The sequence below is a fragment of the Caulobacter sp. S45 genome (assembly GCF_009765965.1).
Lineage (GTDB): Bacteria > Pseudomonadota > Alphaproteobacteria > Caulobacterales > Caulobacteraceae > CAHJWH01.
On sequence record NZ_LMUL01000001.1, the window covers coordinates 112947 to 226762 of the forward strand.

At 65.7% G+C, this 113816-nt stretch carries 103 protein-coding genes and 1 tRNA gene (2 of these 104 cut by a window edge); 54 read left to right on the top strand and 50 right to left on the bottom strand.

The features are described 5' to 3' along the window. On the bottom strand, positions 1-789 hold the 5' portion of the coding sequence (locus tag GSQ87_RS00470; RefSeq protein WP_158912603.1) for an acyltransferase. The gene continues 297 nt to the left of window position 1, outside the view; only the first 789 of its 1086 coding nucleotides appear in the window; its start codon is at positions 787-789; its stop codon lies beyond the left edge, outside the window. 70 nt (positions 790-859) lie between these two features. Continuing rightward, complete coding sequence (locus tag GSQ87_RS00475; protein WP_158912604.1) at positions 860-2464, bottom strand: MFS transporter; 1605 nt, start codon at positions 2462-2464, stop codon at positions 860-862. Between the two features lie 220 nt (positions 2465-2684). Between GSQ87_RS00475 and GSQ87_RS00480 the strand changes: the two genes are divergently transcribed. Both GSQ87_RS00480 and GSQ87_RS00485 read left to right on the top strand, forming a co-directional pair. Then, positions 2685-3851, top strand: a complete 1167-nt coding sequence (locus GSQ87_RS00480) for an FAD-dependent monooxygenase (RefSeq protein WP_158912605.1) — start codon at positions 2685-2687, stop codon at positions 3849-3851. A gap of 68 nt (positions 3852-3919) precedes the next feature. Then, positions 3920-5011, top strand: a complete 1092-nt coding sequence (locus GSQ87_RS00485) for an NAD(P)-dependent alcohol dehydrogenase (protein WP_158912606.1) — start codon at positions 3920-3922, stop codon at positions 5009-5011. Between the two features lie 7 nt (positions 5012-5018). On the opposite strand, the gene GSQ87_RS00490 is transcribed toward GSQ87_RS00485, so the two are convergent. The 5 genes from GSQ87_RS00490 to GSQ87_RS00510 are packed head-to-tail and all read right to left on the bottom strand — an operon-like array spanning position 5019 to position 10102. Beyond that, complete coding sequence (locus GSQ87_RS00490; protein ID WP_158912607.1) at positions 5019-6368, bottom strand: MFS transporter; 1350 nt, start codon at positions 6366-6368, stop codon at positions 5019-5021. A gap of 50 nt (positions 6369-6418) precedes the next feature. Beyond that, positions 6419-7276 (bottom strand): fumarylacetoacetate hydrolase family protein, encoded by an 858-nt coding sequence (locus tag GSQ87_RS00495; RefSeq protein ID WP_158912608.1) that lies wholly within the window; start codon positions 7274-7276, stop codon positions 6419-6421. Beyond that, positions 7273-7809, bottom strand: coding sequence for a MarR family winged helix-turn-helix transcriptional regulator (locus GSQ87_RS00500; RefSeq protein WP_158912609.1), 537 nt, complete (start codon positions 7807-7809; stop codon positions 7273-7275). Before GSQ87_RS00500 ends, GSQ87_RS00495 begins: the two co-directional genes overlap by 4 nt. After that, a complete protein-coding gene (gene gtdA / locus GSQ87_RS00505; protein ID WP_158912610.1) occupies positions 7806-8858 on the bottom strand; it encodes a gentisate 1,2-dioxygenase in 1053 nt (350 codons plus the stop codon). The genes GSQ87_RS00500 and gtdA (GSQ87_RS00505) overlap by 4 nt, the downstream gene beginning before the upstream one ends. Positions 8859-8884: 26 nt before the next feature. Further along, positions 8885-10102 (bottom strand): NAD(P)/FAD-dependent oxidoreductase, encoded by a 1218-nt coding sequence (locus tag GSQ87_RS00510; protein ID WP_158912611.1) that lies wholly within the window; start codon positions 10100-10102, stop codon positions 8885-8887. Positions 10103-10624: 522 nt separating this feature from the next. On the opposite strand from GSQ87_RS00510, the gene GSQ87_RS00515 reads away from it, so the two are divergent. From GSQ87_RS00515 to GSQ87_RS23020, 12 genes are all read left to right on the top strand, one after another. Further along, positions 10625-12286, top strand: a complete 1662-nt coding sequence (locus GSQ87_RS00515; RefSeq protein ID WP_158912612.1) for a carbohydrate porin — start codon at positions 10625-10627, stop codon at positions 12284-12286. A gap of 276 nt (positions 12287-12562) precedes the next feature. Beyond that, positions 12563-14002 (top strand): NAD-dependent succinate-semialdehyde dehydrogenase, encoded by a 1440-nt coding sequence (locus GSQ87_RS00520; protein WP_158912613.1) that lies wholly within the window; start codon positions 12563-12565, stop codon positions 14000-14002. Positions 14003-14087: 85 nt separating this feature from the next. After that, positions 14088-15161 (top strand): zinc-binding dehydrogenase, encoded by a 1074-nt coding sequence (locus tag GSQ87_RS00525; RefSeq protein WP_158912614.1) that lies wholly within the window; start codon positions 14088-14090, stop codon positions 15159-15161. Positions 15162-15404: 243 nt separating this feature from the next. Beyond that, on the top strand, positions 15405-17486 hold the full coding sequence (locus GSQ87_RS00530; protein WP_158912615.1) for an acetate--CoA ligase family protein: 2082 nt from the start codon (positions 15405-15407) through the stop codon (positions 17484-17486). A gap of 19 nt (positions 17487-17505) precedes the next feature. After that, on the top strand, positions 17506-18291 hold the full coding sequence (locus GSQ87_RS00535; protein ID WP_158912616.1) for a crotonase/enoyl-CoA hydratase family protein: 786 nt from the start codon (positions 17506-17508) through the stop codon (positions 18289-18291). 67 nt (positions 18292-18358) lie between these two features. Continuing rightward, a complete protein-coding gene (locus GSQ87_RS00540; RefSeq protein ID WP_158912617.1) occupies positions 18359-19522 on the top strand; it encodes a thiolase family protein in 1164 nt (387 codons plus the stop codon). 2 nt (positions 19523-19524) lie between these two features. After that, a complete protein-coding gene (locus GSQ87_RS00545) occupies positions 19525-19941 on the top strand; it encodes a Zn-ribbon domain-containing OB-fold protein (protein WP_158912618.1) in 417 nt (138 codons plus the stop codon). A gap of 42 nt (positions 19942-19983) precedes the next feature. After that, positions 19984-21132, top strand: coding sequence for an acyl-CoA dehydrogenase family protein (locus GSQ87_RS00550; RefSeq protein ID WP_158912619.1), 1149 nt, complete (start codon positions 19984-19986; stop codon positions 21130-21132). Continuing rightward, positions 21133-22197, top strand: coding sequence for an acyl-CoA dehydrogenase family protein (locus GSQ87_RS00555; RefSeq protein ID WP_158912620.1), 1065 nt, complete (start codon positions 21133-21135; stop codon positions 22195-22197). It abuts the gene before it with no gap. Then, positions 22194-23333 carry an LLM class flavin-dependent oxidoreductase gene (locus tag GSQ87_RS00560; protein WP_216838861.1) on the top strand — a complete coding sequence of 380 codons (1140 nt, stop codon included), beginning with the start codon at positions 22194-22196 and terminating at the stop codon, positions 23331-23333. The genes GSQ87_RS00555 and GSQ87_RS00560 overlap by 4 nt, the downstream gene beginning before the upstream one ends. Before the next feature lie 280 nt (positions 23334-23613). Then, positions 23614-24465: a sulfite exporter TauE/SafE family protein gene (locus GSQ87_RS00565; protein ID WP_216838863.1), complete on the top strand. Its 852-nt coding sequence runs from the start codon at positions 23614-23616 to the stop codon at positions 24463-24465. A gap of 137 nt (positions 24466-24602) precedes the next feature. Beyond that, complete coding sequence (locus GSQ87_RS23020; protein WP_371416625.1) at positions 24603-24827, top strand: DUF1634 domain-containing protein; 225 nt, start codon at positions 24603-24605, stop codon at positions 24825-24827. On the opposite strand, the gene GSQ87_RS00575 is transcribed toward GSQ87_RS23020, so the two are convergent. After that, positions 24760-25239, bottom strand: coding sequence for a DoxX family protein (locus tag GSQ87_RS00575; RefSeq protein ID WP_216838865.1), 480 nt, complete (start codon positions 25237-25239; stop codon positions 24760-24762). The two genes, GSQ87_RS23020 and GSQ87_RS00575, sit on opposite strands and share 68 nt — an antisense overlap. Before the next feature lie 104 nt (positions 25240-25343). On the opposite strand from GSQ87_RS00575, the gene GSQ87_RS00580 reads away from it, so the two are divergent. After that, positions 25344-26096: a GntR family transcriptional regulator gene (locus GSQ87_RS00580; RefSeq protein ID WP_216838867.1), complete on the top strand. Its 753-nt coding sequence runs from the start codon at positions 25344-25346 to the stop codon at positions 26094-26096. Positions 26097-26246: 150 nt separating this feature from the next. Here the strand turns inward: GSQ87_RS00580 and GSQ87_RS00585 are convergent, their stop codons facing one another. Beyond that, a complete protein-coding gene (locus GSQ87_RS00585; protein ID WP_158912624.1) occupies positions 26247-26744 on the bottom strand; it encodes a YkgB family protein in 498 nt (165 codons plus the stop codon). Positions 26745-26863: 119 nt separating this feature from the next. Continuing rightward, positions 26864-27400, bottom strand: a complete 537-nt coding sequence (locus tag GSQ87_RS00590) for a carboxymuconolactone decarboxylase family protein (protein ID WP_158912625.1) — start codon at positions 27398-27400, stop codon at positions 26864-26866. A gap of 134 nt (positions 27401-27534) precedes the next feature. Here GSQ87_RS00590 and GSQ87_RS00595 point away from each other — a divergent pair, with 134 nt between their 5' ends. Continuing rightward, positions 27535-28536, top strand: coding sequence for a cupin domain-containing protein (locus tag GSQ87_RS00595; RefSeq protein WP_158912626.1), 1002 nt, complete (start codon positions 27535-27537; stop codon positions 28534-28536). Positions 28537-28564: 28 nt separating this feature from the next. On the opposite strand, the gene GSQ87_RS00600 is transcribed toward GSQ87_RS00595, so the two are convergent. Beyond that, complete coding sequence (locus GSQ87_RS00600; RefSeq protein WP_158912627.1) at positions 28565-29554, bottom strand: aldo/keto reductase; 990 nt, start codon at positions 29552-29554, stop codon at positions 28565-28567. 112 nt (positions 29555-29666) lie between these two features. Beyond that, complete coding sequence (locus GSQ87_RS00605; RefSeq protein ID WP_158912628.1) at positions 29667-31541, bottom strand: glycoside hydrolase family 15 protein; 1875 nt, start codon at positions 31539-31541, stop codon at positions 29667-29669. Between the two features lie 241 nt (positions 31542-31782). Here GSQ87_RS00605 and glk point away from each other — a divergent pair, with 241 nt between their 5' ends. From glk to tpiA, 10 genes are all read left to right on the top strand, one after another. Beyond that, entirely contained in the window at positions 31783-32778 is a 996-nt protein-coding gene (glk, locus tag GSQ87_RS00610) for a glucokinase (RefSeq protein ID WP_216838869.1), read from the top strand. A gap of 293 nt (positions 32779-33071) precedes the next feature. Further along, entirely contained in the window at positions 33072-35186 is a 2115-nt protein-coding gene (tkt, locus tag GSQ87_RS00615; protein WP_158912629.1) for a transketolase, read from the top strand. Further along, the gene (locus GSQ87_RS00620) at positions 35183-38011 is read left to right on the top strand and encodes a bifunctional transaldolase/phosoglucose isomerase (protein ID WP_158912630.1); all 2829 of its coding nucleotides are present in this window, start codon (positions 35183-35185) and stop codon (positions 38009-38011) included. Before tkt ends, GSQ87_RS00620 begins: the two co-directional genes overlap by 4 nt. A 26-nt stretch (positions 38012-38037) precedes the next feature. Further along, positions 38038-39066: a phosphogluconate dehydrogenase (NAD(+)-dependent, decarboxylating) gene (gnd, locus tag GSQ87_RS00625; protein ID WP_158912631.1), complete on the top strand. Its 1029-nt coding sequence runs from the start codon at positions 38038-38040 to the stop codon at positions 39064-39066. A 1-nt stretch (position 39067) separates the two neighbouring features. Next, positions 39068-40684 (top strand): glucose-6-phosphate dehydrogenase, encoded by a 1617-nt coding sequence (gene zwf / locus GSQ87_RS00630; RefSeq protein WP_216838871.1) that lies wholly within the window; start codon positions 39068-39070, stop codon positions 40682-40684. Further along, complete coding sequence (locus tag GSQ87_RS00635) at positions 40681-41505, top strand: Cof-type HAD-IIB family hydrolase (RefSeq protein ID WP_158912632.1); 825 nt, start codon at positions 40681-40683, stop codon at positions 41503-41505. The genes zwf and GSQ87_RS00635 overlap by 4 nt, the downstream gene beginning before the upstream one ends. A 25-nt stretch (positions 41506-41530) precedes the next feature. After that, positions 41531-42457, top strand: coding sequence for a class I fructose-bisphosphate aldolase (locus tag GSQ87_RS00640; RefSeq protein ID WP_158912633.1), 927 nt, complete (start codon positions 41531-41533; stop codon positions 42455-42457). Positions 42458-42459: 2 nt separating this feature from the next. Further along, positions 42460-43134, top strand: coding sequence for a ribulose-phosphate 3-epimerase (gene rpe, locus GSQ87_RS00645; protein WP_158912634.1), 675 nt, complete (start codon positions 42460-42462; stop codon positions 43132-43134). Then, complete coding sequence (pgl, locus tag GSQ87_RS00650; protein WP_158912635.1) at positions 43131-43859, top strand: 6-phosphogluconolactonase; 729 nt, start codon at positions 43131-43133, stop codon at positions 43857-43859. The genes rpe and pgl overlap by 4 nt, the downstream gene beginning before the upstream one ends. Before the next feature lie 5 nt (positions 43860-43864). Further along, entirely contained in the window at positions 43865-44644 is a 780-nt protein-coding gene (gene tpiA, locus GSQ87_RS00655) for a triose-phosphate isomerase (RefSeq protein ID WP_256375859.1), read from the top strand. A 103-nt stretch (positions 44645-44747) separates the two neighbouring features. Here tpiA and GSQ87_RS00660 read toward each other — a convergent pair whose 3' ends face one another. The 9 genes from GSQ87_RS00660 to GSQ87_RS00700 form a co-directional block, all read right to left on the bottom strand. Then, complete coding sequence (locus GSQ87_RS00660) at positions 44748-45305, bottom strand: cytochrome b (RefSeq protein ID WP_216838873.1); 558 nt, start codon at positions 45303-45305, stop codon at positions 44748-44750. Between the two features lie 264 nt (positions 45306-45569). Next, positions 45570-45977 (bottom strand): cupredoxin domain-containing protein, encoded by a 408-nt coding sequence (locus GSQ87_RS00665; protein WP_158912637.1) that lies wholly within the window; start codon positions 45975-45977, stop codon positions 45570-45572. 340 nt (positions 45978-46317) lie between these two features. Continuing rightward, a complete protein-coding gene (locus GSQ87_RS00670) occupies positions 46318-47196 on the bottom strand; it encodes a TorF family putative porin (RefSeq protein ID WP_371416623.1) in 879 nt (292 codons plus the stop codon). Then, on the bottom strand, positions 47096-48370 hold the full coding sequence (locus GSQ87_RS00675; protein WP_158912639.1) for a S8 family serine peptidase: 1275 nt from the start codon (positions 48368-48370) through the stop codon (positions 47096-47098). The genes GSQ87_RS00670 and GSQ87_RS00675 overlap by 101 nt, the downstream gene beginning before the upstream one ends. Before the next feature lie 7 nt (positions 48371-48377). Next, entirely contained in the window at positions 48378-49034 is a 657-nt protein-coding gene (locus GSQ87_RS00680; protein WP_158912640.1) for a zf-HC2 domain-containing protein, read from the bottom strand. 7 nt (positions 49035-49041) lie between these two features. Beyond that, a complete protein-coding gene (locus GSQ87_RS00685) occupies positions 49042-49644 on the bottom strand; it encodes a sigma-70 family RNA polymerase sigma factor (protein WP_216838874.1) in 603 nt (200 codons plus the stop codon). Positions 49645-49896: 252 nt separating this feature from the next. After that, a complete protein-coding gene (locus GSQ87_RS00690; protein ID WP_158912641.1) occupies positions 49897-50646 on the bottom strand; it encodes a copper resistance protein B in 750 nt (249 codons plus the stop codon). Then, positions 50646-52451 (bottom strand): copper resistance system multicopper oxidase, encoded by a 1806-nt coding sequence (locus GSQ87_RS00695; protein ID WP_158912642.1) that lies wholly within the window; start codon positions 52449-52451, stop codon positions 50646-50648. Before GSQ87_RS00695 ends, GSQ87_RS00690 begins: the two co-directional genes overlap by 1 nt. Next, positions 52448-52723: a metal-sensing transcriptional repressor gene (locus GSQ87_RS00700; RefSeq protein ID WP_158912643.1), complete on the bottom strand. Its 276-nt coding sequence runs from the start codon at positions 52721-52723 to the stop codon at positions 52448-52450. The genes GSQ87_RS00695 and GSQ87_RS00700 overlap by 4 nt, the downstream gene beginning before the upstream one ends. A 193-nt stretch (positions 52724-52916) precedes the next feature. Between GSQ87_RS00700 and GSQ87_RS00705 the strand changes: the two genes are divergently transcribed. Beyond that, on the top strand, positions 52917-53237 hold the full coding sequence (locus GSQ87_RS00705) for a P-II family nitrogen regulator (protein WP_158912644.1): 321 nt from the start codon (positions 52917-52919) through the stop codon (positions 53235-53237). 73 nt (positions 53238-53310) lie between these two features. Here GSQ87_RS00705 and GSQ87_RS00710 read toward each other — a convergent pair whose 3' ends face one another. From GSQ87_RS00710 to GSQ87_RS00720, 3 genes are all read right to left on the bottom strand, one after another. Beyond that, positions 53311-56451, bottom strand: coding sequence for a TonB-dependent siderophore receptor (locus tag GSQ87_RS00710; RefSeq protein WP_158912645.1), 3141 nt, complete (start codon positions 56449-56451; stop codon positions 53311-53313). Between the two features lie 506 nt (positions 56452-56957). Further along, positions 56958-57887, bottom strand: a complete 930-nt coding sequence (locus GSQ87_RS00715; RefSeq protein ID WP_158912646.1) for a LysR family transcriptional regulator — start codon at positions 57885-57887, stop codon at positions 56958-56960. 105 nt (positions 57888-57992) lie between these two features. Beyond that, the gene (locus tag GSQ87_RS00720; protein WP_158912647.1) at positions 57993-59147 is read right to left on the bottom strand and encodes a M42 family metallopeptidase; all 1155 of its coding nucleotides are present in this window, start codon (positions 59145-59147) and stop codon (positions 57993-57995) included. A 221-nt stretch (positions 59148-59368) separates the two neighbouring features. Between GSQ87_RS00720 and GSQ87_RS00725 the strand changes: the two genes are divergently transcribed. Beyond that, a complete protein-coding gene (locus tag GSQ87_RS00725) occupies positions 59369-60835 on the top strand; it encodes an MFS transporter (RefSeq protein WP_158912648.1) in 1467 nt (488 codons plus the stop codon). 10 nt (positions 60836-60845) lie between these two features. Here the strand turns inward: GSQ87_RS00725 and GSQ87_RS00730 are convergent, their stop codons facing one another. Next, complete coding sequence (locus GSQ87_RS00730; protein ID WP_158912649.1) at positions 60846-62090, bottom strand: MFS transporter; 1245 nt, start codon at positions 62088-62090, stop codon at positions 60846-60848. Between the two features lie 87 nt (positions 62091-62177). Between GSQ87_RS00730 and GSQ87_RS00735 the strand changes: the two genes are divergently transcribed. After that, positions 62178-62942 carry a helix-turn-helix domain-containing protein gene (locus GSQ87_RS00735; RefSeq protein WP_158912650.1) on the top strand — a complete coding sequence of 255 codons (765 nt, stop codon included), beginning with the start codon at positions 62178-62180 and terminating at the stop codon, positions 62940-62942. Positions 62943-62948: 6 nt separating this feature from the next. On the opposite strand, the gene GSQ87_RS00740 is transcribed toward GSQ87_RS00735, so the two are convergent. Then, positions 62949-64553, bottom strand: coding sequence for an amidohydrolase family protein (locus GSQ87_RS00740; RefSeq protein WP_158912651.1), 1605 nt, complete (start codon positions 64551-64553; stop codon positions 62949-62951). Positions 64554-64739: 186 nt separating this feature from the next. Between GSQ87_RS00740 and GSQ87_RS00745 the strand changes: the two genes are divergently transcribed. After that, the gene (locus tag GSQ87_RS00745) at positions 64740-66770 is read left to right on the top strand and encodes an amidohydrolase family protein (RefSeq protein WP_216838876.1); all 2031 of its coding nucleotides are present in this window, start codon (positions 64740-64742) and stop codon (positions 66768-66770) included. A 107-nt stretch (positions 66771-66877) separates the two neighbouring features. On the opposite strand, the gene GSQ87_RS00750 is transcribed toward GSQ87_RS00745, so the two are convergent. The 5 genes from GSQ87_RS00750 to GSQ87_RS00770 all read right to left on the bottom strand — a co-directional run bounded on the left by GSQ87_RS00750 (position 66878) and on the right by GSQ87_RS00770 (position 72062). Then, positions 66878-68110, bottom strand: coding sequence for a flavin-dependent oxidoreductase (locus GSQ87_RS00750; RefSeq protein WP_158912653.1), 1233 nt, complete (start codon positions 68108-68110; stop codon positions 66878-66880). Between the two features lie 20 nt (positions 68111-68130). Beyond that, entirely contained in the window at positions 68131-68817 is a 687-nt protein-coding gene (locus GSQ87_RS00755) for a fumarylacetoacetate hydrolase family protein (RefSeq protein ID WP_158912654.1), read from the bottom strand. 28 nt (positions 68818-68845) lie between these two features. Next, positions 68846-69889 carry a gentisate 1,2-dioxygenase gene (gtdA, locus tag GSQ87_RS00760; protein WP_158912655.1) on the bottom strand — a complete coding sequence of 348 codons (1044 nt, stop codon included), beginning with the start codon at positions 69887-69889 and terminating at the stop codon, positions 68846-68848. A gap of 107 nt (positions 69890-69996) precedes the next feature. After that, on the bottom strand, positions 69997-70461 hold the full coding sequence (locus tag GSQ87_RS00765; protein WP_158912656.1) for a hypothetical protein: 465 nt from the start codon (positions 70459-70461) through the stop codon (positions 69997-69999). A gap of 137 nt (positions 70462-70598) precedes the next feature. Continuing rightward, positions 70599-72062 carry a UbiD family decarboxylase gene (locus GSQ87_RS00770; protein WP_158912657.1) on the bottom strand — a complete coding sequence of 488 codons (1464 nt, stop codon included), beginning with the start codon at positions 72060-72062 and terminating at the stop codon, positions 70599-70601. Between the two features lie 205 nt (positions 72063-72267). On the opposite strand from GSQ87_RS00770, the gene GSQ87_RS00775 reads away from it, so the two are divergent. Next, the gene (locus GSQ87_RS00775) at positions 72268-72984 is read left to right on the top strand and encodes an alpha/beta fold hydrolase (protein WP_158912658.1); all 717 of its coding nucleotides are present in this window, start codon (positions 72268-72270) and stop codon (positions 72982-72984) included. Between the two features lie 151 nt (positions 72985-73135). Here the strand turns inward: GSQ87_RS00775 and GSQ87_RS00780 are convergent, their stop codons facing one another. Continuing rightward, positions 73136-73477, bottom strand: coding sequence for a hypothetical protein (locus GSQ87_RS00780; RefSeq protein WP_158912659.1), 342 nt, complete (start codon positions 73475-73477; stop codon positions 73136-73138). Between the two features lie 244 nt (positions 73478-73721). Further along, a complete protein-coding gene (locus tag GSQ87_RS00785; protein ID WP_158912660.1) occupies positions 73722-76214 on the bottom strand; it encodes a ribonucleotide reductase in 2493 nt (830 codons plus the stop codon). Between the two features lie 262 nt (positions 76215-76476). Between GSQ87_RS00785 and GSQ87_RS00790 the strand changes: the two genes are divergently transcribed. The 3 genes from GSQ87_RS00790 to GSQ87_RS00800 are packed head-to-tail and all read left to right on the top strand — an operon-like array spanning position 76477 to position 78056. Then, entirely contained in the window at positions 76477-76872 is a 396-nt protein-coding gene (locus GSQ87_RS00790) for an NADH:ubiquinone oxidoreductase subunit NDUFA12 (RefSeq protein WP_216838894.1), read from the top strand. A 3-nt stretch (positions 76873-76875) separates the two neighbouring features. Continuing rightward, positions 76876-77409: an outer membrane lipid asymmetry maintenance protein MlaD gene (locus GSQ87_RS00795; RefSeq protein WP_158912662.1), complete on the top strand. Its 534-nt coding sequence runs from the start codon at positions 76876-76878 to the stop codon at positions 77407-77409. 5 nt (positions 77410-77414) lie between these two features. Beyond that, complete coding sequence (locus GSQ87_RS00800; protein WP_158912663.1) at positions 77415-78056, top strand: DUF2155 domain-containing protein; 642 nt, start codon at positions 77415-77417, stop codon at positions 78054-78056. Here the strand turns inward: GSQ87_RS00800 and aat are convergent. After that, positions 77984-78643 carry a leucyl/phenylalanyl-tRNA--protein transferase gene (aat, locus tag GSQ87_RS00805; RefSeq protein ID WP_256375858.1) on the bottom strand — a complete coding sequence of 220 codons (660 nt, stop codon included), beginning with the start codon at positions 78641-78643 and terminating at the stop codon, positions 77984-77986. The two genes, GSQ87_RS00800 and aat, sit on opposite strands and share 73 nt — an antisense overlap. 130 nt (positions 78644-78773) lie before the next feature. Here aat and GSQ87_RS00810 point away from each other — a divergent pair, with 130 nt between their 5' ends. The 4 genes from GSQ87_RS00810 to mutL all read left to right on the top strand — a co-directional run bounded on the left by GSQ87_RS00810 (position 78774) and on the right by mutL (position 84202). Continuing rightward, a complete protein-coding gene (locus GSQ87_RS00810; RefSeq protein WP_158912664.1) occupies positions 78774-79328 on the top strand; it encodes a prephenate dehydratase domain-containing protein in 555 nt (184 codons plus the stop codon). 136 nt (positions 79329-79464) lie between these two features. Beyond that, entirely contained in the window at positions 79465-81747 is a 2283-nt protein-coding gene (locus GSQ87_RS00815) for a GH92 family glycosyl hydrolase (RefSeq protein WP_158912665.1), read from the top strand. Positions 81748-81761: 14 nt separating this feature from the next. Continuing rightward, the gene (locus GSQ87_RS00820; protein ID WP_158912666.1) at positions 81762-82274 is read left to right on the top strand and encodes a hypothetical protein; all 513 of its coding nucleotides are present in this window, start codon (positions 81762-81764) and stop codon (positions 82272-82274) included. Positions 82275-82351: 77 nt separating this feature from the next. Continuing rightward, positions 82352-84202 carry a DNA mismatch repair endonuclease MutL gene (mutL, locus tag GSQ87_RS00825; protein WP_158912667.1) on the top strand — a complete coding sequence of 617 codons (1851 nt, stop codon included), beginning with the start codon at positions 82352-82354 and terminating at the stop codon, positions 84200-84202. A gap of 63 nt (positions 84203-84265) precedes the next feature. Here mutL and GSQ87_RS00830 read toward each other — a convergent pair whose 3' ends face one another. From GSQ87_RS00830 to GSQ87_RS00840, 3 genes are all read right to left on the bottom strand, one after another. Continuing rightward, the gene (locus GSQ87_RS00830) at positions 84266-84595 is read right to left on the bottom strand and encodes a hypothetical protein (protein WP_158912668.1); all 330 of its coding nucleotides are present in this window, start codon (positions 84593-84595) and stop codon (positions 84266-84268) included. A gap of 99 nt (positions 84596-84694) precedes the next feature. Further along, positions 84695-85273: a 16S rRNA (guanine(966)-N(2))-methyltransferase RsmD gene (rsmD, locus tag GSQ87_RS00835; protein WP_158912669.1), complete on the bottom strand. Its 579-nt coding sequence runs from the start codon at positions 85271-85273 to the stop codon at positions 84695-84697. A 12-nt stretch (positions 85274-85285) separates the two neighbouring features. Further along, complete coding sequence (locus tag GSQ87_RS00840; protein WP_371416624.1) at positions 85286-86467, bottom strand: pseudouridine synthase; 1182 nt, start codon at positions 86465-86467, stop codon at positions 85286-85288. Positions 86468-86584: 117 nt separating this feature from the next. On the opposite strand from GSQ87_RS00840, the gene GSQ87_RS00845 reads away from it, so the two are divergent. The 7 genes from GSQ87_RS00845 to GSQ87_RS00875 all read left to right on the top strand — a co-directional run bounded on the left by GSQ87_RS00845 (position 86585) and on the right by GSQ87_RS00875 (position 93316). Then, positions 86585-87034: a nucleoside deaminase gene (locus tag GSQ87_RS00845; RefSeq protein WP_158912713.1), complete on the top strand. Its 450-nt coding sequence runs from the start codon at positions 86585-86587 to the stop codon at positions 87032-87034. A 104-nt stretch (positions 87035-87138) separates the two neighbouring features. Then, on the top strand, positions 87139-87774 hold the full coding sequence (locus tag GSQ87_RS00850) for a DUF4129 domain-containing protein (protein ID WP_216838878.1): 636 nt from the start codon (positions 87139-87141) through the stop codon (positions 87772-87774). After that, a complete protein-coding gene (locus GSQ87_RS00855) occupies positions 87771-89135 on the top strand; it encodes a hypothetical protein (protein WP_158912672.1) in 1365 nt (454 codons plus the stop codon). Before GSQ87_RS00850 ends, GSQ87_RS00855 begins: the two co-directional genes overlap by 4 nt. Then, complete coding sequence (locus tag GSQ87_RS00860; protein ID WP_174241386.1) at positions 89125-90081, top strand: MoxR family ATPase; 957 nt, start codon at positions 89125-89127, stop codon at positions 90079-90081. Before GSQ87_RS00855 ends, GSQ87_RS00860 begins: the two co-directional genes overlap by 11 nt. A gap of 34 nt (positions 90082-90115) precedes the next feature. After that, on the top strand, positions 90116-91423 hold the full coding sequence (locus tag GSQ87_RS00865; RefSeq protein WP_158912674.1) for a DUF58 domain-containing protein: 1308 nt from the start codon (positions 90116-90118) through the stop codon (positions 91421-91423). Positions 91424-91433: 10 nt separating this feature from the next. Then, a complete protein-coding gene (locus GSQ87_RS00870) occupies positions 91434-92438 on the top strand; it encodes a stage II sporulation protein M (protein WP_158912675.1) in 1005 nt (334 codons plus the stop codon). Continuing rightward, the gene (locus GSQ87_RS00875; protein WP_254062683.1) at positions 92435-93316 is read left to right on the top strand and encodes an RDD family protein; all 882 of its coding nucleotides are present in this window, start codon (positions 92435-92437) and stop codon (positions 93314-93316) included. The genes GSQ87_RS00870 and GSQ87_RS00875 overlap by 4 nt, the downstream gene beginning before the upstream one ends. Positions 93317-93358: 42 nt before the next feature. Here GSQ87_RS00875 and GSQ87_RS00880 read toward each other — a convergent pair whose 3' ends face one another. Both GSQ87_RS00880 and aqpZ read right to left on the bottom strand, forming a co-directional pair. Continuing rightward, a complete protein-coding gene (locus tag GSQ87_RS00880) occupies positions 93359-94138 on the bottom strand; it encodes a hypothetical protein (protein ID WP_158912676.1) in 780 nt (259 codons plus the stop codon). 166 nt (positions 94139-94304) lie between these two features. Beyond that, entirely contained in the window at positions 94305-95045 is a 741-nt protein-coding gene (gene aqpZ / locus GSQ87_RS00885) for an aquaporin Z (protein WP_158912677.1), read from the bottom strand. A 324-nt stretch (positions 95046-95369) separates the two neighbouring features. Between aqpZ and GSQ87_RS00890 the strand changes: the two genes are divergently transcribed. Then, positions 95370-96410, top strand: coding sequence for a serine hydrolase (locus GSQ87_RS00890; protein WP_158912678.1), 1041 nt, complete (start codon positions 95370-95372; stop codon positions 96408-96410). A gap of 6 nt (positions 96411-96416) precedes the next feature. Here the strand turns inward: GSQ87_RS00890 and GSQ87_RS00895 are convergent, their stop codons facing one another. Continuing rightward, the gene (locus GSQ87_RS00895) at positions 96417-97511 is read right to left on the bottom strand and encodes an alkaline phosphatase family protein (protein ID WP_216838880.1); all 1095 of its coding nucleotides are present in this window, start codon (positions 97509-97511) and stop codon (positions 96417-96419) included. A gap of 313 nt (positions 97512-97824) precedes the next feature. Between GSQ87_RS00895 and GSQ87_RS00900 the strand changes: the two genes are divergently transcribed. Then, positions 97825-98313 carry a polymer-forming cytoskeletal protein gene (locus tag GSQ87_RS00900; RefSeq protein WP_158912680.1) on the top strand — a complete coding sequence of 163 codons (489 nt, stop codon included), beginning with the start codon at positions 97825-97827 and terminating at the stop codon, positions 98311-98313. A gap of 21 nt (positions 98314-98334) precedes the next feature. Here GSQ87_RS00900 and GSQ87_RS23025 read toward each other — a convergent pair whose 3' ends face one another. Continuing rightward, the gene (locus tag GSQ87_RS23025; protein ID WP_158912681.1) at positions 98335-98505 is read right to left on the bottom strand and encodes a pirin-like C-terminal cupin domain-containing protein; all 171 of its coding nucleotides are present in this window, start codon (positions 98503-98505) and stop codon (positions 98335-98337) included. A 256-nt stretch (positions 98506-98761) separates the two neighbouring features. Between GSQ87_RS23025 and GSQ87_RS00910 the strand changes: the two genes are divergently transcribed. Both GSQ87_RS00910 and GSQ87_RS00915 read left to right on the top strand, forming a co-directional pair. Continuing rightward, positions 98762-98851: transfer RNA gene (locus tag GSQ87_RS00910), tRNA-Ser, on the top strand. A gap of 702 nt (positions 98852-99553) precedes the next feature. Continuing rightward, on the top strand, positions 99554-100573 hold the full coding sequence (locus GSQ87_RS00915; protein WP_158912682.1) for a hypothetical protein: 1020 nt from the start codon (positions 99554-99556) through the stop codon (positions 100571-100573). A 6-nt stretch (positions 100574-100579) separates the two neighbouring features. Here the strand turns inward: GSQ87_RS00915 and GSQ87_RS00920 are convergent, their stop codons facing one another. The 4 genes from GSQ87_RS00920 to GSQ87_RS00935 form a co-directional block, all read right to left on the bottom strand. Next, the gene (locus tag GSQ87_RS00920) at positions 100580-102211 is read right to left on the bottom strand and encodes a recombinase family protein (RefSeq protein WP_158912683.1); all 1632 of its coding nucleotides are present in this window, start codon (positions 102209-102211) and stop codon (positions 100580-100582) included. Then, positions 102208-102612, bottom strand: a complete 405-nt coding sequence (locus GSQ87_RS00925) for a DUF2924 domain-containing protein (RefSeq protein ID WP_216838882.1) — start codon at positions 102610-102612, stop codon at positions 102208-102210. Before GSQ87_RS00925 ends, GSQ87_RS00920 begins: the two co-directional genes overlap by 4 nt. Further along, positions 102609-102953: a DUF3489 domain-containing protein gene (locus tag GSQ87_RS00930; protein ID WP_158912684.1), complete on the bottom strand. Its 345-nt coding sequence runs from the start codon at positions 102951-102953 to the stop codon at positions 102609-102611. Before GSQ87_RS00930 ends, GSQ87_RS00925 begins: the two co-directional genes overlap by 4 nt. A 263-nt stretch (positions 102954-103216) precedes the next feature. Further along, a complete protein-coding gene (locus tag GSQ87_RS00935) occupies positions 103217-103708 on the bottom strand; it encodes a hypothetical protein (protein ID WP_158912685.1) in 492 nt (163 codons plus the stop codon). Positions 103709-104376: 668 nt separating this feature from the next. On the opposite strand from GSQ87_RS00935, the gene GSQ87_RS00940 reads away from it, so the two are divergent. The 5 genes from GSQ87_RS00940 (at position 104377) to GSQ87_RS00960 (ending at position 109996) form a co-directional block, all read left to right on the top strand. Then, a complete protein-coding gene (locus GSQ87_RS00940) occupies positions 104377-105021 on the top strand; it encodes a GIY-YIG nuclease family protein (protein ID WP_158912686.1) in 645 nt (214 codons plus the stop codon). Between the two features lie 2 nt (positions 105022-105023). Further along, a complete protein-coding gene (locus tag GSQ87_RS00945; protein WP_158912687.1) occupies positions 105024-106151 on the top strand; it encodes a hypothetical protein in 1128 nt (375 codons plus the stop codon). A gap of 201 nt (positions 106152-106352) precedes the next feature. Further along, the gene (locus GSQ87_RS00950) at positions 106353-107519 is read left to right on the top strand and encodes an ABC-three component system protein (RefSeq protein WP_158912688.1); all 1167 of its coding nucleotides are present in this window, start codon (positions 106353-106355) and stop codon (positions 107517-107519) included. A gap of 6 nt (positions 107520-107525) precedes the next feature. After that, a complete protein-coding gene (locus GSQ87_RS00955; protein WP_158912689.1) occupies positions 107526-108014 on the top strand; it encodes a three component ABC system middle component in 489 nt (162 codons plus the stop codon). Then, a complete protein-coding gene (locus GSQ87_RS00960) occupies positions 108014-109996 on the top strand; it encodes a DUF3732 domain-containing protein (protein ID WP_158912690.1) in 1983 nt (660 codons plus the stop codon). The genes GSQ87_RS00955 and GSQ87_RS00960 overlap by 1 nt, the downstream gene beginning before the upstream one ends. Positions 109997-110084: 88 nt before the next feature. On the opposite strand, the gene GSQ87_RS00965 is transcribed toward GSQ87_RS00960, so the two are convergent. From GSQ87_RS00965 to GSQ87_RS00985, 5 genes are all read right to left on the bottom strand, one after another. After that, positions 110085-110786 carry an IS6 family transposase gene (locus tag GSQ87_RS00965; RefSeq protein ID WP_158912691.1) on the bottom strand — a complete coding sequence of 234 codons (702 nt, stop codon included), beginning with the start codon at positions 110784-110786 and terminating at the stop codon, positions 110085-110087. Positions 110787-110965: 179 nt separating this feature from the next. After that, positions 110966-111412 carry a hypothetical protein gene (locus tag GSQ87_RS00970; RefSeq protein WP_158912692.1) on the bottom strand — a complete coding sequence of 149 codons (447 nt, stop codon included), beginning with the start codon at positions 111410-111412 and terminating at the stop codon, positions 110966-110968. Beyond that, positions 111390-112013, bottom strand: coding sequence for a hypothetical protein (locus GSQ87_RS00975; RefSeq protein WP_158912693.1), 624 nt, complete (start codon positions 112011-112013; stop codon positions 111390-111392). Before GSQ87_RS00975 ends, GSQ87_RS00970 begins: the two co-directional genes overlap by 23 nt. Beyond that, entirely contained in the window at positions 112010-112741 is a 732-nt protein-coding gene (locus GSQ87_RS00980; protein WP_158912694.1) for a TIGR04255 family protein, read from the bottom strand. The genes GSQ87_RS00975 and GSQ87_RS00980 overlap by 4 nt, the downstream gene beginning before the upstream one ends. Positions 112742-113218: 477 nt before the next feature. Continuing rightward, positions 113219-113816 carry the final stretch of a serine/threonine-protein kinase gene (locus GSQ87_RS00985; RefSeq protein ID WP_158912695.1) on the bottom strand. 1010 nt of this gene lie beyond the right edge of the window, so only the last 598 of its 1608 coding nucleotides appear in the window; its start codon lies beyond the right edge, outside the window — the gene reads right to left on this strand; its stop codon occupies positions 113219-113221.

The following is a 113816-nucleotide window of genomic DNA, read 5'->3' on the forward strand; positions in this document are numbered from 1 at the left end:
GCCCACGATGGCGGGGAAGGCCAGCATCACGGCGCCCAGTTCGTACAGGTGCCGCAGGCTGGAAGACGGCCTCGCCATGAGCGCCGCCGCCAGGACGGCGAGACAGGTGCAGGCTGCGATAGGGCCGCAACGCCTAGGCAAGCGCAGGCGGAACATGGACACTCCCAGGAAGAACGAGAAGCTGAGCCGGGCCATAAGCAGGGGGAAGGCCTTCGCGCTCCAGCCCTCGTCCAGGGATCCGTAGGCGTATTCGGCCGCGACCAAGCCCGCGCCGGACAGCGCCACGATGGTCCACAGCGCCCGCCGTCCCAACCGCTTCACCGCCGCCGCATAGACGAGGTTCACCGCGAGTTCGGGCGCCAGGGTCCAGGTGGGGCCATCGAGGATCGAGCCGCCCTTGGGCAATAGTGGAAGGGCCGGAAGCATCAGCAGCGCGACCGCCAAGGTCTGCACCAAGGCGGCGGGATCGAGGCCGCCGCCCTCCACATAGGCCGTGGCGACCCACGCGACCACACCGAGTCCGAGGCCGAGAAGATAGAGCGGGTAGAGCCGGATCAGCCGCGTCTTCATGAACGATAGCAGTGACCGGCCGGCGAGCAGGCGGGCCTCGTAGGCGTGGGCGACCACGAACCCGCTCAGCAGGAAGAACAGGTCCACGGCCAGGAAACTCTCCGGGAACAGGTTTCCGGGAAAGATCGCGCCGACGTGGCGAGTGACCACGATCAGGGCCGCGACGCCGCGTAGTCCGTCCAGGGTGCGGTAGGCTCGACCGGGATCAGGTTCGCTCATTCGATGGTCCGCGCCGCCGGCGGCGCGCCAGCCAGCGGCACGACATAGCCGAAGGGGCGCGGGATTGTCGCTATCTTACCGCCACTGCATCCCGCTGGGATCGGATCAGGAGGGCGCCGAGCACGAACACCGTCAAGGCGAACGCGGCGGGCGCCCATAGGCCGCCGTAGATGTCGCCGGCGCGAAGCGCCAACGCAGAAACGACGAAGGGGGTCATCCCGCCAAACCATCCGGTTCCGAAATTGTAGGCCACGCCGATGGAGGTGTAGCGGATGCGGGGCGGGAACTGCTCGACCAGGAACGCCGCCAGGGGCCCGAAGACCATGGCGCTCAGCACCGCCAGCCCGATCAGCACCAGTTCGATCATCACCACATTGACCCGCGCCGGATCGGGCTTTGCCGGGTAGCCGGCCTTCGCCAGGGCCTTGGCGAACTGGGCGGGTTCGAACCCCGCCAAGCGCTGACCGGCGATGGTGGTGAGGACCTCAGCGCCAGCTTGGCTCGGGACGGAGGCGTAGTTGAGGCCGGCCTTGTTCAGGAAATTCTTGGCCTTGTCGCAGGTGGATAGCTTGGTTGCGGGCGTGACGAACAGACGAAACCGGCAGGTGTCGGAGGCTACGGTGATCTGTGTGCTGGCCTGGAAGGTCTCCAGCGCCGGATTGCCGAAATGCACCAACGCCTTGAAGGCTGGGAGATAGAACACAGCCGCCAGCAGGCAGGCGGTCAGCATGATCCACTTGCGGCTGAACCTGTCCGACAGCCAACCGAAGAAGGGCTGGAACGGCAGGCTGACCAGGATCGAGACCGCCACCAGCACATCGACCGCCGACGGCTCCATGCGCAGGGCGCCGGTGAGGAAGAAGACCGGATACAGCGCGCCCGTATACCCCAGCACGCCCTGACCCGCGCAGAGGATCAGCGCCGCCAGGATACGTCTGAGGTTGGCGGGATCGCCCAGGCTTTCGGCCAGTGGCGAATGCGAGGTGCGCTTGGCCTGCTGGATCGCGCGGAATACCGGCGACTCCTCCAGTCCCAGCCGAATCCAGACCGACAGCGCCAGCAGGATGATCGAGAGCAGGAACGGCAGGCGCCAGCCCCAGGCGTCGAACGCCTTTGGCCCTATGGCGTGCTCGCAGGCCATGATCACGGCGAGCGCGATCAGTTGGCCGCCGGTCACGGTCATCTGCAGCCAGCCGGTGCGTGCGCCACGCCGGCTCTCCGGCGCATATTCGCCGACATAGGTGGCGGCGCCGCCATACTCGCCACCCACCGAAAGGCCCTGGATCAGCCGCAGCGTCACCAGCAGCGCCGGCGCCCACCAGCCGATCTGGGCGAAGGTCGGCACGAAGCCGAGGGCGGCGGTGGACAGTCCCATCAGGGAGATGGTGATCAGGAAGGTGAACTTGCGACCGACCTTGTCGCCGAGCGGGCCGAACACCAGGGCGCCGATCGGGCGCACGATGAAGCCCGCCCCGAAGGTCGCCAGCGAGAACAGCAGGCCCGACGCCTCCGATCCGCGGGGAAAGAACAGGGCGCTGAAATGCACCGCCAGCAGGGCGTACAGGAAAAAGTCGTACCACTCGAAAGCCGATCCCAGCGCCGCGCCGACCAAGGCCCGCCAGCCGCCGCCCGGATTGACCGAGAGGGTTTGCTCCGCGCCTGGTCGCTGCTGCATCTTCCGCCCGCCCGTGTTGTTTCTTGGCGACCGGCGCCGGTCGCAATTGGCGGAATCGCTCGCCCGCGTCGCCCGAGGCCGAGTCTGTCACGCACGACAATTTGCTGTCAATGTCGATTTGATTACTTACAATAATCTTTGATATCGGATAATTGGCGATATCGGCAGAACGCCCCGCTATGACGGGGCGATGTCCTCCGTTGGTCGAGGGAACAGCGTCATGGCGATAGGGCGAATCGCGATCGTGGGAGCCGGCATCGGCGGGATGACCGCCGCGGCGGCCCTGCACCGGCTGGGCCTGCGCGCGGACGTCTACGAGCAGGCGTTCCAGCTCGGGGAGGTGGGCGCCGGTCTGCAGCTCGCGCCGAATGCGACCAAGGTGCTGGGCAATCTTGGCCTTGGGGACGCCATCGCCGAGGTCGCGTTCGAACCCACCGACATTGTCTCGCTGAACTGGAGCGACGGCGCGTTGCGCTTCCGCGAACCGCTGAAGGCGGTGACCGCCGAGCGCTACGGGTCGCCCTACATGATGGCCCATCGCGCCGACCTGCACGCGCTTCTGTCAGGCGTCACCCCGGCCGAACACATCCATCTGGGTCGGCGCTGCATCGACATCGAGACCGGCGGCTCGGGCGCTGTCCTGACCTTCTCGGACGGGGAGCGGGTCGAGGCCGATGTGGTCATCGCCGCCGACGGCATCCATTCCGCCGTGCGCGAGCGTCTGTTCGGCAAGGCGCCCGCCCGCTTCACCGAGCAGATTTGCTGGCGCGCCACCGTTCCGATCGAGAAGGTCCCGACGCGCCTGGGGCCGGACGGAGGGGTGCGGCTGGACGGGACGGAATACTTCCGTTGGCTGGGCCCGACCGGACACGTGATCTGCTATCCGATCCGGGGCGGGTCGGTGCTGAACATCTTCGCCGGCCGCGTGTCCAGCGAATGGTTGGACGAATCCTGGTCCGCGCCCAGCAGCCGCGAGGAGCTGACGGCGGCCTACGCCGGATGGGACCCGGCCATGCTGGAGATGTTCGCCCACGTGGAAGGCTGCTTCAAATGGGGCATCTACGACCGCGATCCCCTGCCGAGCTGGCGATCCGGGAGGGTGATGCTGATGGGCGACGCCGCGCATCCGATGATGCCGACCCTGGCCCAGGGCGCAGCGATCAGCATGGAGGACGGCTATGCCGCCGCTCTGGCGCTATCGCGCTTCGCCGACGACCCGGATCGGGCGATCGCCGCCTTCGACGCCGAGCGCCGTCCTCGGGCCGCCAAGGTCCAGCTGCAGGCGCGCACCCAGTTCGCCAACAACCGCAAGGTTCCGGCCCCGCCGCCGATCGATTGCGACTGGATCTACAGCTACGACGTGGCGCGCTACGACCCCGCCGCGTAGGGGCGTCCCGCGCCGGGAACACAGACGCCGCGAGAGACGGCTGCTCGACGATAGCCATCGGAGGAAACATGCAGATCCAAGCCGCCGTATCGTACGAAGGCGCTCCGGCGCCCGTGCTTGAAACCCTCGAACTGGAGGTCCCGCGCGCCAACGAGATCCTCGTACGTATCGTCGCCACCGGCGTCTGCCACACCGATGTGAAGACCCACGAACACCTCGGTGCACGTCCCTTCGTATTGGGCCACGAGGGCGCGGGCGTGGTGGAGCGGGTCGGGTCGGATGTGCATACGCTCAAGCCCGGCGACCATGTGGTGCTGAGCCTGAACACCTGCGGCGTGTGCCCGGCGTGCCGGAGCGGACAGGCCACCTATTGCAGGGACGTGGGGCGGCGCAATTTCAGCGGCGCCCGGATGGACGGCGCCAGTCCCCTGTCGAAGGACGGGGAGGCGGTGGCCGGCTTCTTCTTCGGTCAATCCTCCTTCGCCACCTATGCGATCGCCGAAGCGGCGAGCGCGGTTGCGGTTCCCAAGGACCTGCCGCTGGAAAAGCTCGGCCCGCTCGGGTGCGGGGTCGCCACGGGCGCGGGGGCGATCCTGGAAGCGCTGAAGCTCGCGGAGGGCCAGACCCTGGCGGTGTTCGGCGCCGGTTCGGTCGGACTGAGCGCGGTGATGGCCGCCAAGCTGTCGGGGGCGTCGCGTATCATCGCGGTCGACGTCGTCGCCTCCCGTCTGGAGCTGGCGAAGTCGTTGGGCGCGACGGACGTGTTCGATGCGACTACGCCGAAACTCGGCGAGCTGATCCGCGAGCACCTCGGGGGCGGCGTCGATTTCTCCTTCGTCACCGCCAGCGCCAGGAGCGCCTTCGACGCGGGCCTAGCGGCGCTCGCGCCCCGAGGCGCCCTGGGCTTCGTCACGCCCCCGCCCGCCGACTGGGCGCCGGACATGCGCTGGCTGATGCAGGGCGGTCGCCGGATCGAGGGCATACTGATGGGCGGCGCGCCGGCCTCGCAACTGATCCCCAAGCTGATCGCCTACTACCAGGAAGGCCGTTTCCCCTTCGACCGGCTGATCCGCTTCTACCCCTTCGCCGACATCGCCAAGGCCTTCCACGACATGGAAACCGGCGAGACGCTGAAGCCGGTGCTGCTGATGCCGGCCTAGGCGCGGTTCACTCGGCCGGCAGCGGCGCGGCGATGGCTATATCCTGCGGCGGCTGCCGACGAGCGGCGAAGGCCATGACCAGCACGGCCAGCGCCGCGACCGCGCAGGGCGCCGCCACCACCAGAAACAGCGCATTCACCGGCCAGCGGGTTGCGATCAGGACGGCGCCGGCGGTCGGGCCGATGATCGAGCCGATGCGTCCGATCCCCAAGCCCCAGCCGATCCCACTGGCGCGCGCCGAGGTGGGATAGAAGCTGGTCGCCAGGTAGTTCAGCCCGGACTGACCGCCGACAAGGAAGAAGCCCGCCCCGAACAGCACACCCAGCAGCACCGCGCCTTGTGACGCCAACCCGATCGCTGCGATGAACACCGCCGCGCCGATATAGGCGCCGACCAGCATGCGGTAGGGCTTGGTCCGGTCCAGCAGGCGGCCGATCACCAGCGTGCCGGCGACGCCCCCGAACTGCAACAGCGAGGCGCCGAGCACCGCCAGCTTGAGCGATTTGCCGCCGCTGTTCAGCACGGTGGGGAGCCAGCTGGCCAGGAAGTAGATGTCGAGCAGGCTCATGAAATAGACCACCCACATCAGCAGGGTGCAGAGCGCGCGGCCGTCTTGGAACAGGGCTGTCACCGGGATGGACCGCTTTGCATGGCGGATCGCGGCGACCAGGGTCACGTCCCCGGCGTCGGGCGCGAGCCGCCGAAGCGCGGCGGAGATGCGTGCTGCGGGTGCATTGCGGTGGACCAGGAAGGCGATCGACTCCGGCATCAGCAGGGCCAGGATCGGCGTCAGCACCAGCGCCATCGCGCCGCCGACATAGAACACCGCCCGCCAGCCGTATTCCGGCAGGATGGCGTTGGCCAAGACGCCCGCCAGCGCGCCGCCGAGCGGGAAGCCGCAGAACATGGCGATGACCATCCACGCCTCCGCCCGGCGCGGCGAGACCTCGGCGGTCAGGGTGATGGCGATCGGCATGGCCCCGCCCAGGCCCAGACCAGCCAGGAACCGCCAGGCGACGAGCTGGCTGAGGTCCTGGGAAAAGCCGCTGGCGACGGTGAACACCCCGAACGCCAGGGTCGAGGCCACCAGCAGGGCCTTGCGACCCAGCACGTCGGCCAGCACGCTGCAGCTCAACCCGCCGATCATCAGGCCGAACAGACCCGAACCGAACGCCGCGGCGATACGGCCGTGGCCCAGGTGCAGGCTCTTGGAGATGGCGGGCGCGGCGTAGCCGATCAGCTGGGTGTTGATCCCGTCCAGCAGCACCACCAGCCCGCAGAGCACGACGACGAAGATCTGGAAACCGCCGATGCGGCGCGCGTCCAGGACGTCTTCCAGCGTAGCGGTCTTTGTCATCGTCACTCCCTATCGGCCGACGTCTGACGCGCGGCTCCAATATGTTCGGGTTAGGCGGCGTCGACCCTGACCTGGATCGTGCCGATGTTCTGGATGCTGGCCGTCATCACATCGCCCGCCACGACCGGGCCGACCCCCGCAGGCGTGCCGGTAAGCAGCACGTCGCCTGGCTGCAGCGTGTAATAGGCCGAGGCGAATTCGATCAGGTCGGCGATCGACAGGATCAGGTCGGCGGTGTTGGCGCGCTGGCGCGGCTCGCCATTGACGTCGATGGCCAGATCGAGCCGGGTCGGGTCGCCGATCTCGTCGGGCGTAACCAGCCAGGGACCCAGCACCGTGTAGGTGTCGATCGACTTGCGGAAGCTGCGCTCTTCGGGGCCGCGGAGCGTCATGTCCAGGCCGATGGCGTAGCCGGCCACGTAGGCGAAAGCGTCGGCCTTGCTGACCTTGTTGGCCGGCTTGCCGATGATGACGGCGAGTTCGACCTCGTGATCGTTGCGCCGGTCGGTGTGGCGCAGGCGCACCGGCTCGGAAGGCCCGATCAGCGAGCCCGGCGATTTCAGGAACAGGCCGACGGTCTGGATTTCCTTGATGCGGATGTTGTTGTGGATTTCGGCCTGGTCCTTCACCTCGGCCAAGTGATCACGGTAGTTAACCGGTGCGGCGACGATCTTCTGCGGGTTGGCCACGGGCGACAGCAGCCGGACGGATGCGAGCGGCTTGGCTTGCGCGGTCTTCGCGGCCTCCAGGATCGCCGGCTTCAGCTCGTCCAGCGCCGCGATCATCGGGTCGTAGGCAGGCAGGGGCAGGCGGAACGGACCCAGCCGGTCGAGCACGGAGGTCACGTCGCGCACCTGGTCGCCCTCGACCAGGCCAAGGCGGTTATCGTCGAAACGGCAGAGCTTCACGTCAGGGCCTCGGCTTCGGGTTTGGCGGTTGCGGCGCGGCGGGTGGGAGCCTCGGCCTTCTGCAGCGATTTGACCTCGCTCTGGCCGCTGGAGATCACCCGGCTGAGCAGGTCGATCAGGGTGCGCCGCTCCTCGGCCGACAGCCCCTGGAGCAGCGCGTCGTCGCGCCGGGGCAGGAAGGCCATGACCTCGGCCAACACCTGGCGGCCGCGAGGGGTGAGGCTCAGCGAATGACTGCGCCGATCTTCCGGCCGGCGGGTGCGAAGCACGTAGCCGTGCTGTTCCAGTCGGTCGAGCGACTGGAGCAGGGTGGGGCCCTCGACATTCATGATGCGGGCGAGCGCGGCCTGGGTCAGCCCATCGCGCTTGTCGATCATGACCATCATGCCGCCCTGGACGGGAGTGATCGGCAGCTCGGAGCCGCGGAAGGTCAGTTGCCAGTGCAGGGCGAACAGGCCGTGGGCGCGGCGCAGCAGATAGCCCACCACTGCGTCCAGCGGCTCTGGGACCAGGTCGGGATCGGGCGCCTTCATCGCGTCTCCTCGCGCCACAGGCCGATCTTCTCCTGCACCACCCGGTCCGAACAGACAAACAGGAAGCAGTCCTCGTCCGCCTCGAAACTGCGCCAGGTCCAGTTGGGGACCGCCAGCACGTCCTTGGGTCCGAACGTCAGGGTCTGATCGCCGATGCGCAGGCGGCCATGCCCTTCAGCCACCGCCACGATCAGTCCGTCGGTGGAGCGGATGGGCGCGGTGGAGAAGCCCGAGGGCAGATGGGTCATCCAGGCGGCGATGGTGGGCATGGCCCAGCCGCCGTCCAGCGGATTGGCGTACTTCAGGGTCGCGCCGTGGTGCGGATCGAGCGGCGCGCCGGCCGCCATCGCTTGCAAGGCTGCGTGGGAGCGGGCGTAGGGATAGGAGAAGCTGGGCGAGGTCAGGCCGTAGGGGCTGGTCGCCCCGATCGGCAGCAGGCCCGAACCGAACCGCGCCTGGGCGTCGCCCTCCGGCCGGCCGATGGGCTGGCGTTCGGCGTTGTGGCGCTCGGAAAAACCCGCTTCGAAGAAGCCGACGATGGGCACATCCAGCACGTCCAGCCACAGCACCGGGTCGTCGCCGTCATTACCGTGGTCGTGGAAGGCCCAGGAGGGCGTGATGACGAAGTCGCCAAAGCCCATGGTCACCCGTTCGCCGCCGACCGCGGTGTAGCCGCCTTGGCCCTCGAGCATGAACCGGAGCGCCGACTGGGTATGGCGGTGGGCGGGCGCGACTTCACCGGGCAAGACCAGCTGGACGCCGGAATAGAGGGTGTCGGTCGCGCGCGACTGGCCGGGGAAGGCGGGGTTCTCCAGCACCACCACCCGACGCTCGGCCTCCTCGGCGGTCAGCAAGACGCCGGCTTCGAGCGCCAGAGGCCGCACCGTGTCCCAGCGCCAGACATGGGCCCGCATGGAAGGCTTGGGTTCCGGCGGCACCAGCCCCTTCATCACCTCCCACAACGGAGCCAGGGACTGCTCGGACAGGCGGTCGTAGAAGCCCTGGCGTGTATCTGCTGGAGAGAGGGTGAGGTTTTCGGCGATCGTCATGGGCGCCTCCTGGCGACGGACCGGGCTCAGTGGACCTGCGCGGCGTCGCGCACGGAATTGATCATAGAGCTTTCCATCAGATAGGCCTTGGCCTTGACGGGATCGGCGGCGGTGGCGCCCAGTTCGTGGAGGTGCTGGCGGCGCACGGCTGGATCGCGCTCCTCCAGGATGCGCTTGTTGCGGATGCTCATGGCCTGGACGGCCTTGATGTTCACGGGACGACGCTGACGGTCGTAGAGGTCGAAGGCCTGCTGATGGTCCGAGCCCTCGCGCCAGATCGGCGCCAGTTTTCCGGCCAGGTTCACGGCGTCGTGGATGCCGCCGTTCAGGCCCAGGCCTCCCAGCGGATTGTTGAGGTGGGCCGCGTCGCCTACCAGCACTGTCCGTCCGACGGCGAAGCGATCGGCGACCCGCTGATGCACCTTGTAGATCGAGGCGTATTTCAGCGGATATCCACCCACGGGGGCGGCCACATTGCCGGCGAGCACGAGCTTCAGCCGATCCTGGATTGCTTCGGGCTCCAGCACCTCGGCCTCGTCCTCTTCGGCTTGGATCGGGTAGGCGATGCGCCAAAGCCCGGGCGGGCCGTCGTCGGGGACGTGGAAGACCGCCGCCCAGTGGGTCGGGTCGGCGATATAGCCCGCGCCCGAAAAGCCATGCGCGCCCAGGTCGTGCGAGGTGCTGGCGACCAGGAAGCGGTCGGGCCAGGTGAAGCCCTCGAACCCGACCTGCATGCCCCGGCGAACGACGCTGCGCGCGCCATCGGCCCCGATCAGGAAGGAGCCCCTTAGCGCCGACCCGTCTTCGAGGCGCACATCCACGCCATCGGCGTCCTGATCATAGCCGGCCACCGGGCTGGCGAAGCGCACCTCGACCGTCGGCGCGGCCTTGCGGATGCGATCGAGCAGGATCGGGGTCAGCCGATGTTGCTCCAGATGCAGGCGATAGGGAAAACGGGTCACATCCTTGAGCAGGGACATGTCGAATTCGGCCACCACGCCCGCCTCACGATCGCGAATCTGCCAACTGGGCACGACGATACCGCTCTCGTGCATGGTCTTGGCCACGCCCAGGCCGTCGAGCATCTCGACCGTGGGGGGGTGATAGGACCCGGCGCGCAGATCGATGGTCAAGGCCGGCTCGGCCTCCAGCACCACGACGGAGGCGCCTTCGAGGCCTAAGGCGAGGGCGGTGGCTAGCCCGGTCGGTCCCGCGCCGACGATGATGATGGGATCGGCTTTCAAACAGAGCGTCCTTCAGGGCTCGGCGTCAGTCTCTTACGAGGCTGTTTCGGCTTCACCGAACACGTTATTGGGCCATTCGAGCGGCTTGATTTAATCGTTAGGTACCCTACTATTCTCTAGCCGGACGACTGGCAAGAGGGGGAGCCCAATGCGAAGACAGTCGTCAAATCGAGCGGCTGGTTTTTTCCGCCCAGGTCAATTTTTTTGCTCGAGCTTGGCTTTCGCTTCTTGTCGCCGCGAATTCACCTGTGCGCCGTCGATCCGCCTTGTCCATCAAAATGGGGGACAAGTGATTACTCACATTTCCAAACGGCGTTCGTAATTATACAACCACGTCAAATGGATGTGCGAATTAATCCTCCATGCCGACCATAGATCAATCGTGTCTGACCTTTAGATCGAGCTGAGCGTCGACCAGTTATGGTTGGCCTGTTGAGTGATAAGCGAAGTTCATAAGATCGTCGAAATGAACGATCTACAGTAACGAGAAAAAGCGCCGCAAGCGTATAGGGGGAAACGGGAATGGATATTGGATTTTCAGGCGCCGCCGCATTGCGACCGCTGCGCCGTCTCGTCTTTGCGACGGTTGCGATCGCGCCTTTGATTCTGGCTCCCGCCGTGTCGAAAGCGCAGTCCGCCGCCCCAGAGCAGCCGGCGCAGTCATCGACGCCACCCAACGAAACGCAGGCGCCCGCCGCCATGCCGTCGACCTCCATGCCGCCAGTGGTCGTGCAAGGAGGGAGCAAGCCCTTGTCGATCGCTCCGTCGGCCACAACCCCGAGCCAGCGGGTCGGGGCGACGGACAACAGCTACCCGCCCGTCACAGGCGCGCGACCTATTCCCGCGAGCCAGCTCTTCTCGGTCCCTGGCGAAGACCCTGGCTACTTCTTCAACCTGGCGACATATGGGCAAGGTTTCGGAAAGAGCCTGGCCAGTCGGGGGATATATCTGCATGGGAGCTATCAGCAATCCGATGTGAGCGTTGTCGACGGCGGTCATAAGGACGTAAGCAATTACCTCGGCCTCGGCTTTTTCGGTGCAGATCTCGACACCGAAAAAGCTTTCGGCCTCAAGGGCGGCCTTGTCGATTTCACCATCACCGCACAGATGGGCAATCCGACCGGTGGCGGCGACGGGGTCGGGACCCAGGCCGCGGTGCCCTACAGCTTCGGCGATGAGGTCAGGTTGCTGGTCTTCGACTACACCCAAAGCTTCTTCGATCATGCCTTGCAGATCACGGTCGGTCGGATGGGTTCCACGACCGGGACGCCTTATCTTTCACCCGGCTTCCACGTCACGCAATTCTACTGCATCTTCTTCACCAATTCTTGCGGGCCGCCGAATGGGTTTGCGTTCAACGCCAGCAAGGCGCCTTATGAGGTCGGGTCCTGGGGCGGTTTCATAACCTATCATCCGGCCCCATTCTGGTACGCGAAGATCGGCGTATTCGAGAACCAACCGCTGGAGACCACCAGCGTGACCCACCTCGGCTTTCCAGGACGGGATTGGGGTTTGAACGAGGCGAACGGAGCCTACTTCCCGGCTCAGGTGGGTTACATCACGACGCCCGCGAGTTCGGCTTATCCGACCAACTTCCATATTGGAGGGTTCTTCGACAGCGCGACCTATCCCGACAAATACTACAACTCGAGGAACCTGCCGGCGCCCCTGTTTCCGGGCGCACCTCGACTGGATAATCGAGCGGCCGGGATGTTCGCGGCCATGCAACAGACTGTGTTCCGCTTCAGCAGCGATCGTAATAGCGTACGGGGCGTGGCGTTGTTCTTCTCAGGCGACTGGGATATCGACGACATGGAAGATGATCAGCAGGATTACGAAGCTGGCTTCATCATCACGGGGCCTTGGAAATCCCGCACGGCCGACTCGATCAATTTCATGTACACAAGGCAGGTATACGATCAGCGTCTGAAGGAAGACCGAGACACTATCGCGGCCATCCATGGCATCCCCTACACGATGCAGGACCAGTCGGTGTTCGAGATCAATTACGGCCTGGCCTTGGCTCCCGGCGTGGTGCTCTATCCGTATGTTCAATACTATGATCACCCCGACCAGCTGGTGCTTTCGATTCCCGATCCACGCGACACCCATGCGACCACGGTCGGAGTCAGATTCTCGACCCGCTTCGATCAGCTGTTCGGGCTGCCTCAACCGGGCGGCTGATCTGAGTGTGGGGGATTGCGTTCGTGGGCGTTAAGCCCGCGAACGCCCCTTCACCCAAGCGGTTGTCGGCGATGGACGGGGAGCGACGCAAAGTGTGGTGGGGCGGGGATGTTTCCCCCTATTCGCCGGAGGGCTCGCCTATATTGGCGCATGACAAATAACTGTTGCGCCATTTCCTAATTGGCGGCTCATGTGGCCGCAAACATCTCCTGGTCTGAAGTCAAGCTTGGCGGCTGGCGTTCGGCGCGGGTCTATAAGGGTTGCGGAGGATATCCCATGGAAGAGCTACGGATCTATATCGACGGCGCGTGGCACGGCGCGGCGGGCCGCGTGACCGAGCCGGTGGTCGATCCCGCGACCGGCCAGCCCTTCGCCGACCTGGTGCACGCCTCCCGCAGCGACCTGGACCTGGCGCTCGGGGCGGCCGAACGGGCCATGCCGGCCTGGCGGGCGACGCCGGCCTCGGCCCGAGGCGCGATCCTGGCGAAGGCCGCCGCTTTGCTTCGCGAACGCGCCGACCAGATCGCCAGGATCATGACCATCGAGCAGGGCAAGCCGCTGCAGGAGGCGCGCCTGGAGGTCGGGCTCACCGCCGATATCGTGGCGTGGAACGGCGAGGAGGCGACGCGCCTGTACGGCCGCATCATCCCGGCTCGCAACGGCGCGCTGCGCCACATGGTGCTGAACGAGCCGATCGGCCCGGTCGCGGCCTTCACGCCCTGGAACTTCCCGCTGATGATGCCGGGCCGCAAGGTGTCCTCGGCGCTGGCCGCCGGCTGCACCTGCATAATCAAGGCGTCGGAAGAGACGCCCGGAACCGCGATCGCCCTGGCCCAGGTGATGCATGACGCGGGCGTGCCGCCGGGGGTGCTGGCCTTCGTGTTCGGCGTGCCGGCGGAGGTCTCCGAATACCTGATCGCCTCGCCGGTGATCCGCAAGGTGAGCTTCACCGGCAGCGTGCCGGTCGGGCGCATCATCGGCCGGCTGTGCGGGGACCAGGTCAAGCCGGTGACGCTTGAACTGGGCGGACACGCGCCGGTGCTGATCTTCGACGACGTCGATCCCGTCCGCGCCGCCAAGATGTCTGCCGCGACCAAGTTCCGCAACGCCGGCCAGGTCTGCATCTCGCCAACCCGCTTCTACGTCCAGGAAGGCGTGCACGATCGCTTCGTGACCGAGTTCGCCGAGGCTGCTCGCAAGATCAATGTCGGGCCGGGGATCGAGCCGGGCGTGGGCATGGGCGCGCTGGCCAATCCGCGCCGCGTCGCCGCCATTGAGGGCATGGTCAACGACGCCAAGGTCCACGGCGCCAAGGTCGAGGCGGGCGGCGGACGCGTGGGCAACGCCGGCTTCTTCTTCCAGCCGACCGTGCTGTCCGACATGCCCGACGCGGCCCAGGCCATGTCGCTGGAGCCGTTCGGCCCGCTGGCGGTGGTGCAGTCGTTCCGCAGCGAGGAGGAGGCGCTGCAGCGCGCCAACAGCCTGCCTTATGGGCTGGCGGCCTACGCCTTCACCGCCGACGCCGATCGCCAGGTCCGCCTCGCCGACGGGATCGAGAGCGGTATGGTCGGCCTGAACACCTTCCACATCGCCGCCGCCGACACGCCGTTCGGCGGTGTCAAGGATAGCGGGCACGGCTCTGAAGGTGGCGTCGAGGGGCTCAGCGCCTTCACGACCACGAAGTTCGTCGCCCAGGCCTCAGCGCACCCGCACTGAGATCGCCAAACGGTCGACTGCGCCGGCGACGAGACGAGCGCCGGCTCAGTCTGCCGGCGCAGGTCGACCGATCTGGAGACGATTCATGTCCGATCACCCGATGATGCAGAGCTGGCGGCTGCCGGAGTTCGGCCAGCCCCTGGTCCTGCACACCGAAGACCCGCCGGTCCCGGTCGGCCGCGAGGTGCTGGTCCGCATCGCCCACTGCGGCATCTGCCATAGCGACCTGCATGTGCAGGACGGCTACGTCATGGCCAACAATACCGACAAGGTCTCCTTCAGCGCCATCGGCGTGCGGACCCCGCTGACGCTCGGACACGAGATCATGGGGCATGTGGCGGCGGCAGGTCCTGATGCGCAGGGGAGCGTGGCGGTGGGCGACCCCTGCGCGGTATTTCCCTGGATGGGATGCGGGGTCTGCGAGACCTGCAAGGCGGGGCGTCTGGAGGACTGCCCGACCCCGGCGGCGCTCGGCCTGCGCCGGCAGGGCGGGTTCAGCAACTATGTCCTGGTCCCCGACCCGCGCTACATCGTTCCGAGTGGGACTTTGTTGCCTGAACTGGTCGCGGTCGCCGGTTGCTCGATCCTCACCGCTTATGGCGCCTTGCGCAAACTTCCGCCGCTGACGTCGAGGGACTGGATCGTCATCATCGGCGCGGGCGGCGTAGGCCTGGCCGCCATCGCCCTGGCCCGTCACGTCACCGCCGCCCGGGTCCTGGCGGTCGACACGTCGGATGCGGCGCTGGAGGCGGCCAAGGCTTGCGGCGCGACCGAGACGATGAATGCCGCCGACGGATCGGCCGGGGTACTCGCCCGCACCGGCGCCGCCGCAGGCGTCATCGACTTCGTCGGCGGCAAGCAGACCGTCGAAACCGCCCTCGCGGTCATCGCGCGCAACGGCGTGATCGTCGTCGTCGGCCTGAAGGGCGGCGAGGTGGGACTGCCGCTGACCCGGCTCGCCCTGCGCAGCCTGACAGTGCGGGGGTCCTATACGGGTACGCTGAAGGAATTCCGCGAGGTCATGGTCATCCTGGAGCGGGAAGGCGGCCTGGACCTGCCGCTGACCCCCGTGGCGTTCTCCGAGGTGAACCAGGCCATGGATACGCTGCGTCGCGGCGGATACGTCGGCCGGGCCGTCATCGCCGTTCCCGGACCCTAGGCGTTCAGAATTCCCATTACTGGTAAAACTCGATCCCTCCAAAGTCGATCGGGGCTAGTTTCGGCGTTGACACCTGCAAACGCCGGCCTGTATTTTATCGTAAAAGATAATTATATAATGCTGAACGGGGCCGACGGCCTTGGTTCGCGGGTTGGGGATGGGAAGCGCAACTTGGGCAAGATGATGATGGACGCGACATCGCTCTCGAGCGCGAAGGATGTGCGTCGCGATAGGATCGCGCGGATGTTGTCGCCGCGCTCCCTGGCGATCATCGGCATGTCGGCTCGCGAGGGCACGGCCGGGCACATGGTGCTGCGCAACTTCCTGGCCAACGAATTCGCCGGGCCGATCCATCTCGTCGGTCGCACGGCTGGTGAGATCGAGGGCCTGCCGATCGTCACCGACATCGCCGCCCTGCCGGAAGGGATCGACACGGCGGTGCTGGCCTTGCCGGCGAACGGTGTCGCCGAGGCGCTCAGCGCGTGTGCGGCCAAGAAGGTCGGGGCGGCGGTGGTGTTCGCGTCGGGCTTCGCGGAACTCGGTGAAGAGGCGCGCGCCGAGCAGGCTCGCATCGGTGAGCAGGTGCGGGAAAGCGGGCCGGCGGTCGTGGGCCCCAACTGCATCGGCTATTCGAACTATATCGACGGCTTCACGGTCGGCTTTACCAATGTGGCCAAGATCCCCCGCGTCGCGCCGGATCGCCGCGACGCGGTGGCCATCGTCGCCCAGAGCGGCGGCCTGGCCGGGCACCTACGCTTGGGGCTGATCGCACGCGGCGTGCCGGTCTCCTACAACATCTCGACCGGCAACGAGATGGACCTGTGCATCGCCGATTTCGTCGACCACCTGCTCGACGACGCGGCCACCCAGGTGGTGCTGGTCTATGCCGAGACCATCCGCCAGCCCCAGGCCTTCCTGGCGGCGGCGCGGCGCGCGCGCCAGATGGGCAAGCCGATCCTCATGCTGCAGCCCGGCCGCAGCGCGCAGGCCCAGGCCGCCACCCAGTCCCACACCGGGGCCATGGCCGGCGACTACGCGGTGATGCGCGCCTATGTCGAGCGCGAGGGGGTGGTGCTGGTCGAGACCATGGACGAACTGCTCGACACCTGCGAGCTGCTGGCCCGGTATCCGAAACCCAGCGCCGGTGGCCTGGGGGTCGTGACCTTCTCGGGCGCCTATTGCGCGATCGCCCACGATTTCTGTGAGGATATCGGCGTCGCCCTCCCGCCGCTTTCGGACGCGACGGCCGAGGCGCTCAAGCCGCAGATGCCGCCCAATATCGAGCCGCACAACCCCCTCGATCTCGGCACCCAGCCGATCTGGCAGCCAGAGCTGTTGGGCGTCGGCGTCAAGGCCCTGCTCAACGACCCCGCGATGGGCGGCGTCGCCATCTCGATCGCGGCCGGTGCGCCGGCGAAGTCGATGGCGTGGCTCGAACAGGTGGTCGAGGCGGGGCGGGGCAGGGACAAGCCGCTGGCCCTGACCTTCCTGGGCGACACCTCGCCCCTGGCCGAGCCCATCCTGCAGACGGCGCGCGACAACGGGATCGTGCTGATGCGCTCGTCGGACCGCATGTTGCGGGCCATGGGCCACATGATCGCGCGCGCCGACACCGAGCGGCTTTCGGATACTTCGGATGAGCCGTTCCTGGACCTTCCCGACCTGCCGGACGGCGCCCTGCCGGAATGGCGGGGCAAGGCCTATCTGGCGGCGGCGGGGATCTCGACGCCCAAGGGCGGTTTGGTCCAGTCCGTGGACGAGGCGATCAAGCTCGCCGACAGAATCGGCTATCCGGTCGTCCTGAAGGCCCAGGCCGGCGCGCTCGCCCACAAGACCGAGGCCGGCGGCGTCATTCTCAATCTTCGCGACGCCCAGGCGGTGCGGGCGGCATGGGAGACCGTGCTGGCCAATGTCCAGCGCGCCCAGCCGGGCCTGGTGCTCGACGGGGTGCTGGTCGAGGCCATGGTCGGTAAGGGCGTGGAGCTGGTGATCGGCGCCAAGCGCGATCCGGAGTGGGGCCCGGTGCTGCTGATCGGGCTTGGCGGCGTCTTCGTAGAGCTTTTCCACGACGTCTGCCTGTTGCCGGCCGACGCCTCCAAGGCGGAAATCGTCGAGGCCTTCGGCGGCTTGAAGGCGGCGAAGCTGCTGCAGGGCTTCCGCAACGCCCCGCCGGCGGACCTGGACGCGGCGGCCGAGATCGCCCACCGGATCGGCCAACTGATGCTGCAGCAGCCCGCCATCTCGGAGATCGACGTCAATCCCCTGATGGTCCACCCGCGCGGCCAAGGCGCGACCGCGCTCGACGCGCTCATCGTCACCGCCTAGCGGCGAAAGGAAGACGCAGGTGTCCACCGATCTTGTGACCTACGAGCTAAAGGGCGACGTGGCCCTGATCGGGCTGAACCGGCCCGACAAGCGCAATGCGCTGAACGAGGCGACCGTCACCGCGCTCGGCGAGGCGATCGACAAGGCCGGCGATGAAGCGGCGGCGGCGGTCCTGTTCGGACACGGCAAGGTGTTCTCCGCCGGGTTGGACCTGGCGGAACTGGCTGCGCGGCTCGATCCCGACGCGCCGTTCCCGCGCCGCCGGCCGCGCCAGCTGTGGCACGAGACCTTCGACCGCATCGCCCGCGGCTACATCCCGGTGGTGGCGGCGGTGCATGGCGCCGTGGTCGGCGGCGGCTTGGAACTGGCGGCGGCGGCCCATATCCGGGTGGCCGACGAGACCGCCTTCTTCGGCCTGCCTGAGGGCCAGCGCGGCATCTTCGTCGGCGGCGGCGGTTCGGTGCGGGTCCAGCGGATCATCGGCTATCCGACCATGGCCGACATGATGCTGACCGGCCGGCTCTATTCCGCGCGCGAGGCGGTGGAGATCCGGCTGGCCCAGTATGTCGTCCCGCCTGGCGAGGCGGTGGCCAAGGCGGTCGAGCTGGCGCAGAAGATCGCCAAGAATTCGCAGAACACCAACTGGATGATCACCAACGTCCTGCCCCGGATGAACGACATGTCCCATGACGACGGACTGTTCATGGAGCACCTGAACTCGGCCGCCAAGAAGCCGCCCTCGTCTCTGGAGCGGCTAACGAGTTTCCTCGACAAGAAGGCCGAGCCGCTCAAACAACCGGAATAGACGCGGCCGCCGGATAGAGGTCGAACGTAAACGAACCACCGGCCGCATTTGGGAGGAACGACCACCGTTGCAACAGAACATCGTCATCGCGGGCTATGCCGAGACTCCGATCGCGCTGAAGACCGGGCGAAGCGCCTTCGACCTCGCCGGCGAGGTCTTCGCCGACCTGCTGGCCAAGACAGGACTTAGCCCGCGCGACATCGACGGCCTGTCCGCCACCCTGCCGCTGAGCGAGAGCGGCAACGTCTTCCTGGCCGCCTACATGGCTGACGCGCTCGGCCTGACCCCGACCTGGCTGAACGCCAGCGGGCTGGGCGGCTGTTCGGCCGTGGGCGGGGTGGCGCGCGCCCAGTCGGCGATCCGCGACGGGGCCTGCAAGATCGCCTTGGTCGTCTCGGCCGACGCGGTCAGCCTGAGCGGGCCGGGACACTTCGGCGCCTACCGGGCGGAGTTCTCCGAACCCCAGGGCGTGCAGACCCCGGCGGCGGCCTTCGGCCTGCTGATGAGCCGCTACGATCACCAGTACGGGCTCGACCCTACAGCGCTCGGCAAGATCGCGGTGACCCAGCGCGAGCACGCCTGTCTGAACGCCAATGCGCTGGAGAAGCTGCGCAAGCCGCTGACGATGGAAGATTATCTTAAGTCGCGCATGATCGCCGATCCCTTGCGGGTGCTGGACTGCGTGATGTTCTGCGACGGGGCCAACGCCTTCCTGGTCATGGCCGAGTCCGAGGCCCGGGCGCGTGGCCTGAGCAAGATGGTGCTGCCCACCGCCTACGCCGAGATCACCAACTATGCCGGCGACCAGTCCTGCCCTGACATCACCGAGAGCGGGTTCTGGCGGATTGGCCCGCAGGTGCTGGCCAAGGCCGGGCTCAAGCCCGACGCCATCGACATGTTCCAACCCTACGACGACTTCACCATCGCGGTGATGATGCAGATGGAGGCGTTTGGCTTCTGCGAGCGGGGCCAGGGTTCGGCCTATGTGCTGGCGACCGACCTGTCCCACCGGGGCGTGCTGCCGCTCAACACCGGCGGAGGCCAGATCTCCGCCGGTCAGCCGGGCTTGGCCGGCGGCGGGCTGAACCTGGCAGAGGGCGTGCGCCAACTGTTCGGGGAAGGGGAGGGCCGCCAGATCGCCGATCCCAAGACCGCCCTGGTCACCGGCATCGGCACCATTCCGTACGGGCGCAACTGGTCGACCAGCGCCGCCATGATCCTGGAGGCCTGACCATGACGTCGCCCGCTCCGCGTCCCGTCCCGCGCCCGGATGTCTATGTCCACACCCAGCCGTTCTGGACCGGTGCGCGCGAACGCAAGCTGCTGCTGCAGTTCTGCACCGACACCGGCCAGTTCCAGCATCATCCGCGTCCGGTGAGCATCCATTCCGGGAGCCGCAATCTGGAATGGCGCGAGGTCTGCGGGCGCGGCGTCATCTACGCCTGCAGCATCCTGCGGGTCGGGCGGCCGGATGCGGCGGCGCGGCTTCCGCTGGATATCGCGACCATCGAGCTGGAAGAGGGCGTGCGGATCATCGCCAACATCATCGACAGTCCCGCCGACAGCATACGGATCGATGCGGCGGTGGTGCTGGCCTGGGACATGCTGGACGACGACATGCCCTATCCCGCGTTCAAGGTGGTGGGCTGACGATGGCCGCGCGATCCCCGCAACCGGGCAGGCGGCGATCCCATGCTGCGTCCTGAGACACCCGAGCAGTCCGCCTTCCGGGCGGAGGTGCGCGCCTGGTTCGAGGCGGAACTGCCGCCGTCCCTGCGCGACCTGACCTTCCGGCCGGCGCGCGAACTGATCATGCCCTGGTACAAGCGGGTGTCCCAGCGCGGCTGGCTGGCGCCCGAATGGAAGCGCGCCGATGGCGGCATGGAGGCGACGCCGGTCCAGCAGATCATCCTGATCGAGGAGGCTGCTCGCATCGGCGCGCCGGACCTGCCCACCCAGGGCGTGCACCAGATCGGGCCGATCCTGCGCCGCTTCGGCACCAAGGAGCAGCAGGCGCGCCACCTGCCGCCGATCCTGGCCGGGGACATCCTCTGGTGCCAGGGCTATTCCGAGCCCGGCAGCGGGTCGGACCTCGCGTCGCTGAGCACGCGCGGCCGGGTCGAGGGCGACGAGATCGTCATCACCGGCCAGAAGACCTGGAACACCTGGGCCCACAACGCCGACTGGATGTACGCCCTGGTGCGCTCTAACGAGGATGCGCCCAAGCGTCAGAACATCACCTTCGTGCTGATCGACCTGAAGACGCCGGGGATCACCCGCCGGCCGATCCTGACGCTGGCCGACGATTATGAGCTCTGCGAGGTCTTCTTCGACGAAGTGCGGGTCCCGCTCGAGAACGTCGTCGGCGAGGTCGACAAGGGTTGGGACATTGTCACCGCCCTGCTGACCAACGAACGGGTCCAGATCGGCTCGCCCTCCAACGCCCTGCGCGCCCTGCAGCGCGTGCGGCGGATCGTGCGGCTGCTGGGCGAGCGGCTAGATGCCAGCGGTCGGGACAAGGTGGCCCAGGCCGAGATCGAGGTCGCGGCCCTGACCGCCGCCTTCCTCCAGGCGCTAGAGGATCTGGCGGCGGGCGTTCAGTGCGACGCCTCCTACCTGAAGATCCTGGCCTCCGAGACCACCCAGTTCGTGCTCGACGTCGAGCAGGGCCTGTGCGGGCCGGCCGCCGCGCTGAAGTCGCCGGAACGTGTCGGTGAGGACGTGATCGATTTCAGCGAGTTGTTCCTGCAGTCGCGCCGCCTGTCGATCTATGGCGGCACCAACGAGATCCAGCGCGGCTTGCTGGCGGCTCGGGTGCTCGAACTTCCCAAGGGGCGATGAATGTCTGACAGCGCCTCGGAACGCGGCCTCCTGCGCGACAGCGCCAGGCGGCTGCTCGACACCGGAAGCCAGCTCGGGCGGACGCGTGCGGCGCGCGCAAGCTGGCCCGAGGTGGACCGGAAGATATGGGGGGAGGTCTGCCTGGCCGGTTGGCCCATGCTGCTGGCCTCCGAGGTGGACGGCGGATGGGGCGCGGACGCCAGCGACATGGTCGCCGTCCTCGACGGTGTCGCCGACCTGCTCGCGCCTGAACCGTTCGCGGCCAGCCTGGTGGTCGCGCCCTTGTTGCTCGCTTGCGGGACGTCGTCGGCGCGGGCCGTGCTGGACGACATGGTCGAGGGCCGCTCCATCGCCCTGACAGCCTTGGGCGAAACCTTTCCGATGGCGGGCGACCCGACCCACGTCGTGGCCGAAGCCCAGTGGGCGGATCGTATCGTCTGTGCAGATCGGACGGGCGGGGCGTTCCGCCTGCTGGCGGTCGAGCGCGAGGAACTGGATCAGGCTTGGCCCGCACGCAGGACAGTGGACGACGGATCGCTGCGCTTCTTCTCGATCGAAGGGGTTGCAGGTCAGGAACTCGGCCTAGGCCCAGATATCCAAGGGGCTTTCGAGGCGGCGGGGAACCTGTTGCGGCTCGGCGCGGCGGCGAGCCTGGTGGGCGTCGCCCAGCGCGCCTTCGACATGACGCTGGACTACCTGAAGGTCCGGCGTCAGTTCGGCGTGCCCATCGGCTCCTTCCAGGCGCTGCAACATCGCGCCGCCTCGATGCATGTGGGCTGCATGGCGGCCAGGGCGCTGGTCAGGGAGGCCGCCTTGGCGGTCGGGACCTCGAACGAGGGACGGGCCTGCGCCATGGCCAAGGCCAAGGCGTCGGCCATGGCCGTCGGGCTGGTCAAGGAATGCGTGCAGATGCACGGCGCCATCGGGTTCACCAACGAATACGACCTAGCCCTCTACTTCCGGCGAGCCGTATCGCTCGCGTCTTCCTACGGCGGGGCGGATATGTGTCGTCAGCAAGTCTTCGACGACACTGTGCAGGCCTTCATCAAGGAGCAGGCGGCATGATGAAGTTCCATTTCATGCACCTGATGCCCTACGCCGCCATCGATCAGGCAGAACGAGCCAAGTACAACTCGGCCTGGGTGACGCTGCCCAACAGCCTCTACGATCCCGAGCAAGGTTCGCGTCTGTATCACGAGTACATCGACGACCTAGTCCGCGCCGACCGGTTGGGCTTCGACGGCGTTTGCGTGAACGAGCATCACCAGACCGCCTACGGCATGATGCCGTCGCCGATCGTCATCGCCTCGATTCTGGCGCGCGAGACCAAGACCTGCAAGATCGCCATCCTAGGCAGCGCGATACCGCTGCGCGATCACCCGCTGACGCTCGCCGAAGAGCACGCGATGATCGACACCATCTCAGGTGGCCGGCTGATAACGGGGTTCGTGCGCGGGATCGGGGCGGAATACCACGCCTTCGGGGTCAACCCGGCCAAGTCGCACGAGCGGTTCCACGAGGCCCATGATCTGATCATCCGGGCCTGGACCGAGCCGGGTCCTTTCGCCTTCGAGGGCAAGCACCACCAGGTCAACTATGTGAATATCTGGCCGACGCCCTATCAGAAGCCGCATCCGCCGATCTGGATACCGTCGCAGGGCTCGCAGGAAACCATCGAGTTCGCCTCCCACCCCGACCACAAGTACACCTACCTGCAGACCTTCAGCCCTGCGGTGCAGGTGAAGAAGTTCCTCGACGCCTATCGCCAGCAGGCCGAAACCTACGGTTACGAAGCCGACGACAGCCAGCTCGGCTGGGCGGTGCCGGTCTATGTCGGCGAGACGGACGCCCAGGCGCTCGAAGAGGCGCGGCCGCACTACGACGCCTTCCGCAACGTGTTCGCCAAGATGCCGCTGCCGATGCTGATCCCACCCGGCTACACCTCGGTCAATTCGCTGATGCGGCTGATGGGCAAGAGCGGGCCGGCCAATACCGTGACCTTCGAAGAGTCCGTGCGCGACGGCATGATCATCTGCGGCGGCCCCGACACCGTGCGCGAGAAGCTCGAAGCCTATCACCACGATATCGGCTTCGGCCACTTCCTGGCCAACCTGCAGTTCGGCACCATGCCGTCGGAGATGACGGCGGCCAATCAGCAGCGCTTCGCCGAGGGGGTCATGGCCCCGCTGCGCGCCCGCTAGCCCTCGTCGCAATGCACCGCTTGTTGGCGTTTCCGCCAAGCGTGACGTCGCCGCGATGAGCGCCCGCAGGATACTTGGATCGTCCGGGCGCCGGATCCGCTGAAGCGGGCGACGTGCCAATCCTGACGTTTGAGCCTTGCGCAGGTGGGGAGGGGGCCTCCGCCGCCGCGCATTTGACGCCAAGATATCATGACGTCATGATGTCTTATCGCGCCGCCTTATAGTGTCCAGGGTTCGGGATGTCTGACCGGGGCCGCGCGGCCAGGTGTGGTTGATGAGTGTGGAATTCGAGCTTTGGCTGTTTGTGGGCTCTTTCGGCGCAAGTGTGCTGGGTGGAATGCTCGGGATGGCCAGCGGCGTCTTCATCGTGCCGATCCTGACGATCTTCGGTCGTCTTGATATTCATGCCGCCATCGGCGCGAGCATCGTGTCGGTGATCGCCTGCTCTTGTGGCGGAGCCGGGCCGTTCCTGAAGGCCGGCCTCACGAACTTGCGGCTTGCGGTCGTCCTGGAGGTCGCCACCACGCTGGGCGCCCTCAGCGGAGTGGCCCTGGCCGGGCTCGTTTCCGCCAGGGCGCTCTTCCTGATCTTCTCGATGGTTCTGGCGGTCTCGGCTTGGCAGATGCTGATGGGTCGCCGAAAGCCCGATGTCGCGGCTGCGACGCCCTCTGCCAAGTCTTCTCGGCTGCGGTTGGACGCCAGCTATCCCGATCCGAAGCTCGGACGGGACGTGCATTACAACGTTGAGCGGCTCCCCCTCGGCATGGGCATGATGTATGCGGCCGGCCTGCTGTCGGCGCTCCTGGGCATTGGAAGCGGCGTGCTGAAGGTCCCGGCCATGGACGCCGTGCTTCGCTTGCCGATGAAGGTATCGTCCGCAACGTCCAACTTCATGATCGGCGTGACTGCGGCGGCGAGTGCGAGCGCTTATTTCTTCCGTGGCAATATTGTCCCCGGCATCGCGGGCCCTGTCGCCCTGGGATCGGTGGCGGGCGCGGCGCTCGGCGCGCGCATCCTGTTGATCGTTCCCACTGACAAGCTGCGGGGGCTGTTTATAGGCGCCCTGGCGATACTGGCGGTGCAGATGCTGCTTGCGGGGTTTGGCGTGGATTTGGCGCGGCTGAATTTATGACGCCCGGCGATCCAAAAGCCGCCAGCCTGGACGCGCGCCTATCGGCGACGCTGCGCTGGGGAACGCGGCTCGGCGTGGTGCTGATCGCCCTGGGGCTCCTGGTCCCTGCCGGCCGCCCGCTTGGGGCGGTGCTGGTTATGACGGGGGTGGGTGTCTTCATCCTGCTGCCAGCCGCATGCGTGGCCCTGATGTCTTGGGCCTTCGCCATGGCCCGCGATCATCTTTTCATGGGGATCGCGGGCCTGGTCCTGGCCATTATGGCGCTGGATGTCGCCATGGTCCCGGCTTCGCGTCCTAGCCGCGCGCCATCGCATGGCGCCGGGCCAGCCATCCGTCGACCGAGAACGGTCCTGCACCTCTAAGCACCAGAGACACAAGCCCCGCCAGGTAAAGCAGATCCGTCTCATAGCCAGGTTGGCCGAAGTGAGCGCCCGTGGCCGTCACCGATTGCAGCTTGATCGAACTGAACCCGTTCGGCAGGTGGACGGTGACGATCGCAACGGCGAGGACGGCGGCCATGGGTATGCTGGCCAGCGGGATGAGCGCGCCGGCCAGGACGGCGAGGCCGCCCAGAAGCTCCACCAGGATCGTCGCCCAGGCCATGAAGTGGGGGGCAGGCACGCCGAGTGCATGAAGTATCTGGGCGAAGGAATCAGGGCCTCGCGCCAGCTTGGCGTATCCATGTTCCACGAAGCCGTAGCCGACCATCAGCCGAAGCGGGATCGGCGCCCATCGCACGGCTCGTCCCTCCAGCGCGCCCCAAAACCCGTTCATCATCGTCACGTCCCTTCGCGGCAGGCTTATGATCGTTGGGAATTCGTGCGCGTGGCCGAGTAGGTTACAAGAGGTGCGGACGTCATGATGTCTGGGATAAAAATATGATCGATTCGCCGCCTGACCGATCTCCCCTGTACGCGCGGGTCGAATCCGCCCTGGCTGAGCGCATTCAGCTCGGCGCCTTGTCGCCTGGGGACCGTCTGCCGTCGGAGGACGAGCTTGCGGACGAATTCGCGATCAGCCGCACCACGGTCAGATCCGCGATCCAGAGCCTCATCCAGCGTGGGCTGGTGGAGATACGCCGGGGTCGCGGGACGTTCGTCACCTCCCCGAAGATCGTCCAGGAACTCACCAACCTTACCGGTTTCGTCGAGGACATGGAGGCGCTGGGCCGTGAAGCTACCGCTGAGCTGCTGGATCAGCGTATCGTGCGGGCCGACCCCGCCGTCGCGCGGCGCCTGGCGATCGCGCAGGGCACGCCTGTCACCCGCATCCGGCGAATACGCCTCGCCGACGGGACGCCGCTTTCTTATGACGAGACCTTCCTGCCCGTCCATCTCGGCGAGAAGGTGGTCGCCGACGACTTGGAGACCGAACCGATCTTCGCCTTGTTGGAGCGCAAGTACGACACGCCCCTGGTCGAGGCCGAATACCAGCTTGAAGCCGGCGTTGCGGACTCAACCATTGCGGCCGCGCTGCGAGTGTCGCTGGGCAGTCCAGTCTTCCTGATCGAGCGCACCTCCTACACCACGGGCGGCCTACCTGTGGACTATGAGCGGCTTCACTATCGAGGCGACAAAATCCGATTCATCACGCGCCTAGCCCGCAGAGGCGCGGTTGGTTCTGGAAGCTGAGGCGGCGGGCGCCTTCTCGCTGTGGCTGGTTTCTGCGGGGGCAGGCAGCTCGGCCGGGCCCATGAAAAAGGTCGGGCGATCGATCATCTGAGGCCTGCGCCTCGGATCGATCGCCCGACCGATTGTCCGGTGGACGGGGCGGCTGCTGGATCAGGCCGAAGCATTGGCCTTGCTGAAGACCCGTTGGACGTCTTCCTTGAGTAGGTAGACGGACACGGCCAGAAGAACGACGTCCTTCATCAGGAAGGGGACATTACCGACCATGGCCGGAAAACCGCCAGCGGACGGAGCCCACCCATCGGGCGTGAAAGGAATGATGGTCACGGTGCCGATGAACGTGGCCACCGAGCCAAGCGCACCGAGCACTCCCAGCTTCTTATTCCAGAACCCGGCAAGCAGAAGCGCTCCGAAGGTCCATTCGCTGACGCCCAGGAAGGTGCTGGCGCCGCGGATACCGAAGGCGGGATATAGCCAGAAGATCAAGGGCCCGTGGCTGATGTATGGGATCAGCACCTGAGCTTCATATGCGAACCACTTCTGATAGCCGAAGAAGGCGAAGATGATGACCATGGCTCCCCGGAGCAGGTGGTAATCCAGGTCACGCCGAAGCAGCCCGGATTTCGCAAGCGTGTTGACGATGACGTTCATTGGTTTTCCCCTGTGGAAAGCACTGCTGAGTTCGCTCCGAACTGAGCGCGGGTTGGAGGGATGCGACCTGGATGGAAGGATCGGACGCTGCAGGTGCAGCGTCCGCTCGGGTCAATCGATCAGTGCACAGCCGGGAAATCGACGACCGTGTTGTTGATGCGGTTGAAGACGTTGGTGAACACAGTCACCGCGATCGCCAGGCTGATCTCGACCAGTTGGGTGTCGGTGTAACCGGCGTGCTTGATTGCTGCGAATTCGGCTTCGTTGATGGTGCCGCTGGTGTTTGCGAGCACCTTGACGAAATGGACCAGGGCGTCGCGTTTGGCGTCACCCGTCGGCTGACCGTCCCGCAGTTGCTTCAGGACGTCCTGCGGCAGGCCGGCCATCTTCCCGAGCAGGCTATGGGCTGCGACGCAGTAATCGCAGCCGGCAGCGACACTGACGACGAGCTTGATCGTCTCTTGATCCGGCTTGCTGAGCGATCCGCCAGCCAGCACGCCATCTGCATTCAGGACGGCTTGCAGGGCTGCTGGCCCGTGCGCCCCGATGGTGGCGAATGTGTTCGGCACGCTCCCAGCCATCTTCTTGATCTTGGCGTAGACTTCGGCGGTTTGGCCGGTCGCGCTGTCGAGAGCCGGGGTGATGATGCGAGACATGTGCGTTTTCCCTTGTGCTTGCGGGCGACGTCTTCCCTGACGACAAGGGCCAAGATAGGCGCAATGGTGGGATTGCTAATCCTCATATGGCTCAATAACATGCTCGTTAGTTTCAATGTCGGGATGTGGGTGAGATGGAGCCGATTGACTGGCTAAGCCGCCTGCTGGTGATGATGCCCGTCAGCGGGCGAGCCGAGCATCGTTGCTTTTTCGGTGCGCCGTGGCGTTTGGAAAACCCGCCATCCGATGCCGGGGAGGTCCCGTATCATATTGTTTTGGCGGGCTCGGCGGTCCTGGATGGCGTCGAGGGCGCCCCATCCCGCCGCCTCAAGGCCGGCGACATCCTCCTATTGACGCACGGTCCGGCGCACATCCTTCACGATGGCGGCGGGCAGGAACCTTCGCCTAATCGACAGCGCTTTGGGCCCATCCTGACGATCGACGAGAACGACGGCGACGGCGAACGACTCGATATGCTCTGCGGACGATTCATCTTCTCGCCGGCACATGAACGGCTCGTCCATGACTACCTACCCGCACGCCTGGTGGTGAGCGCAGCCGAACATTCGGCTGGAACCGCTCGCCCCGGCGCTCGCGCGCAACTGGCCAGCCTTGTCGGATTGATGCGGTCGGAATCGGCGGAGGAGAACCTGGGCGGCAGAGCCATGCTTGCCGCCCTCTCGACGGCGATGTTCACGCTCACGCTGCGCCTGGCCAGTGAGGACGTCGAAGCGCCAAGCGGACTGCTGGCGCTGGCAGGCCATCCGCGACTTGCACCTGCGCTGACGGCGATCTTCAACGAACCGGCGAAGCCCTGGACGCTGCCAGAGCTCTCAAGCCTCTGCAGCATGTCGCGGGCGACCTTCATCCGTCAGTTCCAGCAGAGCCTGGGACGCTCGGCCACCGATCTCCTGACCGACGTGCGCATGACCGTGGCCGCAAACGAACTAGGCTCATCCTCCACCCCGACCGGCGCGGTGGCGGAGGCTGTGGGCTATCAATCCGAGGCCGCCTTCCAGCGCACCTTCAAGCAGCACATGGGCGTGACGCCGGCGCAATATCGACGCCAGGCTGCCGCCTCCAACCTACACCGGCGGGGAGGGGACGTGCAGCCACCCTCTCCTGCGGAGCCATGATTGTCGGTGCGTGCGCTGGGACGTACCGTTAGCGATCGATCATGGTCATCATCTTCTCGCCATAGCGCGGACCTGACACCCTCTCCGGCGCCAAGGCGTGGTCGAGCGCTTCCATCTGTGCGGCGTCGAGTGCGATGGCGGCGGCGGCCACGTTTTCTTCCAGATAGGTGCGGCGCTTGGTTCCCGGGATCGGGACGACGTCGTCGCCCTTGTGCAACAGCCACGCCAGCGCGATCTGGCCGGGCTTGGCGCCCAAGCCGTTGGCGATATCGCGCACCGCCTGCGCCGCCTTCACATTGGCGTCGTAGTTCTCGCCCTGGTAGCGCGGGTCGTTGCGGCGGAAATCGCTTTCGGGATAGTCCTCCGCCCGTTTGACCGCCCCAGTGAGGAAGCCCCGCCCCAGGGGCGAGAACGGCACCAGACCGATGCCGAGTTCGCGCAGGACCGGGATCACGTCCTGCTCCAAGTTGCGTTCCCACAAGGAATATTCGCTCTGGATCGCTGAGACCGGATGGGTGGCGTGAGCGCGGCGGATGTTAGCCTCGCCCACTTCGGAAAGACCGAAGAACCGCACCTTGCCCTGTTTCACCAGCTCCCCGACGGCGCCCGCCACCTCTTCCATCGGCACGTCCCGATCGACGCGGTGCTGGTAGAGCAGGTCGATATGGTCGGTTTGCAGCCGCCGGAGCGAGCCTTCGACAGCTTCCCGGATGTGCTCGGGCCGGCTGTCGGTACCGGCCATCTTGGCGTCCGTGATCTTGAAGCCGAACTTCGTCGCGATCACGACCTGGTCGCGTTTGCCGGCAAGGGCGCGGCCCAGCAACTCCTCGTTGGCGAAAGGGCCGTAGACCTCGGCGGTGTCGAGGAAGGTGCAGCCGAGTTCGATCGATCGATGCAGCGTGGCGACGGACTCCGCCTCGTCAGCCGGCCCGTAGGACTGGCTCATGCCCATGCAGCCCAGGCCGATCGCCGATACTTCCAGACCCTGGCGGCCAAGCTTTCGTGTGGTCAACGTCATGACAAACTCCTCAAAACAACGGCGGAGAACCTGGGACCATTCTGTGTCGCACAGCGGTTGCCCTCTCCAACAAATCCCAGGAAACCGCCTTACGAGAGCGAGACCGGTCTCTCTAGGAACTACGCGTCTCGGTCGACTCATCCTGCCCAAGGCGCGCCGGGTCCATTCCATCCAAGGCGAAGGCCGCCCCGATAAGCGCGAGGTGTGAGTAGGCCTGTGGGAAGTTCCCCACCAGGCGCCGCGCGACCGGATCGTACTCCTCCGCCATCAGGCCGAGATCGTTGCTGACCGACAGCAGGTGATCGAACAGCGCTCGGGCTTCCTCGGTCCGACCCTGGAGCGCGTACACGCTGACGAGCCAGAAGGAGCAGGGCAGGAAGGCGCCTTCGCCGGGCGGCAGGCCGTCGTGTCCATCCTCGGTGTGGTAACGCAGCACGAAGCCGTCGATCAACAGGTCGCGCTCGATCGCCTGAACGGTGCCGATCATGCGCGGATCGTTTGCGGGCAGGAAGCCGACGATCGGGATCAAGAGCAGGCTGGCGTCCAGCGCAGGTGATCCAAAACTTTGGGTGAAGGTGTTGCGCTCCGCATCGAAGCCTTTTTGGCAGATGACCGCGTGCATGTGATCGCGCAGGGTGCGCCATCGATCCAGGGGCGCATCCAGCCCGAATGTTTCGGCGTCGCGTACGGTGCTGTCGAGCGCCACCCAGGCCATGATTTTCGAGTGGGTGAAGTGCTGCCGGTCGCCGCGGACCTCCCAGATGCCGTCATCCGGTTCTTCCCAGATCTGTTCGAGGTGCTCCACCAGCGCCAACTGGAGAGCCCAGGCCTGGGTGGCGTCGCTTTGACCAAGGCGACGCGCGATGGACAAGGCCCTGATGACCTCGCCGTAGGTGTCGAGCTGGAGCTGGGTGGCCGCTGCGTTGCCGATGCGCACCGGAGCGGCGCCCTGGTAGCCCGGCAGCCAATCCAATGTCCATTCGGAGAGCCGCCGCTCGCCTCCGATCCCGTACATGATCTGCAGTTCTTCCGGAGCGCCCGCGACCGCGCGATGCAGCCACCGACCCCAGGCGGTCGCTTCGTCCATGTATCCACCGACCATAAGCGCCAGCAGCGTCAGGGTGGCGTCACGGAGCCAGCAGAAACGGTAGTCCCAATTGCGCGACCCATCCAGGTGTTCGGGAAGGGAGGTGGTCGGCGCGGCTATGATCGCGCCGGTGGGGGTGAAGGAGAGGGCCTTGAGCGTCATCATGGAACGCAGCACGGGTTCGCGCCATCCTCCGGCGTACTTGCAGCGCCCGGACCAGTCCCGCCAATAGGCGCAGGTCTTCCGCAGAGCCGTTTCGATGTCCAGGGCCTCAGGCTCGGGCAGATGCGACGGATTCCAGGAGAGGACGAAGTCCTGCACCTCGCCGTGGGCGATATCGAACTCGGCCACGGTCGCCCTGGCCTGGCCCTCAAGCTCGACCGGTGCGCACAGGACGACCCGGTTGGGACCTGCGACCGCCTGCACGCCGCCGCCCTTGGCCAGCCGCGTGACCCAGGGGGTGACTGCGCCGTATTCGAAGCGCAGCACCAATTCCGTCCGCATCGAGACCTGGCCGCTGCGCCCTTCGACCCGTCGCATGACGGCGTGCTGCGGTGGGTCGATCGGCATGAAGTCGATGACGGCGACGCTGCCCCCGTCGGTCTCGAACAGGGTCTCCAGCACCAGGGTGTCGCCCTGGTAGCGCCGGCTCACACGCGCCTGGGCGTCCGCCGGCGCCAGCAACCAGCGCCCATGCCGGTTGTCCCCCAGGAGGGCCGCGAAACAGGCGTCGCTGTCGAAGTGCGGCCAGCAGAGCCAGTCTATGGACCCGTTGCGACCGACCAGCGCGGCGCTGAGGCAGTTGCCGATGATGGCGTAGTCCTCGATGGGCGATGCAACGTCCGCGCGTTCAACTGCGCAATCGCCGCCTTCGCGAGGGGCCGCTGGGTCTGGGGTCAAGGGGGGTCCTGCCGTTGGTCAGCCCCTAAGGGCCAAGTTGCTACAGCGATTGACGCTGCGCGACGTTCCCGCGCGGCATGGGAACGTCTGGACCGGCCGCTGAATGGGATCGGTCCACCGGCGTTTAGGGTGTGAGCGCCCCCTTGATCGGAACCATTCTCACCGCGCCGGATTAGCCCCGTCTACGTATCAAGCTGCGCAGCGATCTCCTCTGAGGCGATCGCATGTAGGCTGAGAAGGCATGATGCTGCTTGCAGGCGATATCGGTGGCACCACGGTCCGGCTTGCGCTCGTTTCGCCAAAAGACGGACCCCGAAAATTCCTGGTCGAGCGGGAGTACCCAAGCGCCGACTTCAAAGGCCTGAAGCCCGCTGTAGAAGCGTTCCTGGCCAAGGCCGACGGTAAGCCCAGCTCGGCCTGCTTTTCCGTGGCGGGCCCGGTGGTCGGGGGCCGCGCCCACCTGACCAATCTTCCCTGGGATATCGACGAGGCCACACTCGCCGCCGATCTCGGTCTACGGCGCGTCGATCTGATCAACGATCTGAAGGCCATAGCCCACGCCGTTCCGCATCTGGAGCCCGACGAGGCGGAAGTGATCAATGTAGGCGAAGCGACTGAGCATGCGCCGATCGCTGTGGTCGCGCCGGGAACGGGGTTGGGCGAGGCTTTCCTGATCTGGGACGGGCGTGGCTATGTCGCGTGTTCCTCGGAGGGGGGGCACGCCGACTTCGCGCCGACCAATTCGTTGCAAGCTGGCCTTTGGAGCTTTCTCAACGACCGATTCCGTCGGGTGGCCTATGAGCGAGTCTGCTCCGGGTCGGGCTTGCCGGACGTCTACGATTTCGTCCGCTCGCGGGACCCGTCTTCGGAAAGCGCCGAGTTCAGCGCCGCACTGCGGGCCGCCCCTGATCGAACACCGGTGATCGTGGAGGCCGCCGTAAGCCACGCAGCGACCAATCCCCTTGCGGCCCAGACGTTGAGGGTCTTCATCGACGTCCTGGGCGCGGAAGCCGCCAACCTCGCCCTGAAGGTGCTGGCGACCGGCGGAGTCTATCTTGCGGGCGGGATGCCGCCGCGGCTGCTGCCTCAGTTGCGCGATGGGGCCTTCATGCGCGCGTTCACGTCGAAGGGACGTTTCAGCGGTCTGTTGCAAAACGTGCCGGTGAAGGTCGTGACCATCAACGCAGCCCTGCTCGGCGCCGCCATCTATGGCCTGGAACAGAAGCCTGGCCGGTAGGCGCAGGTCGGTTTTTTGGCCGGTTGCGCCTGTGCCGGTAATTCAAAGACGGCTTGCTCCTCGACGGCCGAACGGGCGGAACGGACCGCCTACCGGGGCATTCATTCCGAAAGCCGCTGGCCGCCGCTAGGCGCATGCAGTCGTGCGTGCCGCTTACACGCTCGGGAGGGCCCGCAGGAGCGCTGGTCGGAACCGATAGGCGGTGCGTCAAATCGGCGTTGGAGCATAGCCAGACGCCACAGCGCCGCGTTCGTTCGACGGCTCTGTACGATCTCGGCCTACGGAGAAGCCAGATGGATCAAAAATACGCTGACGCCGAGCCCGACACCCGGGCGCAATCCGGCCCCTCCGAGGGTTCCATAGACAAGCTCTCCATCGATACGATCCGCACCCTGTCGATGGACGCGGTGCAGAAGGCCAATTCCGGACACCCCGGCACGCCCATGGCCCTCGCGCCGGTGGCCTACACGCTGTGGCAGTCGTTCCTGCGCTACGACCCTGATGAACCGAACTGGCCGAACCGCGACCGCTTCGTCCTGTCGAACGGCCACGCGTCGATGTTGCTCTATTCGATCCTGCACCTGGCCGGGGTGAAGGACGCGGATCGTAAGGGCGAGCCGCTCGCCGTTTCGCTCGACGACATAAAGGCCTTCCGTCAGTTGGACGGCAAATGCCCGGGCCATCCGGAGCACGGCATGACGGTCGGGGTCGAGACCACCACTGGCCCGCTCGGCCAGGGCTGCGGCAACAGCGTCGGCATGGCCATGGCCTCCAAGTGGTTGGCGGCGCACTTCAACAAGCCGGACCTGAAGCTGTTCGACTTCGACGTCTACGCCATGTGCGGCGATGGCGACATGATGGAGGGCGTGGCCAGCGAGGCCGCCTCCCTTGCCGGGCACCTGATGTTGGGCAACCTCTGCTGGGTCTACGACAACAACCGCATCACCATCGAAGGCCACACCGATCTGGCGTTCAGCGACGACGTCGGGGCTCGGTTCAAGGGCTATGGTTGGAACGTGGAATACGTCGGCGACGCCAACGACACCGGCCGTCTGGCCGAGGCCTTCCAGAAATTCCGCGACACTCACGACGCCCCGACCCTGATCATCGTCGACAGCCATATCGGCTATGGCGCGCCTCATAAGCAGGATACCGCCGCCGCCCACGGCGAAGCCCTGGGGGTCGAAGAGATCCGCCTGGCCAAGCGTCACTACGGCTGGCCGGAGGACTCCGAGTTCCTGGTGCCCGACGGGGTGCGCGAGCGCTTCGACGCCGGCGTCGGCAAGCGCGGTCGCGCGTTGCAGGCGGACTGGTCCAAGCTGCTGAAGGCCTATGGGGCCAGGTATCCCGAGCTCGCCGCCCAGCTCGAGCGGATGCAGAAGCACGAGCTGCCCGAAGGCTGGGACAAGGACCTGCCGAGCTTCCCCGCCGACGCCAAGGGCGAGGCTAGTCGGGCGACGAGCGGCAAGGTGCTGAACGCCGTCGCCAAGCATTACCCCTGGATGATCGGCGGCGCGGCGGACCTGTCGCCCTCGACCAAGACCGACCTGACCTTCGACGGCGCAGGCAGTTTCGAGGCCGGCAAGTACGGCGGCCGCAACCTCCACTTCGGCATCCGCGAACACGCCATGGGCTCGGTGGTGAACGGCTTGGCGCTCTGCAACCTGCGCGCCTACGGCTCCACCTTCCTGATCTTTTCCGACTACATGAAGCCGCCGATCCGGCTCAGCGCCCTGATGGAGCTGCCGACGATCTTCGTGTTCACCCACGACTCCATCGGCCTGGGAGAAGATGGGCCGACCCACCAGCCGGTGGAGCAACTGCTGTCGCTACGCAGCGTGCCGGGTCTGATCACGCTGCGGCCTGGGGACGCCAACGAGGTCGTGGAAGCCTGGCGGGTGATCGGTGGCCTCAAGCATCAACCGGCCACCCTGGTGCTGAGCCGTCAGCCACTGCGGACCCTGGACCGCAAGGTCTACGCCTCGGCAGCGGGGGTGGCCAAGGGCGCCTATGTCCTGGCCGACGCCAAGCCCGGCGAGCCCGAGGTGATCCTGATGGCTTCCGGCAGCGAGGTGCAGCTCTGCGTGGAAGTATTCGAAACGCTCAAGCAGGAAGGCGTCGCCGCTCGGGTGGTCAGCGTCCCGTCCTGGGAGCTGTTCGAGAAGCAGGATCAGGCCTACCGCGACAGCGTCCTGCCCCCGTCGGTCAAGGCGCGGGTCTCGGTCGAGGCGGCGTCGGTGCTCGGCTGGGACCGCTATGTCGGGCCGGGCGGCGCGATCATCGGCATGCATACCCTGGGCTCATCGGCGCCGATCAAGGACCTGATGAAGAAGTTCGGTTTCACGCCGGAAAAGGTGTTGGCCGCCGCTAAGGACCAGATCGCCAAGGCCAAGGAGACGGCTCAGTGAACCCGCTCAAGCAACTGGAAGCCTGCGGGCAATCGCCGTGGCTCGACTATCTCATTCGCAGCCTAGTCGAGAAGGGCGATCTGAAGACCATGATCGAGCGGGACGGCCTGAAGGGCGTCACCTCCAATCCGTCGATCTTCCAGAAGGCGATCGGGGAGAGCGACGAATACGCCGCGGCCATGAAGGCCTTCCTGGGCAAGGCCGACGCCAGCGTCATGGAAATCTACGAACACCTAGCGATCGCCGACATCCGGGCCGCCGCCGACGTGCTGCGTCCGGTCTACGAGCAGACACACGCGCGTGATGGCTATGTCAGCCTGGAATGCTCGCCCTACCTGGCCAACGACACCGAAGCCACCGTGACCGAGGCTAAGCACCTGTGGAAGTCGGTCGAGCGCCCGAACCTGATGGTCAAGGTGCCTGCGACCCCCGAGGGCGTGCCGGCCATCCGCCGGATCATCGCCAATGGGATCAATGTCAACATCACCCTGCTTTTCTCCATCCAAGCCTACGAGGCGGTGGTCGAGGCCTATATCGCGGGGCTCGAGGACCTGAAGGCGGCGGGCGGCGACATGTCGAAGATCGGCAGTGTCGCCAGCTTCTTCGTCAGCCGCATCGACGCCTCGGTCGACAAGGCGCTGGACGGGATCGCCGACAAGGGAGCGGCGGATGCGTTGCGCGGCAAGGTGGCCATCGCCAACGCCAAGCTCGCCTACGCCCGCTATCAGGCGCTGTTCTCCGGCCCACGCTGGGAAGCCTTGGCCGCCGCGGGCGCCAAGACCCAGCGTCTGCTGTGGGCGTCCACCAGCCCCAAGAACAAGGCCTATAAGGATACGCTCTACGTCGAGGCCCTGATTGGCCGTGACACGGTCGACACCATCCCGCCCGCGACCATGGACGCCTTCCGCGACCACGGGATCGCCAAGGCCGACGTGATCGAGCAGGACGTGGCCGGCGCTCAGGCCACGCTCGACAAGCTGAAGGCCCTGGGCGTCTCGCTCGACGAGATCACCACCGAGCTGGTCAAGGATGGGGTCCGCCAGTTCGCCGATGCGTTCGACAAACTGTTCGGCGCCATCGCGTCGCATCGCCGCGAAATCCTAGGCGACGCCAAGCCCACCCTCAGCATTGAGCCCGGCTCCGACGAGGCCAAGGCCGCCTTCGAGGCGGAGATGGAGGTCTGGCGCAAGGGCGGGCTGATCCGCAAGCTCTGGGCTGTCGACAAGACCCTGTGGAGCAGCGCCGACGAAAACAAGTGGGGCGGCTGGCTCAATGTGGTCGAGACGGAGCTGGCCGACATCGCCACGCTGCAGGCCTTCGCTGCTGAAGTGAAGGCGCAGGGCTTCAGCGACGTGGTGTTGCTCGGCATGGGCGGATCGAGCCTCGGCCCGGAAGTACTCAGCGAATCGTTCGGCCACCAGGCCGGCTGGTCCCGGTTCCACATGCTGGACAGCACCGATCCGGCGCAGGTCGCGGCGATCGAGCAGGCGGTGGACCTAGGCAAATCCCTGTTCATCACCTCGTCCAAGTCCGGCGGCACGCTGGAGCCCAACATCTTCACCGACTACTTCCTGGATCGCGTCGGCGCGGTCCTGGGCAAGGACAAGGCGGCGGGGCGTTTCGTGGCGGTGACCGATCCGGGGTCCTCGCTCGACAAGCGGGCCAAGGCGGCGGGCTTCTGGCGGATCTTCTACGGTGCGCCGTCGATTGGCGGCCGCTACTCGGTGCTCTCCAAGTTCGGCCTGGTTCCGGCCGCAGCCATGGGGATTGACGTCAAGCGCCTGCTCGAGACCACGCGGGCGATGGAGCGCGCTTGCGGGGCGGACACGCCGCCGAGCGCGAATCCGGGTGTCCAGCTTGGCGTCGCCCTGGGCGTCGCGGCCAAGACGCTCGGACGGGACAAGGTGACGATCATCGCCTCTCCCGGCATCGCCGACCTCGGCGCCTGGTTGGAGCAGCTGATTGCGGAAAGCACCGGCAAGCAGGGCAGGGGACTGATCCCCCTGGCCGGCGAGCCGCTGGGCGCGCCTGGCGTCTACGGCTCGGATCGCTTCTTCGCCTACCTCGAACTCGAAGGGCGGGCCGACGCGGCGCAGCAGGCGGCGGTCGCGGCCCTGGCCAAGGCCGGCCATCCCGTGGCGCGGATCGCGGTCAAAGACGTCTGGGCCATCGGCCAGGAGTTCTTCCGCTGGGAAATCGCCACGGCGGTGGCCGGCGCGGTGATCGGCATCAACCCGTTCGACCAACCCGACGTGGAGGCCAGCAAGGACAAGACCCGCGCGCTGACCCAGCAATACGAGGAATCGCAGACGCTTCCGACCGAGGAGCCAGTGTTCCGCGAAAACGGGATTTCCCTTTACGCGGACTCGCGCAACGCCGGCGAGCTGGGCCGCCACAACACGTTGGGCGGCTATCTGAAGAGCCATTTTGGCCGGGTCCACGACGGGGACTACGTCGCCTTCCTCGCCTATGTGGATCGCGACCCCGCCCATATCGCGACCCTGACCGAGGCGCGGTCCTTCGTGCGGGACAAGACCCGTGCGGCCACCTGCGTCGGCTTCGGCCCGCGGTTCCAGCACTCGACCGGCCAAGCCTACAAGGGCGGCCCCAACTCGGGCGTGTTCATGCAGATCACCTGCGACGATCCCAAGGACATCGACGTGCCGGGCCACGGCTACAGCTTCGGCGTCGTGAAGGCCGCCCAGGCGCGAGGCGATCTGGATGTCCTGGTGGAACGGGGGCGACGCACGCTGCGGGTCCATCTCAAGGATGTCGACGCGGGGCTGCCGGAACTGGCGCGCGCGATCACCGAAGCCCTCGCCTAGGCGACTGTCGTTATAGGAGTAACCGAATGCAGATCGGCATAATCGGCCTTGGCCGCATGGGCGGCAATATCGCGCGGCGCCTGATGAAGCACGGCCACGAGTGCGTGGTGTTCGACGTCAACCCCAAGGCCGGGCAGGACCTGGCCAAGGACGGCGCGACCGCCGCCGCCTCGGTGGAAGAGATGGTCAAGACGCTGACCAAGCCCTGCGCCGTCTGGTCCATGCTGCCGGCCGGCAAGATCACCGAGGACATGGTGGCCAAGCTGGGTGAGTTGATGGAGAAGGGCGACGTCGTCATCGACGGCGGCAACTCCTTCTACAAGGACGATATCCGACGCGCGAAAACCCTGGCGGAAAAGGGCGTCGACTATGTCGACTGCGGCACCTCGGGCGGAATCTGGGGGATCGGGCGCGGCTACTGCATGATGATCGGCGGCCCCAAGGCGGCGGTGGATCGCCTGGACCCGATCTTCAAGACCCTGGCGCCGGGGATCGGCGAGATCGACCGCACGCCGGGCCGCGACGCCCAGGACCCGCGCGCCGAGCAGGGCTACATCCACGCTGGCCCCTCGGGCGCCGGGCACTTCGTCAAAATGGTGCACAACGGCATCGAGTACGGTCTGATGCAGGCCTATGCCGAAGGCTTCGACATCCTGCGCAGCAAGAACTCCAAGGACCTGCCCGAGGACCAGCGCTTCGAGCTGAACATCCCCGACATCGCCGAGGTCTGGCGGCGCGGCAGCGTGGTCTCGTCCTGGCTGCTGGACCTCAGCGCCATCGCCCTGGCTAAGGATCCCCAGCTGTCCAACTTCTCCGGCTATGTCGACGACTCCGGCGAGGGACGCTGGACCATCGAGGCGGCTATCGAGGAGGCGGTGCCGGCCGACGTGCTGACCACCGCGCTGTACGCCCGCTTCCGTTCGCGCCAGGAGCACACCTTCGCCGAGCGGATGCTGTCGGCCATGCGCTTCGGCTTCGGCGGCCACGTGGAGGGCCACGAGCCGGTCGATCCGCACGCCGCCAAGGAGAAATTGGCGGACAAGGCAGCGCAATAGCATGGCCGATGATCAGCCAATTGGCGGTTCCGCCACGCTCGCGGCCCCCGACAGCGCTTCCCACCACAAGCTGAAGCCAGCCGACCCCTGCGCCATGGTCCTGTTCGGCGCCACCGGCGACCTGGCCAAGCGCCTGGTGGTCCCGGCGCTCTACAACCTGTCGTGCGCCGGCGAACTGCCCGAACACTTCGTCCTGATCGGGGTCGCGCGCGGCGAGGACGACGTCGAGAGCTGGCGCCAGACCCTCTACGACGCGCTCAAGGGCTTCGTCGGCAACGGCTCGGGCACGTTCAGCACCGACCGCATCGACGAGGACGCCTGGAAACGGCTGGCCGACGGCATGTTCTTCGTCCAGGGCGACCTCACCGAGCCGGAGCCCTACACCGAGCTCTGCACCGTTCTGGGCGACGTGGCGAAGAAGCGCGGTACAAAGGGCAACGCCATCTTCTATCTCGCCGTGGCCGACCAGTTGTTCGGGCCCGTGGTAGATCAGCTGAACAAGGCCGGGCTGACCGAGCAAAAGCTCGACGACGCCGGCAAGCCCACCCATTGGCGGCGCGTGGTGATCGAAAAGCCGTTCGGCCACAGCCTGGACTCCGCCCGCGCCCTGAACGCCGACATCGGCAAGGCGCTGGCCGAGGACCAGATCTTCCGTATCGACCATTTCCTGGGCAAGGACACCGTCCAGAGCATCATGGCGTTCCGCTTCGCCAATGGCCTGTTCGAGCCGATCTGGAACCGCGACCGCATCGACCACGTGCAGATCACCGCAGCCGAGACGGTGGGCGTGGAGAAGCGCGGCGACTTCTACGAGCGGACCGGCGCGCTGCGCGACATGGTGCCCAACCACATCTTCAGCCTGCTCTCGCTGGTGGCCATGGAGCCGCCGGTCGGGTTCGATGCGGCCTCGGTCATGGCCCGCAAGGCTGACGTGCTCGCCGCCATCCCGCCTGCCAAGCCGGCCGACGCTGTGCGCGGCCAGTACGGGGCGGGCGAGGTGAAGGGCGAGAAGAAGACCGCCTATCGCGACGAACCCGATGTGGCGAAGCACTCCAAGGTCGAGACCTACGCCGCCCTGCAACTGGAGATCGACAACTGGCGCTGGGGCGGCGTGCCCTTCTTCATCCGCACCGGCAAGCACCTGTCCGGCCGGATGACCGAGATCGCCATCCGCTTCAAGCCTGCGCCCTATTCGGTGTTCCAGGACACGCCGGTCGATCGCATCCGGGCCAACTGGCTGGTCATGCGCATCGCGCCCGACGAAAGCATCTCGCTGCAGTTCGAGGTCAAGCAGCGGGGGCCGCTGATGGAGCTCGCCGCCGTCGACATGGCCTTCAAGTACGACGACTGGTTCAAGAAGGAACCGAATGTCGGCTACGAGACCCTGCTCTACGACGTGATGATCGGCGACCCGACCCTGTTCATGCGCGCAGACATGGTCGAGCATGGCTGGCGCATCGTGCAGCCGGTGCTGGACGCCTGGGAGAAGCCGGAGGCCGACTTCCCCAACTACGCCTCGGGCAGCGAAGGCCCCAAGGCGTCCGACGAACTCATCGGCCGCGATGACGACCGCCGCCGTTGGCGGCCGGTCGTGGCGCCTGCAAAGCGAACCGCATGAACCGGGCCAAGGACATCCGCCTGCTGCTGAGCGACGTCGACGGCACGCTGGTCAACCAGGACAAGATGCTGACCCCCGGCGCGATAGCGGCCGCCAAAGCGCTGCGCGACGCCGGGATCGGCCTGGCTGTCACCAGCAGCCGGCCACCGTTCGGCATGGGCATGCTGGTCGAGCCGCTGGGCCTGAAATTGCCCATCGCGGGGTGCAACGGCGGCGTCCTGGTCAATCCGGACCTGACGGTGATCGAGACCAACCTGATCGACGCGGCGGCGGCCCGGAAGGTGGTCGACTTCCTGCGACAGATGAAGGTCGACGTCTGGCTTTACACCGAAACCGAGTGGGTGGTTCCTGACTCCAAGGGCGCCCATGTCGAGCGGGAAGCCTGGATCGTGAAGACCGATCCCGTGGTCGCTTCGAGCTTCTCCGCCGCGCAGCTGGCCCATGCGGTGAAGGTCGTCGGCGTGTCGCAGGACTTCGACCGGATCGCCGAATGCGAAACGCGCGCCCAGGCCCTGTTCGGCGACACCGTCAGCGCCACGCGCTCGGCCAACTACTTCCTCGACGTCACCAATCCGAAGGCCAACAAGGGCGGGGTGGTCGACACCCTCGCCCGGCGGCTGAATATCTCCACCGACCAGATCGCCACCATCGGCGATATGCCCAACGACGTGCTGATGTTCGCCAGGAGCGGCTTCTCCATCGCCATGGGCAACGCCAGCGACGCGGTGAAGGCCCAGGCCAAGGCCGTGACGACGTCCAACCAGGAGGACGGGTGGGCCCATGCGGTGCGCACCTTCATCCTGCCGGCCGGCGCCGCCTGATCATCCGGCAACTAGGGAGTCCGCCATGACGCCGCGTGTAAGAGAAATCCTGAGCTGGTACGGCGCCGAGAACGTCGGGACGCTGACCAACCTGGCGCGCATCCTCAACCACGGCCGGTTGGGAGGCACGGGCAAGCTGGTGATCCTGCCGGTGGACCAGGGGTTCGAGCACGGCCCGGCCCGCTCCTTTGCGCCCAATCCTGCGGCCTACGACCCACGCTACCATTTCGAGCTGGCCATCGAAGCGGGCTGCAACGCCTACGCCGCTCCGCTGGGCTTTATCGAGGCCGCCGCGCGGGACTATGCGGGCGAGGTCCCGCTGATCCTGAAGGTCAACGACGACGACGTCCTGCTGAGTGAGAAAGACCCCAACCAGGCGCTGACCAGCAGTGTTCGGGATGCGCTTCGGCTAGGCTGCTGCGCCATCGGCTTCACCATCTATCCGGGCTCGGCCCATCAACTGGAGATGTTTGGTCAGCTGCGCGCCTATGCCGAAGAAGCCAAGGCCCATGGCCTGGCTGTCGTGGTGTGGTCCTATCCGCGAGGGTCCGATCTCAGCAAGGAGGGGGAGACCGCGATCGATATCGTCGGCTACGCCGCCCAGATCGCCGCCCAACTCGGCGCCGACATCATCAAGGTGAAGCTGCCGACGGCCCACCTGGAGCAGGTGGCGGCGCGCGAGGTCTATGAGAAACAGCAGGTCGCCATCGCCAGCCAGGCGGATCGGGTGCGCCACATCGTTCAGTGCGCCTTCGCCGGGCGCCGCATCGTCATCTTCTCGGGCGGCGCCGCCAATTTCGACGACGACGCCCTGCTGGAGGAGATTCGGGCGATCTATTCGGGTGGCGGCTTCGGCTCGATCCTCGGCCGCAACTCTTTCCAGCGGCCCAAGGACAAGGCGCTGAAGATGCTCGGTGAGGTCATGGACATCTATGCGGGCGCCGCGGCCTAGCCATGCCGGCTGAAGGCGTCATCGTCGCTCCCTCGATCCTGTCGGCCGATTTCGGGCGATTGACGGAGGAGGTGCGCGCGGCGGACGCCGCCGGCGCCGACTGGATCCATGTCGACGTGATGGACGGCCGCTTCGTGCCCAATATCTCCTTCGGGCCGGTGGTGTTGGAAGCGGTCCGGCGCGCCACCGACAAACCGCTCAACGTGCACCTGATGATCGTCGAACCGGAACGCTATCTGACGAGCTTCGCCAAGGCTGGCGCCGACCACATCCTGGTCCAGGCCGAACCCGCCTCGACCACCCACCTGCACCGCACGCTTTCCCAGATCCGCGAATTGGGCAAGAAGGCGGGCGTAGTGCTGGACCCGGCCACCCCGGTCGAGTGGATCGAATATGTGCTGCCCCTATGCGACGTGGTGCTGGTGATGACGGTCAATCCCGGGTTCGGCGGCCAGGCGTTTCTGCCCGACATGCTGCCCAAGATCCGCAAGCTGCGCCGCCTGTGCGACGAGCGCGGCCTCGAACCCGTGATCGAGGTCGACGGCGGCCAGAATGCGGGCCATGCGCGGGAGGCCGTGCAGGCCGGCGCCACCGCGATTGTCGCGGGCAGCGCCATCTTCGGCGCGCCGGATTACGCCGCGGCGATCACCGCCATTCGCGAAAGTTGCAGCTCATGAACGGCCGTGCGCCAGAAATCCGGACCTGGCCCGACCCGGCCGCTCTAGCTCAAGGTGTCGCCGATTGGCTGCTCGATCTGGTGCTGGCCAAGACAGGGGTGTTCAGCCTGTGTCTGTCCGGTGGCTCGACCCCCAAGGCGCTGTACCACCTGCTGGGACGGGCGCCCTATCGCGACTGCTTTCCGTGGGAGCGAATCCACCTGTTCTGGGGCGACGAGCGTTTCGTGCCTGCGGACGACGCCCTCAGCAACTACAGGATGGTGCGCGAGACGTTACTCGATCTGGCGCCGATCCCACCCGGGAACGTCCACCCCGTACCCACGTGGGGCGCGGACCCCGAGGTTGCGGCGGCCGCGTACCAAAAGGATTTGCAGGCCTTCTACGGGGCCGATCGTCTTGATCCGACCCGGCCTCTGTTCGACGTCAACCTGCTGGGCTTGGGCGCTGACGGACATACCGCATCTCTTTTCCCTGACACCAAGGTTCTCGCCGAGCGCACGCTTTGGGTCGACGCGGTTGTCGGGGCGAAGGCCGAGGCTCGCATCTCCTTGACCTATCCGGCGCTTGAGAGCAGCCGCCATGCGGCGTTCCTGGTGGCCGGTAAGGAAAAGGCGGCGGTCCTCGCCCGAGTGCTGCATGGCGATGAGAGCCTGCCGGCCGCAAATCTGCATCCAACGGGCGATCTGTGGGTTTTCTGCGACACGGCGGCCCAGGGGGCCCCGTGACCGACGTGCCGCTGAAGCCGGTGCGCTTGGAGCCTATCGCCTTTTGTCCCTTGCTCGTGGGCAACTGGAAAATGAATGGGCTGGGCTCAGCCGTGGCCGAAGCCCGCGAGGTCGCGGAGGCGCTTAGGGCCGAGCCGGTGCGCGCTCGGGTCGCGATCTGTGCGCCGGCGACCCTGATCGAACGGCTGGCGCGGGCCGTGAAAGGGTCGGCCCTCATCATCGGCGGCGAGGACGTCCATCCGGAGGCGAGCGGCGCCTTTACCGGCGATGTCAGCGCCGCGATGCTGGCGGACGCAGGTGCGCGCATGGTGATCGTCGGCCACTCCGAGCGCCGGCAGGCCTATGGCGAAACGAACGCCCTGGTCGCGCACAAGGCCATGGCGGCTCTGCGCGGCGGCTTGGAGCCGATCATCTGCGTGGGGGAAACACTGGCGGAGCGTGAGGGCGGCCATGCCCTGGATGTCGTTTGCCGACAGGCCCGCGGATCGGCGCCTCTGGCGTCGGACGGCATGGCCTTTTCCCTCGCGTACGAACCGATTTGGGCGATCGGCGGTGGTCAAATCCCCACGCGAAATCAGATCGAGGAAATGCATGGGGCGTTGCGGGAGGTTTTAATTGAAATGTTCGGTGTGCCGGGCGGTGTCGTTCCAATACTTTATGGCGGTTCGGTTGATCAGGGCAGTGTCGCCAATGTTCTCAAAGCGCGGGAAGTGGGTGGCGCCTTGATCGGCAGAGCGTCCTTAAGCGCAACGGAATTTTTGAGCATCGTGCGTGCAGCGGAATAAATGCCGCTATGAGCCGGAGATGCCCTGATTTTTGGGGAGATATGAGGCCTGCGATTTGAAGCCCTGTCTGGGGATAGGCTGCGGTTAGTTTGACGGTGCCGGTTCAAGGTGTTCCTGCGTCGATTGCGCCCTCGGGCAGCATACGTCCCAGAATGCCGTTCTTGCCCCAGATGAGGTGGAAGGCGACCGCGCTAAGATGCAGGACAATCAAACCGTAGACGGGCCATTGGCCGAGCGCGTGCAGGGTGGCGAACAGATCGGCCAGCTCTTGATTCTTGGGGAAGAGTTCTGGGGTGGCGATCAGGTTGAACAGCTTGATCGGATAGCCGTCATAGGCGCTATTCATGAAACCCGTGATCGGCATCCAAAGCATCAGCCCGAAGAACAGCCAGTAGGTGAGGTGCGCCAGCGCTCTGTCCCAGGCTGCGATCTTCGGGGGGTAGGCGGGCGGACGGTCGATGAAGCGCCATACGATCCGAAACAGGGTCAGCAGCAACACGGCCAGGCCCAGCGTCTTGTGCCAGTTGTAGGTCGCGTGCTGCAGGGACGACCCTACCTTGGCGTTGGTCATCACCCAGGCCAGCGGCAGGACGGCGAACATGCAGAGCGCGGTGATCCAGTGAAGGGCTTGGTTCAGGGCGGAGTAGCGGGGCTGCATCATGGCTCCTCGTGAAGACGCTCGCTTCGGCGAGCGCGCACTCGTTTCGGGCGAGACGGTGAGCTTGCGTCCCGCTGGCCAGGGCGGAGAGGGCATGGTCGAGGCGGGGTCTTCATCCCGTCGTCCCAGCGCAACTGTCGCTCGACGTGGGACATGGCCCAATGTCGACCGTTTGATCCGTTGGTGTCTGGACGAGGGCGGAAGGTTCAATCCGATCGGTCTTGTGGAATTACCCGTGGGCTGAATTCTCGCCGCCCCCTCCTGGGCTCAATGGACGATGACGTGGCCCTTCATGCCGAACATGGCGTGGAGCGGATGCGTACAACGCATCTCGTAGTCGCCGGCTTTTCCGGTGGCGAAGGCGACATCCACCGTCTCGCCCTTGGGAACCTCGATGTCGCCGTCCCGCACCTTGTCGGCCGAGCCAGGTGCGAAGGTTACGGTACGAAAGAAGGCCTTGGCGCTGAGATCATGCGCGACGCCGCCGACATTGCTCACGCGCAGTACGTAGCTATGGCCCTGCTGCAAATCGATGCTGGCGGGACTGTAGTGGAACTCGGTCAGCTGCACGGGGATGACCGTGGGCTCCGCCGGTTGAGCGTACACGCGTGCGGCGGCCGTAATCAGTCCGAAAGCCAAGGCGGCCCCGCCGAAGCGCTTCGTCGTCGAATTCATCTGTAACTCCAATCAAGGGCGGTTTCCGCTCGGGAGCAAAGACGTCGACCAGACGCGTCGCTCCGACACTTCCAACACCTGGGCGCGAACCCGCCCGCCTCGCCCAGTCAGCATCCTCAGGGCGAGGCGACGGCGCGGGGCGGGCGGGGTGGTGGCGCGGCCTCAGGCCGCGCCACCGATCCCGGGGCAGAGGGCTGGGGGCGCCCCGGAATGGGTTGCGGTGCGAACCGCATCTCTACGGCCTTCGTTGAATTTCGCGGACGAGGGCGTTGCGCCTCTACCGTTCCGTAAGTGCCGGGCCGTCGGCCATGCGTTCAAAGCGATGGAGAAAAAATCCTGATCAGAAGAAGCCTGTGGCGCTGAGGATCAGCGCATTGTTCTTTTGTCTGAAGTTGATCGGATATTCGACCTTGGAGGTCACGCCCGTCCACGCCAGCCGCAGCTCGGCGTGATGCAGCTCCCAGACGGCTCCTGCGCCCAGATCAAAATGTTCACGGTCGCTTTCCGCGCCCTTAGAGCTATCCAGCGGCGTCAGCGCTCCAGCATGTCCATAGAGTCGAAGTTGGGGGATCGGTCGGTACGCGGCGTTCAGGTCCAGATAGGCCGTGCTGACGCCCTGGTTCAGGTAATCGGGGGATATGTAGACGCGTGCGCTGATGTCGTGGACGGACACCCCGCTGTAGAACTCGCTGTAATCGGCCCGGTAGCGTTCGGTGGAAGCTTGCTTGTAGGTCGTATTCTGAGGTGAACGCAGCAGGGTCGAGGCGGGGATATAGAGGGTGATCTGGGTGTTGGTCGCGCCTACATCCCAGATCCATCCATTGGGGAGTGGCTTGGCGAAGCCGAGATAGGCGATGTAGCCTAGCGGCTGGACGCCATTGCGAGCGGTGTCGCCGAGGATGCCGGATAGACCGCCGTAGGCGCCGCTCGCATGATCATAGGTTAAACCGAACCGTATATCCGGCTTGGCGTCGTTCAGCGAAACGCCACGTACATTGTACTGGGACTCCACCGTCGCACTCGCGCCGAGTTGCGCCCTCGCATCAGTAGGCTTGATCAGTTGCAGAGAGATAATTGACGATATGAATATAAATATACGAGCCGATGACGACCACGTATTACTTATGAGCGATCGACAAGTGCTCACGTGAAAGGCCGCAGTCGCAATCACATGACCCTGACGTTTGCAGAAGTGTCGCACATGCGTTGATCGTATCACCGTGATAAGCGACCACAAGGGCTGAGGCGTTGTGGACTGACGGCGTTCTCTGCCGGACCAAGGCGAACAAGCCGCTCACATGCGCCGCCGCATACGAGCTGCCGTTGACGAGGAACCACCGATTCCCGGTTTCTGTCGTGGGAACATCGCGTCCCGGCGCGCCGAAAACGCCGGCGACGTGCGGATCGGCTGTTTCGTCGGCCACAGCCACGACGCCTTTGTGGGAGGCCGGGAAGCCGCCGTTGGGCAGGTTACGATCATAGGCGGCCACGACGATGATCTTGTCGGTCAAGGCGATATCGACCAACCGGCCCAGTAGCAGGTCGGGCGGCCCGCTGAGGCTCATATTGATGATCTGGGCCTTGTGGGAGATCGCGAAATCCAGCGCCTTGGCCAGGCTGAGGCTATCGCAAAGTGTAGGCGCGGTGCTTTCCGCCTCGCCGGCCCTGGGCGTTTCCTGCCAGCAGGCCCGCAGTCCCATAAGCCGAGCCTGGGGTGCGACCCCCGCCATTCCCAGATTGTTGTCGGCATGCGCGGCGATCACGCCGGCCACGCCGGTGCCGTGGTCTTCGGGAATGTCGGGTCGATCCGGAACGAAGTTCTTGGTTAGCTCGATTTGGCCGACCAGGTCTCGGTGTGTTGTCTCGATGGCGCTGTCGATGACGGCGATGCGGACGTCGCGACCGGTCGATATCTGGTGAAGCTCCGCCAGACGCCATTCCCGCGCGGCGGGCTGGACCCGATATAGCGGGTCGTTGTGGGCGATTGGTTCGCCCTTGGCGTGGTAGGTGTGCAGGGGTTCGGACCAGGAGACGCCCGGATCACGCCCAAGACGCGCCGCCACCTCTTCGGGGGAACGATCCGCAGGGACGGTCATCAGATAGCAGTCCACGCCCAGGACGGGCATCGGCCACTCGTCGGCCACCGACACGCCCTGTTCCTTGGCTAGACGGCGTGCAATCCGCCAACGGGCGCTCCGACCCTCGCCATCGCCATAGCTCCCGCCGTAGCCATCGGGCCGGAAGTGCTGAGGGGCCATCCGCAGCATAACCAGGACCTGCTGGATCGGCGCGGCGGGCGCCGGCTGATCGGCCAGCGGCGTTTGCGCCAATCCCAGGCTTGCGGACGCGGCGACGAGGAGGCCCAGGACCAGGGGACGTAGGGAGGACAGCATCAGCGGCTCATCCCGCATCCACCGGCTCGGCCAGGACGACCTGGGTCTGCCGGCGCAGTTTCACCAACGCGGCCGGGCGTCCGGCGCTTGGAACGTAGAGTAGGTAGGCGTCGGCCTCCGTGGGACCGTCGACCAGGCGCGCATCGTTCGACTTCAGGATCGCGCGCAGGTCCTTCTCGGGGGTTTCCGGACGGAAGATCACCACGATATTGGCGGCGCGACTCGCGGGCGCCGAGCCCAGCGCATGGTAACGAGCTGGTTGCTCGATCCGCCAGATGGCTCCGCCCATGACCAGCATCAAGCAAAACTGAGCCGCGACAGCCCAGCGCAGCCAAGGCGTCTCGGCGCCAGCGCGTGGGGCGAGAATCCGCTCGATCCATGCCTTTAGGGGCGACCCTTTTGGCGCTTCCCTTTCGAGCTGCCGGCTGATCGCCGCCCAACCCTGCTCGACATCGAAGGACGAGCCTGACGCCGGCAGGGCGGTGAGGTGCGCGGCCAGGACGACCTCTTCGCGCATATCGGCTTGGCATTCCGCGCAGTGGTCGAGATGCGCCCGGATCTCAGCCTGTTCCGCCCCTTCGAGGCGGCCGGCGGCGTACCAGGGCAGCAGCGCCTTGAGGTCCCTGTGGTGGTCCCGGGGCAATGGAATGATGCGTCGCGTCATGCTCGCCTCACAGCCAATCCGTCAGGCCGCCTGGCAGGGCGGTCTTGAGGTTACGCCGGGCATGGAACATGCGCGTCTTAACGGTATCCACAGGGCAGGCCATGATCTCCGCGATTTCCTTGTACCCGAACTCGTGGAAGTAGGTGAGGTCCACGACGGTGCGATGGTCGGCGGAAAGCTGGCTCATCGCGCTCAGCAGCGCCTCCTGGACTTGGCGCCGGCCCAGTTGCTGTTCCGGGCTAGCCTCATCGCTCACCCGGGTCTCGGCGCCCTTGTCTTCGATCGGCTCGTCGAAGCGGGACCGCGCCCGAAGCGCCTTGCGGTAGGCGATGGCGAACACCCAGGTCGAGAGCTTGCTCGCCCCGGTGTAGCTGTCTGGCCGACGCCACACCGCCATCAGGGTGTCGTTCAGGACCTCCTCCACCATTTCCGGTTTGCGCAGCAGATTCGAGAGGAACCGCGTCAGCCTGGGATGGTAGATTCGGTACAGTTCCTCGAACGCCCGGCGCTCTCCCGCCGCGATGCGCCGGAGCAGGCGCGCCTCGTCCTTTGGTGCGCTCGCCGTGGCCGCGCTTACATCGTTACGCTTGAGGACGCTTTGAATGCTCACCCGCCGCACCTTTCTTGCTCATTAGTGCTCTTGTGTGGGCATAGGGTTCAAAGCTGTGGCATCCTGATGTTCGGCGTCACGCCATAGGCAGCTTGCCAACGATTTCGAAATACACCACCTTCGATCGTTAATAACAGCGCGTGGCTCCGGAAGTAGCGGCCATCAAGCACCGCCACGCACTCGGTCAATTCTTATTGGCCTAGAGTTTAGATGCGTAAAATCCTCCAAGGCGCCTGAGAGCGCTTCGACATCCTAGAACCAGCTGCGTACGCCGGCCGTGAACCGAAGATCGTCGGGGCGTTCGTTGTCCGCTCGCGCGAAGTCGGCCGAGCGGGCGAAGCGCTTCTCGTAGGTCAGGCCGACATAGGGCGCGAACTTGCGGCTGATCTCGTAGCGCAGGCGTAGGCCGGCATCGAGGTCCGACAGCCCCGAGCCCGTGCGCCGGGCGGAGTCGCTGCGGGTGTACAGGTTCAGTTCTGCCTGGGGCTCCAGGACCAGGCGTTGGGTGAAGCGGATCTCGTTGGAGGCCTGGAGCTTGGCGGCGTAATGGCCGGTGTCGCTGGCGTAGCCGGTGGCCGAGACGGTGAAGAAATAGGGCGCGAAACCCTCGATCCCGAACGCGCCCCAGCCCCGTCCGGGCCGGGAGTCCAGATCGTAGCGGGCGCCGGCCTGGAGGTCGAAATAGGTCGTGACCGGGCGGTCGTAGAACAGCTCCTGCTGGCCGTCCTCGACCTTGCCGCGGGTGACCTCGCCCTCGCTCTTCAGCCACAAGCGGTCGAAGTCCCCGCCGACCCAGCCTTCGCCCTCCCAGCGGAAGCTCTGGTCCGCGCCCAGACGGCCCTCGAACTCGTCCAGAAGGCCGTGCACGAACAGCCGCCGGTCGTCGACGGGATAGCCGAACGGCGAGGCGGAGTTGGGATCGGCGCCGGGCGTCTGGGCCAGGGCGGGCGAGGCGGTGACGAAGGCCGCAACCCAGGTCGCCGTCAGAATGAGGCCGCGCATCAGGCCACCACCACAGTGCGGAACATGCCGGTGTCCATGTGGTACATCAGGTGGCAGTGGAAGGCCCAGTGGCCCGGCGTGTCGGCGCTGACCAGATAGCTCAGCCGCTCGCCCGGCTTGACCAGCACGGTGTGCTTCAGCGGACGATGTGCGTCCTGGCCGTTTTCCAGTTCGCTGAACAGGCCGTGCAGGTGGATCGGGTGCTCCATCATGGTGTCGTTGATCAGCACGAACCGCACCCGCTCGCCGAGCTTCAGCCGGATCGGCTCGGCCTGGGCGAATTTTTTGCCGTCGAAGCCCCAGCTCCAGCGCTGCATGTTGCCGGTGAGGTGGAAGACCAGCTCCCGCGTCGGAGGGCGTGTGTCGGGCGCGGGGGAGAGCGCCTTCAGGTCGGTGTAGACCAGGGTGCGCCGGCCGTCGTGGTCCAGCCCGGTTCCAGCCTCGCCCTGACGGTCCTGGGTCTCCATCGCCACGTTGTCGACGTTCACCGCGCCCTTGAGCGCCGCGGCCGCGACCCCGTCGGCGTTGGCGCTGGGGACGTTCGGTTTCGGGGCGGCGGAGGTCATCCCCTTCATCCCCGCCATGCCGGACATGCCCATGCCCTTCATCCCGGACATATCCATCCCGGCCATGCCGTGGCTCATGTCCATGCCGGGCATGCTCGACATATCCATTCCCGGCATCCTGGCCATTCCGCCCATGCCCATGTCGGCCATGCCGCGCACGGGGCGGGGGTCCATCGGCGGGACGGGCGCGCTCATGCCCATGCGGGGCGCGAGCGTGGCGCGGGCGTAGCCGGAACGGTCCATGGCCTGGGCGAACAGGGTGTAGGCGTGCGCCCCGGTGGGCGTGACGATGACGTCGTAGGTCTCCGCCGTGCCGATGCGGAGCTGGTCCACCTCCACCGGCTCCACGTCGCAGCCGTCCGCCTGCACCACGCTGAGCTTCAGGCCCGGAATGCGGACGTCGAAGATGGTCATGGACGAGCCGTTGATCAGGCGCAGCTTCACCCGCTCGCCCGGCGCGAACAGGCCGGTCCAGTTGGCGCGGGGCGGGGCGCCGTTGACCAGGTAGGTGTAGATCGCGCCGCTCACGTCCAAGATGTCGGTGGGCGTCATGCGCATCCGGCCCCACGTCGACCGTTCCCGCCAGGTCGCGGCCATGCCGTCCTGCTTCACCTCGTGCACCAGGTCGCCGACGGTGCGCTGGCCGTAGTTGTAGTAGTCGCCCTGTTGCTTGAGGTTGGCGACGATGCTCATTGGGTCCACGTCGGTCCAGTCGGTGAGCAGGATCACGTGCTCGCGGTCGGCCGGGTGGGGATCGGCGCCGCGCGGCTCGACGACCAGGGCGCCGTGGAGGCCCATCTGCTCCTGCATGCCGGAGTGGCTGTGATACCAGTAGGTCCCCGCCTGCTTGACCGGGATACGGTAGGTGAAGGTCTCGCCCGGCATGATGCCGTGAAAGCTCAGCCCCGGCACGCCGTCCATCTCGGCCGGCGCGCGGATGCCGTGCCAGTGGATCGAGGTCGGCTCCGACATCCGGTTCGACACGTTCAGCGTCACCGTATCGCCCTCGCGCCAGCGCAGGGTCGGGCCGGGCGCCAGGCCGTTGACGCCGCAACCCATCCGCATCCGGCCGGTGACGTTGACGTGGGTCTCGGAGATGGCGAGGTCGAAGCGATCCCCGCTTAGGACGGCGGGATCGGCGGCGCGCGCCAGTCGGGGCGAGAAACCGGCGCCGCCGACGGCTGCGAGCGCCACGCCCTGCACGAACCGGCGGCGGGAGACCGATGGCCGCCGGGTCATCGGTCGGACCGGCTGAACACTTCGATCAGCTCCGCCACCTTACGGCGCTGCTGCTCGGGGTCGCCGCTGAGGATGGCCTGCTCGACGCAAGAGCCGAGGTGGTCCGCCAGGATGACCTGCTCGACCTTGGCCAGGGCGGCGCGGGCGGCGCGGACCTGGGCCACCACGTCGAGGCAATAGCGGCCGTCCTCCACCATCTGGGACAGGCCGCGCACCTGGCCTTCGATCCGGGCGAGCCGGGTGGTGATCGTCGTTTTCGTCTCGGACGTCATGGGCGCCTGATACCCCGTCAGGGTATGCGCGGCAATCCGAACGTCCTTGGATTTCGAGCGCACGGAAGTGAGGAAGGGCTTGGTGGGAGCCGAGCGAGGGACGGGTGCGCCTTCGTCCAGGCGGCGGGTGCTTTATGGCCCGACGGCCCAGCACATATTGTTCGTTTACGCCGCCTCCGATTAGGGCTGCGCGATGAAGTGCGTCCAAGCCATCGTCGCCCCGCTCGAAGCCGACGTTGTATGCGAGGCGCTCTTCGACGCTGGCATCCAGCAGTTCACCACGACAGACGTGCGCGACTATTGCCCCGGCAAACGACCGGCTGAAATCTATAAGGGCGTCCGATACGCGATGCACTACGTGCCGCGGGTGAAGGTCGAGGTCGTGGTGCGCTCCGACTTGACGGATCGGGTCATCGCCCTGATCCGCGCCTCGAGCATTACCGACAAGATCTATGTGCTTTCGGCCGAGCCGGCCCTGTGTGTCCGCATGGGTGAAGGCGCACGCGCGGCGTAAACCGTCTGCGCGGTTCCCACGGCGGCGTTCGATCCGCCGTGGGTTTTCACCGATGCTTGGCGAGCGGGCTTGGTTAGAAGTCCGCCGTGATGCCGAAGAAGAAGGTTCTGCCGAGCGCGTCGTAGGTGCCCGGGAAGGTGTTGCCGTTGCCCAGCGACGGTCCGGCCGCCGGGAAGGTGACGGCGTCGACCACCGGCGGGTCCTTGTCGGCCAGGTTGTTGATGCCCATCCGCGCGGTCAGACCGTCCTTGATCCGGTAGGTGGCCGAGAAGTCGACATAGTTGTAGGCCGGGATATTGGCGTCGACGGCGTCGAAGGTCGCCTTGTGCAGCAGGGGATTGCTCGAATTGCCGTCGAAGCTGGTGCCCCCGATGTAGCGCCAAGCCAGCGACAGGGTGAACGGCATGGGCGGCGACCACGTCAACCGGACGCGGTGACGCCACGCGGGCAGGGGCTCGCCGCAGGTGTCGCTGCCGTACAGGCCCTGGCAGTTGTAGGTCGGTCCGCCCGACACGGCCTGCTTGATGAACTCGGTCGTGTAGGTGCCCTGCAGCGAGAAGTCGAACACGCCGACATTGGGCACGTTCATCCAGTCCGTCGGCCGGAACCGATAGGTGGAGTCGATGTCGATGCCTTCGGTGCGCAGGAAGCCGGTGTTGATCTCGGTGGCGGTGACGAAGCCCTGGGTGCCGAAGATGCCGCCGCCGGCGGGGTCGCGGTGGATCAGGCTGCAGTAGACGGGGCTGCCGGTGGCGATGCACTGGTTCAGCGTCACGCTGGCGCCGCCGACGCCCGCGGTGATGATGTTGCTCACCTTGATGTCGAACCAGTCGACGGTCAGGGTGAAGCCCCGGAAGAAGGTCGGTGTGAACACCGCGCCGATGGTGAAGGTGTCGGCCTTTTCCGGCTGCAGGTTGACGTTGCCGCCGGTGAGCTGCGAGCACTGGCCCGATGCGCACTGGATGATGCTGCCGTACTGGGCCGCGGTCACCCCCGTGCGCTGGCATTGGGCCAGGGTGGCGGTCGGCGTCGCGCCGGCGCAGGGGTCGGAGCCGGAGAAGAGGCTTGGGGCCTGCGCGGCGAACAGCTCGTTGACGTTGGGCGCCCGCACCGCTCGGCTGTAGCCGCCGCGGAAGCTGAGGTCGGTCACGGCCTGGTAGACGAACTGGCCTTCGAACGTGTCGGTGCGCCCGGCGGTGGAATACTGCGAGAAGCGGTACGCGCCGTCGAACGACAGGCTCTTGATTAGGGGCTTGTCCTGGACGAGCGGCACGCGCGCTTCACCGAACAGCTCGTAGACGTCGAAGCTGCCGGAGTTGGCGATGGTCGGGCCGCCGGAACCGCCCAGGTCGCCGCTGCTGAGCTCCTCGTCGGTTCTGAGGGCCAGGTTCTCACGACGATACTCCGTGCCGAACGCCACGCCGACGCCGTCGGTGGCCAGCGGGCTCTTGAAGCCGTACTGGCCGAGGTCGCCGGTGATCGAGGCGCTGGCCACCTGTTCGATCGTCTGTCCCGCCTCGAAGCCGGGGGTGTAGACATAGGCCAGGGAGGCGGGCGTCAAGCCGTTGACGTTGAAGACGTTCAGCGGCACGCAGCCCGCGGCGCCGCTCATGCAGGTGCCGTTGGGGTTCACCAACAGGGCGTTCTGGACCTTGGTGTTGGAGACGCTGTTGATGCTCTCCTGGGACGAGATGGCGGTGCCGTACTGCAGGTAGGCGTCGTAGTTCCAGCCCGGCGCGATCTCACCCTTGGCGCCGATGTCGATCTTGTAATCGGTGTGGCGAATGTCGGTGATCCGGGGCTGCGCGCCGTCGTTGAGGAAGCGGTAGGCCGCGTTCACGTTCGCGATGTTGGCGGTGCCGGCCGAGCTGCCGCAGAGCGCCGCGGCCTGGGTGGCGGACAGCAGCGGGTTGTTGCAGTTCACCTTGAAAGTGCTGGACCCGGGCGCCGCACTGCCGGCGAACAAGCCGCCCGGAGCGATCTGGGCGACGGTATGGTCGTCGGCGAACATGAAGTCCGAATACAGCTCGACGTGGTCGTTCACCCGGTAATGGGCGAAGTAGCCGGCGGTGTAGCGGTCGTCCTCGCGCTGGATATAGTTCAGCGGCGCGCTGCTGTAGGAGAGCAGGCTGTTGTACGGGACGAAGGTGCTGGTCCCGTTGGGGTTGTTGGACAGGGTGCCGGTGTTGACGCCCTGCGCCGCCAAGGTGGCAGGTGTGCTGGCGATGGCGCTCCCGCTGGGATTGGACAGCGAGGTCACCACGAAGTGGCCGAAGTTGGTGTTGCTGGAGCCGGTGCAGGTATGGGTGTCGGCCACGCCCGGCGTGGTGGTGATCGTCGCGGTGATGGAGCAGGCGCTGTAGGATCGCGTGTTCTCGGTCACCGGCTGCATGTTGCGGTATTCGACATAGGCGGTGACGTTGCCCTTGTCGTCGGGCGTGTTGGCGCCGAAGATCGCCGTCACGTCCATGGTACGGCCGTCCACCACGCTGCTCGGGTAGGTCGCCTTGGGACCCGGGGTGGCGGCGTTGAAGGCGGAGATGGCGCTGTCGACCGAGCTGTTGGGGCCGTTGGTGTGCTGGGCGAAGCCGCCTTGGACGTCGAGGCGCACGCCCTGGAAGTCATGCTTCATGATGAAGTTGACGACGCCGGAGATGGCGTCCGAACCGTAGATGGCCGAGGCGCCGCCCGTGGTGACTTCGACCCGGTCGACCAGCTGGGCGGGGATGTTGTTCAGGTCGGGCACGGGGTTGTTGGGATCGCCCGGCATCAGGCGACGACCGTCGACCAGCACCAGGGTGCGGTTGGCGCCGATGTCGCGCAGGTTGACTGTCGCGGTGCCGTTGGAGCCGTTGGCGACCGAAGAGCTCTGGGCGGAGAAGGCCTGGGGCAGGCTGTTGATCAGGTTTTCGACGTTGGTGGTGCCCTGGAGCTTGATTTCCTGGTCGCTGACGACCTGCAATGGGCTCGGGCTGGTGAGGCCTTTCTGGGCGATCCGGGAGCCGGTGACGACCACTTCTTTGACCGCGGTGGTGGAGGCGGCGGCCTCGGGGACCTGGTTCACGGACGGCGTCGCGGCGGTCGCGGGCGGCGCAACATCGTTTTGAGCGGTCTTGATCGTCTGGGCGCTGGCTTGGGCCCCAAACGCCAGCAGGCTGACGCCAGCCATCATAGTGGAAGCAAGCAAACGCTCACGCACGCCGTCGCGCTTCATTTTAGTATCCCCCTCAAGCTTCAGTGCTTCAATTTCAGAAATACAAAGATTTAGCTCATCGACATGGCGGCGACCGGAGTTGTTATAACATTCGGTCGGAATAGACGTGCTCACGCCGGCAACCTAGTCATTCCTCCCCGAGGAAAGGCTAGGTGCAAGTATCAAATATGCGTCGTCCGTGTTGCGTTTATCGCAACGCCCCTTCAAACACGCGGACAATGCATGTCTTTAAGGAGGTTCGCCCTACTTGACGGCTTATTCAATGAGCAACTTGGCTTGCGTTGTCGATTCGCAGTCGACGCCTAGTCGTATAATTTTACCGTGTCATATCCGCAACGGCATGTTGGTGGTAGCCGGCTCGGTTGGTGAGGTTGGCATGTACGAATGCTCGTTTTATTCCAGGCCGGCACGCGGCGACATCGGTGTGTGACTGCTCTAAATTGCGGAACTCAACATTTATATCCAGGGTCATTTTCTCGGCGGAATTGAGAGAAAATCTATACATATCAAATTCCTCGAGCCGTTTCTTGCGTTCTGCGCTCATCTCCCTCATGCAGCGCTTTTTCCACCTCCTCGATATAATGCCGAAGCGCTCTTGAGATGCGGCGGTCGTTCCGCATGATCAGGGTGATGCGGCCCTGGTCCAGCATGGGCTCGGTGATCGGCACAAGCGTAAGCTGGCCTTGAAGCGCGGGACCGCTCGCGGCCCCGCGCGTGATGATCGCGCCCCCGAGTCCTTCGACGGCGAAACTCTTCAGGACATGCAGCGAACTGCTCGACAGCAGGGGGGAGACGGCGAAGCCGTGCGCGCGAAACGCCAGGTCGATCAGCCGTCGGACGCCGTATCCGGTCTCGTGAATCGCCAAGTCCAGATCGACGAGATCGGTCATGGTGATCGACGCTCGGCCGGCCAGGCTATGGGAGGGTGAGACCGCCAGCACCAGCGTCTCGTTGATTTCGCAGACGAAGCGAAGCTCTGGATCGGGGGCGGGGTTCAAGGTGACGCCCAGATCGCAGGTCCCCGCCTTGACCGCCTGTTCGACATCGGACGCCGTCAGGGTGAGGATGCGGAAACTGGCGTTCGGGAAGCGAGGACGCGTCGCCTGCAGAGCCACCAGGGGTGGCCCGGCCGCCAGGCTCTCGATCGCCGCGATCCGGATCATCGTGCGGCCGACTCCGCGAAGATCGTCGATGTCCGCCCGCAAGGAATCGTAGTCCAGCAGAACCCTACGGGCGAAATCGTGAACCAACTTGCCCGCGTGAGTCAGTGTTATGCCGTTCGCGGACCGGTCGAACAGGTTCGTACCGAATTGATTCTCCAATACGACGATCTGCCGACTGATCGACGAAGGTGCGACGTTCATGTTTTCACCTGCCTTCCGTATACTTGAAAGGCGCGCGGCTTCATTGAAATATCGAAGTGTAGTGAATATCATTTTCAGTTCCTACCGATCGTCTGGATCGCATCCGAAGCTGACACTGGTCGAAGAGACCTTGCGGCCAACCTGCTCCGAGAGCGCGAACAGCTCTACAAGACGGGTCTAGGGCGCCGGGGTGAAGTCTCGCAGGCGCGCCACCGTAGGCGCATCCAGGCGCTTGATCATAGCGACGACAACATCGACCAGCCGGTCGAAGTCGTCGCGGTTCATGACCCCGTTGTGGGCATGGGTGTAGCGGACAGGCACGACCAGGTTCACCGTCGGGGCCCCACCGCCGGCGCGTTGGATTTCAGCGGAGTCGTCACCGTAGCCCTGCGCCAGATCGAACTGCAGGGGCGAGCCGATCTTTGCCGCCGTCTCCTTCGCCAGCGCGACAAGGCGCCGGTTGGGCACTTCGCTCGAGTCGTAGAGGAACAGGCCTGGTCCGGCCCCCAGCCGCACCTGGCTCTCCTCCGGGTGGCCGCCCGGCGAGTCGCCAGTGACGCCGCCCTCGATGGAAATGCCGATGTCGGGACGGATCGTTTGAGCGGCGGTCTGGGCTCCGCGCAGGCCCACCTCCTCTTGGGTCGTCGCGGCGACGAAGAGTTGATTGGGGTGGCCTGAAGCGGCCAGACGGCGCAACGCCTCCAGAACGACCGCGCAGCCGACGCGATCGTCCCAGGCCTTGCCGACATAGTTCCTCGATCCGTTCAGGACAGCGAAAGAGGAGTCCGGGACCACCGGATCGCCGGGCTCCACCCCCATGGCCGCGAGTTCCGCTTCCGACTTGGCGCCGACGTCCAGCAGGATCTGGTCGCGCGGCGTGACTTTGGTCCGCTCGTCGGCGGGTGTGTAGTGGACGTCTCGTATGCCGGTGACGGCGAGCACCGGTCCTTTCGAGCCGATGATGATCCAGCGCTGATCCGGCAGGGCTTGGTCCAGCCATCCTCCCAGCATCTGCATGCTCAGGAAGCCGTCCCGGGTGGTCCGCCGGACGATCCCGCCGAGTTCGTCCATGTGGGCGTCCAGCATGATGCGGGGTCCGGTCGAGCCGTTCTGGGCGATGACCGAGCCCAGGCCATCGTAGGTGATGCTGGCGTAGGGCTTCATCTCGCGCACCATGATGCGCCGCACGTCGTCTTCGAACCCTGGCGGCCCCGCGGCCTCGGACAATTCGCGAAGCAGGGCCTGGGTGCGGTCGGGGACTTGGGCCAACGCCATGCCGGCTGCAGCCGCCACCTGTAGCGAAACCGCCGCGATCAGTATCAGACGCTTCATCCCACCCACCCCCAAATGACCCGATCCGCGATTGTTCCCCGCGGAACGTTCGAACGCCAGCGCTTCGATATCGGAGTTCATGCCTGAGCCGCGCCCTGCTCGACATCCAAGCGCCTTACGCGGCGGCGGGGGGGTATTGTCCATCGCTAGACGGGACAGACAGGTATGTGTGCGTCTGAAAGCGTGGCGTACTTCGAGACGCGCGGGGCGTGTTACCCTGCGTGATCACGCTCATCGACGAGACGCCGAATGGCGCAGGCGCCCGCATCGTATCAAGCGGGCATGGGGGAACGATGTCGGCCAAGGTGATCGACGTAGAACGTCTGATCAACGAGAAGAAGATGAGCGCCTTCCATATCGGCGTCATCTTCATGACCTTCCTGGTGGTGACGGTGGATGGGTTCGACATCACCGCCGCCTCGTTCGCGGCGCCAGGCCTGATCAAGACCTTCCACATCTCGCCGACCTCGCTCGGCGCCCTGTTCAGCGCCGCCCTGGTGGCGGGCCTGATCGGCACCCCGGTGTTCGGCTTCCTGGCCGACCGGTTCGGGCGCAAGCGGGTGATGCTGTGGGGCAGCGTCTTCTTCGGCGTCTTCACCCTGGCCGCCCTGGTGGCCCAGACCTTCCAGCAGATGATCCTGTTCCGCTTCATTGCCGGCATCGGGGTAGCGGGGGTGTTGCCGACCTCGGTGGCCTATGTCTCGGAGTTTGCGCCGCGCAAATTCCGCGCCACGGTGGTCTCGATCATGTTCACCGGCTCGCCGGTGGGCAGCATCATCAGCGGCCTGGTGGCGGCCAAGCTGATGCCGATCTACGGCTGGAAGATCCTGTTCTGGATCGCCGGCCTCAGTCCCCTCGTCCTGGCTTTGGCCCTGGCCTTCCTGCTGCCGGAGTCGATCCACTTCCTGGTGCGCCGGCCCAAGGCGCGCGAGCAGCTGGCCGGCATCCTGCGCCGCTTCGAGCCGGGCCTGCAGTTCGATCCGGACACCCGCTTCGTCTCCGCCCGCCACCAGAGCCTCAAGCCGATGCCGACCTCGGCCCTGTTCGCCGGCCGGCTCAAGCTGCTGACGCCGCTGATCTGGGTGGCCAACGTCCTGTCGCTGATGACCTTCTACTTCGCCAACCAGTGGCTGCCGACCCTGTTGGCCCACTCGGCGGCCGGTCCTAGCGGGGCGGCGATGGCCACCACCCTGTTCATCTGCGGCGGTGTCGTGGGCGCGCTGGTGATCATGAGGCCGATCGACAAGTGGGGTTTCTTGCCGGTGCCGATCCTGTTCCTGTGCGGCGTTCCCGCCCTGATCGCGGTGGGCGCGCCGGGCATGGGCGTGCAGGTGCTGCTGTCCATCGTGGTGATGGCGGGTTTCTGCCTCTACGGCGTCCAGTACGGCCTGATCGCTTCGGAGGGGCCGTTGTTCCCGCCGCCGGTGCGCGGACGCGGGGTCGGCTTCTGCTTCGCCGCCGGGCGGGTGGGGGCGACCTTCGGGCCGCTGATCGGCGGCTATCTGATCAGCCGGCACCTGCCGATGCAGACCCTGTTCATGGTCGCCGCCATCCCGTTGGGACTCGGCGTCCTGGTCTCGGCGGTCATCACCCCGCTCTATCGAAAGCAGGTGCTGGAGGTCGAAGGCAGCGTCTCACCGGCATTTGATTTCGACGCCCAAGCCCTCAGCCAGGCGGCGGCGCCGTAGCGGTTCGCTCTTAGAGGCCCTTCATCGATGGGGTGACTGGGCGGTGGGCTTGCTTGGTGTCGGGCAGGAACGCCGCCAGCAGGCCGATGAGCGGCAGGAAGGCGCAGATTTGGTAGACGGCCTCGATACCGAAGCGGTCGGCCAACTGACCGAGCGAGGCGGCGCCAAGTCCGCCCATGCCGAACGAGAAGCCGAAGAACAGGCCCGAGATCATCCCCACCTTGCCCGGGACCAGTTCCTGCGCGAACACCACGATCGCTGGAAAGGCTGACGCCAGGATCAGGCCGATCACGACGGTGAGCGGTCCTGTCCAGAACAGGTCGACGTGCGGCAGCAGCAAGGTGAACGGCAGCGCGCCCAGGATCGAGAACCAGATCACCGGCTTGCGTCCGAAGCGGTCGCCGAGCGGGCCGCCCAGGATCGTGCCGACCGCGACGGCGGCGAGGAAGGCGAACAGGTGGAGCTGGGCGTTGCGCACCGGCACGCCGAAGCGATGGATCAGATAGAAGGTGAAATAGCTCGTCAGGCTGGCGAGATAGACATACTTCGAGAAGATCAGCGCCAGCAGCACCAGGATGCCACGTCGAGCGTGGCCTTCGGGCAGGAGCACCGCCTTCTTGCCACCGTCGGCGGCCCGGATCAGGGTCAGGCCGTGATGCTTGTACCAGGCGCCGACATTCCACAGGACGGCGCCTGAGAGCAGCGCCAACAGGGCGAAGAAGTGCAAGCTCGACTGTCCCCACCGCACCACCACCAGGGCGGCGGCGAGCGGCCCGAGCGCCTGTCCGGCGTTGCCGCCGACCTGGAACAGCGATTGCGCCAGGCCGTGGCGGCCGCCCGACGCCATTCGTGCGACCCGTGAGGACTCCGGGTGGAACACCGACGATCCCACGCCCAGCAATGACGCGCCGATCAACAGCACCGGATAGGCATGGGCGATGGAGAGCACCATCAACCCCGCCAGCGAGAACAGCGTCCCGCCAGGCAACGCCAGCGGCGTGGGTCGACGATCCGCGTACAGACCCACCAGCGGCTGCAGGATCGAGGCGGTGATCTGGTAGGTGAGGGTGATCAGCCCGATCTGTCCAAAGCTCAGGTGGAAATCCGCCTTGAGGCCCGGATAGATGGCCGGCAGCAGCGACTGCATCATGTCGTTGAGCAGGTGGCAGAAGCTGATCGCGAAGATCACGCCGAACACGGTGCGTTCGGCGCGAGGCCTTCCTGAATCCGCGATGGCGATAGATTGGACGCTCATGGGCTCTCCTGCAGGAGAGCGGTTTAGGCCTGTTGTGTCCGTCCCGCATTCGGATATGGGTCATTCGAGTTTGAGTTTGGGACATTCATGACCCGCCGCGATCCGGACGAGTATGAGGATACGCCGCGTCCGATCGTGGCGATCGGGAACGACTATCCGCCGGCTTTCGAACTGCGCCTGCATCAACACCGGCGTGGGCAGTTGCTCTATGCGGCAAGCGGCGTGGTCGCCGTCAGCACACCGCAAGGCGCCTGGGTGGCGCCGCCCGAACGCGCGGTCTGGATTCCGGGGGCGACGCCGCATGCGGTGCGCATGGTGGGCGCCGTCAGCACCCGCAGCGTATTGATCGAGCCCTCGGCCGTCGCTTCGCTGGGGCAGGTCTGCCGGGTCGTCGGGGTGTCGGCCTTACTGCGGGCCCTGCTGGTCGCCGCCGCCGACCTGCCACTGGAGTACGACGAGGAGGGTCGGGACGGTCTGGTAATGGCGCTGCTGGTCGCCGAGATCGCGCGGGCGCCGATCATCCCCCTGGCGGTGCCGTTCCCGACCAATCCGCCGCTCGCCGCGCGTTGCCACCGTTTCCTGGAGCGTCCACAGGCCTGCGAGACTATCGACGCCTGGGCCGACGATCTGGGCATGAACCGGCGGCGTTTCACGCGCCTGTTCCGGCGCGAGACGGGCATGAGTTTCGCCGAATGGCGTCAGCAGGCCTGCCTATCGGTTGCGCTGCCAAGACTGGCGGCCGGAGAGCCCGTGACCATGATCGCCCTCGATCTCGGCTACGAGAGCCCCGCCAATTTCTCCACCATGTTCAAGCGCGTCCTGGGCATGCCGCCGAGCCGCTATCGCCCCTGACGTGGGCTATTTCGTCAGGTCGACCTCCTCGATGGTCATGATCCCCTGCGGCATACCGCGGGCGGCCTTTTCCTTGGCCACCATGTCGCGGATCTCGGCGCGCAGCTGGCGGGCGTCGTAAACGATGCCGTCCTTGATCGTGTACTTCACCCCGCCAACCTGCTCGGTCTTGCCGGTCGCATCGTTCAGCCGCAGCGTGCCGGTGCCGAACAGCAGCTTCATGTTGGCCAGCGGGTTGCCGTCGACCACGACCAGGTCGGCCTTCTTGCCCACGCGGATGGTGCCGAGCTCCTGCTCGTGGCCCAGGGTCTGGGCCCCGACCTGAGTCGCGGCGTGGATGACCTCGAGCGGGGTGAAGCCCGCCTCGCGCAGCAACTCCAGCTCCTGGATATAGCCGAAGCCGTAGAGGTTGTAGATGTAGCCGGAATCGCTGCCGACCGCGACCCGGCCGCCCTTGTTCTTGTACTCGTTCACGAACTGCATCCACAGATGATAGTTCTCTTTCCAGGCCATCTCGTCTTCGGTGGTCCAGTTGTACCAGTAGGAGCCGTGGTGGACACGGCTCGGCCGGTAGTAGTCCCACAGGCTGGGCAGGGTGTACTCGGCGTGCCAGGTGGCGCGGCTCATCCGCATGAAGTCGCGGCCGGTCAGATAGGCGGTGAAGGTCGGGTCGATGATGAAGTGGCGCTGCAGTAGCGTGTTCATCACCGCCTCCCACTTGGGCGAGCCCGGCGGTGCGGTCTGGGCCCATAGGCGGCCCGACTCGCCGAAGCGTTCCTCTTCCTCGTTGTTGACGAAGTCGTTGGGCCACTTCTGGAACTGCTTGTCGGTGAACATCGCCTCGGGCAGGCCGTACCAGTGCTCCATCGACTGCATGCCATGGGCGGAGGTGGTCAGCACATTGGCCCAAGCTACGCTCTGCTGGGAGTGGTGCATGGTGGTGTGCAGGCCCTGGATCTTCGCCTCGTCCAGCGCCGCCCACAGCACGTCCTCGGGCACGTAGTTGATGAACTTGACCCCGTCGGCGCCACGACGCTTGGCGTCGCGCACCGCGATGCGAGCTTCTTCGGGGGTGTTGGGCGCGGTCTTCTCGATGTTCTGGAAGAAGGGATAGACGTCGATGCGCGGGGCGACGATCTCGTTTTTGGCGCTGCGGGCCTTGATCGCGGTCAGCCATTCGATCGGCCGCTTGCTGCCCAGTTCGCGCACCGAGGTGACGCCGTTGGCCATCCAGAGCTTGAGGATGTAGTCCGACGGCACGTGCTGCTCGTCGTCCATGTCGTGCAGGTGGGTGTGGGAATCGACGAAGCCGGGCAGCACATAGTGGCCGGTGAGGTCGATCTCCTTGTCGCCCGGCGCGGCGCGCGCATTGGGATTGATCGCGCCCGGCGCGCCGATGGTCCTGATCTCGGCGATACGGTCGCCGGAGATGACGATGTCGACGGGCCCCTGGGCCGGGGAGCCGGTTCCGTCGACGTAGGTGACATTGCGTAGGATCAACCGTCCGTACGGACCCATTCCCTCGGTCCGCGCCGGGATTTCGCTCGCCGTCGCCGCGCCGGCCGCCATCAAGACGACCGCGGCGATCACCGCCTGAACCGTTCGCAACATCGTTCGCCCCCAAACTTTCGAGGCGACGATAGCGCATTAGATCGTATACGAAAATGGCCTTGCCTGATCGCTTCCGAGCGGAGGATTCGGTGGCTGCATCCGAGGGCGTCGTTCGACGCGTTGAGCCCAGGTCCTGAGGCTGTATTCGCTGTTTACGTCCAAAAGTAGCGATGATCTAAGTTGCGTATGATCAAGAACGCCGCGCTCTCGCTCAGCCTCATTCTCACCACGCCGACATTGGCCCTGGCGGAGACGGCGAACTTCTCGGTCATCTTCGGAGGCAAGAACGTCGGTCATCTGATCGCCGACACTCAAGGCGATCGGACCCTTATCGACTACGACTTCAAGAACAACGGGCGCGGCCCGACCATGAAGGAGACCATCCGTTCCAACGCGGACGGCCTTCCGATCGCCTGGACGATCACCGGCGCCACCACCTTCGGCAGCAAGGTCGATGAACGGTTCAGCCAGTCGGGGTCGCACGCCGAATGGGTCGATTCGACCGGCAAGGGCGCCGCCACCATCCGCAAGCCCGGCCTGTATGTCGCCCAGAGCGGCAGTCCTTGGTCCGACCAGATCATCGCCCATGCGCTGCTGAAGGCGCCGGGGATGAGCCTGGACGTGTTGCCGGGCGGCACGCTGCGGCTCGAGAAGGGCGAGGCGCTGACCGTTCAGGGAAGCGGCGGGCCGGTCCAGCTCACCCGCTACGACCTGAGCGGCGTCAACCTCAATCCCGGGACCATGCTGCTCGACGCCAAGGGCGCCCTGTTCGCCGAGGTCAGCCCGAACTTCATCATCATCCGCAAGGGCTACGAGGGCGAGGAGCAGCGCCTGCGCAAGCTGGCGGCCGACTGGTCGACCCAGCGCTTCGTCACCATGGAAAAGCAGGTGGCACACCACTACGGCGCGCCCGTCCGCATCCGTAACGTCCGCCTGTTCGACCCCAGGACCTCGGCTCTGACCGGGCCGATGTCGGTGGTGGTGCGCGGCAAGGAGATCGCGGGGGTCGAGCCGCTGGATAGCCCACCCACGCCCGGCGAAGTGACCATCGACGGGGCGGGCGGCACGCTGGTCGCGGGCATGTACGATATGCACGCCCACCTGCAGCAGGATGGGGCGATGCTCAACCTGATCGCCGGCATCACCACCGTGCGCGACATGGGCAACGACAACGCCGTGCTGGACCGGCTGATCCAGCGCATGGACGATGACGTGATCGGCGGCCCGCACGTGGTCCGCTCCGGCTTCATCGAGGGCAAGAGCCCTTACAGCGCCAACAACGGCATCCTGGTCGACAGCCAGGACCAGGCGATCGACGCGGTGCGCTGGTACGGCGCGCGGGGCTACTGGCAGATCAAGATCTACAACAGCATGAACCCCGCCTGGGTGCCGGCCATGGCCAAGGAGGCGCATCTGCTGGGCATGCGGGTCGCCGGCCACGTCCCGGCCTTCTCGACCGCCGACCAGATGATCGTGGCCGGCTATGACGAGATGACCCACATCAATCAGTTCATGCTGGGCTGGGTGATGCAACCGGGCGAGGACACCCGCACCCTGTTCCGCCTGACGGCGTTGAAGCGCCTGCCGGGCCTCGACCTGCAAAGCCCCAAGGTCCAGCACACCATCCAGCTGATGGTCGACGGCAAGAAGGCCATCGATCCCACCCTGGGCATTCACGAGCAACTCACCCAGAACCGCGATGGCCAGGTTCCTCCGGGTGCGGTGGACTATATCGACCACATGCCGATCGGCTATCGTCGCGACGCCATGAAGGCGTGGGTGGACACTTCCGCGCCGGGCGACGATCAGGCTTATCGGCAAGCGTTCGACAAGATCATCGCCACGGTGCGCATGCTGCACGACCGGGGGATATTCATCGTCTTCGGCACCGACACCGGCGGCTCCTTCACCTACCACCGGGAACTTGAACTCTATCAGGGCGCGGGCATGACCCCGGCCGAGATCGTCAAGCGGGCCACTTTCGATTCGGCGCGCTATGTCGGTCAGGACCAGCGGATGGGGTCGATCGAGAAGGGTAAGCTGGCCGACTTCTTCCTGATCCCCGGCGATCCGACCAAGGACCTGAAGGCGATCAAGACCATTCGCATGGTGGTGAAGGATGGCGCCTTCTACTATCCCAGCGAAGTCTATCCCAAGTTCGGCATCAAGCCGTTCGCCGCGGCGCCTGACGTGAAGGAGCCGGCGCTACATCCGTAGCGCCCGTCGCCGCTGGCTGGAGCGCTCGAACCCCCGTCGTGCTCCCAAGCCGGCTCTGTAGCTTGGGTCGCGGGATCGGCTCGCGATATCCCAGCCGATCGACCGTCCTAGCGCAGGTCCTGCAGCGCGAAGCCGGCCACGCGCTTGTAGTGGTCCGACAGGGCGCGGAGTTCGTCCTGGCTGATCACGCTGTCCAGGTTCTCGAACGGGCGATCTCCCGTCAGTTCCTCGACCCTGATGTTGATCACGTCGGGTGGGTTCGAACGGTTGGTGCGCACCACCTTGGCGGTGGGTTCTAACCGAGTGGCCTCGTAGGCCTTGAGCGCGGCTTTGGGCGCCAGGTCGGTGGCCAACAGGTCGGCCAGGGTGCGGGCGTCGATCAGGGCCTGGGCTGAGCCGTTCGAGCCGCGCGGATACATCGGGTGGGCTGCGTCGCCGACGAAGGTGGTGCGCCCGAAGGTCCAGCGCGCCACCGGGTCCTTGTCCACCATCGGGTATTCGAAGATGGTCTCGGAGGCGCGGAACAGGGCCGGCACGTCCAGCCAGTCGAATTTCCAGTCGGCGTAGTAGGGCAGCAGGTCCTTCAGGTCGCCGGGCTTGTTCCAGTCGTTGATCACGTCGCCGGTGGTCTGGACCTCGGCGGTCCAGTTGATCAACTGATCGCCCGTGCCGTCGATATCGTCGATGATCGGGTAGACCACCAGCTTGGCGTGGGTCAGCGAACCGATGCGCATATAGGTGCGTCCACCCAGGATCGGTTTGCGCCGGGTCACGCCGCGCCAGGTGTTGATGCCGGTGAAGGCCACGGTCTCGTCGGGATAGAACTGCTTGCGGATGGTCGAGTTTACGCCGTCGCAGGCGATCACCACCTCGGCCCGCACCGGCTCGGCGGCGGCCCCCGTGATGCTCTCTTGCAGATGCAGGGTGGCGCCGACCTCGTCCTGCTCCACGCGCAGGGCGCGGCGGCCGGTGAGGATGCGGTCGGCGCCGAGCTGCTCCAGCGCCGCACGGTACAGGACCGTGTGCAGCTTGCCGCGATGGATGCCCAACTCTGGATAGGCATAGCCGGCGTGGACGCCGCGCGCCTCGCCATAGATGCGCTGGCCGAAGCGGTTGAAGAAGGCGCTTTCGGTGTTCTCGATGGCGATGCTGCGCAGTTGGTCCTGCAGCCCGAGCGCGGTCAGCTCGCGCATGGCGTGGGGGAGCAGGGTGATGCCGACGCCGAGTTCACGCACCTCGGGCGCGGCCTCGAACACGCGGCAGTCGATCCCGCGTTTGTGCAGGTTTAGCGCGAGGGCCAGGCCCGCGATGCCGCCGCCGGCGATGGCGACCCGGGTCATCGGCTTGCCCACGCTCGGCATCAGGCGGCGATACGGATGCGCAGGTCGTGCAGACCCGCGATGTGGCCGTGCATCTCGTCGCCGGGCCCGACCTTGCCCACGCCCTCCGGCGTGCCGGTGTAGATCAGGTCGCCTGGCGCCAGGGCCACGTAGCGCGACAGGTAGGCGATCACCTCCGGCGTGCTCCAGATCAGCTTGGACACGTCGCTGGATTGGCGGGTTTCGCCGTTGACCTTGATCCAGATGTCGCCCTGGTCGAGCGGCTTGGCTGGATCGGCGCGGGTGATCGGGCCGATGGGGGCGGAATCGTCGAAGCCCTTGCCCATGTCCCAGGGACGGCCGAGCTTCTTGGCTTCGTTCTGCAGGTCGCGGCGGGTCAGGTCGACGCCAACCGCATAGCCGAACACGTGGTCCAGCGCCTCGGCCTCGGGGATGTCGCGGCCGCCCTTGCCGATCGCCACCACCAGTTCGATCTCGTGGTGCAGGTTGCTGGTCATGGAGGGGTGGGGGATGGTCGCGCCGTCCAGCACGATGGTGTCGGCGGGCTTGGTGAAGAAGAAGGGGTCTTCGCGGTCGGGATCGTGGCCCATCTCGCGTGCATGTTCGGTGTAGTTGCGGCCGACGCAGAAGATGCGGCGCACCGGGAACTCGCCGCCGCCGTCGACGGGCACGGTGGGAACGGCGGGGGCGGGAAAGACGAGGGCCATGCGGGTTTCCGAGAACGAATGGTGGGGATCAGGCGGCGCGGCGTTCGCGCCAGAGGCCGAGCTTTTCCTGGGCCGAGCGGTCCGAGAAGCTGAACAGCACCGCTTCCGATGTGGCGTGATGGACGTGTTCGGCCCAACTCGGCACGACGAAGACGTCGCGCGGTTTCCAGCTCAGCGTCTGGCCGCCCACCACCGTGCGGCCTTCACCCTCGACTACGGAATAGACCGTGCCATCCGTGCTGCGATACGGCGCGCTGGCGAAGCCCTGGGGCAGCAACTGGACGAACGCCGAGATGGTGGGGGTGACGTGGCCGCCGCTGGCGGGGTTCACATAGCGCATCTTGTAGCCGTGATGCGGATCGGGGTCCCCGTTGGCGGCGAGGGTGGTCAGGGCCTCGCGGGTGCGGGCGTAGGGATAGTTGAAGATCGGCGAGTTCTGCGTCGCCGGCTTCCAGTCCACCGGCAGCAGGTTGCTGGCGTAGCGCGCGGTGCTGTCGCCTAGCGGTCTGGACACCTCCTGGCTGTCGGCGTTGGCGGCCTCCGCGAAGCTGGCGTCGAAGAAGCCGACCAGTGGGATGTCCAGCGCGTCCAGCCACACCATCGGCCGGTCGCTGTCGTTGCCGTGGTCATGCCAAGTCCAGCTCGGCGTGATCACCAGGTCGCCTGGACGCATCAGGGTGCGCTCCCCGTCTACCGCGGTGAAGGCGTCGCAGCCCTCCAGGATGAAGCGGAGCGCGGTCTGGGTGTGGCGATGGCCGGGCGCGACCTCGCCCGGCAGCACAAGCTGTAGGCCGGCATAAAGGCTGTGGGTTACTGACGCCTTTCCCGGCAGGCCGGGGTTCTCCAGGATCAGCACCCGCCGTTCGGCCTCCTTGGCGGTGATCAGGCCGCCGGCCTCCATCAGGTAGGGGCGGACCTGATCGTAGCTCCAGAGGTGCGGCTTGACCGGCGTCACCGGCTGCTTGGACACCAGGACGTGCAAGCTTTCCCACAGCGGGGCCATGCTGTGCGCGCCGATGCGGTCGTAGAAGGCGGCCCGTTCGGGAGCCGGAATGCGGGCGTCGTCGGCCATGTTCGTCTCCTCCGCTCGGCGTCGACGTGAAATCGTCAGACGTCTTTCTTTCTTGTTAGATTGGTCTGACAACTTTGTTTGTCAACGCCAGTTACCGGGAGCAGCGCTCAAAGATGGCGCTTCATGGCTGTCACTTGGCGCATCCAGCGTTCCAGGGTGGGTTCGGGCGCGTTTAGCCGGAAGCTCGCCAGGGTGTCGAGGTAGGCGTAGGGCGCCTCGTGACGACGTACGTCCACGATCTCGCCCGCCGTCAGGTGGGAGCCGTCTTCGGTGACGACGTCGAGCGCCGAAACCTTCAGCCGCGTCTCCCACACCAGGCCTTCCGCCGCCGCATAGAGTACGGCCTGCCCCGTGCGGACCATGTTGGCCGTGGTGCGTGAGCGGGGCCAGGTGGCCGTGACCAGGCGCTTGCGGTCCTTGGCCACCACCTCGCCCATGCTGAGGAAGGCCAGGTGTGACCAGCCGCCGTCGTCCACCGTGGCGAGCAGGGCCGTCTCGCTGATCTTGTCCGCCAGCCGCTCGCCGTCGAACAGGGCCAGCCAGGCGGTGGGCAGTTGGGCTTCGGTGGTCATCGCATCTTTCCTGTCATCCCGGCCGTAGCGGAGCGGAGAGCCGGGACCCAGGGTCGCTGCACCCGCCTCCCGCGCCAGATAACCGATTAGGCCTCTTCCGGGATGCCCGGATGCGTAAATTGCTCAGGCGCGACACCTCAAATCCGCTTGAGGATGGTCTCGAACTTGGCCTCAACCGCCTTCAGCAGCTCCGGGCTGGCGCGGGCCACCTTGGGGAAGTCCTTGATCCGCTCGAACGGGCGGCAGGCGTCGATCACCGCGCGCGAGCTGGTGGTCACGCCGCGCGGCAGCCGCGGGTCGAGCGGGCCGCTCCAGGCCTTGCGGATGAAGTCGATGTCCTCGATCGGGTCGCAGCGGGTGCACATGGCCCACATCACGTCGAACATGTCGCTGGGGTCCACGTCGTGGTCCACCACCACGGTGAAGCGGCCGAGATAGGAGCCCGACTGGCAGTTGGCCGCCAGCATGGCCGCCTGCTTGGAATGGCCGCCATAGGCCTGCTTGATGGCGATGACGTTGAACAGCCGCGCGGCGCCCGCCTCGTGGCACCAGACTCCGGTGACGCCCGATAGCCCCGCGCGCTCCACCTCGTCCCAGATCATCCCAGCCTTCATCACGCACTTGCTGAACGAGAAGTCCGAGGGCGGCCGCATCGGCGAGGCCATGGTCAGGATCGGGTCGCGGCGGGAATAGACCCGGCGGATGCGCACCACCGGCTGCTCGCTCGGTTCGCTGGCGTAGTAGCCGGTGAACTCCCCGAACGGCCCCTCCATGCGCTCGTCGCCCAGCGTGATCTCGCCCTCCAGCACGATCTCGGCGTGGGCGGGCATGGGCAGGCCGTAGAGTTCGCTCTTGACGGTGTCGAAGGGCAGGCCGCGATGGCCGCCGGCGTAGTCGTACTCCGACAGGCCGAAGCGCAGTTCGTTGCCGCTGGCCAGGAACAGCAGCGGGTCCATGCCGACGCAGATCAGCACCGGGCAGGGCTGGCCGCGGTCGGTGTACTTCTGGCGAATCTGGCGGCCCTGCTTGCCGGGCGACATCCACAGGCCGACGCTCTTCTCGTCGTGCACCATGACCCGGTAGGCGCCGGCGTTGACCCAGTCCTGTTCCGGGTCGCGCATGATGACGTAGTCGTGGGTGCCGATGTAGCGACCGCCATCCTCCTCGTGCAGGCGCGGCACGGGGAACTTCAGCACGTTCACCTCGTCGTCGCGGTCGATTACCTCGAAGATCGGCCCGGTCTCGACCTCGCGTGGCGGCAAGGGACGGTGGGTCTGCATCCGGTCGCGGTAGGCCCTGACCACATCCAGCGGGTGGGACGGCTCGGGAAAGCCGAGCGTGATGGCCAGCCGCTTGGACGAGTTGGTGGCGCCCGACAGCACCCGCATCCCGGCCGGATAGCCGGGAATGTCCTCGAACAGCAGGGCCGGCGCTTCGGGGCGCTTGTGGTTCACGATCTCGGCCAGGGCGCCCATCTCCAGGTCCCAGTCGACGCCTTTCATCCGCACCAGTTCGCCGGCGGCTTCGCAGCGGTCGATGAACTCTCGCAGGTCCGCATAGGGCTGCACGCGGCTGGCGGCGAGGGGCGTGGCGTCATCCATGGGACTGCTCCGTTGCGCAGGTGGAGTCTACGGGATCGTGGGGGCATTCGGCCATCATCGGCGGGGAGATGGTCAAGCTTTCGTGCGGGGGTGTTGTTCCGCCGGATCATTACCGGAAGGCTAGGAGACAGTATGACGTCTGTCAATTATACGCAGACGTCATACAATGTTTGCGCGTTGGGAATTTCAGCCTAGGTTGGCGTCCATGAGCCCGTCACGGCGCACCTTCGTCCTTATCCACGGAGCCTGGCACGGGGGATGGGTCTGGCGGCCCGTCGTCGACCGGCTGGAGGCGCAGGGTCACTACGTCGTCACTCCGACCCTGACGGGTCTGGCGGATCGCTCGCACCTTTTCAGCGCCTCGGTCGATCTCGACATGCATATCGCCGATATCGTGAACACGTTCGAATGGAACGATCTGACGGATGTGACCCTGGTCGCCCACTCCTATGGCGGCTGGCCGGTCTCCGGCGCCATTCAGCACATTCTGCCCCGCCTCAGTTCGTTGGTGTATCTCGACGCCTTCGTTCCCCATGAAGGCGAGATGGGAACCGACACCCAGACGCCTGAGAACGCCGCGATCTTGAAGGCGGCCCTTGCGCGGGGCGAGCTCTCCCGCCCGGTTCCGCCCGCCAGCTTCTTCCACATCCGCGACCCGAAGGACGCGGCCTGGGTGGCGGCCAAGATGACGCCTCAGCCTCTTGGCGTGGCGTTCCAGAAACTCAAGGCGGCCGATGCGCGGGAAAAGGTGAAGCGGAAAGCCTACATAAGGGCGAGTGAATCGCCGTCACCGTTCTTCGCCCAATACTACGCCGAGGCGAAGGCTAAGCCCGACTGGCGGACCGCCCTATTCGACAGTGGCCACGAGATCATGCTCGACGCCCCCGACCATCTGACGGAGTTCCTGTTGCAGTCGACTTAGGCGTCTGCTCCTCCAGGGTGGAGGACGGGTCAAGAGCGTAGACGGGCCACCATCCAGAAAGCAGACGTTCCCGACTTCGGAGAAGAGTGGATGTCTACCGTTACCCCCATGTCCGGACGCCCGGCTTCAAAGCCGAGATGCAGGTGGGCCCCTATTTTTTCGCCTCAAACTTCGCCTTAAACTTCGCCCTCAACGCGTCCTTCGCCGCAGACGCCTTCGCCCCGTTTGCCAATTGCACTTCCATTTTAAATATCTCTTCTACTCTGTAGCTGCCAGCGCCCGTCACCCCTGCCTCAATGCTAGCCGCCCGTGCTATATTGGCTGAACTCGTCTGCGGGCCCACCACTTTCAAATGCGCCTTCTCCAGTGGCACCTTCGCAAGCTGCCGGTACTGGTCTAATGATTGGGCCTTTGCGACCAATGGCGTGAACATGATCGACGTCGCGAAAGCGATCACCGGAAGTCTTTTCAACATGATGAAGAGCTTTCTCACGGTTAAGCCATCCCGGTGCTTTCAGGGTCCGACTGGGCTGGCTTTATAGAATTTTGCGCCTGCGTCGCGCGCCGCCTAGGGTGGCGTGGAATGTTTGTAGGGTAGCCTGCGGACCTTTTCCGGGTAGGATGAGGTAATCTAAACTGTCTCGCCGTGGCTCCAGAGGTCTTACGTCCGATTAGGGTCGAAACCCATCACCGCCCTCACGCCCGAAGCGGACACCACCTCACTTACCGGCGCACACTTATCCCTCTGCGCTGTCCGTCCCGCTCTGGGGCTCGACAGCCTTCCACTTGCGGGCGTTGGGTAGGAACAGCAGGTTATCGGGGGCGGCGCCGCGCGAGAAGCCCTTGGAGATGAATTTGGCTACCGGCATCGGCTCCGGCTCGCCCAGTCCGTCGGCGTTCAGGGCGTCGGGATCGGCGTTGGCGAGGTCCTGGCGGTCCAGGTACGACACGCCGAGTTCGCGGAAGATGTAGTCCAGGATCGAGGTGGACGAGCGGATGCTGTCGTTGCCGGTCACCACGCCCGCAGGCTCGAAGCGCGTGTAGACGAAGGCGTCGACGAACTCCTCCAGCGGCACGCCGTATTGCAGGCCGATGCTGATGGCGACGGCGAAATTGTTCATCACCGAACGGAAGGCGGCGCCCTCCTTGTGCATGTCAATGAACACCTCGCCGAGTTCGCCGTCGTCGTATTCGCCGGTGTGCAGGTAGACCTTGTGACCTCCGACCGAGGCCTTCTGGATATAGCCCTTGCGACGGTCGGGAAGGCGGCGGCGGGTGCGGTCGCGCTCGACGATCCGCTCGACGATGCGTTCCTGGGGCGGGGGAGGCGGCGTGGCCGAGGCGGGACGAGCGGCCGGCGCGGGCTCTTCCTCCGGCAGGTGGAGCGCGGGCGGCGCGGCCACGCGGATCAGGCGCACCAACGGCGCGCCGGCCTTGAAGGCGGCCGCCTGGGCTTCGATCGCCGTGGCGGGCGTCGCGTCTCCGGCTAGCGGCGCATCGAGCGTCGGCGCCAGGTCGGCGAAAGGCATGCAGCCCGCGGCCATGGCGATTAGGTCGTTCGCTTCCAGTTCGTCTGCGCCTGCGAACACCGACTGGGCGTGCGCATCCAGTCCGGGCGCGCCGCGCAACGTTCCGGTTCCCACTAGCTGCTGTTCGGCATCCGCGACCGTCTCGGTGTCGAAGCCGGCGAGGGCCAGCACATCGGTGTCAGCGCCTTCGGGCGCGCCGAGCACATCGTGGACGAAGCCTTCCCCCAGCACGTCCGGCGCGAAGGCGTCGACAAGGCGGCGCACGCTGGCCAGGGAGTCCTGCGCCTTGCCGATCTCCAGGTCGGTGAAGCCGGCCGCAAGCAGGGTCGGTCGGTTCACGCCATCGGCCACGTTCAGGTCCCGGACGCCCAGCGCATACGCGCGCGCCGCGGCGACGTCGCTCCCCAGGATGAGCAGGCCGGTCGTCGCAGCCTTGCACAGCACCGGTAGCACGGTCCCATCCTCGGTTTCGTCCAAGGTGCAGGGACCCTTGTAGGGTGCGATGCCCGTTGAGCCCGTTCCCACCGCGAGGCGAAGGTCGGGATGCGGTGCGAGGTCCAACACGGCGCGCCGCCACAAGCCGGTCTTCGCCGCGCGTGCGATCGCGGCGGCGAGCAGGTCTCCGGCCTTGGCTGCGGCGTCCGTCGCCAGTCCCGACGTCGCCGCTCGCATCCGCTCCAGGGCGTCGATATCGGGGGCGCTGGTCGCGACGGTTCCCTTGATATGTTCGGCCATTTCGGCGGCGGTGTTCGCGGCGGCGGCGGCGGCAAGGGCCGTCAAGCCCGCCGTTTCCAACCGGCCTTGCGGAGACCCATAGGCCAGGCCCTGGGCGATCAGGGTCTCGTGCAGGCCCGCCAAACCGATGGCGGTCGCCGAGGTTTGCACCGCTTCCTTGGCCTGTAGGGCCAGCACGACCGCCGCCAAGCGAACCGCGCCGGCGAAACCTTCCGCGTCGAAACCCGCCTCGCCCACGAACCGATGGGCGTTGACGACGGCGCAATAGGTCGGCCGGGGGCGGGAAAGGGCTTGCGCATAGGCAGGCGAGGGCGTCGCAAGCACCTCGCCTGTTTCCCATCCAGCGTGGGCGGCGAGAGGGTCGTGGGCCTGCGCGATCACCACCACGTATGGGGTCTGCGTTTGCGCCTGGGGCGTCGCCGCCGCGTCTTGATCCCACACCGTCGCCAGCGCGATGGCGTCCAGGATCATGGCGTCGTCGGCGCCGGACTGACGGGCGGCGCGGGCGGCGCGGGCCAGGCGGGCGTTGCGGCGCGGGTCCCGGCAGGCCTCGCCTTCGCCCTCGCAGTTGCGGACCGCCAAGGACACCGCGCGCAGGTGATCTTCAAGGGCGGCGCCCGCCGCGCGTCCGGCTCGCCGGCTGCGCCAAGTCGCCAGCCATCCGCCGAACGACGTCCGACCATCTTCGTCCGACAGGTCGAACAGAATCGGCGCGGGCGTGTCGGCGACCGGGTCCGCACGCCGCAACGCCAGCACGCCATCCAGGATGTCGGCCATGAGGGCCCGGCGGAAGGCGTCCGCTCCCGCGACATCGAACAGGCCAAGCTCGCATCCGGCCACGCCGAGGCGGGTCGAGTAGGTCCGCAGCGCCTTGCAGAGATCGAACTCGGCCTCGGCCAGGCTTTCACCGTCCGCCCATTCCAGCCACGCCGCCGCGCGCGCGGTCGGCCAAGCGGCTGGAACCACCGCGCGGATCTCCCGTCCAGCCTGCTCGAGCCACCGGGTTTCCTGGGCTGGCATCCTGACCGATTGGCCTGGACGATGAGCGATATGCATGCGCCGACTCCGCCGTTCGGGGCGCAAGGCTAGGCGTTCGATCCAGGAGGCGCAATATGTTGAGCGAGCCTGCCGCGCCGCATACCAGATATGGCGTGAGCGGGAGCGCTGGACGGGCTTTCGCCTGCGACCTATAGTTCGCGCGCTCAAGCGTCGCGGCGGTCAGATCAACGTGTTCAAACAGATTTTCACTTGGTGGAACGGAGCCACGCTCGGCGCTCTGAACACCATAAAGAAGCGCGCCGTGTTCGTAGGCGAGGATTCGTACGGCAACCGCTACTTCGAGGCCAAGGACACGCGCGACAGCTATGATGGTCGTCTGCGCCGATGGGTCACGTACAAGGGCTATGCCGAGGCCAGCAAGGTGCCTTCGGAATGGCACGGCTGGCTGCACTACACCTTCGACGAACCGCCGACCAAGGAGCCCATGCTGACCCATGCATGGGAAAAACCCCATCTGCCCAATCTCACCGGCACGCCCTATGCGCATCGCCCGGCGGGATCGATCGTCCATGCCGGCGAGCGCGCCCGCGCCGCCGCTGATTACCAGCCCTGGTCCCCGGAGTAAGTCGTGGCTGAACGCGAACAATGGGCCGAGACGGGTCTCGGCGCGGTGGTGCTGCTCGCCGCCATCGGCTTCCTCGGTTACGCCCTGGCTCACGCTGGCGGCATCGGCGGGGGCGGGGGCTATAAGCTGAACGCCCGCTTCGGCGAGGTCGGCGCCCTGGCGCCCGGCGCGACGGTCAGCGTGGCGGGCGTGAAGGTCGGCGCCGTCAGCTCGGTGGCGCTCGATCCGAAGACCTACCTGGCCGATGCGGTGATGATCATCGACCCCAAGGTGAAGCTGCCCAGCGATTCGACGGTGAAGATCACCCAGGACAGCCTGCTCGGCGGCCAACACCTGGCCATCGAACCGGGTGGCGCGCTGGACGACCTGAAGCCCGGCGGCACCTTCCAGAACACCCAGGGCGCGGTGGACCTGTTCGGTCTGATCGGCCAGGTGCTGCGGCCGCAGGGCGGCGCGGCGGGTCAGACGCCTTCCGCCGGCGGCGCAGCCGGCGCCGGTGCGAGCCCGGCGGCGGCGCCCGCTTCGCCGGGCGGCTAGATCCCGTGACCCGCAACCAGGGCCTGATCGTCGGACTGGCGCTGCTGGCGAGCGCGGCTGGTGCGGGACTGAGCCTTGCTCAGGACCCGTCCAACACCGTTGTCGCCCTGCCTCCGCCCGAAGCGGCTCCGCCTCCGCCGGTCTTGCCGGCGGCCAATGTGCCGCCGCCCGAGGCGTCGGCGCCTCCCGTCGCCATGAATTCCGAAGATGACAAGCCGGATCGAAGCGCTAAGGGGAACGAGACGGACGCCGGTCCGCCGCCGCCTCCGCCCGCGCCGCTGAAGCGGCCGCGCTACACCGCCGCGGTGCTCCAGGCGCTTGACAAGGTGACCGCCGAGACGCTGCGGTTCGAAGCCAAGGTGGGCGAGCCAGTTCGCTACAAGGACTTGGTGATCACCGTCCATGCCTGCGAAACCAATGCGGCGGACGAGGTCTCCTCGGAATCGACCGCGCATATGGACGTGCAGTATCAGCCCGACGTCCTGCCGACGGGCGCGGCGCGGACGGCGCGGCAAATCTATCGGGGCTGGATGTTCGCCAACTCACCCGGCCTGCATCCGCTTCAGCACCCGATCTACGATCTCTGGGTGATCGCCTGCAAAACCCCTTCGCCGGCCGCGCCCACGCCCGCAGGGGCCAGCTTGTAGAAGTCGGCGGGCGCGACCAACGCCTCCAGTAGCCGGCGACGATAATCCGCACGCGGAATTTCCAGGGCCCCGAACTGGGCCAGGTGCTCGGTCATGAACTGGGCGTCGAGCAGTTTGTAACCCCCCACGATCAGCCGTCCCACCAGATGGACCAGGGCCACCTTGCTGGCGTCACGCTCCAGCGAGAACATGCTCTCGCCGAAGAAGGCGCCGCCGAGCGATACGCCGTACAGGCCGCCGACCAGCCGTTCGCCCTGCCAGCACTCCACCGTATGGGCCTGTCCGCGGGCGAACAGCTCGCGATAGAGGTGGCGGATGGCGTCGTTGATCCAGGTCTCTGGACGGTCTTCGGCCTGGGCGGAGCAGCCGTCGATCACCGCTTCGAATGCGGTATCCACGCGCATGTCGAACGGCTCGGCGCGAACGGTGCGGGCCAGTCGGCGCGGCGTATGGAAGCCGTCCAGCGGGATCACCCCGCGCTCTTCGGGATCGATGAGGAAGACGCGTGGATCGTCGCGCGCCTCCGCCATGGGAAACACGCCCCGCTTGTAGCAGGCGATCAGTTCTTCGGCGGTGAAGCCGGGCACGCATCCTCCGTCAAAGCCTGATCCGGCGACGGTTATTAGGGCCTGATGCGCTGATAGGATAGGCCGGAGCGCTCTCATTTGCAGCATCTGCGGGGTTGACCGGGCGGCGGTGGCGGGCCAGTGCGGCGTGATGATCAAGACTCAGCCCCGCGTCGCCTTCCAGGGCGTCTTCGGCGCCTTCAGCCATGAGGCGTGCGTCGCTTGCCTGCCCCAGGCCGAGCCCGTTCCCTATGAGAGTTTCGAGCAGGCGTTCGGGGCCGTGACATCGGGCGCTTGCGAGTACGCCTTCATCCCCGTGGAGAACTCCAACGTCGGCAGGGTGCCGGAAGTGGCCGAATTGCTCCCCCAAAGTGGATTGAGCATCAAGGCGGAGCACCTGTGGGCGGTCCACCTGCAACTGATGGTGTTGCCCGGCGTCGCCCTGGAGCAGGTCGAGGTCGTGGCCAGCCATCCGATGGCGCTGAAGCAATGCCAGAGCTTCCTCACCGGGCTCGGCCTGCGCGCGGAGGCCGCCTTCGACACCGCGGGCGCCGCTCGGGACCTGGCGGCCTCGAACGACCGGCGCCGGGCGGTGGTGGCCGCGCGCGCCGCCGCCGAGCTCTATGGCCTGGAGATCGTTCGGACGGACGTGGAGGACGCCGAGGACAACACCACGCGTTTCCTCGTCCTGCACCGCGCCGATTGAACGATGCGGCATGATGCGTTTCCACAGGCGTCTGCGCCCGACGTCTTAAAACGGTAATCATAAGTACCGTATTAGCGCTCGACCTGCACGTCCTCAGTAGGGCGGTCGCCTCCCAGGTCATGGTGCAGAAGATCAGATGACCAGGACAAATCGCGCCGCGTCTCCAACCTGGCCCTGGCGCGCGATCGCTCCATCCAGATATCTGGCGGCTATCATCTCGGTGGCCGCCCTGGTCGGCGGGTCAGCCTCTGTCGTCCGGGCGGACCCGGTGGATTGGGTGAACCTCTACATCGGCACCGGCAGCGGGCCGATCGGCTATGGCCGCACCATGCCCTATGTCACGCCGCCGTTCGGCATGACCAGCTGGACGCCCCAGACCCGTCAGAACCGCCAGGGGGGCACCTCGTACAAGTACGAGGACAAGGCCATTAGCGGCTTCATGGGCACGCACCAGCCCGCTCTGTGGATGGGCGACTACGGCTACGTGACCCTGATGCCCGAGATCGGGGCGCTCAAGACCAAGCCCGAGGATCGCAAGCTGGCCTACGTCCATTCGGACGAGGTGGTCAGGCCCGACTACTACGCGGTGTCGATGGACGCCGGCCAGGGTCGCAAGATCCGCACGGAGATCACAGCGACCGCGCGCGCCGCCTATCTGCGCTTCACCTTCCCGGCCGATGCGGCGTCGACCGTGCTGATCGAGGCTTCGCGGCCCGGACACAAGGGCTTCGCCCACGTCGACGCCGCGGCGCGCGAGATCACCGGCTACAATCCGGATCGGATGGACGCCAACCTGGGCCCGATGGCTCTGCCCAATTTCAAAGGCTATTTCGTCGTCCAGTTTCGCCGGGCCTTCGACGACGCCGGTCTCTACGGCGACGGGCAGGCGGAGCCGACCCAGGCTATCGGCGCCTACGCCCACTTCAAGACCCGCGAAGGCGAGGTGGTCGAGGCGCGTATCGGCACCTCCTTCATCAGCATCGACCAGGCGCGCGCCAACCTTCAAGCCGAGATACCAGGCTGGGACTTCGAGAAGACGCGCCAGGCGCTACGCTCGGAGTGGAACACCAAGCTGAGCGAGATCGACATCGGCGGCGCGACCGACGACCAGCGGCACGTCTTCTATACGGCCTTTTACCACTCGCTGCTGTATCCGCGCCGGTTCTCCGAGCAGGGTCGTTATTACAGCGCCTTCGACGACCGGGTGCACAAGGGCGAGTCCTATACCGACTACTCCATGTGGGACATCTTCCGCGCCGAGTTCAGCCTGCTCAGCCTGACCGCGCCGGAGCACACCGGCGGCATGGTCCAGGCCCTGCTACAGAACTACCAGGAGGGCGGGTGGATGCCGAAATGGCCCAATCCCGCCTATACCAACATCATGATCGGCACCCACGCGGACTCGCTGGTGGCGGAGGCGATCAGCAAGCATTTCAAGGGCTTCGATTACAATCTTGCCTGGGATGCGGTCTACAAGGACGCGATGTCGCCGCCCGATGGCGACACCACCCGCCGCTGGGGCGACCGCGAGGAGCATACGCCCTACGAGGCGCGCGCGGGTCTGACCTACCTGAAAAAGCTCGGCTATATCCCGGTCGACAAGACCTCGGAGGCCGCGTCGAGCACGTTGGAGGATTCCTACGACGACTGGTGCGTGGCCCAGGTGGCCAAGGCGCTTGGCAAGACCAAGGAGTACCAGTTCTTTCTCAAACGTTCGCTGAACTACAGGAACATCTTCAATCCGAAGACCGGTTTCATGCAGGGCAAGAACCTGGACGGCTCCTGGGCCGATCCCAACGCCGGTTGGACCGAGGGCGGAGCCTGGGTCTACACCTGGGCGGTGATGCACGACATCCCCGGCCTGATCAAACTGATGGGCGGGAATACGATCTACAACAAGAAGCTCGACGAATATTTCGATGGCGACCACAACTGGCACAGCAACGAGCCGAGCCATCACTTCGGCTACCTCTACGACTATAGCGGCCAGCCGTGGAAGACCCAGGCCAAGGTGCGCGAGATCGCCAACTGGGAATACGCCAACCTTCCGGGCGGTCTGGACGGCGACGACGACTGTGGACAGATGTCGGCCTGGTACATGTTCACCGCCATGGGCTTCTATCCGGTGAACCCGTCGTCCGGCGACTACATGATCGGCAGTCCGATGTACGGCAGCGCCACGATCCATCTGGCCAACGGCAAGGACTTCTCGGTGCGTACGCAGAACAATTCCGACAAGAACATGTACATCCAGTCCGCTACCCTGAACGGTAAGCCGCTGAATATACCCGTGCTGCGCTATGCCGACATCATGAAGGGCTCGACGCTGAAGCTGGTCATGGGGCCGAAGCCTTCGGCCTGGGCGTCCGGCTGGCGGCCGACGCCGGTCGCGGCGACCCTCGCGGTCGCCGGCAAATGAGCGGAGCGGGACCGATGAAGCGGTTGGGAGAGTTCATGCATCCGGCGATGAGGTTGGCTCTGCTTTTCGCCCTGGCTGCGCCCGGCCTGGCTGCGGCGCAAAACCACCCGGACCTCAGCGGAACCTGGAAGCTCAACGCCGCGCGCAGCGACTACGGCGACATGCCTGGCGCGCGCGAACAGACCGACGTCATCGAGCAGTCCGGCTCGACCGTGCGCGAGAGCATCGTCTCCACCACGCGTAACCGTACCCAGACCTATGTGCTGAGCTTCCCCACCGACGGCCAGGAAGTGATCCTGCCGGAGGACAAGGTGATCCATATGGGCCCGGCGAGCCTGCGCAGGGTCTCGGCGGTCTGGCGCGGCGACCAGTTGATCGTCACCCAACGTGTGGAGTTCCAGGACGAGAAGTTCGTCTTCCCCAGCGCCTACAGCCTGTCCGCGGACGGCCGTACGTTGAGTGTGAAGGCGAGCCTGGGCCGGGATTCCACGACCATGGTGTTCGAGAAGGTCGTCGACGGAAAGTAGCGGCCCGTCGTGCGTCAGGCACTGGGGACGCGCTTTCGGCTGGACGCTATAGTGGGCGGCCCGGTTCCCGAGTCGCCATGACCATCCACCGCCTTCCCCCCGAGACCGTCAACCGCATCGCCGCCGGCGAGGTGGTGGAGCGGCCCGCCAGCGCCGTGAAGGAACTGGTGGAGAACGCCGTGGACGCGGGTTCGACCCGGATCGAGGTTCAGGCCGACAATGGCGGACTGTCCCGTATCCTGGTCGCCGACGACGGATGCGGTCTCTCGGCCGACGAACTGCCGCTGGCGGTGGAGCGTCACGCCACCTCCAAGCTGCAGCCGGACGGGGAGGGGGTTTACGACCTCTTGCGCATCGGTACCTTCGGTTTCCGGGGCGAGGCGTTGCCCTCGATCGGTTCGGTGTCGCGGCTGTCGCTGTCGTCGCGGGCGAAGGGCGGCCAGGATGCGTTTCGGCTGGATGTGGACGCCGGGGCCATGTCGTCGGTCTCGCCCAGCGCCTTTCCCGGTCCGCACGGCGCACGGATCGAGGTGCGCGACCTGTTCTACGCCACGCCGGCGCGCCTGAAGTTCATGAAGTCCGAGCGCGCCGAGGCGCTGGCCATTACCGAGGAGGTGAAGCGCCAGGCCATGGCGCGCGAGGCGGTCGCCTTCAGCCTGGATCTGGACGGGCGCAAGGTGCTGCGCCTGCCGGCTGAGCATCCGGGCTCGGAGGGGCGGCTGGCGCGGTTGTCGGCGGTGCTGGGGCGCGACTTCCAGGACAACGCCATCGAGATCGACCAGTCGCGCGAGGATGTGCGCCTGACCGGGTTCGCGGGCCTGCCGACCTTCTCGCGGGGCAATGCGGCGCACCAGTTCCTGTTCGTCAACGGCCGTCCGGTGCGCGACCGGCTGCTGAGCGGGGCCTTACGCGCCGCCTATGCCGACTTCTTGGCCCGCGACCGGCACCCGGTGGCGGTGCTGTATGTGGAGCTGGAGCCCTATTTGGTCGACGTCAACGTCCATCCGGCCAAGGCCGAGGTGCGGTTCCGTGACTCCGCCCTGGTGCGCGGCCTGATCGTGGGCGCGCTTCGCCATGCCCTGGCGGCGGCGGGCCATCGGGCGGCGACCACGGTCGCGGCGGACGCCTTGGCGGGATTCCGCACCGAAGCGAGGGGCGGCTATGCGCCGTCCGCCTACCCCTATACGCCACCGCCCTCGGCCGCGGGCTGGAGCGGAACGGGGACATGGCGCAATCAGGCCCCGGCGCCCATCCTGCCTGGCCTGTCGGAGACATCCGCGCGGGTGGAGCTAGTGGCCGAACAGACCAGCGTCCATGCCGGCACAGGCGAGATCGTCGATCTGGTGGACTACCCGTTGGGCGCGGCGCGGGCGCAGGTGCACGAGACCTACATCGTCGCCCAGACCCGTGACGGCATCGTGGTGGTGGACCAGCACGCCGCCCATGAGCGGCTGGTCTATGAGCGCATGAAGGTCGAGATGGACGCGGGCGGCGTCGCGCGCCAGGCCTTGCTGCTGCCGGAGGTGGTGGAGCTCGACCCGGCCGAAGCGGAGCGCGTGATCGCCAAGGCGGACGAACTGGCCGAACTCGGCCTGGTGCTCGAGGCGTTCGGCGGCGGGGCGGTGCTGGTGCGCGAGACCCCCGCTCTGCTGGGCGAAACCGACGTCCAGGGCCTGGTGCGCGACATCGCCGACGACCTGGCCGAGAACGGCGCGGCCTTAGCGCTGAAAGAGCGGCTGGGGGCTGTGTGCGGGACCATGGCCTGCCACGGCAGTGTGCGCGCGGGTCGCAGGCTCACGGCGGCGGAGATGAACGCCCTGCTGCGCCAGATGGAGGCCACGCCCCATTCCGGCCAGTGCAACCACGGGCGTCCCACCTATGTGGAGCTGAAGCTCGCCGATATCGAACGGCTGTTCGGCCGGCGCTGAGGGCGTCTGCTTGAAGAAATAGGAAGGACGAGGCTCGGCCCTCGTCCCTCCCACCTAGAAAGTTCAGCTGATCCGCGCGTTGTGCTTGGCGCGGTAGATGGCGTGGCTGATGTGGTTCTCATGGCGCGCCAGGACACGGCGATCATGGTGGGTCAGGCGGCCGCCGTCGCGGACCCGCATGATGACCTCACGGCGTTGCAGGCGGGCTTCGCGATGCTCCAGCCGGGCGGTCTCGCGCGGGGTCAGGGCGCCGGTGCGCACGCCCTGGGCGATTCGGCTTTGTTGGACAGCTTCGCGGTGGGTGACGGGCTGGGCGTTGGCCGCAGCGGTGAAGGCGGGCAGGGCGGTGGCGACCGAGGCGATGGCGGCCAGGCTCAGGATCAGACGGTTCATCGGAGGAAGTCCCGAAGGCATCGCGGTCATCAGCGACCGTGCCTTGGGTTTTAGGGAGCGTGTCCTGCACTGTGTCTGAGCGCCGCCGACAGCTAAGGTTCAGCTAGATGAAGCCCCGATGAACCGGAGGAAGCCGACCTGGGCGGCGCCGTAGGTGCGCGTATCCAGCACCTCGTAGCCCGCAAGGGCCAAGGGCGGCTCGTCGGTCGCACGTTCCAGCATGCACACGGCGCCGGGGTTCAGCCATCCCTGTCCGGCAAGTTCCTGCAGCGCACGCTCGCCCAGCCCCTTGCGATAGGGCGGGTCGAGGAAGGCGAGATCGAACGGCTCGCCCGCGCTTCCCGGCTTCGGGCCGAGGTCGGTGGCGTCGCGGCGATGGATGCGGGTGGCGCCGAAAAGATCGATGGCCTCGATGTTGTCGCGGATGGCGCCGCGCGCGGCCTCGTCGGTCTCCACGAATAGGCAGAATACCGCCCCGCGCGAGATCGCCTCCAGGCCCAGGGCGCCGGAACCGGCGAACAGGTCGATCACCCGCTTGTCCCGCACGCCGGCCGACCAGGGCGCGTGCTCCAGGATATTGAACACCGCCTGGCGCGCGCGATCGGAGGTGGGACGGGTGGCGTCGCCTTCAGGCGTGCGCAGGATCTTGCCGCGATGGCTGCCGGAGGTGATGCGCATGGAAGTGGGCGATCAGGACTTGGGCGTGCGTGGCTTGGCGGGACCGTGCCGGGTGGGCGGCCGGGGCTGGCCCGGACGAGCCGAACCGGGACGAGCTGAACCGGGGTTGGTGGGGCCGGGACGAGGCGGGCTGGAGCGGGCGGGGCCTGGGCGAACCTGACCCGATCGGGTCGGGATCTGGGTGGCTTCGGGCGGATGGGATCGGGCATGGAGCGGTTTCGCCGAGTCCGGTCGCGCCCGCTCGGGCGGCGCCTCGTCCAGGTTGGTCTGGCCCGCGCGGTCCGCCTTGCGCTTGGGCGGCGCGTGCGGGTTCTTGGGCTTGGACGGCTTGGCCCAGCCGGGCTTGTAGACCTTCTTTTCCCGCTCGACCTTCACACCGTCCACGACCGGAGGCCCGTTGGGGCGACGGCCTGGAGCGAGGACGGTGGCGGGCGTGCGCGAGCCGGTGGGCATGTTCTCCGGCGCGATGACGTCGGCCAACTGTTCGCGGATCACCCGCGGCCCGACCTCCTCGACCGCGCCGAGCGGCAGGGTCCCCAACGCGAACGGACCGTAGGCCAGGCGCACCAGCCGGTTCACCTTCAGGCCCAGCGATTCCAGCACACGACGCACCTCGCGGTTCTTGCCCTCCTTGAGCGAAACGGTGATCCAGCAGTTGGCCGGCGTTTCGGCGGTGTCGCCGGGACGGCGCTGCACCTTGTCCAGCTTGGCGTCGATGGGGCCGTAGACCACGCCCTCGACGGTGATCCCGTTCTGCAGCCGGTCGAGCGTCTCCTGGCTGGTGCGGCCGTAGGCGCGGGCGCGATAGGTGCGCACCCAACCGCTCGACGGCAGCTCCAGCGCCCGCGACAGGCCTCCGTCGTTGGTCAGCAGCAGCAGCCCTTCGGAATTCAGGTCCAGCCGCCCGATGGAGATCACGCGCGGCAGGCCCTCGGGCAGGGCGTCGAACACCGTGGGACGGCCGTGGGGGTCGGCGTGGCTCGTCACCAGGCCGACCGGCTTGTGGAAGCGCCAGATTCGCGTGGGCTCGGCGGCGGCGACCCGGGCGCCGTCGACGGTCAGCACGTCGCCGGGTCCGATCTTGACGGCCGGCGTGTCGAGCCGCTGGCCGTTCAGCTTCACGCGGCCCTCGGCGATGTAGCGCTCGACCTCGCGGCGCGACGCGACGCCGGCGCGGGCCAGCGCCTTGGCCACGCGCTCGCCGGCGCCTGGAATTTCACCCTCCGTGTTTTCAGCGCGAGGGGTTTCGGCTTGACCTCGGCGCGCGGGCGCCTTGGGTTCTTTTACGTGATCGACCATGACCTGATGAACATGCGCATCGCGCTCGACCTCGCGCAAGCCGCAGCCCTCGCCGGCGAGGCGCCGATCGGCGCCGTGGTGGTCGATCCTGCATCCGGGAACGTGATCGCTGCCGTCCACAACGCCCCCATCGCGCTGCACGATCCCACCGCCCACGCCGAGATTCGCGCTCTACGCGTCGCGGGTGAGGCGGTGGGCAACTACCGGCTGACGGGGCTGTGGCTGTATGTGACGCTGGAACCCTGCGCCATGTGCGCGGGCGCGATCAGCCACGCACGGATCGGCCGGCTGATCTACGGCGCCGACGATCCCAAGGGCGGCGCGGTTACGAACGGCCCACGCTTCTTCGAGCAGCCCACCTGCCACTGGCGGCCCGAGGTGACGGCGGGGGTGCTGGGGACGGAGAGCGCGGAGTTGCTGCGGGGCTTCTTCAGGGCGCGGCGGACGTCGGGGCCACGCTAGGCGTTGTCGCCGAACCTTTGCGGAAAAGGCTTTCCACGGCTCAGCCTGACGCTTTAGGTTGCAATGGGGGGCGGTGCATGCGCGCGGGCTATGCGACCAGGTTGATGAACGGCAGTCTGCAGGACGCCTTCGCCAAGGTGCGCGCGGACTCCCGCCTGCAATTCGTCTTTCCCAGCGTGACGCCGCCGCCCAAGCCGCCGCATTGGCTGGTGGCGCTGTCCCAAGGGCTGATGGTGGTGTTCAAGCTCATCGGATCGCTGTGGCCGGTGCTGAAGGTCGTGATCTGGCTGGTGATCGTCACGGCCTTGATCACCGGCGTGGTCTATCTGGCGCTTTTCGCCTGGAGGTGTCGTCGGCGGTCGTCCCGCGCCCCGAAGAAGACCGTCGCGATGGCGCTCGAAGCCTGGCGGCCGAGCGAGGGCCAGGCGCGGGCGCTGCTGGCGGAGGCGGATGCGATGGCGGCTGCCGGGCGGTTCGAGGAGGCCGCCCACCTGCTGTTGCTGCGCAGCGTGGAGGATATCCAGAACCGACGACCCGCCGCTGTGCGTCCCTCGCTGACCAGTCGCGACATCGCCAACCTGGATGCGCTTCCGGCTGCGGCCCGGGACGCCTTCTCGACCATCGCGGCGGTGGTGGAGGCGAGCTGGTTCGGCGGCCGGTCGGTCGACGCCGATGGTTTCATCAGATGCCGGCGCGTCTACGAGGCCTTCGCCCTTCCCGAGGCCTGGGTCCGGGCGTGAGCACGATCGTCGCCGGCCCGAAGATGACGCCCCCGGTCAAGGAGGCCGGCGCCTTTTCGTCCGCCGTCGCACTATGGCTGATCGGCGCCGCGCTGGTGTCGGGGGCGATGTTCGTGATCCTGCTCGCCTTCGGGCCTCAGCTTCGCGGAAATCCCGGCGGCGCGAACGCCCTGTCCCGCTCGGCGGTGGGCTACGCCGCGCTGGTCCAGATGCTGCGGGCTGACAGGGTCCCCGTCAGCCTGAACAGCAATCCGGTGCTGGCGGGAGCGGCGCCCTCCGCGGTGCTGCTGATCATGCCCGAGTTCGGACAGGCGCAAACACCCCTGCCGGCTTCGACCCGCACCTACTTGACCGTCGTCGTCCCGCCCAAGTGGGTCACCGCGTCCAACCTGGGGCACAAAGGCTGGGTGACCAAGCTGGCGGCCTACGACCCAGGTCTCTTGACCCAAGGCCTCCTGAGCCCGCTGACCAAGGCGAGCTGGTTCAAGCCTGCCGCGCCAAAATCGCCTCCGGGCAAGCCGACGCGGGGCAAACTATTTCCGGGTAAGCCGGCGCTTGGGGCGGACAGCTTCATCACACGGCGCAACGGCGTCACGCGCCCGATCCTGTACAGTCAGAACGGCTTCTTCGCGCCGCCGGACGAAATCCAGCTCGCCGCGATCGACCGGTTCCAGACATTCTCCGCCTTGCCCGCCGGTTGGGAAGCTGTATTGGCCGACGAGCAGGGCCGCACGGTCATGGCTCTGGATCGACAACGACGGCTACTGGTGCTGTCCGATCCCGACATGCTGAACACCCAGGGCCTGGCGACCGCGCAGGGGGCCCTTGCCGCCGGCACGCTGATCGAAGACCTGCAGTTCGGCGACCATCCGGTGGTGTTCGACCTGACCCTGTCGGGGGTTGGCGGCCGGTCGGACAAATACGATGCGCTCAAGCTGATGCTGACCCCGCCCTTTCTCTCCGCCACCCTATGTGGGGTGGCGGCCGCCCTGTTGATGGGCCTGCACGCCACGATCCGGTTCGGTCCCCAGCGCCGCGAGGGACGCAGCTTCGCCCTGGGCAAGCGGGCGCTGGCGGACAACTCCGCCGCCCTGATCCACATGGCCAAGCGCGAAGCGTCCATGGGGCCTGGCTACGTCGCGCTGACCCGCGACCTGGCGCTGGAGGGTGTCAACGCAACCCGAACCGACGACACGGCGGCGATCCACGCTCAACTCGGGCGTATCGCCAGCGCCCGGCGGGTCGATACGAAGTTCGAGGACCTGGAGCGCGAGGCCGGCCGCGCCAGGGATGGTCCGAGCCTGCTGGCGGCCGCCCAGGCCCTGTATCATTGGCGATTGGAGATCACGCGTGGACGTTGATGGAGTCAAAGCCCTAGCCGAGCGCGTTCGCGCCGAGGTGTCCAAGGCCGTGGTTGGCCAGACCGCGACGGTGGACCTGCTGCTGACCACCCTGTTCGCGGGCGGCCATATTCTGCTCGAAGGACCGCCGGGCGTGGCCAAGACCCTGATCGCCCAGACCTTCGCCCGAACTCTGGGCATGGCCTATGGGCGAATCCAGTTTACCCCGGACCTGATGCCCGGCGATATCGTTGGCGTGAACCTGTTCAACTTCCAGACCAGCCAGTTCACCGTGCGCAAGGGGCCGGTGTTCTGCGACCTGCTGCTCGCCGACGAGATCAACCGCACGCCGCCGAAGACCCAGGCGGCCCTGCTCGAGGCCATGCAGGAGCGACAAGTCACCTTGGACGGTCAGCGCCATCCCCTCAGCCCGCGCTTCACCGTGGTGGCGACCCAGAACCCCATCGAACAGCAGGGCGTCTATCCCCTGCCGGAGGCCCAGCTCGACCGTTTCCTGTTCAAGCATGTCCTGGCCTATCCGAGCGTTGAGGAAGAGCGCGCCATCGTCGCGGCTCACGGCGCGGGCGTGGGCCAACCCAGCCCCGAGGCGCTGGGCGTGACCGCGGTGCTGGACGCCGCCGCCATCGCCGAGGCGGTCGAGGCGGTCGCCCGGGTGCGGCTGACCGAGGCGGTGATCGGCTATGTCGTCGCCCTGGTGCGGGCCACGCGCGAGAGCATGGACCTACAGAGCGGCGCATCGCCGCGCGCAGCCGCCATGCTGGCCGCCGCCGCCCGCGCCCGCGCGGCGCTGGAGGGGCGCGACTATGTGATCCCCGACGACGTCAAGGCGCTCGCGCCGGCGGCGTTGCGTCACCGGGTGATCCTGTCCGCGTCCGCCGAGATCGAGGGGCGCCACGCGGACGGCCTGATCGCGGGTTTGATCGATCAGGTGGAAGCGCCTCGGTGAGCCTGGCCGCCCGCACCGTGGCGAGGCCGACGCGATGATCCAGCCGACGCGTCGCGTCGTCGTCATGGTCGCGGCGGGCGCCCCTGTGTGCCTGGTCGTCGGGCTTTTCGCGCCGGTGCTTTGGGCAGTGGGCCTCGTGTGGATCGCGGCCGGGGTCGCCCTCATGCTGCTCGACGGGATGCTGGCGGCGGCCCCGAGAGATTTGGACCTGGACCTCCAGGCGCCCGCGACCCTATCGGTGAACGCCACCGGCGAGGCGCGGCTGGAGCTGGGTTTTCGCCGCCGCACGCCGCATGCCGTCGATGTGTCGTTGGAGACTGGCCCGGAGCTGGAAGCGCGTCCTGCCTACGCACATCTCATGCCCCGTTCGGAAGGTTCGATCCGTTTCACGCTTCACCCCGCACGTCGGGGCGAACGGCGGTTGGATCGGGCCTGGGTGCGGTGGACGGGCCCAATGGGTCTCGCACGGCGACAGGCCGTCCGCACTCTGGACCGGCGTATCGCCGTCACCCCCGATATCGAGGGTGTGAAGAGCGAAGCCGTGCGCCTGTTCTCCCGCGACGCCATCCACGGCCTGAAGACCCAGCTCGAAGCCGGGGAGGGGGCGGAGTTCCACGCCCTGCGGCAGTTCCAGTCCGGCATGGACGTGCGCACCATCGACTGGAAGCAATCCGCTCGCCATGTCGAGCTGCTCGCCCGTGAGCACCGTGCGGAGCGCAACCATCCCATCGTGCTGGCGCTGGACTGCGGGCGTTCCATGTCCGAACCGATCGCCGGGATGGCGAGGCTGGACTGGGCTTTGAACGCGGCCCTGCTGTTGGCCTATGTCGGCCTGAAGATGGGCGACCGGGTCGGGCTGTACGCCTTCGACGCCAAGCTGCGCACCGCAAGCGGGCTGGTGACGGGCGCCCGGTCCTTCGGGGCGCTGCAGAAGCTTGCGGCCGAGATCGACCATCGGCCCGAGGAGACCAACTATACGCTGGGCCTGTTCACCCTGGCGGAGCGGCTCGAACGCCGCTCGCTGGTGGTGGTGTTCACCGAATTCACCGACGCGGTGTCCGCCGAGCTGATGATCGAGGCCGTGCAGCGGCTGTTGGCCCGCCACCTGGTCCTGTTCGTGGTCTTGCGGGACGAGGAGATGCAGGCGCTTCGCCGCGCGGAGCCGAAGACGTCCGAGGACGTCACCCGTGCGGTGATCGCCGCCGCCCTGCTGCGCGAGCGACAGACGGTGGTGGCGCGCCTGCGCCAGCTCGGGGTTGAGATCGTCGACGCCCCGGCCGATCGCATCCGCGCCGAAGTGCTGAACCGATATCTGGACCTGAAGCGCAGGAACCGCCTGTGAGCGCGCCGCGATGAGAGACACCCTGCGAAGCCAGCGGTTCCGCCAGGCGCGGGAGGATCAGTGGCGCACCCTGGACCGGTTGCTCGACCGGGCGGAGCGGGGATCGGTTTCGAACCTTACGGACGCCCAGCTGTTGTCCATTCCGGTCCTGTATCGGGCGACGTTGTCCTCGCTTTCGGTGGCGCGGGCGACATCGCTGGACCGGAACCTGACGGCCTATCTGGAGGCCCTGTGCACCCGGGCGTACTTCTTCGTCTATGGCCCGCGGACCACGCTGCTCGAACGAATCGGGGGCTTCTTCGTGACCGACTGGCCGCGAACGGCGCAAAGGCTCTGGCGCGAGACCCTGATCTCGTTCGCCTTGATGCTGATGGGCGCAGCGATCGCCTATGTCCTGACGCTGCACGATCCGGGCTGGTATTCGGCCTTCATTCCCGCCAACCTCGCCGGGGGGCGTACGCCTGAGGCCACGACGGCGGCGTTGAGGGTTGTGCTCTACAGCCAGGATAACAAGGGATGGCTGGCGCCGTTCGCCGCCTTCCTGTTCACCCACAACGCCCAGATCGCCATCCTGGCGTTTGCGCTGGGCTTCGCCTTCTGCCTGCCCACAGGCGTGCTGATGACGACCAACGGGTGCGCCCTTGGCGCAATCTTCGCGCTGTATGTAAGCCATGGCCTGGGGTTCCAGATGGGCGGTTGGCTGCTGATCCATGGCGTGACCGAGTTGTGGGCGGTGACGCTTTCGGGGGCCGCGGGTTTCCGTATCGGCTGGCGGTTCGCTTTCCCAGGCGAGGCGCAACGGCTGACGGCGGTGGCCGAAGCGGGACGGGAGGGCGCCATGTTGATGTTCGGCGTGATCGTCATGCTCTCGATCGCGGGCCTTCTGGAAGGTCTCGGGCGTCAGCTCATCACGTCCGACTGGGCGCGCTACGCTATCGCGGGGTTCAGCGCGGTGGCTTGGGGCGTCTACCTCTATGCGCCGCGTCCCGGCGCGCGGCGGGAGGGCGCGCAGTGACGGACACCTATGTTCCGCCGTCCCCGCTGGATACGCACCGCATTCGTGAGCTGGTGACGCCCGAAGGGGTGGACCTGCAGCTCCGCCTGGCCGACGCGGGCGAGCGGGCCGGCGCCTTCCTCATCGATGCGGCGGTCATCGTGGGTGTTCTCATCGGGGCGACCATTGCGCTGGCCTTGATCGCCGTGGTGGTGCGGGCGCCGTTCATGCCCCAGGCGATGGTGGTGGTCTGGCTGCTGGGCTTCTTCCTGCTGAGGAATTTCTACTTCATCGGTTTCGAGCTGAGCGGGCGGGCCGCGACCCCAGGTAAGCGCATGATCGGGCTGAGGGTCGCATCGCGCAACGGCGGCCCGCTGACCGCCGACGCCATCTTCGCCCGCAACGCCCTGCGTGAGATCGAGGTCTATCTCCCCATGAGTTTCATCCTAGCCAATGCAGGCGGTCTGGGCGGCTGGATGGTCACGGCGGGCCTGGTGTGGAGCGGTGTGTTCGCCCTGTTCCCCCTGTTCAATCGCGACCGGCTCCGGGCTGGGGACCTGGCGGCCGGCACCTGGGTTGTGCGTGCGCCCAAGCGACGCTTGGGGATCGAGCTCGCCCGGCGTGCGGAAGCGGAGGCGCCCTTTGCGTTCACGGCGGCTCAGATCGGCGCCTATGGAGAGGCCGAGCTGCAGGTGCTGGAGGACGTGCTGCGCTCCAACAACAGCCGGGTCGTCGCCGATGTCGCGATGCGCATCCGTCGCAAGATCGAATGGACGTCCACGCCGGGCGAGCGCGACGGCGCGTTCCTGGACGCCTACTACGCCGCCCTGCGTGGCCGGCTGGAGACCGGGATGCTGTTCGGTCGGCGGCGTCGCGACAAGCACGACCGTCCGGTCTGAGGCGGCGTTTCCAGAGCCGGTGGTGGCGGCCTCACATCTTTTCTAGTCGAAGACCTGCGCGACGCCGCTTGAGCCCACACCTTCCTTGATCGTTCGCAGCTCCGCATAGATGGATACGGCCAGATACGTACTGATTGGGGTGAAGATCGTGGCAAGTACTCCATCAATGATGTCGTTCATCACCAGGGCGGGCGTCAGCACGTCCTCCCGCATGGGCTTCAAACCGAAACCAAACGGCGCCAGGAAAACCGCGTAAATCACCGCGCTTCCCAGCCCATAGATCAGGAATAACAAGAAGATTTCCCAGCGAAAGCCTTTGGTCAGGTCGGCGCTGCGACTGGCCGATCCGAACACGCCGGTATCTTCTATGACTAGGGCGGGTGTGCTCACGGACCATTTGATTGCGAAGATCACGCCCGGAACGATCAGGAGAATAAGGCCGAATCCGATGGCTATCTGCAATAGGATTGCAAGGCCAAACACGGGCAGTACGTAGGGGAACCCATCGGAAAGCATTTTCCAAATGCTATCCGTTCGAGGCTCGATTAAATTCTTGATAATCGCCGCCTGAAAAACGGATGCTAGGAAAGTGGGGATCAGGGAAAAGACGAATTTCAGAAGTAACGCGCCGACGCCGTTTATCTGTGATGAGTTGTGTGAAATCGTGATCGCGCGCAGGAGGCCGAAGACCACTCCCGGCAGACCGGCCAATAAGATCGCTAGGATGGTGCGATTGAGGATGTTGCTCCTAAGATAGGTTATGGTTCGGTGGAGAACGCGCGCTTTGTCGAAGTGGTCACGATCCAGTTCAATGGCGACCATCGCGCCCTCCGTTCCAACTAAGCATTACGGGTAGCTGATGGTGCTGCGCGGCGCAGACACCTCTTACGGATGCCCGATCCGTCGTGTTTCTGTTATGATAAAGGTGATCGGAACGGAAAGGGCCGGCTCTCCAGGAGCCGGCCCTTGGAACACCTCGGGCGCCCGATCAGCTTTCTGTAGGATTGGTGGTGGCGAGGCTCGGCTTGTCGCGCCCCGCCTTTGCCTCACCCAGCAGGCGGGCGGCGAGACCGCCGAGCACGCCCCCGACGATGGGCGCCAGCCAGAACAGCCACAGTTGCGAGATGTAGGCGCCGCCGGCGAACAGGGCGGGCCCTGTGCTCCGCGCCGGATTGACCGAGGTGTTGGTCACCGGGATCGAGATCAGATGGATCAGCGTCAGGGCGAGACCGATGGCGATGGGCGCGAACCCGCCCGGCGCGCCGGGTGCGGTCGATCCCATGATGATCAGCAGGAAGAAGAAGGTGGCGACCACCTCCATGACCAGGCACGACACCAGCCCGTAGTGGCCGGGGCTGAGATCGCCGTAGCCGTTGGCGGCGAAGCCGCCCGCGACGAAGCCCGGCTTGCCGCTGGCGATCAGATACAGCACCCCGGCCGCGGCGACCGCCCCGAGGACCTGGGCGACGACATAGGGCAGGATATAGCTCGCCGGGATGCGCTTACCCGCCCACAGGCCGATGGTGACGGCGGGGTTGAAGTGTCCGCCCGAGATCGGGCCGACCGCGTAGGCCATGGTCAGCACTGTCAAGCCGAACGCCAGCGACACGCCCACGAAACCGATGCCCAGGCCGGGGAAGGCCGCAGCCAGGACCGCGGCGCCGCAGCCCCCGAAGGTCAACCAGAATGTGCCCAAGAATTCTGCGGCGGTTTGTTTCAACGTCGTCATTATCAACCCCTCTACACATTGGAACAGAATGTGTTCCTCGGTTGGCAGAATGGTCTCTGCACCTCAGGGATCACCCAGCCCGTCAGATACTCTTGCAAGATTCCCGTTTTTTGCAACGATTGGTTTCACATCTGCGAATTCTGGATTTCGGGGGCCGGGCCGACCTCGCCCATCCGTGCTTGGTTGGCGGGGTGTTCGTGCTGGCGACGGGCGGGCGGCTTCTGTAATCGGTGACGAATGCGAAGCCATCGAACTGTCAGGGCGCTGCAGGACCGGATCCGCTCGGGGCGGTTTCGACGGACCTGCGTTTCGGTCGGCGCCGCGATGGCCGTGTTCGTCGGCGTCTGCACGACGGCTGGACGAGCGGACGGGGTCCGCGCCGCGCCGGCGGTCTCCACCCGATCTCCGATACAGCCGCCTCCCGCCCTTGCCGCCCGCCTGCAGATGCTGGGGGCCGGGTTCGACGGACAGGTGGGGATCGCCGTCGAGGACGTGCGTGAGGGCTGGGTTGCGGACTACAACGGTTCGATCCTGCGTCCGCAGCAGAGCGTCAGCAAGCTCTGGGTCGCGTTGGCGGTGTTCAAGACGGCGGACTTCGGCGGACTGAAGCTGTCCGACCCGGTGCTGGTGCGCCGCAACGACATGAGCGTGTTCAACCAGCCGATGCAGAAGCTGCTCGGCAAGGATGGGTACGACACCACCATCGACGGCCTGCTGGTGGGCGCGATCGCGCAGAGCGACAACGCCGCCAACGACATCCTGGTGCGCCGGCTGGGTGGGTCGACCGCCGTGCGGCGGGCGCTGGCCGACGAGCGCATCATGGGGATCCGAACCGGTCCCGAGGAGCGTGTGCTGCAAAGCAAGATCGCCGGGGTGCGGTGGAGGCCCGAATACTCCTTCGGCCGCGCCTTCTGGGCTGCACGTGATCTGGTGGCGCTCGATGTGCGCCGGGCGAAGCTGAACGCCTACGTCGCCGACGCCGACGATGGCGCGACGCCGCTGGGGCTGGTGGACGGCCTGAGCCGGCTGCAACGCGGCGAACTCTTGTCGTCGCCGTCCACGGCGCGCTTCCTGCAGATTCTGGCCTCGACCGAGACCGGGCCAATGCGTCTGAAGGCGGGCCTGGGGTCCGGCTGGTCGATCGCGCACAAGACCGGGACCGGACAGGACCTGGGCGATCTTTCCACCGGCTACAACGATGTGGGTCTGCTGACCGCGCCGGACGGCCACACCTATGCCGTCGCCGTCATGATCGGCGCGACCCGCCGACCGATACCCGAGCGGCAGGCGCTGATGGCCGACGTGGCGCGCGCGGTGGTGGCGCAGCACGACGATCGTCAGGGTCCTGCCGCGATGGCGCGCTGAGGCGCGTCAGCCGCCCCCGCTTCCGACTCCGCCGACGACGTTGAACACGTCGCGTCCCATCGGCTTGGCGCTCGGCTGCGCTGCGTAGCCAAGGTGCGGCAGGTGGAAGATGTCCTCCAGCGTGCGCAGCAGGCTGTAGTGGTTGTAGGGCAGGTTGGAGACCGTGCCGGGCGCGATGAAGGGCGACAGCATCACCGCCCCGATCTGGCCGCCGCCAGGCCCGATGATGCCGGGCCCCTGGATCGTCGTGCCCTCCACCTTGGCCTTGCGGTCGATGTTGGGTCCCGGCAGTTCCCCGCAGCAGGCCGAGGCGTCGCCGTACAGCACGTCGCGCTTGTTCACCTTGTCGCGTCGGTGATGCATGTCGGACTCGTCGAAGGTGATGATGATCAACCCGTCCTGCTTGTAGGCGGGCGAGGCCATGATCCTGGGAACCCAGGTCTTCAGGAAATCGTCGACCGTGGCCAGGCCGCTGGCTTCGTGATCGACGCAGCCTTCGCCGCCCGCGCCGTCATGGCCGTCGTGGCAAAGGTTCGGAACGATGTAGCTGAGCGCCGGGGTGGTGGCGATGTCGGCCAGGTCCGTCGCCAAGGCGGGCAGGGGAACCACGGCGCGTTCGCAGGTCGGCGAGTCGATGATGGAATGGAAATAGACGAAGGGGTCGTGCCGGGCCGCGTACTGGTCCTTGGGCGTGGCGACCTGGGTTCGGTCCTTGGTCCCGATGGCGGGATGGCCGCATCGCGCCGCCTCCCGCGTGGGGTCCGCGCCCATGTCCTCCATGTAGCCCTTCCAGTTCAGGCCCGAGGCCGTGAGCTGGTCGGCGATGGTGTGCACGGCCTTCGGATAGACGCAGCCCTTGCCGACCGCCTGGCCATAGGCCGCCCAGCCGGTTTGGACGAAGGGTTCGAACACCTCGCAATCGTCCTGGGTCGTGGCGTTGACGCCCTGGCCGCTGATCATGGCCAGATAGTTCCCAAGGCTGTTGTGGGCGGTGCCGTAGTAGCGGGTCAGAAGCGCGCCCTGGCTGGCCAGGTCCTTGGATAGGTAGATGGCTTTCGAGACATGCCCGAAGGTTATGTTGATTTCCTCGTTTTCCATCATGATGATGAATACATGTCGAACGGGCGGGGTGGTGTTCGCCAGGGCGCTGGCTGGCGTAATGATCAGGAAGGTAAATGCTGCGATTCTGCAGAGAATAGTTTTTGATATAAATCTGCAAAATGAATGTATTTTAAATGTCATCGACGTTTGACCTGCGAAGTGCCTTTGGATTTGTAGGCGCCGCCGATGAATTTGTCAGCTGAGTTGTGATTCTTTTCCGCATTAATCGGCCTGTCGGTGCAACTGCCCGATGGGGACTCGGGTATGTCACGGGAAGGCGCTATGCTGGACGTAGGTTTGTGCAGGAGGCGATATGTTCTCACGCAATAACGAAACGCGCAGCTCGGTCTCGGAAGCGCCGCCTACGCCGCAACCGGAACCCGCCGCGCAGAGGCGGACCACCCCGCGCCCAGCTTCGGTGCTGGCGTCCGACCTGGTGTTCGAAGGGCATATCCGCGGCAAGGGCGAATTGCAGATCGACGGTGTATTCTCGGGCGACATCGAGGCCCGCCGTTTGCTGGTGGCGCACAGCGCACGGATCGAAGGTACGATCCGCTGCGAGGTGGTCGAGATCCGCGGGCGGGTGAAGGGCGACATCCAGGCCAATGTCGTGAAGATCTACGAGACCGCCCACGTCGAAGGCGACGTACTACACCGACAGCTTTCGGTCGATGCGGGCGCCGTGTTCGAGGGCCGCTCCCAGCGCATGGCCCCGGAGCCGGAAGCCGCGTCCCCGCCGTCGCCGCATCTGCTGGAAGGGCCGCCTGTCCTGGAGACCGCCGCCGCCGAGCCAGTGGACTGATCGTTTCCGAGGGCGGTGGGTCTACAGGCCGCCGAGGCGCCCAGCCTGATAGTCCGCGATCGCCTGAACGATCTCCTCCCGCGTATTCATGACGAAGGGCCCGTGCGAAACGATCGGTTCGCCATAGGGAAGGGCGTGGCCGAAGATGAACACCGCATCTGTCGTCACGAAAGGCGCGATGCTGCCGGACAATGTGGCGCAGGCCCATGGGCATCCTCAGCGGTGGCGACCGCAACGCCAGACACGTTTGTGACCGCCTATTTGCCCGTTTCGGTTCCCCTGGAACAGGGGGCGGAGCGGCGGGCCTCCACATTAAAGCGCTGCGTCCGGCGCTAAGTGGCGCTCATATGGAAACATGGACTTGCAGGCGCACCGCCGCTGGGTATATTCCGCGCCCTTCGCCGGTCTTTCCAACCGCGAAGCCGCCCTAGGGCGCGTATGTCCCTGTGGTGGGGTGGCCGAGTGGTTGAAGGCGCACGCCTGGAAAGTGTGTATACGGGAAACCGTATCGAGGGTTCGAATCCCTCTCCCACCGCCAGGGACTAAACGCCACCCGTCTCTCCTGAGGCGAAAGTCGTTGGAATTCCAACGACATATAGGTCTTTTGCGCTTCCGAACTGTAGCCACGAATCACCCAACGAACCGAAGTTCGTGTCGCGAAACGGGGAAGTGCAAGGCGCGCTGCGGAGACCGCAAAACCACTACAGTTCGGGATTTGCGTCGACGTCATAGTGAGCGTTTGAGTGGCCTGGGGCTAATTCCCCCGTTGGCGCGTAAGGGTTTGCTGAGGCTCCCAGGCAGGCCGCATTTGGGCGCCTCAAAACGATAGTCGTCGAAGTACGCTTTTGCGCTATTTCAGGCTTATTTTGCGGCATTTCGCCTCGATTTTCAGGGGAGGGCCGTAATTCCCCACCCCCTTTCTCATTGAATTTCAAAGGCAGGGTTACGGCGGGCGACTTGTGCGCACAAATTCGATTTCTCGACAGACATACAAGCACGCGAAAAAGCGACTTTTGGGCTAATTCCCCATAACCCCTCCACGCGTATTCGTGAGCGAAAACAACAATCTTCCCCACTGAAAGTCTGGATAAGTACGGGGGATTGGGGTTTAAAGCGACTGCCGTTATTCCTACCTCTTTCATGCACGTCGCCTCCCATCGCAGCGCCTGGTGAGAGACGGTGCCGAACGGATGAGTTTTAGGGGCATTACGGTGCGGCGAGACTTGTAGGGGCATTTAGCGTGCGGCTCACCGTCGACGACGTCCCCCGCATGGACGTCGAGGATCTGTTCACCGAGAGGCTGCTGGACACAGACAGGAGCGCTCGCTGCACTTTATCCGGTTGGCGCTGCTGGAGTGATTATCAGTGGTGCAATTTGTACATTGACGCGCATTGGCTTCATCTTGAAAGTCGCTTGCGGGTGGAGATCCGAGCAGACCGACGCGTGGTCGCGCAATATTCAATTCGCGTTGAGAGATCGACCTACCGCGAGACAGACCGCACGTATCTGATCTGCCCCAAGAGTGAAAAGCGCGTGGAAACGCTCTACCTTGTCGATTGGATATTGGCTGCCCGTGAAGTGCATGACCTCCGGTATCCGCCGAGGGGATCGGCCCGTCGGCTCACGGTCGCCGATAGGAACGCCGCCGCTGCTCAGCGAGAGAACATCAAATTCTGGGAACAGGAAAAAAAGCGGAAGGCAGCTGAGGCGGAGAGGGATCGGCTGTACGATCAACAAAGGGACGATCCGACGACGCGCGCCGCCCTCAGGCGATTTGGTCATCAACATCCCCGATATGTAGAAAATTCCGCCAACCAGATGATCAAAAATCTTGATCGAGACAACGACGATTCCAAGCCGAACTACACGACGCTCAATCTACCGATGGCGATCCTGGAAGATCATCCGATGATCGATATAAGGGTCCTGGCAGCGGAGGGATACCTGCGACGAGGTGAGCGGACGATTGTTGGTCTTGATTGGAGCTGCGAGCCCGGGCGAGTTTTTGTAATGTTCAATTTAATGGAACGATCATCGCCTTGGGCGGGAATTCTGTTTGCTCGTGGCGTGGCTGGTCGTGATGTCTTGCAACAGGTGTTCGAGCTCACACCTCCACCCGATACGGGTCGCCACCGCTACAGCTTCATCTGTCCAAACAGCGGCAAGCCCGCTGAGGTGCTGGCTTATCGCGGAGGACGCTTCGCCCCTCGGCAGGCGCAGCGCCTGGTCAATCGGTCCCAGCGCAAGACCAAGCCGTAATAGCTCCTATAGAGCGCGAAACCACTTGCGCTGGGCCGTCCACTCAAGAGGGACGTCGGCCTCCAGCAGCATCTTGGTGGTGAGGCTCGGTGAATGCCGGCCGCCCAGGATATCGAGCTGGATGTCGGGGGCCAGGAACGCCAGTTGCGCCAGACGCACGAGGTAGGTGCTGGCCGGGGCGGCCTTGATCTGCATCTGTCCCTTGAGTGGAGATCCGCCGAGCGCGCTCACCACCGCATGGGCCTGGCGCAGCGCCCTCACCAGACCTCGATTGGCCGCGCGCGGCGCGGTGGTGGCGATTTGAGGCGCAGCGCCGCGGATCCATGTGCGGCCACCGCGAAACTGCATCCGCACCGGCAAGCTGATCCGCAGCGTCGTGCGGTCCGGCTCATTGACGATCCGCTCGCCATCGCCGAGCCGACCGCGGAGTTCGTCACCTAACAGGTCTGGATGCAGATCGGGTCGCAGCGCCTCTTTGCACACCACCAGTTCGACGCTCGCCTCGCGCAGATCGATCCGTCGGAGCATTTGGGGAAGGTCGTCGGTGGTGAGGCTGGGCTCGAGTGTGAATCTCGAGAGCTGCTGCACCATGAACCGTTCAAAAGGCTCAGCGGGCACCCGTCGCGGGGGAGCAGATGGATCGTCATCGTCGGATTGGGCGGCGTCGACATAGTAGCGGTAGGCCTTGCCGTGCCGGTTGCGCCCGAAGCTTGGGGTCAAAGGTCGATCGCCGCCGGTGAACACCAACCGCTTCAGCGGCGCGCGCACAACCGAAGCGACCACATCGGCGCGACGCCGCTGGTTGAGCCGAAGCTGGCGTTGAACGTTCTCGAACAGCTCCACGGACACGATCGGCGGATGCTGGCCTGGGTAGAGAAGATCCTTGTGCTTGATGGACCCGACATAGTGCGCGTTGGAGAGGAGATGATAAAGCGACCCGCTGTTGAACGGCAGGCCGCCCATGGTGCGGCCCGCGCGCGTGACCCAGGCTTTTGAGCGCAGGCCGACTGCGCGCAGTTCGTCGAGCAGGGGGTTTACGGAGCCTAGTTCAGCATAGCGATTGAAGATCAAGCGCACGACCTGCGCCTCGGTCTCGATCACCACCAGCCGTTTGTCCTTCACCTCGTAGCCGAGGGGGAGGATGCCGCCCATCCACAGGCCCTTGGCCTTCGAGGCGGCGATCTTGTCTCGGATCCTCTCCCCGGTGACCTCGCGTTCGAACTGAGCGAACGAGAGCAGGACGTTGAGCGTCAGGCGTCCCATCGAGGTGGTGGTGTTGAACGCCTGGGTGACCGAAACAAACGAGGCGCCCTTGCGATCGAAGATCTCCACGATGCGCGCGAAGTCCGACAGCGAGCGGGTGAGGCGATCAACCTTGTAGACCACCACCACATCGATCAGTCCGAGCTCGACGTCGGCGACCAGCCGCTGCATGGCCGGTCGCTCGAGGTTGCCCCCGGAGAAGCCGCCATCGTCGTAGGCGGTGGGCAGCGCCTGCCAGCCTTCAGACTTCTGCGAGGCGACATAGGCCTCGCAGGCCTCCCGCTGGGCATGCAGGGTGTTGAAAGCCTGCTCCAACCCCTCCTCGGTGCTCTTGCGGGTGTAGATGGCGCAGCGGCGAGGAACGGGCGCGGTCATGCGCTGCCGCTCGCGCGCAGACCGAAGAACCGGGGCCCGTTCCACCGAGCGCCGGTGATCTCGCGGGCGACCGAGGAAAGGCTTTCGAACAGCCGGCCCTGATAGAGCACTCCACCCTCGACCACCTCGGCCCGGTGGCGCACCCCCTTCCACTCCCGGATTAGCACCGCGCCGGCCGGCGGACCTGGGGCGACTGTCGCGCGCGTACGCAGGGCCTCGGCCAACCGCGGATCGACGCCGCCGGCGTCCTGCACCTGCAGCTGCCAAGCCAGCATGCAGCGCAGCAGGCCTGGCGAGCGCAGGGGCGGGGGATCACCGTAGCGTTCCGCCCAGAAGGCCCGGAGCGCCCGGAGGTCCATGACCTCGAGGCGCTCCACAAGCTCAACCGTCTTCGCGCTCACTGCGGCGTCTCAGCCTTGGGGCCGCGCTTACGCTTCGGCTTGGGCGGCTCGATCCGATAGAGCCGCGTCCCGGCTGGCTTCTCTGAGATGATGACGAACCTTTTGGCCTTCAGCGCACCGGCGATGGCGCCGCGGATGGAGTGAAGCTGCCAGCCGGTGGCGTCGGAGAGGTCGTAGATGCTGGCGCCTCCGGGCCGTTGCATCAGCTCCACCAGAATGGCGAGCTTGCCGGTCAGCTTAACCGGCTGGGTCGGCGCGACCGCGGCGGCCGTCGCCGTCGCAGGGGCAGGAGGAGGGGGCGCTGCGCCTTCAGCTGTTGGGCGCGTTTGGGAGGAGGTCATGGTCGGTTCCTTCAGGTCGGCCCGTCCGGATGGGCGGTGCACGACCTCAAGGCCCCCGTAGGCGTCCCTCGGCGGCGGCGGCGGCCCAAGGCCGCGCGCAGGTCCGACAGGCGCTCCGCTCAGCGCCGTTGTCCAGCGCAAAGGTGCTGCAGATCGCCCTTGGGCGGGACGACAAATAAGCCCCACGCCGCGGCTGCGACGTGGGGCCGAAGTCTGGCGATCAGGACAGGCTGGGCCGGCGATCGCCGCCGATCACCGCGATCTTACCGCCTGTCTGGATGGGCGTAATCGGTCGTGCCGGTGTGGGTCGCCGGATGCGCCGCGTCGACGCAAGAGTCGTTCCAGTAGATCATCTCAAATATGGAGGTGGGCTGCGAACCATTGACCGTGCCGATCGTCGCCTGCTTGTTGTCGTCGGTCTCCAGGGTGACGATGAAGGTGTCGAAGGTCCCGAACTGGGAGTTGTCGGACTGGTTGGCGACGAACCTCACACCGCCGTTATAGGCGCCAAAGCCGTTCTTGCCATCGACGACGCCGCAGGTCGCCAGCATCTGAGTACCGGATTTATCCCGGGGGTGGCGGACGACGAACTCATTGGAAAATCGTGCTGAGGGCGGATCTTTCAGCCTCGCGCTGACCGCGTGCTCCGCTGAGATCTGCGCGCGGGTGTCAGGGGAACAGCCGCTCAGAGCGGCGATCGCAAGCGTCCCCAGAAGGCAGGCGGGAAGGCGCGGTCGGCGGCCGATGGTGATCATGATGTCCCTCAGGTCTGTCGCCCGGTCTGGGCGGTGCACGACCTGAAGGCCGCTGGCCGAAGGGGCCTGCGGCGGCGGGGAGCGCCCGAGCGCCTCCGCAGACCGACAGGTGCTCGACGTGTTTAGGAAGTCCAGCGGATTTGCGCTGCACTGGCCCTCTAGCCGCAGTCCATCGGCTTCGATACTCTCCCGCCTGGGTTGGTCCACAGACCAACCTGGGGCGTAGGAACCCCTCGATTAGGCGGCTCGTGTGCAGCCGTCACCAGCACTCCTCGACCATGCGGTCGGGGAGGCGTCAGAGTATGTCCAGGGCGCAAGCCTAAAGTCTGGCGCGGCTCTCCTAATCGAGGCTTCCTAACTCCCCGATCACCAGGGGGAGTCGGGATCGTGGAAAGTATCGACGTATTTGTGGTTCTGCTCGCCATTTGCGGCTTGGGCGGGCTGCTGCCCGCGTCGATAGCCTCTAAGAAAGGGCACAGCTTCGGGCCATGGTGGATATACGGCTCAGTCCTGTTTTTGATCGCGTTGATCCACGCCTTGGTCCTCGGGCAAGCCCGACGTTGTCCCCACTGCGCTGAGGGAATCCGCCAAGAGGCGAAGGTCTGCCCTCACTGCCAGCGCGACTTGCCGGCCATGCAGCCCTCTCTCGTCGCGAGCTGAGCCCGACCATGCCCGAGGTTCAAAAGGCCGGCGGATATGCCGATCCCGGCCTGGTCTACATCCTGACCAACGCCGCCATGCCGAACTATGTGAAGATCGGCCTGACCCGCAAGGACGACGTCAGCGAGCGGCTGAAGCAGCTCGACACCACCGGCGTGCCCATGCCATTCGAGTGCGCCTACGCCGCGCGGGTCCCGGACTGCGCCAGACTTGAGAACGTGCTGCACCGGGTGTTCGGCGACAAGCGCGCCCGCAGCAATCGGGAGTTCTTCACCGCCGACCCCGAGCTGGCTCGGCTGATCATCGACCTGGTCAAGATCGAAGAGCGCTCGCTCAGCGACGCCGAGCAGGGCATCAGCTCCGAGGAGCGCGAGACCATTGAGGCGGAGAAGGAGCGCAAGGCCGCGCCGCTGACGTTCGACAAGCTCGGGCTGCCGCCGGGCACGGTGTTGCGGTTCATCAAGGACCCGAACGTCACCTGCGAGGTGGCGGGGCCGAAGAAGGTGCGTTTCCGGGGCGAAGAGGTCAGCCTCTCCCGCGCCGCTCTGACGGTGCTGCACGAGATGGGGTTCAACTGGCCCACCGTCTCCGGCTGGACCGCCTGGACCTACGACGGCGTCAAGCTCTCCGCGATCAAGCCGGTTGAGGGGTGAGGATGCCGATCTCAGCAGCCAGGCCTCGCCTGCTTGCGGCGTCGTTCGTCGCGCTCGCCACGCTGACCGCATCCGTCAGCTTCGCCGCCACCTCAAAGGTGACTGTGGAGGACGACCGGTTCAGCGCCAACGCGACCTTGATGGGGCCGCCCATCTCCATCAAGCCGCCTGGCGAAACGTACCGGACGTGGCGCATCCGTAGCTTCGTGGGCAAGAAGGCTGGGCGCGTCACCCACCAGCTCTATGTGCAGATCAGCTATGTCGACTCCGGTTGGCGTCTATATGAGATCGCTGCCGACGATGCCGCATCGCCACTCGAAGTGACCAAGATCGCGAGCAGTGTCGAGGAGTGTAGCCGTGGGACCTGCACCTATATCGAGACGGTCGGGGTCGATCTCGACGACGGCGTGCTTAAGAGCCGTATCGGTAAGACCTATGATCTAAAGCTCAGCGCCAAAAGCGGCGACAGTGTTATCTTGTCGGTCTCGCCGGATCAGATCAGCAAGCAGATGGATGCGATCGAGGCCGAGAAGGCGGTGCTGGCTGGTCTGCCGCCGCCGGCGCCGAAGGAAGAGCCCGTCGTCCCACTCGCGCCTCAAGGACCGGGCGCTACCGCCGCGATTGCTCAGCCAAGCGACGCTGTGCTCGCAGTCGCGCGCAAGGTGCTGGTCAGCCAGGGCTATACCTTGGCCGCCGTCGCCGATCCGAACATCGTCGCAACCTTGCCGCTGGCCCACAAGCTGACCACGCGCCAAGCCGACTGCGGCAAGAAATTCGGCATCCCCTACCTGTGGGATGGCCGGGCCAAGACCCAGGTCACGTTCACGGTGACCGCCGCCGACGGAAAGCTGACCGTGCGCGCCGGGATGGACGGAATCTTCAAGGTCGCCGTCGGCGTTGACGACCTGCCACTGACATGCACGCCGACCGGCGCGCTGGAGGCTGAGAACTGGCGGCGATCCAGGCGGCGCTGCCGCGGCCTTGACCGGTGTTTGGCTTTTCTCAGACTCTCAGCGAGTCCGCTTTCTGGAAGTGCCCTTTTCCGAAGCCACTCATCGCAGCTCCGCCCTCAGGAGCGGCCCTTCGCCGGCCGGTTGGCCTCTGAAAGGCACCATGGGGCTGCCTCATAGACGAGCTTGCCGGGAAGGTCGCCTTCCCCCCTCCCGAACGCCTTACGCAACCTCGGACTGCCCCGCAAGGTCGCCCAGGGGCGAGGACCGCGTTTGCCTGCTCCAGAGCGTGGTGATTCGCGAAGTTCAACTTTGGATGGTTAACGGTTAAGGTCGCAAGGGGCGAATGATTCTTGCGATCGCCCGGGGGGGTGGCGATCGATGAGTCTTCTCGACCTTGAGAAGCCCTTGAAGGCGACGGCGGCCGGGCAGTATCTTGGGTATTCGCTCCAACAACTTCGTCTGTGCCATCATCTCCTGAAAGTCCCGGACGGCGATACTGTGTCGCTGGAATACGTCGACGACGTCGCGGTCCATCGATCAAATGGGACCCTGCTTTTAGAACAATCCAAGAGCGCCTTGACGGGCAATCCCGCGGCGGACCGTGCCGAAGATCTCTGGAAAACCTTCGCCAACTGGGCGGACCTTTGTGTCGCAGGGACTGTGGACCCCAAGACCACTGACTTCCGGCTCTATGTGACGCCTGTTAAAATAGGGGCGTTGGCCGGTGAGTTACACGCTGCGATGGGCGCAGACGCGATTGCAGCCGCCCTCATCAAGATCAAGAAACTCGTCGATCCGAGGAAGCCTGACGTGGGCTGCGCGCCGCAGGTGAGCCGCTTCCTTAACGCGGGCGATGAGGTCTGTAGCTTCATCATCCAGCGCTTCCAACTCGCGACCGAGGCCGATCCGGTAGAGAGCGTCCGTGAGTTTGTGCGGGTCGGCGTTCCTTCCGAAGCGCAAGACGACCTGACCGCCGCCGTAGTGGGCATGGCGCGGGACCGGATCGACAAGCTCATCCGGGACAGGCAGACGCCGGTGATGTCGGCAACTAATTTCCGGCGTCAGTTTCAAACATTTGCGCGACGCTCCAACCTTGCGAACCTGCTTACCTCTAAAGCGCCAGAACCGACCGACAGCGCCATCAAAGAGGTCGTCAGCACGGGGCCGACGTTCGTGCGTCAGCTCCAGGTCATCAAAGCCAGCGATGATATGCTGGTCACCGCCGTCAGCGACTATCTGCGGACGACCACGGACAAGGTGCTCTGGGCCGACGAGGGAACAATTGTCGAGGAGTCGCTGGATGACCTCGATGCTCAACTGGTCCGTCAGCACAGGATCATCAGGGACGAGATTGAGGATACACTCGCGAGCAATGACGAGCCCGCCCGCGGCCGGGCCATCTACCGGCGCTGTGCGGCGACCACGCTGCCGCTGGACGGCCAAACTTTGCCCAACCATTTCGTGGCCGGCGCCTACAATTGCCTGGCCGACGGACGTCGGCTCGGCTGGCACCCGTCCTATCAGACCCTTTTTCCGGAAGAATAGAGCGGCATGGCTGAGTCTGAGATGTCGCCCGTCGCCCTCGTTCAGAACCCCGCGTTCGGCTCCCTCCTGTTGTGGAGCTTTGGCCGCGGCTATCAGGCCGAATGCGTGGGCGACCTACCTGTGCTCACCTCCCTCTTCCTGACGTTGCCATTGGTGCTCCACGGCCCGACCATGCGGCTCATCAAGCAAACCAATCAAAGCTCCGGCCTCGCAAAGTTTGTTTCCAAGCTTGGCGACGAGCGTGAGCGTTTGTTTGCAATCCATGACCGCGCCGTTGCCATGCGCCCTCTGACGCTGGAATCTCTTGCTGCAGGCGTTTCAGCGAAGCTTTTAAAGATCGACTATGACACCGCTTTGGTCCGCTCCAACGAGGCGAAACCGCCAGCGGGGCCTGAACGCTTGAAATACCATGTCGCGAGCGCTGAGAAGATTGGGCGCTGGTTCGCTCGGCTACCGCCAAATCAAGTCTTCTCGCTCCTGCAGATCGAACCCTGATGCACTTCCAAATCCTCAAGCTGATCCTCTGGTCCAAAGCTGGTCATTCGCCGCGTGTGGTTGAGTTCGAACCCGGGATGGTCAACGTCATCAGCGGCGCCTCCAAGACTGGCAAATCGGCGGTCATTCCGATCATCGATTATTGCCTCGCCTCGGGAAAATGCAGCATCCCGGTCGGGACGATTCGAGACGCTTGTTCCTGGTTCGGCGTCGTCATTGAGACCATGGAAGGCCAGAAGCTGCTCGCGCGGCGGGAACCCGGCGACGCGCGCCAAACCGGCGACATGCTCCTTTTGGAGGGAAACACGGTCGAGATTCCCGAAGAGGCGCCCACCAAGAACACGACGGCTGACAGCGTAAAGCGGATGTTGGATAAGTTGGCGGGCCTCTCCCAACTGGGGTTGAACCCCGAAGCGGAGATCGCCCGCGTCAGTTTTCGTGATCTGACGGCGTTCACTTTCCAGCCGCAATACATCGTCGCAAACCCGATGGTGTTGTACTTCAACGCTGATACAACTGAGCACCGCGAGAAGCTGAAGGCGATCTTTCCCTACGTTCTGGGAGCCCTGACGCCCGAAATGTTGGCGGCTCGGTGGGAGATCGAGCGGCTCTCGCGTGATCTCCGCCGGAAAGAAGCCGCCCTGCAGGCGGCTAAAACCGCGGTTCGCGCCTGGCAGACCGAAACCCAAGCCTGGATTCGCAACGCCATTGAGTTTGGGCTTCTGTCTGTCGACACCCAGATTCCAACCGCGTGGAATGAGGTGGTCGACCTGCTCCGTCGCGCCGCCAACGCCAATACCCGCGCCTCGTTCGCAACCCTGGGCACGATAGAGCCGACAATGCAGCAATTGCACGCTCTACGCCAAGCCGAGAGCGATGCAGCGGCGAACCTGGCCGACCAGCGGCAGCGGTTGAACGAAATCCAGCGGTTGCTGAGCACAAGCGAGACCTATGGCTCGGCAATCCGGATACAACGAGATCGCCTGAACATAGCCTCCTGGATGCGCGCACGGGCGGACGACGCGGGTGATCCGCTAGTGGCGCTCGGCGAAGGGGGCCGCGACAAGCTGGACGCGCTGACCGAGGCGCTCGCCGGAATAGATGTTCAGCTTCGAACGCAGCCCAGGATGTCGGATTCATTCGACAAGGAGCGGCTGAGGTTGCGTGGTGAGGTCGAGGCGGCGACTGCCAAGTTAACCGCTGTCCGGCAGGAGATCGCCTTGCTCGAACAGAGGTCAGAGCAAGTCCGAACTGCAACCTATCGGCAGGACCGTATCGAGCGGTTCATCGGCCGGCTGGAACAAGCGCTCATATCGTTCGACCGTTCCGAAGAAGGCTCCTCCGTGGCCGACGAGGTCGCCCAATTGAAGATCAGGATCGAAGAACTTAGGGGAATCTACTCCGAGGGCCAGGTCGGACGAAAGACAGCCAATGCGCGGCGTCAGATCGAAAACTTCGCCGCGACGATTATTCCAATGTTGGACGCCGAATGGCCGAACGCCCCTATTGAGCTCGTCATCAACGACCTGACGATCAAGGTCATTCACACGGAGCGCGAAGACTATCTCTGGGAAATCGGCAGCGGCGCGAACTGGCTCGCCTACCATGTCGCCGTCACGCTCGCTCTGCAGCGCTTTTTCACGGGCGAGGTGAATCACCCGGTGCCCGGCATAGTGATCTACGACCAGCCCAGTCAGGTCTATTTTCCACGCGGGTTTGATGTTGTCGACCCGACGAGCCTCCTTGGCCGAACGCGTGACGAGGATATTGCTGCGGTTCGGAAGGTTTTCGAAGCGATAGGACGAGAGATTGTGCGCGCCAAGGGTCAACTGCAGGCCATCGTCTTGGACCATGCGGGCGCGGATGTCTGGGGTGAACTCGAAGGCGTGACCCTTGTTCAGCAGTGGCGCGGTGCCCAGAAGCTCGTGCCGCCGGAATGGCTTGGGGAGGTAGGCCAAGCCGCGCCAGATGGCGATGAATAGGCTTGTCGAGGATTCAACGGGGCAGTGTCAGAGGGAGCTGACAACTTAACCGATTTGGGTCGGGGAGGGGGCTTGGACGACTTCAGCCTTACGCGGCTTGGCTGGCGATCGCCCACTCGCGGTGAGCGGCCGCCCGTAGGGTGCGGTGACCGGCTCGGGAGATCAGATGAGGTTGGGTGTCGAAGCAGTTGTAGATGGCGGCGTGGGTGGCGAGGAAGCGCTGGGCTGAGCCTTGGCTTTTGAATTTGAGCATCTTCCGCTCTCGCCTGCGGATCGGCAGGTGCGAATTTTCCGCCCGGTTGTTCAGGCGCCGCCCCTCGGTTCGATGGCGGTCAACCAGGCCGAGATCCTTCAAGGCCGGGCGATACGAGGCGAGCTTGTCGGTCGTGATCGTTTCAGGGTGAACGCCCTGGCGCTTCAGCAACCGCCGCAGCAGCTTCAGGGCGGCGTGTTTGTCGCGACGCTTTTGTGCGAGCATGTCCAGAACAACGCCTTCGTCGTCGACGGCCCGCCACAGCCACATGCGCTGGCCACCAATCTTCACCACCATCTCGTCGAGATGCCATCGGCCGGTAGGCGAGGGGCGTCGCCGGCGCAGGTTGGCCGCGATCAGCGGGCCGAATTTGTTGACCCAGCAGCGGATTGCCTCGCGGCTGACCGCGATTCCGCGCTGGGCGAGCAATTCCTCGACGTCGCGCAGGCTCAAGCTGAAGCGAAAATAGAGCCACACCGCATAGCGGATCACCTCGGCGGGGAACCGGTAGCGCTTGAACGACAGCGGTTGGACCATTTCCACCTCCAAAAGCCGGTTTCAGGCCCAGACTGGAGACGTTTTAACGTTAGACTGCCAGCTCCCACGTTACCTCGCATAAGTGCACATGCCACCGTCTGCACGCAGCTTAACAGTTAGGCTCAACTCACTATTCTCGAGCAAACCTTTATGAAAAGGGTTAAACAAAGAGATAACGATTATCCGTGGAACGATAGTTTTAACTCAGACCACGCGTTCTTAGCTAGGCCTTCAAGCAAGTCCAGCGGCTCGTCCCTGTATCGCCTCACCGCCACGTGACTTTCGAGAGGAGCGTCCGGCTCGTGCGAAACCCGGGGTTTGACGCCGAACTTTTCGCATTCATCCTTGATTTCTGATACCAAACCCAACGCAAACGCAGCGCTTTTCTTGACATCCATCGCCGCCCTGAACTCAGCCTTTACGGCAGCAATCTGGGCGTTCCGGTCGCCGTCGTGTATATTAAGCCAAGCCGCCGAAAGAAAAGCCTCCTTGTGCCCAGATGTCTCACGCAGGCTAAATGCTTCAGGGAAGACGCCATGCAGTCCGGTCTCGGGGTCAGTAAACCAGAGACGAGGCTTCACATACCTGACAAGGGTATGCTCGTCAGGAACGTAGGTTGTTGGCACTACGAAACCACCTATTGGGTTGGAAAGCAGCCAAATCCGTCTTCAAGTTCGAGGCGGCGCAGCTACCAGACTTAGTGCTGCCGTCGGCCGTCAACACCCAACGCAGTTGATCGTCAGGACGATACTCGATTGTAAGTCGATCTTTCCCAGTGATCCAACCGGCGAGAATATGTCCATCACAAGTTGCCCCGAGCCCCGGCCGCCTGATCTTGCCTAAAAATATAGTGGTTCGCAAAAACGTCACAAAAGACTCAACCTTCGGCAAGGTATCTGATAGGTCCCACTCGTCAGCGTCCAGGAGCTGATCAAGCTCATTAAAGAGACCGGTTCGCCAGGCAGTCTCAAGATGCATTGCTAAGGAAGACGTTTTCACCTTGAGGTCTACTAGGCGGTCAAAAAGACGCTGCTTCGGGGAAGCTTGCTCTTCCGCAACAACTCTCTCATCGTAGAAGGTCGATGTTGCTGTAGAGGCAATGCCCCGCGCGCCTTTGATTGATTCTGCGACGGAGCTGCCGAAGCCCTGCGATGCACCTGATCCGTTGCTTAGAGCTGTGCCTGCCTTAGCTTGGGACAAACCGCCCCAGTGCACCTCGAAACTCATCGGAAAAGCTCGCGAGTCCGATCGGTTATACAGCTCTCAAAGACCCTATTTTTTTGGTCGTGAAGCGCGCCTATTGCAGCCCACACTTCATCGTCTCCTTTAACTGCCACAGCTGTGTGAAACACGTCGATGTCTAAGACCAGTGATAAATGGTCGATTAACGCTGGGGGCACAAGGGCTGTGGCTATCTTCACGCCGATCTCTTGATTCAGCGTGCCCGCTATGACTGATTGCGCCTCATTGGCGCTCAATCCAAGCTCATCGGGAAATTGCGAGTAGACGGTGAACCATTCCTCAGGCTTCACTACATTCCCGGGTATGTCCACCCTGTTGATGTAGCGCATTCCCAGCCGCTCTACCGGTCTTTTGCCCACAACCCTCCGCCAAATCGTATAAACGCAACGAAACTGCTTTTGAAAATCGAGCCAACCGACGTACGGAGCCAAGTTCGAAAGCGCGACACTCGACGCTCCGAGCTGAACGATCCAAGCACCGTTTTCTGATGTGAGCTTATACTTCTTCCCAGTTGGGGGGGGGGGGGGTGGCTGTGTGCCGTCTAGCGAAAAAGCGATTAGGAACTCCGTGACGGGTTCAACTTTGGCGTATTCCGGTGCGAGCAGCCTCTGAAGTTTGTCGACGTCATCGTCGGGTATGCGGCCGCCAATCCTAAGCTCGACCGTTGCCTCCACGATTGGAGGGTGCGCGTATGTCAGCGAGTTGTCGGTCAAACTAGGGCTCCCCGTCACTGTTCATGACGCAATCGGAGCGCTTAGGAAAGCCCCGGCACAATCTGCCGTTAAGTGGCGAGTCACGCGCCTATCTCCTGAAACGAGCTATCGCCGACATTGGCGGGGGAGCCTACCCGGCGACCATTAGCGGCGCAAACCCATCTAGCTCAATCTCCGCCATGTGCGCTGTGTCAACGGGCGCAGCATACACGTTGCCGCGGATACCGCACACACTGGCCGGCTGCCCCGCCGCCGAGCGCGTCGACCACTGGAGTCCAACCCAGCCCGGCGCCGATGTCGCGGAAGGGCTTTGTCAGCGCAAATTCACATATGCCGGTTATGGCGGGATCGCCCAGTGGTCCGACCCCGCCAACGCCTTATGGTGTCGATACTTGCTGCCCAAACCAAGCCCGCGAAAACAAGCGGGACGCCAGAGGCTATGGAATTCCGGGTTTGGGCTGACAATGCCCCCCAGGCTTACGCACCGAGCTTTCGCGACGGTGTGGTAATGAAGTCGAAAAAGACCTCTGAGGCTTCTGCTAGCAGTGCGTCAAGGTCCGGGATGCATCCCGGCCATTGCGACGCCTTGAACATCGCGCGTTGGGTCGCATCTCCCAAGAAAGAACTCATAACCGGTTCAACCCTGACGGCGATGACGCTTCGTCCCGGTCGGCGGCCTGCGTAAGTCCCCGCCTTCGGGTCAACCAGTAGCTGTCGCGAGCCTCCGATCGCGGACCGCTGTGAGATGAACCCTGTCACGCGGGGAGATTGCCGTGTTTTAGCCTCCACCGATCGCTCATAGCAGAAGAGGGCCACCAGGTCCTGGTCCCGGACCGGCTGGGGCGCGGACGTCGAACCTTGGGGACCGGAGGAGAAGGTGATGCTCATCGTGCCGGGCCGTGCCAAACGCACCTGAAATTGGTGGGTGAAGGCAATGCCGGAGGCCGGAGGCGTGACGCTTAATTGGACGCCAGCCGAGAAGGCGAAATAGCTCTGCCCAGAGCTTCGTGGCCTCCAAGGGGCGGCATCGGCAATCGGCGCCACCGACGTCTTCAGGCCAGCGCCGTCATCGACG

What these genes read in the sequence shown, in the direction of transcription:
- GSQ87_RS00475 (WP_158912604.1), bottom strand. Translation starts at nt 2,464, where the DNA reads ATGCAGCAGCGACCAGGCGCGGAGCAAACCCTCTCGGTCAATCCGGGC.
- GSQ87_RS00480 (WP_158912605.1), top strand. Translation starts at nt 2,685, where the DNA reads ATGGCGATAGGGCGAATCGCGATCGTGGGAGCCGGCATCGGCGGGATG.
- GSQ87_RS00485 (WP_158912606.1), top strand. Translation starts at nt 3,920, where the DNA reads ATGCAGATCCAAGCCGCCGTATCGTACGAAGGCGCTCCGGCGCCCGTG.
- GSQ87_RS00490 (WP_158912607.1), bottom strand. Translation starts at nt 6,368, where the DNA reads ATGACAAAGACCGCTACGCTGGAAGACGTCCTGGACGCGCGCCGCATC.
- GSQ87_RS00500 (WP_158912609.1), bottom strand. Translation starts at nt 7,809, where the DNA reads ATGAAGGCGCCCGATCCCGACCTGGTCCCAGAGCCGCTGGACGCAGTG.
- gtdA (WP_158912610.1), bottom strand. Translation starts at nt 8,858, where the DNA reads ATGACGATCGCCGAAAACCTCACCCTCTCTCCAGCAGATACACGCCAG.
- GSQ87_RS00515 (WP_158912612.1), top strand. Translation starts at nt 10,625, where the DNA reads ATGGATATTGGATTTTCAGGCGCCGCCGCATTGCGACCGCTGCGCCGT.
- GSQ87_RS00520 (WP_158912613.1), top strand. Translation starts at nt 12,563, where the DNA reads ATGGAAGAGCTACGGATCTATATCGACGGCGCGTGGCACGGCGCGGCG.
- GSQ87_RS00525 (WP_158912614.1), top strand. Translation starts at nt 14,088, where the DNA reads ATGTCCGATCACCCGATGATGCAGAGCTGGCGGCTGCCGGAGTTCGGC.
- GSQ87_RS00530 (WP_158912615.1), top strand. Translation starts at nt 15,405, where the DNA reads ATGTTGTCGCCGCGCTCCCTGGCGATCATCGGCATGTCGGCTCGCGAG.
- GSQ87_RS00545 (WP_158912618.1), top strand. Translation starts at nt 19,525, where the DNA reads ATGACGTCGCCCGCTCCGCGTCCCGTCCCGCGCCCGGATGTCTATGTC.
- GSQ87_RS00550 (WP_158912619.1), top strand. Translation starts at nt 19,984, where the DNA reads ATGCTGCGTCCTGAGACACCCGAGCAGTCCGCCTTCCGGGCGGAGGTG.
- GSQ87_RS00555 (WP_158912620.1), top strand. Translation starts at nt 21,133, where the DNA reads ATGTCTGACAGCGCCTCGGAACGCGGCCTCCTGCGCGACAGCGCCAGG.
- GSQ87_RS00560 (WP_216838861.1), top strand. Translation starts at nt 22,194, where the DNA reads ATGATGAAGTTCCATTTCATGCACCTGATGCCCTACGCCGCCATCGAT.
- GSQ87_RS23020 (WP_371416625.1), top strand. Translation starts at nt 24,603, where the DNA reads ATGACGGGGGTGGGTGTCTTCATCCTGCTGCCAGCCGCATGCGTGGCC.
- GSQ87_RS00575 (WP_216838865.1), bottom strand. Translation starts at nt 25,239, where the DNA reads ATGAACGGGTTTTGGGGCGCGCTGGAGGGACGAGCCGTGCGATGGGCG.
- GSQ87_RS00580 (WP_216838867.1), top strand. Translation starts at nt 25,344, where the DNA reads ATGATCGATTCGCCGCCTGACCGATCTCCCCTGTACGCGCGGGTCGAA.
- GSQ87_RS00585 (WP_158912624.1), bottom strand. Translation starts at nt 26,744, where the DNA reads ATGAACGTCATCGTCAACACGCTTGCGAAATCCGGGCTGCTTCGGCGT.
- GSQ87_RS00590 (WP_158912625.1), bottom strand. Translation starts at nt 27,400, where the DNA reads ATGTCTCGCATCATCACCCCGGCTCTCGACAGCGCGACCGGCCAAACC.
- GSQ87_RS00595 (WP_158912626.1), top strand. Translation starts at nt 27,535, where the DNA reads ATGGAGCCGATTGACTGGCTAAGCCGCCTGCTGGTGATGATGCCCGTC.
- GSQ87_RS00600 (WP_158912627.1), bottom strand. Translation starts at nt 29,554, where the DNA reads ATGACGTTGACCACACGAAAGCTTGGCCGCCAGGGTCTGGAAGTATCG.
- glk (WP_216838869.1), top strand. Translation starts at nt 31,783, where the DNA reads ATGATGCTGCTTGCAGGCGATATCGGTGGCACCACGGTCCGGCTTGCG.
- tkt (WP_158912629.1), top strand. Translation starts at nt 33,072, where the DNA reads ATGGATCAAAAATACGCTGACGCCGAGCCCGACACCCGGGCGCAATCC.
- gnd (WP_158912631.1), top strand. Translation starts at nt 38,038, where the DNA reads ATGCAGATCGGCATAATCGGCCTTGGCCGCATGGGCGGCAATATCGCG.
- zwf (WP_216838871.1), top strand. Translation starts at nt 39,068, where the DNA reads ATGGCCGATGATCAGCCAATTGGCGGTTCCGCCACGCTCGCGGCCCCC.
- GSQ87_RS00635 (WP_158912632.1), top strand. Translation starts at nt 40,681, where the DNA reads ATGAACCGGGCCAAGGACATCCGCCTGCTGCTGAGCGACGTCGACGGC.
- GSQ87_RS00640 (WP_158912633.1), top strand. Translation starts at nt 41,531, where the DNA reads ATGACGCCGCGTGTAAGAGAAATCCTGAGCTGGTACGGCGCCGAGAAC.
- rpe (WP_158912634.1), top strand. Translation starts at nt 42,460, where the DNA reads ATGCCGGCTGAAGGCGTCATCGTCGCTCCCTCGATCCTGTCGGCCGAT.
- pgl (WP_158912635.1), top strand. Translation starts at nt 43,131, where the DNA reads ATGAACGGCCGTGCGCCAGAAATCCGGACCTGGCCCGACCCGGCCGCT.
- GSQ87_RS00660 (WP_216838873.1), bottom strand. Translation starts at nt 45,305, where the DNA reads ATGATGCAGCCCCGCTACTCCGCCCTGAACCAAGCCCTTCACTGGATC.
- GSQ87_RS00665 (WP_158912637.1), bottom strand. Translation starts at nt 45,977, where the DNA reads ATGAATTCGACGACGAAGCGCTTCGGCGGGGCCGCCTTGGCTTTCGGA.
- GSQ87_RS00675 (WP_158912639.1), bottom strand. Translation starts at nt 48,370, where the DNA reads ATGCTGTCCTCCCTACGTCCCCTGGTCCTGGGCCTCCTCGTCGCCGCG.
- GSQ87_RS00680 (WP_158912640.1), bottom strand. Translation starts at nt 49,034, where the DNA reads ATGACGCGACGCATCATTCCATTGCCCCGGGACCACCACAGGGACCTC.
- GSQ87_RS00690 (WP_158912641.1), bottom strand. Translation starts at nt 50,646, where the DNA reads ATGCGCGGCCTCATTCTGACGGCGACCTGGGTTGCGGCCTTCGTCACC.
- GSQ87_RS00695 (WP_158912642.1), bottom strand. Translation starts at nt 52,451, where the DNA reads ATGACCCGGCGGCCATCGGTCTCCCGCCGCCGGTTCGTGCAGGGCGTG.
- GSQ87_RS00700 (WP_158912643.1), bottom strand. Translation starts at nt 52,723, where the DNA reads ATGACGTCCGAGACGAAAACGACGATCACCACCCGGCTCGCCCGGATC.
- GSQ87_RS00705 (WP_158912644.1), top strand. Translation starts at nt 52,917, where the DNA reads ATGAAGTGCGTCCAAGCCATCGTCGCCCCGCTCGAAGCCGACGTTGTA.
- GSQ87_RS00710 (WP_158912645.1), bottom strand. Translation starts at nt 56,451, where the DNA reads ATGAAGCGCGACGGCGTGCGTGAGCGTTTGCTTGCTTCCACTATGATG.
- GSQ87_RS00715 (WP_158912646.1), bottom strand. Translation starts at nt 57,887, where the DNA reads ATGATATTCACTACACTTCGATATTTCAATGAAGCCGCGCGCCTTTCA.
- GSQ87_RS00720 (WP_158912647.1), bottom strand. Translation starts at nt 59,147, where the DNA reads ATGAAGCGTCTGATACTGATCGCGGCGGTTTCGCTACAGGTGGCGGCT.
- GSQ87_RS00730 (WP_158912649.1), bottom strand. Translation starts at nt 62,090, where the DNA reads ATGAGCGTCCAATCTATCGCCATCGCGGATTCAGGAAGGCCTCGCGCC.
- GSQ87_RS00735 (WP_158912650.1), top strand. Translation starts at nt 62,178, where the DNA reads ATGACCCGCCGCGATCCGGACGAGTATGAGGATACGCCGCGTCCGATC.
- GSQ87_RS00740 (WP_158912651.1), bottom strand. Translation starts at nt 64,553, where the DNA reads ATGTTGCGAACGGTTCAGGCGGTGATCGCCGCGGTCGTCTTGATGGCG.
- GSQ87_RS00745 (WP_216838876.1), top strand. Translation starts at nt 64,740, where the DNA reads ATGATCAAGAACGCCGCGCTCTCGCTCAGCCTCATTCTCACCACGCCG.
- GSQ87_RS00750 (WP_158912653.1), bottom strand. Translation starts at nt 68,110, where the DNA reads ATGACCCGGGTCGCCATCGCCGGCGGCGGCATCGCGGGCCTGGCCCTC.
- GSQ87_RS00755 (WP_158912654.1), bottom strand. Translation starts at nt 68,817, where the DNA reads ATGGCCCTCGTCTTTCCCGCCCCCGCCGTTCCCACCGTGCCCGTCGAC.
- gtdA (WP_158912655.1), bottom strand. Translation starts at nt 69,889, where the DNA reads ATGGCCGACGACGCCCGCATTCCGGCTCCCGAACGGGCCGCCTTCTAC.
- GSQ87_RS00765 (WP_158912656.1), bottom strand. Translation starts at nt 70,461, where the DNA reads ATGACCACCGAAGCCCAACTGCCCACCGCCTGGCTGGCCCTGTTCGAC.
- GSQ87_RS00770 (WP_158912657.1), bottom strand. Translation starts at nt 72,062, where the DNA reads ATGGATGACGCCACGCCCCTCGCCGCCAGCCGCGTGCAGCCCTATGCG.
- GSQ87_RS00775 (WP_158912658.1), top strand. Translation starts at nt 72,268, where the DNA reads ATGAGCCCGTCACGGCGCACCTTCGTCCTTATCCACGGAGCCTGGCAC.
- GSQ87_RS00810 (WP_158912664.1), top strand. Translation starts at nt 78,774, where the DNA reads ATGATCAAGACTCAGCCCCGCGTCGCCTTCCAGGGCGTCTTCGGCGCC.
- GSQ87_RS00815 (WP_158912665.1), top strand. Translation starts at nt 79,465, where the DNA reads ATGACCAGGACAAATCGCGCCGCGTCTCCAACCTGGCCCTGGCGCGCG.
- GSQ87_RS00820 (WP_158912666.1), top strand. Translation starts at nt 81,762, where the DNA reads ATGAAGCGGTTGGGAGAGTTCATGCATCCGGCGATGAGGTTGGCTCTG.
- mutL (WP_158912667.1), top strand. Translation starts at nt 82,352, where the DNA reads ATGACCATCCACCGCCTTCCCCCCGAGACCGTCAACCGCATCGCCGCC.
- GSQ87_RS00830 (WP_158912668.1), bottom strand. Translation starts at nt 84,595, where the DNA reads ATGAACCGTCTGATCCTGAGCCTGGCCGCCATCGCCTCGGTCGCCACC.
- rsmD (WP_158912669.1), bottom strand. Translation starts at nt 85,273, where the DNA reads ATGCGCATCACCTCCGGCAGCCATCGCGGCAAGATCCTGCGCACGCCT.
- GSQ87_RS00845 (WP_158912713.1), top strand. Translation starts at nt 86,585, where the DNA reads ATGCGCATCGCGCTCGACCTCGCGCAAGCCGCAGCCCTCGCCGGCGAG.
- GSQ87_RS00850 (WP_216838878.1), top strand. Translation starts at nt 87,139, where the DNA reads ATGAACGGCAGTCTGCAGGACGCCTTCGCCAAGGTGCGCGCGGACTCC.
- GSQ87_RS00865 (WP_158912674.1), top strand. Translation starts at nt 90,116, where the DNA reads ATGATCCAGCCGACGCGTCGCGTCGTCGTCATGGTCGCGGCGGGCGCC.
- GSQ87_RS00870 (WP_158912675.1), top strand. Translation starts at nt 91,434, where the DNA reads ATGAGAGACACCCTGCGAAGCCAGCGGTTCCGCCAGGCGCGGGAGGAT.
- GSQ87_RS00880 (WP_158912676.1), bottom strand. Translation starts at nt 94,138, where the DNA reads ATGGTCGCCATTGAACTGGATCGTGACCACTTCGACAAAGCGCGCGTT.
- aqpZ (WP_158912677.1), bottom strand. Translation starts at nt 95,045, where the DNA reads ATGACGACGTTGAAACAAACCGCCGCAGAATTCTTGGGCACATTCTGG.
- GSQ87_RS00890 (WP_158912678.1), top strand. Translation starts at nt 95,370, where the DNA reads ATGGCCGTGTTCGTCGGCGTCTGCACGACGGCTGGACGAGCGGACGGG.
- GSQ87_RS00895 (WP_216838880.1), bottom strand. Translation starts at nt 97,511, where the DNA reads ATGATGGAAAACGAGGAAATCAACATAACCTTCGGGCATGTCTCGAAA.
- GSQ87_RS00900 (WP_158912680.1), top strand. Translation starts at nt 97,825, where the DNA reads ATGTTCTCACGCAATAACGAAACGCGCAGCTCGGTCTCGGAAGCGCCG.
- GSQ87_RS00920 (WP_158912683.1), bottom strand. Translation starts at nt 102,211, where the DNA reads ATGACCGCGCCCGTTCCTCGCCGCTGCGCCATCTACACCCGCAAGAGC.
- GSQ87_RS00930 (WP_158912684.1), bottom strand. Translation starts at nt 102,953, where the DNA reads ATGACCTCCTCCCAAACGCGCCCAACAGCTGAAGGCGCAGCGCCCCCT.
- GSQ87_RS00935 (WP_158912685.1), bottom strand. Translation starts at nt 103,708, where the DNA reads ATGATCACCATCGGCCGCCGACCGCGCCTTCCCGCCTGCCTTCTGGGG.
- GSQ87_RS00940 (WP_158912686.1), top strand. Translation starts at nt 104,377, where the DNA reads ATGCCCGAGGTTCAAAAGGCCGGCGGATATGCCGATCCCGGCCTGGTC.
- GSQ87_RS00945 (WP_158912687.1), top strand. Translation starts at nt 105,024, where the DNA reads ATGCCGATCTCAGCAGCCAGGCCTCGCCTGCTTGCGGCGTCGTTCGTC.
- GSQ87_RS00950 (WP_158912688.1), top strand. Translation starts at nt 106,353, where the DNA reads ATGAGTCTTCTCGACCTTGAGAAGCCCTTGAAGGCGACGGCGGCCGGG.
- GSQ87_RS00955 (WP_158912689.1), top strand. Translation starts at nt 107,526, where the DNA reads ATGGCTGAGTCTGAGATGTCGCCCGTCGCCCTCGTTCAGAACCCCGCG.
- GSQ87_RS00960 (WP_158912690.1), top strand. Translation starts at nt 108,014, where the DNA reads ATGCACTTCCAAATCCTCAAGCTGATCCTCTGGTCCAAAGCTGGTCAT.
- GSQ87_RS00965 (WP_158912691.1), bottom strand. Translation starts at nt 110,786, where the DNA reads ATGGTCCAACCGCTGTCGTTCAAGCGCTACCGGTTCCCCGCCGAGGTG.
- GSQ87_RS00975 (WP_158912693.1), bottom strand. Translation starts at nt 112,013, where the DNA reads ATGAGTTTCGAGGTGCACTGGGGCGGTTTGTCCCAAGCTAAGGCAGGC.